General features: G+C 73.2%; 99 protein-coding genes, 2 tRNA genes and 35 pseudogenes (2 of these 136 running past the window's edge). 55 read left to right on the forward strand and 81 right to left on the reverse strand.

From position 1 onward, the window contains the following. The 8 genes and pseudogenes from WKH84_RS18655 to WKH84_RS18690 all read right to left on the reverse strand — a co-directional run. A pseudogene (locus WKH84_RS18655) lies at positions 1–64 on the reverse strand (transglutaminase N-terminal domain-containing protein); its annotated part reaches 1,460 nt to the left of the window's first position; the annotation flags it as partial. Continuing rightward, positions 57–392, reverse strand: a complete 336-nt coding sequence (locus tag WKH84_RS18660; RefSeq protein ID WP_341856963.1) for an alpha-E domain-containing protein — start codon at positions 390–392, stop codon at positions 57–59. The gene WKH84_RS18660 and the pseudogene WKH84_RS18655, both read right to left, overlap by 8 nt. Positions 393–456: 64 nt before the next feature. Next, positions 457–594, reverse strand: a pseudogene (locus tag WKH84_RS18665) (alpha-E domain-containing protein); the annotation flags it as partial. Positions 595–742: 148 nt separating this feature from the next. After that, positions 743–1,255 (reverse strand): annotated as a pseudogene (locus WKH84_RS18670) (alpha-E domain-containing protein); the annotation flags it as partial. A gap of 240 nt (positions 1,256–1,495) precedes the next feature. Further along, positions 1,496–1,618: a hypothetical protein gene (locus WKH84_RS18675; RefSeq protein ID WP_341857040.1), complete on the reverse strand. Its 123-nt coding sequence runs from the start codon at positions 1,616–1,618 to the stop codon at positions 1,496–1,498. A 45-nt stretch (positions 1,619–1,663) separates the two neighbouring features. After that, positions 1,664–1,861 (reverse strand): annotated as a pseudogene (locus WKH84_RS18680) (hypothetical protein); the annotation flags it as partial. A gap of 89 nt (positions 1,862–1,950) precedes the next feature. After that, positions 1,951–2,220: pseudogene (locus WKH84_RS18685) on the reverse strand (circularly permuted type 2 ATP-grasp protein); the annotation flags it as partial. 172 nt (positions 2,221–2,392) lie between these two features. Continuing rightward, positions 2,393–3,072 (reverse strand): annotated as a pseudogene (locus tag WKH84_RS18690) (AIM24 family protein). 160 nt (positions 3,073–3,232) lie between these two features. On the opposite strand from WKH84_RS18690, the gene WKH84_RS18695 reads away from it, so the two are divergent. The 5 genes from WKH84_RS18695 (at position 3,233) to WKH84_RS18715 (ending at position 6,435) form a co-directional block, all read left to right on the forward strand. Further along, positions 3,233–4,786 carry a protein kinase gene (locus tag WKH84_RS18695; RefSeq protein WP_341854722.1) on the forward strand — a complete coding sequence of 518 codons (1,554 nt, stop codon included), beginning with the start codon at positions 3,233–3,235 and terminating at the stop codon, positions 4,784–4,786. Beyond that, on the forward strand, positions 4,765–5,115 hold the full coding sequence (locus WKH84_RS18700; protein ID WP_341854723.1) for a hypothetical protein: 351 nt from the start codon (positions 4,765–4,767) through the stop codon (positions 5,113–5,115). The genes WKH84_RS18695 and WKH84_RS18700 overlap by 22 nt, the downstream gene beginning before the upstream one ends. Before the next feature lie 644 nt (positions 5,116–5,759). Then, positions 5,760–6,032, forward strand: a complete 273-nt coding sequence (locus WKH84_RS18705; protein ID WP_341854724.1) for a hypothetical protein — start codon at positions 5,760–5,762, stop codon at positions 6,030–6,032. Between the two features lie 62 nt (positions 6,033–6,094). Next, a complete protein-coding gene (locus WKH84_RS18710) occupies positions 6,095–6,289 on the forward strand; it encodes a hypothetical protein (RefSeq protein ID WP_341854725.1) in 195 nt (64 codons plus the stop codon). Positions 6,290–6,363: 74 nt separating this feature from the next. Then, positions 6,364–6,435 (forward strand) — tRNA-Thr (locus WKH84_RS18715). A gap of 443 nt (positions 6,436–6,878) precedes the next feature. Here the strand turns inward: WKH84_RS18715 and WKH84_RS18720 are convergent. The 4 genes and pseudogenes from WKH84_RS18720 to WKH84_RS18735 all read right to left on the reverse strand — a co-directional run bounded on the left by WKH84_RS18720 (position 6,879) and on the right by WKH84_RS18735 (position 10,967). Then, entirely contained in the window at positions 6,879–8,012 is a 1,134-nt protein-coding gene (locus tag WKH84_RS18720) for a hypothetical protein (RefSeq protein ID WP_341854726.1), read from the reverse strand. A 310-nt stretch (positions 8,013–8,322) separates the two neighbouring features. Then, on the reverse strand, positions 8,323–8,709 hold the full coding sequence (locus WKH84_RS18725; protein ID WP_341854727.1) for an alpha-glucosidase C-terminal domain-containing protein: 387 nt from the start codon (positions 8,707–8,709) through the stop codon (positions 8,323–8,325). Positions 8,710–9,095: 386 nt separating this feature from the next. Next, positions 9,096–10,100 (reverse strand): alpha-amylase family glycosyl hydrolase, encoded by a 1,005-nt coding sequence (locus WKH84_RS18730; RefSeq protein WP_341854728.1) that lies wholly within the window; start codon positions 10,098–10,100, stop codon positions 9,096–9,098. A 190-nt stretch (positions 10,101–10,290) separates the two neighbouring features. After that, positions 10,291–10,967, reverse strand: a pseudogene (locus tag WKH84_RS18735) (uracil-DNA glycosylase). Positions 10,968–11,083: 116 nt separating this feature from the next. Here WKH84_RS18735 and WKH84_RS18740 point away from each other — a divergent pair. The 4 genes and pseudogenes from WKH84_RS18740 to groL form a co-directional block, all read left to right on the forward strand. Further along, a pseudogene (locus WKH84_RS18740) lies at positions 11,084–11,365 on the forward strand (DUF3263 domain-containing protein); the annotation flags it as partial. Positions 11,366–11,575: 210 nt separating this feature from the next. Then, positions 11,576–11,743, forward strand: a complete 168-nt coding sequence (locus WKH84_RS18745; protein WP_341857041.1) for a hypothetical protein — start codon at positions 11,576–11,578, stop codon at positions 11,741–11,743. Next, complete coding sequence (locus WKH84_RS18750) at positions 11,740–12,195, forward strand: LytR C-terminal domain-containing protein (RefSeq protein WP_341854729.1); 456 nt, start codon at positions 11,740–11,742, stop codon at positions 12,193–12,195. Before WKH84_RS18745 ends, WKH84_RS18750 begins: the two co-directional genes overlap by 4 nt. A 370-nt stretch (positions 12,196–12,565) precedes the next feature. Next, positions 12,566–14,201 (forward strand): annotated as a pseudogene (groL, locus tag WKH84_RS18755) (chaperonin GroEL). 61 nt (positions 14,202–14,262) lie between these two features. On the opposite strand, the gene WKH84_RS18760 reads toward groL, so the two are convergent. The 9 genes from WKH84_RS18760 to WKH84_RS18800 all read right to left on the reverse strand — a co-directional run bounded on the left by WKH84_RS18760 (position 14,263) and on the right by WKH84_RS18800 (position 19,858). Next, entirely contained in the window at positions 14,263–14,520 is a 258-nt protein-coding gene (locus WKH84_RS18760) for a hypothetical protein (protein ID WP_341854730.1), read from the reverse strand. Between the two features lie 372 nt (positions 14,521–14,892). Then, entirely contained in the window at positions 14,893–15,321 is a 429-nt protein-coding gene (locus tag WKH84_RS18765) for a CPBP family intramembrane glutamic endopeptidase (protein WP_341854731.1), read from the reverse strand. Further along, complete coding sequence (locus WKH84_RS18770) at positions 15,294–15,728, reverse strand: hypothetical protein (protein WP_341854732.1); 435 nt, start codon at positions 15,726–15,728, stop codon at positions 15,294–15,296. Before WKH84_RS18770 ends, WKH84_RS18765 begins: the two co-directional genes overlap by 28 nt. Positions 15,729–15,842: 114 nt before the next feature. Next, positions 15,843–16,202 (reverse strand): energy-coupling factor transporter transmembrane component T, encoded by a 360-nt coding sequence (locus tag WKH84_RS18775; protein ID WP_341854733.1) that lies wholly within the window; start codon positions 16,200–16,202, stop codon positions 15,843–15,845. Further along, positions 16,151–16,594 (reverse strand): hypothetical protein, encoded by a 444-nt coding sequence (locus WKH84_RS18780; protein WP_341854734.1) that lies wholly within the window; start codon positions 16,592–16,594, stop codon positions 16,151–16,153. Before WKH84_RS18780 ends, WKH84_RS18775 begins: the two co-directional genes overlap by 52 nt. A gap of 18 nt (positions 16,595–16,612) precedes the next feature. Then, positions 16,613–16,993, reverse strand: a complete 381-nt coding sequence (locus WKH84_RS18785; RefSeq protein ID WP_341854735.1) for a hypothetical protein — start codon at positions 16,991–16,993, stop codon at positions 16,613–16,615. A gap of 3 nt (positions 16,994–16,996) precedes the next feature. Further along, entirely contained in the window at positions 16,997–18,445 is a 1,449-nt protein-coding gene (locus WKH84_RS18790) for a DUF3744 domain-containing protein (RefSeq protein WP_341854736.1), read from the reverse strand. Then, entirely contained in the window at positions 18,442–18,996 is a 555-nt protein-coding gene (locus WKH84_RS18795; protein WP_308740152.1) for an ECF-type riboflavin transporter substrate-binding protein, read from the reverse strand. Before WKH84_RS18795 ends, WKH84_RS18790 begins: the two co-directional genes overlap by 4 nt. Positions 18,997–19,018: 22 nt before the next feature. Continuing rightward, complete coding sequence (locus tag WKH84_RS18800; RefSeq protein WP_341854737.1) at positions 19,019–19,858, reverse strand: S-adenosyl-l-methionine hydroxide adenosyltransferase family protein; 840 nt, start codon at positions 19,856–19,858, stop codon at positions 19,019–19,021. A gap of 112 nt (positions 19,859–19,970) precedes the next feature. Here WKH84_RS18800 and WKH84_RS18805 point away from each other — a divergent pair, with 112 nt between their 5' ends. Next, positions 19,971–20,789, forward strand: coding sequence for a metal-dependent hydrolase (locus WKH84_RS18805; RefSeq protein WP_341854738.1), 819 nt, complete (start codon positions 19,971–19,973; stop codon positions 20,787–20,789). Between the two features lie 18 nt (positions 20,790–20,807). On the opposite strand, the gene WKH84_RS18810 is transcribed toward WKH84_RS18805, so the two are convergent. The 3 genes from WKH84_RS18810 to WKH84_RS18820 all read right to left on the reverse strand — a co-directional run bounded on the left by WKH84_RS18810 (position 20,808) and on the right by WKH84_RS18820 (position 22,559). Next, the gene (locus tag WKH84_RS18810; protein WP_341854739.1) at positions 20,808–21,206 is read right to left on the reverse strand and encodes a hypothetical protein; all 399 of its coding nucleotides are present in this window, start codon (positions 21,204–21,206) and stop codon (positions 20,808–20,810) included. Continuing rightward, positions 21,182–21,469, reverse strand: coding sequence for a hypothetical protein (locus WKH84_RS18815; RefSeq protein ID WP_341854740.1), 288 nt, complete (start codon positions 21,467–21,469; stop codon positions 21,182–21,184). Before WKH84_RS18815 ends, WKH84_RS18810 begins: the two co-directional genes overlap by 25 nt. A gap of 82 nt (positions 21,470–21,551) precedes the next feature. Beyond that, on the reverse strand, positions 21,552–22,559 hold the full coding sequence (locus tag WKH84_RS18820; RefSeq protein WP_341854741.1) for an LLM class flavin-dependent oxidoreductase: 1,008 nt from the start codon (positions 22,557–22,559) through the stop codon (positions 21,552–21,554). Between the two features lie 106 nt (positions 22,560–22,665). On the opposite strand from WKH84_RS18820, the gene WKH84_RS18825 reads away from it, so the two are divergent. Further along, the gene (locus WKH84_RS18825) at positions 22,666–23,715 is read left to right on the forward strand and encodes an MsnO8 family LLM class oxidoreductase (RefSeq protein WP_341854742.1); all 1,050 of its coding nucleotides are present in this window, start codon (positions 22,666–22,668) and stop codon (positions 23,713–23,715) included. Here the strand turns inward: WKH84_RS18825 and WKH84_RS18830 are convergent. From WKH84_RS18830 to WKH84_RS18910, 17 genes and pseudogenes are all read right to left on the reverse strand, one after another. Continuing rightward, the gene (locus tag WKH84_RS18830) at positions 23,655–24,167 is read right to left on the reverse strand and encodes a GNAT family N-acetyltransferase (RefSeq protein WP_341856964.1); all 513 of its coding nucleotides are present in this window, start codon (positions 24,165–24,167) and stop codon (positions 23,655–23,657) included. The genes WKH84_RS18825 and WKH84_RS18830 overlap by 61 nt on opposite strands. Next, positions 24,164–24,691: an ATP-binding cassette domain-containing protein gene (locus WKH84_RS18835; RefSeq protein WP_341856965.1), complete on the reverse strand. Its 528-nt coding sequence runs from the start codon at positions 24,689–24,691 to the stop codon at positions 24,164–24,166. The genes WKH84_RS18830 and WKH84_RS18835 overlap by 4 nt, the downstream gene beginning before the upstream one ends. A gap of 98 nt (positions 24,692–24,789) precedes the next feature. Beyond that, positions 24,790–24,891: pseudogene (locus tag WKH84_RS18840) on the reverse strand (ATP-binding cassette domain-containing protein); the annotation flags it as partial. A 407-nt stretch (positions 24,892–25,298) separates the two neighbouring features. Next, positions 25,299–25,865 (reverse strand): annotated as a pseudogene (locus tag WKH84_RS18845) (ATP-binding cassette domain-containing protein); the annotation flags it as partial. Continuing rightward, a complete protein-coding gene (locus WKH84_RS18850) occupies positions 25,862–26,122 on the reverse strand; it encodes an ABC transporter permease subunit (RefSeq protein WP_341856966.1) in 261 nt (86 codons plus the stop codon). The gene WKH84_RS18850 and the pseudogene WKH84_RS18845, both read right to left, overlap by 4 nt. Before the next feature lie 67 nt (positions 26,123–26,189). Continuing rightward, a pseudogene (locus tag WKH84_RS18855) lies at positions 26,190–26,744 on the reverse strand (ABC transporter permease subunit); the annotation flags it as partial. After that, complete coding sequence (locus WKH84_RS18860) at positions 26,741–26,980, reverse strand: ABC transporter permease subunit (RefSeq protein WP_341854743.1); 240 nt, start codon at positions 26,978–26,980, stop codon at positions 26,741–26,743. The gene WKH84_RS18860 and the pseudogene WKH84_RS18855, both read right to left, overlap by 4 nt. Further along, on the reverse strand, positions 26,977–28,008 hold the full coding sequence (locus WKH84_RS18865; RefSeq protein ID WP_341857042.1) for an ABC transporter permease subunit: 1,032 nt from the start codon (positions 28,006–28,008) through the stop codon (positions 26,977–26,979). The genes WKH84_RS18860 and WKH84_RS18865 overlap by 4 nt, the downstream gene beginning before the upstream one ends. 42 nt (positions 28,009–28,050) lie before the next feature. Continuing rightward, positions 28,051–28,764, reverse strand: coding sequence for an ABC transporter substrate-binding protein (locus WKH84_RS18870; RefSeq protein WP_341856967.1), 714 nt, complete (start codon positions 28,762–28,764; stop codon positions 28,051–28,053). Positions 28,765–28,834: 70 nt separating this feature from the next. Then, a pseudogene (locus tag WKH84_RS18875) lies at positions 28,835–29,524 on the reverse strand (ABC transporter substrate-binding protein); the annotation flags it as partial. Beyond that, entirely contained in the window at positions 29,521–29,976 is a 456-nt protein-coding gene (locus WKH84_RS18880; RefSeq protein ID WP_341854744.1) for a hypothetical protein, read from the reverse strand. The gene WKH84_RS18880 and the pseudogene WKH84_RS18875, both read right to left, overlap by 4 nt. After that, a complete protein-coding gene (locus WKH84_RS18885) occupies positions 29,973–30,317 on the reverse strand; it encodes an aminotransferase class I/II-fold pyridoxal phosphate-dependent enzyme (protein WP_341856968.1) in 345 nt (114 codons plus the stop codon). Before WKH84_RS18885 ends, WKH84_RS18880 begins: the two co-directional genes overlap by 4 nt. Positions 30,318–30,359: 42 nt before the next feature. Beyond that, the gene (locus WKH84_RS18890; RefSeq protein WP_341854745.1) at positions 30,360–30,779 is read right to left on the reverse strand and encodes a hypothetical protein; all 420 of its coding nucleotides are present in this window, start codon (positions 30,777–30,779) and stop codon (positions 30,360–30,362) included. Continuing rightward, the gene (locus WKH84_RS18895; RefSeq protein ID WP_341854746.1) at positions 30,779–32,191 is read right to left on the reverse strand and encodes an FAD-linked oxidase C-terminal domain-containing protein; all 1,413 of its coding nucleotides are present in this window, start codon (positions 32,189–32,191) and stop codon (positions 30,779–30,781) included. Before WKH84_RS18895 ends, WKH84_RS18890 begins: the two co-directional genes overlap by 1 nt. Positions 32,192–32,462: 271 nt before the next feature. Then, the gene (locus WKH84_RS18900) at positions 32,463–32,999 is read right to left on the reverse strand and encodes a hypothetical protein (protein WP_341854747.1); all 537 of its coding nucleotides are present in this window, start codon (positions 32,997–32,999) and stop codon (positions 32,463–32,465) included. Positions 33,000–33,080: 81 nt separating this feature from the next. Continuing rightward, positions 33,081–34,035: pseudogene (locus WKH84_RS18905) on the reverse strand (cation diffusion facilitator family transporter). Between the two features lie 39 nt (positions 34,036–34,074). Next, a complete protein-coding gene (locus WKH84_RS18910) occupies positions 34,075–34,425 on the reverse strand; it encodes a metalloregulator ArsR/SmtB family transcription factor (RefSeq protein WP_341854748.1) in 351 nt (116 codons plus the stop codon). Positions 34,426–34,573: 148 nt separating this feature from the next. Between WKH84_RS18910 and WKH84_RS18915 the strand changes: the two genes are divergently transcribed. Then, positions 34,574–35,356 (forward strand): AMP-binding protein, encoded by a 783-nt coding sequence (locus WKH84_RS18915; protein ID WP_341854749.1) that lies wholly within the window; start codon positions 34,574–34,576, stop codon positions 35,354–35,356. Positions 35,357–35,384: 28 nt separating this feature from the next. Next, the gene (locus WKH84_RS18920) at positions 35,385–36,185 is read left to right on the forward strand and encodes an AMP-binding protein (protein ID WP_341854750.1); all 801 of its coding nucleotides are present in this window, start codon (positions 35,385–35,387) and stop codon (positions 36,183–36,185) included. Between the two features lie 64 nt (positions 36,186–36,249). On the opposite strand, the gene WKH84_RS18925 is transcribed toward WKH84_RS18920, so the two are convergent. Beyond that, the gene (locus WKH84_RS18925) at positions 36,250–36,699 is read right to left on the reverse strand and encodes a rhodanese-like domain-containing protein (protein ID WP_341854751.1); all 450 of its coding nucleotides are present in this window, start codon (positions 36,697–36,699) and stop codon (positions 36,250–36,252) included. Next, positions 36,696–38,338 (reverse strand): annotated as a pseudogene (locus tag WKH84_RS18930) (DEAD/DEAH box helicase). Before WKH84_RS18930 ends, WKH84_RS18925 begins: the two are co-directional and overlap by 4 nt. Before the next feature lie 383 nt (positions 38,339–38,721). On the opposite strand from WKH84_RS18930, the pseudogene WKH84_RS18935 reads away from it, so the two are divergent. The 6 genes and pseudogenes from WKH84_RS18935 to WKH84_RS18960 all read left to right on the forward strand — a co-directional run bounded on the left by WKH84_RS18935 (position 38,722) and on the right by WKH84_RS18960 (position 43,927). Then, positions 38,722–40,679 (forward strand): annotated as a pseudogene (locus WKH84_RS18935) (sugar-binding domain-containing protein). 8 nt (positions 40,680–40,687) lie between these two features. Next, positions 40,688–40,912, forward strand: coding sequence for a hypothetical protein (locus tag WKH84_RS18940; protein WP_341854752.1), 225 nt, complete (start codon positions 40,688–40,690; stop codon positions 40,910–40,912). A 122-nt stretch (positions 40,913–41,034) separates the two neighbouring features. Then, positions 41,035–42,056, forward strand: a pseudogene (locus WKH84_RS18945) (ribonuclease HI family protein). Continuing rightward, positions 42,053–42,184 carry a hypothetical protein gene (locus WKH84_RS18950; RefSeq protein ID WP_341854753.1) on the forward strand — a complete coding sequence of 44 codons (132 nt, stop codon included), beginning with the start codon at positions 42,053–42,055 and terminating at the stop codon, positions 42,182–42,184. The pseudogene WKH84_RS18945 and the gene WKH84_RS18950 overlap by 4 nt, the downstream one beginning before the upstream one ends. A gap of 185 nt (positions 42,185–42,369) precedes the next feature. Continuing rightward, positions 42,370–43,623: a DUF4031 domain-containing protein gene (locus WKH84_RS18955; protein WP_341854754.1), complete on the forward strand. Its 1,254-nt coding sequence runs from the start codon at positions 42,370–42,372 to the stop codon at positions 43,621–43,623. A 70-nt stretch (positions 43,624–43,693) separates the two neighbouring features. Continuing rightward, complete coding sequence (locus tag WKH84_RS18960) at positions 43,694–43,927, forward strand: hypothetical protein (protein WP_341854755.1); 234 nt, start codon at positions 43,694–43,696, stop codon at positions 43,925–43,927. Positions 43,928–44,041: 114 nt separating this feature from the next. On the opposite strand, the pseudogene WKH84_RS18965 reads toward WKH84_RS18960, so the two are convergent. From WKH84_RS18965 to WKH84_RS19000, 8 genes and pseudogenes are all read right to left on the reverse strand, one after another. After that, a pseudogene (locus WKH84_RS18965) lies at positions 44,042–46,116 on the reverse strand (PhoX family phosphatase). 211 nt (positions 46,117–46,327) lie between these two features. Continuing rightward, the gene (locus WKH84_RS18970) at positions 46,328–47,455 is read right to left on the reverse strand and encodes a HAMP domain-containing sensor histidine kinase (protein ID WP_341854756.1); all 1,128 of its coding nucleotides are present in this window, start codon (positions 47,453–47,455) and stop codon (positions 46,328–46,330) included. Further along, positions 47,434–47,871, reverse strand: a complete 438-nt coding sequence (locus WKH84_RS18975; RefSeq protein ID WP_341854757.1) for a hypothetical protein — start codon at positions 47,869–47,871, stop codon at positions 47,434–47,436. Before WKH84_RS18975 ends, WKH84_RS18970 begins: the two co-directional genes overlap by 22 nt. A 72-nt stretch (positions 47,872–47,943) precedes the next feature. Beyond that, on the reverse strand, positions 47,944–48,666 hold the full coding sequence (locus WKH84_RS18980; protein WP_341854758.1) for a response regulator transcription factor: 723 nt from the start codon (positions 48,664–48,666) through the stop codon (positions 47,944–47,946). Between the two features lie 4 nt (positions 48,667–48,670). After that, positions 48,671–48,922: a lipopolysaccharide assembly protein LapA domain-containing protein gene (locus WKH84_RS18985; protein ID WP_341856969.1), complete on the reverse strand. Its 252-nt coding sequence runs from the start codon at positions 48,920–48,922 to the stop codon at positions 48,671–48,673. A 5-nt stretch (positions 48,923–48,927) separates the two neighbouring features. Beyond that, positions 48,928–49,263 (reverse strand): hypothetical protein, encoded by a 336-nt coding sequence (locus WKH84_RS18990; protein WP_341854759.1) that lies wholly within the window; start codon positions 49,261–49,263, stop codon positions 48,928–48,930. Between the two features lie 62 nt (positions 49,264–49,325). Next, a pseudogene (locus tag WKH84_RS18995) lies at positions 49,326–50,982 on the reverse strand (DNA repair helicase XPB). A 132-nt stretch (positions 50,983–51,114) separates the two neighbouring features. Further along, entirely contained in the window at positions 51,115–51,702 is a 588-nt protein-coding gene (locus WKH84_RS19000; RefSeq protein ID WP_341854760.1) for a hypothetical protein, read from the reverse strand. Between the two features lie 511 nt (positions 51,703–52,213). Between WKH84_RS19000 and gndA the strand changes: the two are divergent. Next, positions 52,214–53,673 (forward strand): annotated as a pseudogene (gndA, locus tag WKH84_RS19005) (NADP-dependent phosphogluconate dehydrogenase). Between the two features lie 130 nt (positions 53,674–53,803). On the opposite strand, the gene WKH84_RS19010 reads toward gndA, so the two are convergent. After that, the gene (locus tag WKH84_RS19010; protein WP_341854761.1) at positions 53,804–54,595 is read right to left on the reverse strand and encodes a helicase-associated domain-containing protein; all 792 of its coding nucleotides are present in this window, start codon (positions 54,593–54,595) and stop codon (positions 53,804–53,806) included. Positions 54,596–54,679: 84 nt separating this feature from the next. Then, complete coding sequence (locus WKH84_RS19015; protein WP_341854762.1) at positions 54,680–55,651, reverse strand: hypothetical protein; 972 nt, start codon at positions 55,649–55,651, stop codon at positions 54,680–54,682. A gap of 378 nt (positions 55,652–56,029) precedes the next feature. Here WKH84_RS19015 and WKH84_RS19020 point away from each other — a divergent pair. Continuing rightward, positions 56,030–56,103, forward strand: a tRNA-Leu gene (locus WKH84_RS19020). 49 nt (positions 56,104–56,152) lie between these two features. Further along, positions 56,153–56,803: an alanine racemase gene (locus tag WKH84_RS19025; RefSeq protein ID WP_341854763.1), complete on the forward strand. Its 651-nt coding sequence runs from the start codon at positions 56,153–56,155 to the stop codon at positions 56,801–56,803. On the opposite strand, the gene WKH84_RS19030 is transcribed toward WKH84_RS19025, so the two are convergent. Further along, positions 56,780–58,072 carry an ROK family protein gene (locus WKH84_RS19030; RefSeq protein WP_341854764.1) on the reverse strand — a complete coding sequence of 431 codons (1,293 nt, stop codon included), beginning with the start codon at positions 58,070–58,072 and terminating at the stop codon, positions 56,780–56,782. The two genes, WKH84_RS19025 and WKH84_RS19030, sit on opposite strands and share 24 nt — an antisense overlap. 190 nt (positions 58,073–58,262) lie before the next feature. Here WKH84_RS19030 and WKH84_RS19035 point away from each other — a divergent pair, with 190 nt between their 5' ends. The 10 genes and pseudogenes from WKH84_RS19035 to cls all read left to right on the forward strand — a co-directional run bounded on the left by WKH84_RS19035 (position 58,263) and on the right by cls (position 66,046). Then, entirely contained in the window at positions 58,263–59,570 is a 1,308-nt protein-coding gene (locus WKH84_RS19035) for an MFS transporter (protein WP_341854765.1), read from the forward strand. A 400-nt stretch (positions 59,571–59,970) separates the two neighbouring features. Further along, a pseudogene (locus WKH84_RS19040) lies at positions 59,971–60,165 on the forward strand (PLP-dependent transferase); the annotation flags it as partial. A gap of 73 nt (positions 60,166–60,238) precedes the next feature. Further along, positions 60,239–60,361: pseudogene (locus WKH84_RS19045) on the forward strand (methionine biosynthesis PLP-dependent protein); the annotation flags it as partial. A gap of 103 nt (positions 60,362–60,464) precedes the next feature. Beyond that, a pseudogene (locus WKH84_RS19050) lies at positions 60,465–60,572 on the forward strand (PLP-dependent transferase); the annotation flags it as partial. Between the two features lie 101 nt (positions 60,573–60,673). Further along, entirely contained in the window at positions 60,674–61,039 is a 366-nt protein-coding gene (locus tag WKH84_RS19055) for a PLP-dependent transferase (RefSeq protein WP_341854766.1), read from the forward strand. Positions 61,040–61,241: 202 nt separating this feature from the next. Then, positions 61,242–61,916, forward strand: a complete 675-nt coding sequence (locus WKH84_RS19060) for a transporter substrate-binding domain-containing protein (protein ID WP_341854767.1) — start codon at positions 61,242–61,244, stop codon at positions 61,914–61,916. Between the two features lie 6 nt (positions 61,917–61,922). Next, complete coding sequence (locus WKH84_RS19065) at positions 61,923–62,588, forward strand: amino acid ABC transporter permease (protein WP_341854768.1); 666 nt, start codon at positions 61,923–61,925, stop codon at positions 62,586–62,588. After that, positions 62,575–63,350, forward strand: a pseudogene (locus tag WKH84_RS19070) (amino acid ABC transporter ATP-binding protein). The gene WKH84_RS19065 and the pseudogene WKH84_RS19070 overlap by 14 nt, the downstream one beginning before the upstream one ends. 369 nt (positions 63,351–63,719) lie before the next feature. Next, positions 63,720–64,454 (forward strand): annotated as a pseudogene (locus WKH84_RS19075) (Bax inhibitor-1/YccA family protein). A 107-nt stretch (positions 64,455–64,561) separates the two neighbouring features. Next, a pseudogene (gene cls, locus WKH84_RS19080) lies at positions 64,562–66,046 on the forward strand (cardiolipin synthase). Between the two features lie 43 nt (positions 66,047–66,089). Here cls and WKH84_RS19085 read toward each other — a convergent pair. Beyond that, on the reverse strand, positions 66,090–66,926 hold the full coding sequence (locus tag WKH84_RS19085; protein WP_341854769.1) for a hypothetical protein: 837 nt from the start codon (positions 66,924–66,926) through the stop codon (positions 66,090–66,092). Continuing rightward, a complete protein-coding gene (locus tag WKH84_RS19090) occupies positions 66,923–67,690 on the reverse strand; it encodes a hypothetical protein (protein ID WP_341854770.1) in 768 nt (255 codons plus the stop codon). Before WKH84_RS19090 ends, WKH84_RS19085 begins: the two co-directional genes overlap by 4 nt. 366 nt (positions 67,691–68,056) lie before the next feature. On the opposite strand from WKH84_RS19090, the pseudogene WKH84_RS19095 reads away from it, so the two are divergent. Together WKH84_RS19095 and WKH84_RS19100 are read left to right on the forward strand one after the other, a co-directional pair. Continuing rightward, positions 68,057–68,448: pseudogene (locus WKH84_RS19095) on the forward strand (bifunctional hydroxymethylpyrimidine kinase/phosphomethylpyrimidine kinase); the annotation flags it as partial. A 353-nt stretch (positions 68,449–68,801) separates the two neighbouring features. Beyond that, a complete protein-coding gene (locus WKH84_RS19100; RefSeq protein ID WP_341857043.1) occupies positions 68,802–68,933 on the forward strand; it encodes a hypothetical protein in 132 nt (43 codons plus the stop codon). 120 nt (positions 68,934–69,053) lie between these two features. On the opposite strand, the gene WKH84_RS19105 is transcribed toward WKH84_RS19100, so the two are convergent. Beyond that, positions 69,054–70,289, reverse strand: a complete 1,236-nt coding sequence (locus tag WKH84_RS19105; protein ID WP_341854771.1) for a glycoside hydrolase family 3 N-terminal domain-containing protein — start codon at positions 70,287–70,289, stop codon at positions 69,054–69,056. Between the two features lie 57 nt (positions 70,290–70,346). On the opposite strand from WKH84_RS19105, the gene WKH84_RS19110 reads away from it, so the two are divergent. The 3 genes and pseudogenes from WKH84_RS19110 (at position 70,347) to WKH84_RS19120 (ending at position 74,749) form a co-directional block, all read left to right on the forward strand. Further along, complete coding sequence (locus WKH84_RS19110) at positions 70,347–70,931, forward strand: hypothetical protein (RefSeq protein ID WP_341854772.1); 585 nt, start codon at positions 70,347–70,349, stop codon at positions 70,929–70,931. A gap of 50 nt (positions 70,932–70,981) precedes the next feature. Further along, positions 70,982–73,202 (forward strand): annotated as a pseudogene (locus tag WKH84_RS19115) (prolyl oligopeptidase family serine peptidase). 377 nt (positions 73,203–73,579) lie between these two features. Next, positions 73,580–74,749: an alpha/beta fold hydrolase gene (locus WKH84_RS19120; RefSeq protein ID WP_341854773.1), complete on the forward strand. Its 1,170-nt coding sequence runs from the start codon at positions 73,580–73,582 to the stop codon at positions 74,747–74,749. Here WKH84_RS19120 and WKH84_RS19125 read toward each other — a convergent pair. Next, positions 74,681–76,219, reverse strand: a complete 1,539-nt coding sequence (locus tag WKH84_RS19125; RefSeq protein ID WP_341854774.1) for a DUF2079 domain-containing protein — start codon at positions 76,217–76,219, stop codon at positions 74,681–74,683. The genes WKH84_RS19120 and WKH84_RS19125 overlap by 69 nt on opposite strands. A 65-nt stretch (positions 76,220–76,284) precedes the next feature. On the opposite strand from WKH84_RS19125, the gene WKH84_RS19130 reads away from it, so the two are divergent. The 6 genes from WKH84_RS19130 (at position 76,285) to WKH84_RS19155 (ending at position 80,037) form a co-directional block, all read left to right on the forward strand. Next, positions 76,285–76,734 carry a hypothetical protein gene (locus WKH84_RS19130; RefSeq protein ID WP_341854775.1) on the forward strand — a complete coding sequence of 150 codons (450 nt, stop codon included), beginning with the start codon at positions 76,285–76,287 and terminating at the stop codon, positions 76,732–76,734. An 18-nt stretch (positions 76,735–76,752) separates the two neighbouring features. Continuing rightward, positions 76,753–77,202: a hypothetical protein gene (locus tag WKH84_RS19135; RefSeq protein WP_341854776.1), complete on the forward strand. Its 450-nt coding sequence runs from the start codon at positions 76,753–76,755 to the stop codon at positions 77,200–77,202. Positions 77,203–77,355: 153 nt separating this feature from the next. Beyond that, positions 77,356–78,705: a S8 family serine peptidase gene (locus WKH84_RS19140; RefSeq protein WP_341854777.1), complete on the forward strand. Its 1,350-nt coding sequence runs from the start codon at positions 77,356–77,358 to the stop codon at positions 78,703–78,705. Next, positions 78,702–79,196: a S8 family serine peptidase gene (locus WKH84_RS19145; RefSeq protein ID WP_341854778.1), complete on the forward strand. Its 495-nt coding sequence runs from the start codon at positions 78,702–78,704 to the stop codon at positions 79,194–79,196. Before WKH84_RS19140 ends, WKH84_RS19145 begins: the two co-directional genes overlap by 4 nt. Next, the gene (locus tag WKH84_RS19150; RefSeq protein ID WP_341854779.1) at positions 79,190–79,876 is read left to right on the forward strand and encodes an Fn3-like domain-containing protein; all 687 of its coding nucleotides are present in this window, start codon (positions 79,190–79,192) and stop codon (positions 79,874–79,876) included. The genes WKH84_RS19145 and WKH84_RS19150 overlap by 7 nt, the downstream gene beginning before the upstream one ends. Continuing rightward, positions 79,873–80,037, forward strand: a complete 165-nt coding sequence (locus WKH84_RS19155; RefSeq protein ID WP_341854780.1) for a hypothetical protein — start codon at positions 79,873–79,875, stop codon at positions 80,035–80,037. Before WKH84_RS19150 ends, WKH84_RS19155 begins: the two co-directional genes overlap by 4 nt. A gap of 212 nt (positions 80,038–80,249) precedes the next feature. On the opposite strand, the gene WKH84_RS19160 is transcribed toward WKH84_RS19155, so the two are convergent. The 10 genes and pseudogenes from WKH84_RS19160 to WKH84_RS19205 all read right to left on the reverse strand — a co-directional run bounded on the left by WKH84_RS19160 (position 80,250) and on the right by WKH84_RS19205 (position 90,897). Continuing rightward, positions 80,250–81,389, reverse strand: coding sequence for a sialidase family protein (locus tag WKH84_RS19160; RefSeq protein WP_341854781.1), 1,140 nt, complete (start codon positions 81,387–81,389; stop codon positions 80,250–80,252). After that, positions 81,386–82,618 (reverse strand): sialidase family protein, encoded by a 1,233-nt coding sequence (locus WKH84_RS19165; RefSeq protein WP_341854782.1) that lies wholly within the window; start codon positions 82,616–82,618, stop codon positions 81,386–81,388. The genes WKH84_RS19160 and WKH84_RS19165 overlap by 4 nt, the downstream gene beginning before the upstream one ends. 99 nt (positions 82,619–82,717) lie before the next feature. Next, on the reverse strand, positions 82,718–83,413 hold the full coding sequence (locus WKH84_RS19170; RefSeq protein ID WP_341854783.1) for an N-acetylmannosamine-6-phosphate 2-epimerase: 696 nt from the start codon (positions 83,411–83,413) through the stop codon (positions 82,718–82,720). Between the two features lie 115 nt (positions 83,414–83,528). Continuing rightward, positions 83,529–84,509 (reverse strand): ROK family protein, encoded by a 981-nt coding sequence (locus tag WKH84_RS19175; RefSeq protein WP_341854784.1) that lies wholly within the window; start codon positions 84,507–84,509, stop codon positions 83,529–83,531. Beyond that, entirely contained in the window at positions 84,502–85,656 is a 1,155-nt protein-coding gene (locus tag WKH84_RS19180; protein WP_341856970.1) for a dihydrodipicolinate synthase family protein, read from the reverse strand. The genes WKH84_RS19175 and WKH84_RS19180 overlap by 8 nt, the downstream gene beginning before the upstream one ends. After that, positions 85,586–86,409: pseudogene (locus WKH84_RS19185) on the reverse strand (ATP-binding cassette domain-containing protein). The gene WKH84_RS19180 and the pseudogene WKH84_RS19185 overlap by 71 nt, the downstream one beginning before the upstream one ends. Beyond that, positions 86,406–88,521: pseudogene (locus WKH84_RS19190) on the reverse strand (dipeptide/oligopeptide/nickel ABC transporter permease/ATP-binding protein). The pseudogenes WKH84_RS19185 and WKH84_RS19190 overlap by 4 nt, the downstream one beginning before the upstream one ends. 1 nt (position 88,522) lies before the next feature. Then, positions 88,523–89,487: pseudogene (locus tag WKH84_RS19195) on the reverse strand (ABC transporter permease). A 200-nt stretch (positions 89,488–89,687) separates the two neighbouring features. Continuing rightward, positions 89,688–90,419, reverse strand: a complete 732-nt coding sequence (locus tag WKH84_RS19200; RefSeq protein WP_341854785.1) for an ABC transporter substrate-binding protein — start codon at positions 90,417–90,419, stop codon at positions 89,688–89,690. Then, positions 90,331–90,897, reverse strand: coding sequence for an ABC transporter substrate-binding protein (locus WKH84_RS19205; protein WP_341854786.1), 567 nt, complete (start codon positions 90,895–90,897; stop codon positions 90,331–90,333). The genes WKH84_RS19200 and WKH84_RS19205 overlap by 89 nt, the downstream gene beginning before the upstream one ends. Positions 90,898–91,691: 794 nt before the next feature. On the opposite strand from WKH84_RS19205, the gene WKH84_RS19210 reads away from it, so the two are divergent. Next, positions 91,692–92,414 (forward strand): GntR family transcriptional regulator, encoded by a 723-nt coding sequence (locus WKH84_RS19210; protein ID WP_341854787.1) that lies wholly within the window; start codon positions 91,692–91,694, stop codon positions 92,412–92,414. Positions 92,415–92,454: 40 nt separating this feature from the next. On the opposite strand, the gene WKH84_RS19215 is transcribed toward WKH84_RS19210, so the two are convergent. Continuing rightward, complete coding sequence (locus WKH84_RS19215) at positions 92,455–92,709, reverse strand: hypothetical protein (RefSeq protein ID WP_341854788.1); 255 nt, start codon at positions 92,707–92,709, stop codon at positions 92,455–92,457. A gap of 2 nt (positions 92,710–92,711) precedes the next feature. Then, positions 92,712–93,044, reverse strand: coding sequence for a hypothetical protein (locus tag WKH84_RS19220; RefSeq protein WP_341854789.1), 333 nt, complete (start codon positions 93,042–93,044; stop codon positions 92,712–92,714). A gap of 84 nt (positions 93,045–93,128) precedes the next feature. On the opposite strand from WKH84_RS19220, the gene WKH84_RS19225 reads away from it, so the two are divergent. Beyond that, positions 93,129–93,857, forward strand: coding sequence for a hypothetical protein (locus WKH84_RS19225; protein ID WP_341854790.1), 729 nt, complete (start codon positions 93,129–93,131; stop codon positions 93,855–93,857). Here the strand turns inward: WKH84_RS19225 and msrA are convergent. Beyond that, a pseudogene (msrA, locus tag WKH84_RS19230) lies at positions 93,815–94,508 on the reverse strand (peptide-methionine (S)-S-oxide reductase MsrA). The gene WKH84_RS19225 and the pseudogene msrA sit on opposite strands and share 43 nt — an antisense overlap. 387 nt (positions 94,509–94,895) lie before the next feature. Here msrA and WKH84_RS19235 point away from each other — a divergent pair. Next, on the forward strand, positions 94,896–96,134 hold the full coding sequence (locus WKH84_RS19235) for a hypothetical protein (RefSeq protein WP_341854791.1): 1,239 nt from the start codon (positions 94,896–94,898) through the stop codon (positions 96,132–96,134). Positions 96,135–96,419: 285 nt separating this feature from the next. Here the strand turns inward: WKH84_RS19235 and WKH84_RS19240 are convergent, their stop codons facing one another. From WKH84_RS19240 to WKH84_RS19280, 9 genes and pseudogenes are all read right to left on the reverse strand, one after another. Further along, positions 96,420–97,523: a hypothetical protein gene (locus tag WKH84_RS19240; RefSeq protein WP_341854792.1), complete on the reverse strand. Its 1,104-nt coding sequence runs from the start codon at positions 97,521–97,523 to the stop codon at positions 96,420–96,422. A 22-nt stretch (positions 97,524–97,545) separates the two neighbouring features. Further along, positions 97,546–98,232: a DUF58 domain-containing protein gene (locus WKH84_RS19245; RefSeq protein ID WP_341854793.1), complete on the reverse strand. Its 687-nt coding sequence runs from the start codon at positions 98,230–98,232 to the stop codon at positions 97,546–97,548. A gap of 257 nt (positions 98,233–98,489) precedes the next feature. Further along, positions 98,490–99,496, reverse strand: a pseudogene (locus WKH84_RS19250) (MoxR family ATPase). Next, positions 99,496–99,705 (reverse strand): hypothetical protein, encoded by a 210-nt coding sequence (locus WKH84_RS19255; protein ID WP_341854794.1) that lies wholly within the window; start codon positions 99,703–99,705, stop codon positions 99,496–99,498. The pseudogene WKH84_RS19250 and the gene WKH84_RS19255 overlap by 1 nt, the downstream one beginning before the upstream one ends. Further along, the gene (locus WKH84_RS19260; RefSeq protein WP_341854795.1) at positions 99,702–99,995 is read right to left on the reverse strand and encodes a hypothetical protein; all 294 of its coding nucleotides are present in this window, start codon (positions 99,993–99,995) and stop codon (positions 99,702–99,704) included. The genes WKH84_RS19255 and WKH84_RS19260 overlap by 4 nt, the downstream gene beginning before the upstream one ends. Further along, entirely contained in the window at positions 99,992–100,567 is a 576-nt protein-coding gene (locus WKH84_RS19265) for a DUF4129 domain-containing protein (protein WP_341856971.1), read from the reverse strand. Before WKH84_RS19265 ends, WKH84_RS19260 begins: the two co-directional genes overlap by 4 nt. Before the next feature lie 308 nt (positions 100,568–100,875). Then, positions 100,876–102,155: pseudogene (locus WKH84_RS19270) on the reverse strand (SAM-dependent methyltransferase). Between the two features lie 55 nt (positions 102,156–102,210). Beyond that, on the reverse strand, positions 102,211–102,996 hold the full coding sequence (locus WKH84_RS19275; RefSeq protein ID WP_341854796.1) for a zinc-binding dehydrogenase: 786 nt from the start codon (positions 102,994–102,996) through the stop codon (positions 102,211–102,213). Between the two features lies 1 nt (position 102,997). Beyond that, a complete protein-coding gene (locus tag WKH84_RS19280; RefSeq protein ID WP_341854797.1) occupies positions 102,998–103,336 on the reverse strand; it encodes a hypothetical protein in 339 nt (112 codons plus the stop codon). Positions 103,337–103,402: 66 nt separating this feature from the next. On the opposite strand from WKH84_RS19280, the gene WKH84_RS19285 reads away from it, so the two are divergent. Then, on the forward strand, positions 103,403–104,713 hold the full coding sequence (locus WKH84_RS19285; RefSeq protein ID WP_341854798.1) for a molybdopterin molybdotransferase MoeA: 1,311 nt from the start codon (positions 103,403–103,405) through the stop codon (positions 104,711–104,713). 14 nt (positions 104,714–104,727) lie between these two features. On the opposite strand, the gene WKH84_RS19290 is transcribed toward WKH84_RS19285, so the two are convergent. Further along, the gene (locus WKH84_RS19290) at positions 104,728–105,045 is read right to left on the reverse strand and encodes a hypothetical protein (RefSeq protein WP_341854799.1); all 318 of its coding nucleotides are present in this window, start codon (positions 105,043–105,045) and stop codon (positions 104,728–104,730) included. A gap of 305 nt (positions 105,046–105,350) precedes the next feature. Between WKH84_RS19290 and WKH84_RS19295 the strand changes: the two genes are divergently transcribed. From WKH84_RS19295 to WKH84_RS19330, 8 genes and pseudogenes are all read left to right on the forward strand, one after another. After that, entirely contained in the window at positions 105,351–106,310 is a 960-nt protein-coding gene (locus WKH84_RS19295; protein WP_341854800.1) for an ABC transporter permease, read from the forward strand. Positions 106,311–106,919: 609 nt separating this feature from the next. Next, positions 106,920–107,333, forward strand: coding sequence for an ABC transporter permease subunit (locus WKH84_RS19300; protein ID WP_341854801.1), 414 nt, complete (start codon positions 106,920–106,922; stop codon positions 107,331–107,333). Between the two features lie 9 nt (positions 107,334–107,342). Continuing rightward, on the forward strand, positions 107,343–108,746 hold the full coding sequence (locus WKH84_RS19305; protein WP_341854802.1) for an ABC transporter ATP-binding protein: 1,404 nt from the start codon (positions 107,343–107,345) through the stop codon (positions 108,744–108,746). After that, the gene (locus tag WKH84_RS19310) at positions 108,713–109,117 is read left to right on the forward strand and encodes an ABC transporter ATP-binding protein (protein WP_341854803.1); all 405 of its coding nucleotides are present in this window, start codon (positions 108,713–108,715) and stop codon (positions 109,115–109,117) included. Before WKH84_RS19305 ends, WKH84_RS19310 begins: the two co-directional genes overlap by 34 nt. Before the next feature lie 695 nt (positions 109,118–109,812). Next, positions 109,813–110,181, forward strand: a pseudogene (locus tag WKH84_RS19315) (ABC transporter substrate-binding protein); the annotation flags it as partial. A 128-nt stretch (positions 110,182–110,309) separates the two neighbouring features. Next, positions 110,310–111,143: an ABC transporter substrate-binding protein gene (locus WKH84_RS19320; RefSeq protein ID WP_341854804.1), complete on the forward strand. Its 834-nt coding sequence runs from the start codon at positions 110,310–110,312 to the stop codon at positions 111,141–111,143. 227 nt (positions 111,144–111,370) lie between these two features. Then, positions 111,371–112,042, forward strand: coding sequence for a HesA/MoeB/ThiF family protein (locus tag WKH84_RS19325; protein ID WP_341854805.1), 672 nt, complete (start codon positions 111,371–111,373; stop codon positions 112,040–112,042). After that, positions 112,039–112,265: the beginning of a rhodanese-like domain-containing protein gene (locus WKH84_RS19330; RefSeq protein ID WP_341854806.1), read on the forward strand. 280 nt of this gene lie beyond the right edge of the window; only the first 227 of its 507 coding nucleotides appear in the window; it begins with the start codon at positions 112,039–112,041; its stop codon lies beyond the right edge, outside the window. Before WKH84_RS19325 ends, WKH84_RS19330 begins: the two co-directional genes overlap by 4 nt.

Below are 112,265 nucleotides of genomic sequence, written 5' to 3' on the forward strand. Positions count from 1 at the left end.
GACGCGCGCCGTGAGGGGTCGCGCCGTCCTGTCCGGGCCGGGCGTCGGGTGCGTTCTCAGACATCGTCGACCCCCCATCGCGAGGTGGATTCCGAGGCGCGGAAGAAGCGGTCCTCGAGGGCGGTGGCGAGGGTGCGCAGGGACTCCGTCGCCGCGTCGATCTCCGCCAGCGGCGCGGTGGGCGCGTCCTCACCGGCGGGCGCGCCCGGCGGCGGGCGCAGCAGCTCGTGCGGCTCCCAGGCGGCGAGGCGGGTGCGCGGCGCCGACATCGGTGCGCGCGGCTCGGGGGAGGGCGCGGTCTCGGGCGACCGGTCCAGGGCCTGGCCGAGCCGGTCCAGCTGGAAGGCGAGCGAGCGCGGCGGCGTGGTGTCGCTGAGCAGCGGCTCGACCAGCGCTCCGGCGCACGGCGGCGTGGAAGGAGCGGCGGTAGGAGGCGCCGGACTCGGTGATCAGTGCGACCGCGTTCGCGATCCGCTCCTCCGCGGCGCGGCCGCGGCGATGGCCGAGGGCCGCGCGCAGCGGCGCCAGCAGGCTCATCGTCCGCTCGATCTTGCGGCCGATCTCGGTGAGGTCCCAGCCGAGGTCGCGGGGCATCGCGTCGGCGACCGCGCCGGAGAGGGTCAGGCTGACCGTCGACGATGTCGGTGAGCCACTGCTCCAGCGGGCGCGGGTCCACGATCCCGCCGCGCACCTGGAGTCGCAAACGCGTGATCACCGGCCACACGTCGTCGGAGATGAGGTCGCGCAGGGTGCGGGTGGTGTGGGCGAGCGCCGCGGCGGACTGCGCGAGGGAGCCGGGCCTGCCGACGTCCCCCAGCAGGCTCTCGATCTCCAGCCGCACCGCCTCGCCGTCGCGGAGGTCCAGGTCGTGGAAGCCGGGATAGGTGGTGGTCACCTCGGTCACCGCCCGCAGCAAGCACCGTGCGGGCGGTGCGGGCGCCGCGGCTGTGCTCGGCGTCGAGGTCGTTGGAGGTGTCCAGCACGGTGCGCGCAGGCGGGCGGTGGAGTCGACGCGCTCGAGATAGCGGCCGAACCAGAACAGGTCCGAGCCGACCGAACGGGTCATCGTGGGGTAGGCGGAGACGCTCGCGCGCCGCGACGCCGGCTCCGCGGCCGGGCGGCCGGCCGGCTCCTCGTCGGGGACCGCGGACGTGTCGGGGACGGCGACCCACACGTCCTTGAGCGCCTCGGGGCCCTCGTCGGCCGTGCGCGCGATCCCGCCGGGCGACACCTCGAAGCCGTCCTCGGTCCCCATCACCAGCAGGCTCAGCGTCACGGGCCGTCCCGTGAGCTCCTCGCCGCCCGACGGGTCCAGGGAGGGCCACAGCGCAGGGGCGGCGTCCGCGGGTGCGGGCCGCGGCTGCAGGTCCTCGTGCAAGATCTGCCGGCACAGGTCGGGCGCCGCCGCGCGCAGGGCCGGGTTCTCGAGCAGGCCCGCGCCCAGCGGGTTCAGGATCTCCACGTCGCCGCGGCCGCGCCGCCTCGACCAGGCCCGTCACACCGCCCAGCGGCGTCGGCCCGAGGTCCAGGGGGTCCAGCGGCGGCGAGGGGACCAGCCGCACACCGCGTCGACCGGCTCGCCCGGGGCGGAGGCGAGGCCCGACAGGCGCAGGGTCACGGCGCCCGCACCGGCGCGCAGGTCCCCGACCGACACCGTCGGCGCGCCCAGCAGGTTCGCCAGCCAGCTGTGGTCGAAGGCGGCCAGCGGCTCCTCCGCGTCCTCGAGGAGCACGACGGGGCGCCCGGCGCGCCCGTCGGCCCGGGTGCGCTGATGGAAGGACGTGCGCGGCGTGTCGAAGAAGGGGTGGAGACGGCGCATCTCCGTGCTGCGGTACAGCGACGGCGCGGCGCGGGAGAGCACCCGCCGCGGCTCGAGGGTGAGGCCCGCGCCGCGGGGACGTCCACCGCGTCCCCGTGCACCACCCAGGCGCCCTCGGCGGTGCGGGAGACGGTGGTGCTGACGGCGAAGAGGTGGTGGGCGCCGCGGGCGGGGATCCCCACCGCCGGGCGCAGGTAGGCGAGGTCCGCGAGCGGCTCGGCCGCCGGTGCGACCTCGGTGTCGAGCACGGTGCGCGGTCCGTACAGGTCCGCGTACAGGGCGTCCAGCGACCGCACCCGCTGCACGAGCCCCGCCGACAGCTCCGCCCAGGACTCCGCGTCCAGCACGACGGGCACCGGGTCGAGGGCGGGGGACGGGGCGGAGACGTCGGCCGCGAACATCGTCGCGGCGCTCGCCGCCGCCCGCCGTCGACCCGTGGGGCCGAGGGCGGTGAGCTCCTCGGCCAGGGCCTGCGGATGCGTGATGGTCACCGGGACATCGTAGACACGCGGCCCGGACGTGCGGTGACGGCGGGGCCGAGCGGTCGGCCCCGCCGGGTCGCCGCGGGCACGCTCAGGAGGCGGCGACCACCGGCGCGCCCTCGGAGGGCTGGACGACGACGAAGCCCGGGCCGTGGAAGCCCAGCTGGAAGGACTCCCCGGAGCCGCGGCCGATCAGCGAGCCCATCTTGAAGTCGTTCTTGATCTGCGGCTGGAGGTTCGCGGACCAGCACACCGCGGCCTGCGGATCCACGAAGGTGGGCCGCTGGGAGCAGTCCAGCAAAGCATCGGCGGCCCGTCGGAGGTGACCGCGACCATCCCCTGCCCCTGCAGGAACAGGTTGAACAGGCCGCCGGCCATGAAGCCCGCCCCGCCCAGCGAGCGGATGTCCCACTGGATCGAGGAGTCGAAGGCGAGCATGTTGCGGGTGTTGAGGGTCAGCGCGTCGCCCTCCAGCTGGAGCAGGAAGATCTCGTTGTTCTGACGGGCGAAGAAGATCTCGCCCTGGCCGCGGGTGCGCATCATGTTCCCGCCCTCGCCGGTGGCCATCTTCTTCAGCGGCTTCATGCCGCCGCCGGAGCCCTGGTAGGAGAAGTCCATCTGCCCCTGGTAGGCGACCATCGCGCCCGCGGCGGAGATGATCTCCGGGGCCTGCGGGTTCAGCGCGCACCGCAGCATCTTGGAGGACTGCAGCGCCCATCGGTCGTTGGTCTGGCGCTCCTGGTTGGAGGCGTCGAACAGGTTCGAGCGCATGGCCCCTCATCTCGTCGGTCGACCCGCATCGGTCGATGGGTTCCCAGCGACGCCCACCGCGCCGCGGTGGGATCGTCTCACGTCCAGGGCCGCGTGGGGACCCTGTGGGGGTGCGGTGAAGCCGCCGCTCGCCCGTGCAGGGCCTCGTAGCATGGGGCCCATGTCCGACTCGCGCACGCCCCGACGACCTCCGGCCGCCAGCGATCCGCGGCTGGAGGCGCTCGCCGAGGACTCCGGCTACGAGGTGCTGGGGCGGATCGGCGCGGGCGGGATGGGCATCGTCTATCGCGCGCACGACGCCGACGGGAGAGACGTCGCGATCAAGATCTCGCGCCACGAGATCGCCGACGACCCCCGTGCGAGGGAGCGGCTGGCCCGCGAGGTCGCCGCCCAGCAGCGGGTGCGCAACGACAACATCGTGCGGATCCTGGACGCGGAGCTGGAGTCCTCCGACGCCTTCGTGGTCACCGAGTTCGTGCCCGGGCCGACGCTCGAGGACGCGGTGCGCACGCACGGCGGCCTGCACCCCGAGGCGGTGCGCGAGGTGGGCCTGGTGCTGGGGGAGACGGCGCGGGTCATCCACGAGGCGGGTGTGATCCACCGCGATCTCAAGCCCAGCAACGTGCCGCTGCGCGGCGCGACCGAGGGGGACCTCTCGGGCTTCGACCCCGACGGGGACGGCCTGGACCCCGTGATCATCGATTTCGGCATCGCGATCGCCGCGGAGGAGTCGCGGCTGACCTCGACCGGCCTGGTGATGGGCACCGCCGCCTATCTCGACCCGGAGGTGGTGCGCACCGACCGCACCGTCGAGGCGGGGGACTGGTGGTCATGGGCGGCGATGCTCGCCTTCGCCGCGACCGGGCGGGAGCCCTTCGGCACCGGACGGGCGGACCTCGTGTTCCTGCGCGCGGAGCGCGGGGAGATCGACATCGACGGCGTGCCCACCGAGCTCGGCGACTGGTCGCGCTCGGCCCTGTGCGCCGACCCCGCCGAGCGCGCGACGCCCCAGGAGGCGCTGGCGCGCCTCGCCGAGCTCGACCTGGACCGCTACGACGACCCCGGCGACACCGAGGCGTTCGAGGCCGGTCCGCGCACCGCGGTGCCGCCCGTCCTCGGGGCGGACGGAACCCCCTCGGCCGGTGCCGCGACCCCGGCCGACGAGGTGGAGGGGACGGGCGCCGAGGGCGCGACCGAGGCCCTGCCGGCCGGCGACGCCGCGACCGAGGCGTTGCCCCGCGTCGCGGACGCGGGCGAGCGACCCACGGAGACCCTGCCCCGCTATGCGACCCCGGACGATCCGCCCACCGAGGTGATCCCGGTGACGGGCACGCCTACCCGGGCGGCGCCCGTGGTGCCGCCGTCGGCCGGGCCCGTCGGAGCCGCGGGCCCGTACGGCGCCGCGCCGCAGGACGCCTCGCCCTACGGCGCGGCCGCGTCGCCGCAGCGGACGGCCCCGCAAAGACCACTCGCAGCCGTACCCGCGGCCGTACCCGCGGCCGGCGCCGACGCAGCGGCCCGCGCACGGCGGCGGGCAGACCGCGCCCCAGCGGCTCGCCCCGCGAAGACGGGGTGCCTCCGCAGCGACTCGCCCCCCAGCAGATGGCGCCCCACCCGATGGCACCCCAGCAGATGGCGCCGGCGCAGGGCATGTGGGCGGCGCCGCCGGCCCCGCCCCGTCGGCCGCCGCTGGTGTGGACCGGGCACCTGCTGATCGTCGCCCTCGCCGCGCTCGCCCCCTACATCTCGCTCGGCGTCCTGCTCCTGCTCGGCGCGCTCGCCCGCACCTGGGAGCGCGACCACCGCTCCGTGACCGCGCGCCGGATGCGCGGCGCCACCGGCTCCGGACCGACCTGGGCGGCAGGGCTGGCCGGCCCCTTCCGCTTCCTGCTGGGACTGCTCGAGGTCACGCCGCAGGCACTGTTCCCGCTGGTCCTCGGCCTGCTCGTGGGCCTGGCCCTCGACGCCGCCTGGACGCCGCTGCAGGGCTCGCCGCGCCCGACGGGGTCGCCTTCGCGACAGCCATGGCGATCACCCTGCTGATCACCTGGGTCGGGCTCGGCGGCCGCACCACCCGCGATGGCGCCCATCGGATGCTCGACGCGGCCGCACCCGACATGCTGTGGGGCGCGATCGTACTGGTCTTTGCTCCTGCTGCTGCTCGGCGCGGTGGTCTTCGCGCTCGTGACCCGCGAGGGGATGGTGGACTACCTCCCCTTCCCGCACGGGCCGCGGCTGGACGACATCGCGCTGTGGAGACGGTGACGACGCCTCTCCTGCACGGTGGCGCGTGTGCTCACGGCGCGGGGGCGGGTGAGGTCGCTCATCCCGTTCGGCTCCGTCCAGGCGGCCACGGTTAAACTCTGCACGACCCACCACCGACCGCTGCCCCAGCCCGGGGCGAGGAGATCACATGGCCGCGTCCGGTCCGTCCCAGTCGGCGCAGGAGCGCCGCGAAGCGCGCGCGAGGCCCTGCGCACGCGCCGCCAGGCAGAGCTCAAGCGTCAGCGCACCGTCCGCACCATCGTGATCGCGGCGGTCACCGTCGTCGCGCTCGTGCTGGTCGCCGCCGCCGGTGTGTTCATCTACCGCCAGGCGCGCCGGCGGGTCCCGTCGCGACCCCCGAGGGCGTCGCTGAGGACCAGCCCTACCTCCCGATCGGCGCCCTCGAGGACTCGGGCAAGCCGGTGCTCGAGATCCACCTCGACTTCATGTGCCCCGTCTGCGGCCAGTTCGAGGAGATCAACGGCGCGGACCTCCAGCAGATCGTCGAGAACGAGGAGGCGACCGTGCACCTCGTGCCGCGCCGCTTCCTGGACACCCAGTCCACCACCGGTGACTACTCCTCCCGCGCCGCGAACGCTCTCGCCTGCGTGTGGGAGGACGACCCCGACAACGCCATCGGCTTCCAGCAGCCTGATGTTCGCCAACCAGCCCGCCGAGGGCGCGCGCGGGCCTGACCGACGAGCAGATCTGGGGCTACGCCCAGGAGGCGGGAGCCTCCGACGAGGTCCAGTCCTGCATGAGCTCGAAGACCTACCAGCCGTGGGTGCGCCAGGTCGTGGACCCCTACGGCGAGGAGACCGGCGGCGGCACCCCGTACGTCGAGATCGACGGCGAGACCTTCGGCTCGGACAAGTGGTCCCAGCCCGGCCAGTCGCGCGAGGCCGTGCTCTCCGCGGGCGGCGAGTCCGCCTCCGACGGCGGCGAGGGCTGAGCCGCAGGCCACCCCGGGGCCCACGGGCCTCTACACTCTCAGGGGACCGGTCGCATCGCGGTCGGTCCCCTCTCGCTGGAGTGGCGCAACGGTAGCGCACCTGTCTTGTAAACAGGTGGTTGCGGGTTCGATTCCCGTCTCCAGCTCTCGCCCCGGTCCCCGCAGGACCATGCGGCGACCACGCAGGAAAGAGCCCCTCGCCGGATCGCTCCGGCGAGGGGCTCGTGCGTGCGGGGCGGGCCCGGTGGGTCAGAACGTCTCGTAGGACACCTTGTTCACCGTGAAGCCCTTGCCGGTCATGACGTTCCAGCAGGTCATCCCGTCGAAGCGGCTCGTGCACGCCACGTCGCCGCGCTGTGCGCTGCGGTCGTACTCGAGGGTGGGCGCGGAGTCGCTGAGGAAGGACGAGCCGCAGGCCCGCTCAGCGTCCTCGCCCGCGACGGTGATCGAGAACGGGCCGTTCTCGCAGTCCTCGAGCCCCGCCTCGGAGAAGTCCCGCTCCACGAGGGAGCAGGAGACGGAGTCCTCCTCGAGGTGGCGACTGATGTTCCCGGTGGGGGAGCGCGGCTCGGTCATCTCCTCGGCGCCGTCAGGGGCGGGGGAGACGGGATCCTCGGTGGTCTCCTCGGTCGTCTCCTCGGTGGTCTCCTCCGGAGCGGCCTCGGCGCTGGTCGTCGAGCTGTCGCGCTGGTACTCCTCCTCGTCGGGGGCGAACAGGGCGCGGGCACCCAGCCCGATCACGAGCAAGCAGGATCAGGGCGAGCACGAGGCGACCGCCGCAGGCGATCAGGGCCCGCTTCCGGTCGCCGTCGTCGGAATCGTGCTCCTCCTGCGGAGGTCGGCCGACGGGCGGCGGGGCCGAGGCGGGGCCCTGCGAAGCCGGACCCGGGGACGCCGGGCCCTGCTCCCCATAGGGGTACTGCTGCTGTCCGTAGGGGCTCTGCCGATCGGTCGGATGCGACGAGGCGGCGGCGCCCGCGGCGGCGGACGCGGCGACGGCCGGCATCTGCCGGGTCGGCGAACCTGGCCGCGGGGCCGGAGAGGTCTGCGAGGTTGGGGACGTCTGCGCGGCGGGGGCGGCGCCGAGCGGGACCACGGAGGCCTTCGGCGACAGTCGCACCGAGGAGGAGCCCTCGGCCGCAGGCTGTGCGGAGGGCGACGGGCGCGCGGCAGGCGCCGGCCCGCCGACGTGGGCCTCGCGCGCGGGCGGGGCCGGGGGCGGCGTCGTGCCGGGGCGCTCGTCGGCGGAGGCATCGGCTCCCGCGGCTCCCGCACCCGCGGCGCCGGCCGCAGCGGCGCCGGTCGCTCCGGCGGCGGTGCCCCAGACGAGTGCCTCGGGGACCTCGTCCCAGGCGGAGGCGTCGTCGTCGAGCCCGGGCTGCGACGCCGACGCGGGCCGCTCCTCGGCAGACTGCGACTCCTGCACGGCGGTCTGCTCCGGGTCCGCGGGCTCGGGCTCCTCGTCGGGGACCACCTGGTGCGGCTGGGTGGGCTCGCCCTCGTCGAGGTCGTCGTCCTCGTCGGACTGCTCGGTGCCGGCCTCGTAGGCCTGCTTCGCCCACTGGTTCGTGGCCAGGATCCACTGGCGCGCGACCTCGGGGGCCGAGGGGTTCATGACGATCAGCCGATGCAGCTGGGGGTGCTTCTCGGTGAGCTCGAGGAGGCGTTCCGGACTCGTGCCCGGATCGGCCGCCTCCTCCGCCGTCGAACGGTGCTCTGCCACCGTGCTCTCCCTTCCTTACGGCTTCACGGCAGGGCGCTCGCGGCTCGCGGGGGCGGCCTGCCGATCCATGAGAATGGCACATCGGCGCGCTCCGAGGCACTGCGAGGCGCCCCCAGGCAGCGGTGACCCGCAGGTCACCGGGGCCTCGCGGCCCGCTCGTCGGACGGTCCGGGGTGCACTCTGACCTGCGGCGACCCCGAGAACCGACCCCTCGAGGTGCCGCAGAGCCGGCATGTGACGGGGGTCTCGGCCGTGGAGGCGGCAAAAGGGGCGCGGGTGCCGTCGGCCCGCGTGCGGGGGCCGGGCGCGGTCAGCCCGCGGTGATCACCGGCGCCGCGGTGGTGGTCGTCATCGGCTCGCCGTGGGCGTCCAGCGGACGCACCTTCAGCCAGTAGACGCCGTGCCCGCCGAGGGTGAGGGTGAGGGTGCCGGCCTCGTCCACCGCCGGGAACTCATGCCCGCCGAAGAGGTCCCGGACGGTGCGCCGGTCCATCCCGGTCATCTCGAGCCTCGCCGTGACCGGCTGGGAGGACAGGTTGAACACGCACAGCGGCGTCTCGGCGTGCGCCTCCGCGTCCTCGCCGTGCTCGGCGCCGTCGTAGGTGCGGGTGAAGGCGAGCACTCGCTCGGAGTCCGCAGGGATGTTCCGGTACGCGCCGAGCCCGAAGGCGTCGTGCTCCTTGCGCACCGCGAGCATCCACCGCACGAAGTGCAAAGAGGGAGCCGGAGTGCGCCAAGTGCGCCTCGACGTTGGTGGTCGAGTAGTGGTAGACGAGCGACTGGATCACCGGCAGGTAGAGCTTGCCCGGGTCGGTGATCTCGCTGAACCCGGCGTTGCGGTCCGGGGTCCACTGCATCGGGGTGCGCACCGCGTCGCGGTCCTCGAGCCAGATGTTGTCGCCCATCGCGATCTCGTCCCCGTAGTAGAGGAACGGGGAGCCGGGCAGGGACAGCAGCAGGGCATGGATCAGCTCGAGCTCGGAGCGGGAGTTGTCCAGCGGCGGCGCCAGGCGCCGACGGATGCCGACGTTCGCGCGCATCCGCGTGTCGGGCGCGTACCAGCCGAGCATCGCCGAGCGGTCCTCACCGGAGACCATCTCGAGGGTCAGCTCGTCGTGGTTGCGCAGGAAGGTGCCCCACTGGGCGCCGACGGGGATCTCGGGGGTGTCCTCGAGGATGTCGATGATGTGGCGGGCGCGCCCTCGCGCGCGCGTAGAACAGCCGCGGCATCACCGGGAAGTGGAAGCACATGTGGCACTCGGGCCGCTCAGGGGTGCCGAAGTACTCCACCACGTCGGCCGGCCACTGGTTCGCCTCGGCGATGATCACGCGGCCCGGCCAGCTCTCGTCCACGAACTCCCGCGGCTCGGCGAGGAACTCGTGGGTCGCCGGCAGGTTCTCCCCGTCGGTGCCCTCCTCCTCGAAGAGGTACGGGATCGCATCGGCGCGGAACCCGTCGATGCCCTTGTCCAGCCAGAAGCGCACCACCTCGAACATCGCCTCGCGCACCGCGGGGTTCTCGAAGTTCAGGTCCGGCTGGTGCGAGAAGAAGCGGTGCCAGAAGAACTGCCGGCGCACCGAGTCGAAGGACCAGTTGCTCTCCTCGGTGTCCACGAAGATGATGCGCGCGTCCTGGTACTTCTCGTCCGTGTCGGACCAGACGTAGAAGTCCCCGTACGGGCCCTCGGGGTCGGAGCGGGACTCGAGGAACCAGGGGTGCTTGTCGGAGGTGTGGTTCATCGGCAGGTCGATGATCACGCGGATCCCGCGCCGGTGCGCCTCGGAGACCAGTCGCTCGAAGTCGGTGATCGAGCCGAACTCCGGCGAGCACCTGCTCGTAGTCGGAGATGTCGTAGCCGCCGTCCCGCGCGGGGAGGCGAAGAAGGGCGGCGACCACAGGCAGTCGATGCCGAGCCACTGCAGGTAGTCCAGGCGCTCGATGAGGCCGGTGAAGTCCCCGGTCCCGTCGCCGTTGCCGTCGGCGAAGGCGCGCACCAGCACCTCGTAGAACACGGCCTTGCGGTACCAGTGCGGGTCGTAGTCGACCCCCGGGCCCTGCGGGGAGAACTGGGCGGGGTTCAGGGGCATCGGGACCTCCACGGCGGCTGGGACGGCGGACGCGCTGGCACCACAATAGTGTCCGCCGCGTCGGCGCGGACCCCTTCGGCGGCCGACGGACCGGGCGGTCTCCTCCGGCCCCGTCGGGCGCGGGGTCGCGGGGCCCGCCGCCGCAGCGGGACCGGCGCGCTCTCGGCCCGGGCCCGGTCCCAGCCCGACCTCAGTCCCGGATCCGCCAGTCCACGGGTCCGGCGCCCTGCGCCTCGAGCAGCGCGTTCACCTGCGAGAAGGGACGGGAGCCGAAGAAGCCGCGAGAGGCCGACAGGGGGCTCGGGTGCGGGCTCGCCACATGCGGCACCTCGCCCAGCAGCGGGATCAGCGACTGCGCATCGCGGCCCCAGAGGATCGCCGCGAGCGGCCCGCCGCGGGCCACCAGGGCGCGGATCGCGTGCTCGGTGATCTCCTCCCAGCCGCGACGTCGGTGGGAGGCCGGGGCGCCGGGCGCGACGGTGAGGACCCGGTTCAGCAGCAGCACCCCCTGGTCCTGCCAGGAGGAGAGGTCGCCATGCGCGGCGGGGGCGATGCCGAGATCGCTCTCGAGCTCCTTGTAGATGTTGGTCAGGGAGCGGGGGAGCGGGCGCACGTGCCGCTCCACCGCGAAGGACAGACCGATCGGGTGCCCCGGCGTGGGATACGGGTCCTGGCCGACGATCAGCACCCGCACCTCGGACATCGGCCGGGTGAAGGCGCGAGCACCGCCTCGCCGGTGGGCAGGTAGCCGCGGCCCGCGCGGACCTCCTCGCGCAGGAAGCCGCCGATCTCGTGGAGACGGTCCTCGACGGGGCGGAGGGTCTCGGCCCAGTCGGGGGCGATGATCTCGGTCAGGGGAGCAACCATGGAGGCAGTCAACCATCCGCGGGCGGCGCCGTCGGGGCGCGTCGGCCCCTCCCGGCGAGGCATCCCTCACGACCTGCGCCGGGCGGCGGCGTGGCGGCGCGGGGGAGCGGTCGCGGGTGCGTAGCCTCGGTCCATGCCCTCCGCCTCCGACGAGCCCGCTCGCGCCGACGTGCGCCCCTCCGACGCCCCGTCGTCGGAGCGCATGTCGTCGGAGAGCCCGGCGCCCGAGCGCACGGCGTCCGAGCGCGTGCCGTCCGAGCGCGTGCCGTCCGAGGTCGCGGCCGCCGGGGCCGCAGGGGGCGCTCACCGAGCGGGACCGGCGGATCCTCGCGCTCGAGGGGCGCACCTTCCGCTACGTCGGCGCGAAGGAGCGGGCGATCCGCGAGGAGATCGGTCTGTCGAAGGTCGCCTACTACGTGCGGCTGAACGCCCTGCTCGACGAGCCGGCGGCGCGCGCGCGCCCCCGCCGTCGTCAACAGTCTCCGCGCCCGGCGCACCTCCGAGGACGGCGGCGCCTCCCTCGGCGGCGACCATCGCGTGGCCTGAGCCATCCGTCTCCGGGGCGTGTGCTCCACCCCCGATCCGGGTCGACCATGTTAAATGGGTCCGTGGCTGATTCCCAGTATCCCTACCCGCCGGACCGATTCGACGACGAGGCGGACGCCGTCACCTTCCATGGCGCCCACCGCGCCGAGCTCCCCTTCTGGCGGGAGAACCTGCTGTACATCATCATCATCGGCGCGGCCGTGGTGCCGCTGGTGGTCCGCTCTTCGTGATCGGCGGCATGGGCGGCGGCGACGACGGCGCCGAGGGCCCGGCCTCCAGCTCCGAGAGCGCCTCGAGCGAGGCCGCCCCCGAGGAGAGCCCCTCGGAGGAGCCCGCCCCGGAGCCCGACCTCTCCGTGCCCGTCCAGGTGATCAACGCCGGCAAGATCAACGGCCTCGCCGGCACCTGGCAGGAGGAGCTCCAGGGCGAGGGCTGGGAGGACGTCAGCGTCGCCACCGCCGACAGCCCCCAGCAGGAGCCCGTCGTGTTCTACCGCGACGAGGCCGACGCGGACACCGCCCAGGCGCTCGCCGAGCAGGTCGGCGCCGGCGAGGCCCGCCAGAGCGACGAGTACGACTCGCCCCTGACCTTCGTCGCGGTCACCGAGCCCGGTGACGGCGGCGACGAGGGCGACGGCGGCGACGGCGACCAGGGTGATCAGGGCGGCGAGGGCGAGGGCTGACCCCTCTCCGCACGCCCCTGCGGCCCCCGCGACGCGCCGCTCTTCCTCCGGGAGGGGCGGCGCGTCCGCGTGTGCCGGCCGGGCGGGGTGCCCGCCCGTCGGCTCCGTTGGGAGAGGGTGGCCGCCGACGACGTCCGGGCCGGACGACCCGGCCGTGTCCGCTCCTCGCAGAGAGTTAGCACTCTCGGGGGCAGAGTGCTTATGATGATCTGGCACTCGGTGCACGGGAGTGACAGCCTCCGCGCACCGGGACCTGAACATTCCGGCCCCGTGAGGGCGTCGGCTCCGTGGGACATGAACACGGAGTCGGCTCCCGTCCGTCGCGGGCACTGGGCCGGGTGGACATCACAGACACGGGAGAGATTCCACAATGGCCAAGCTCATCTCTTACGACGAGGAGGCCCGGCGCGGCCTCGAGCGGGGAATGAACCAGCTCGCCGACGCCGTCAAGGTCACCCTCGGCCCCAAGGGGCGCAACGTCGTGCTCGAGAAGTCCTGGGGCGCCCCCACCATCACCAACGACGGCGTGTCGATCGCCAAGGAGATCGAGCTCGACGATCCCTACGAGAAGATCGGCGCCGAGCTGGTGAAGGAGGTCGCCAAGAAGACCGACGACATCGCCGGCGACGGCACCACCACCGCCACCGTCCTCGCCCAGGCCCTGGTCAAGGAGGGCCTGCGCAACGTCGCCGCGGGCGCCAACCCGATCGCGCTCAAGCGCGGCATCGACCAGGCCGTGGCCGCGGTCTCCGAGACCCTGCTCAAGCAGGCCAAGGAGATCGAGACCAAGGAGCAGATCGCCTCCACCGCCGCCATCTCCGCGGCCGACCCGGCCATCGGCGAGCTCATCGCCGAGGCCCTCGACAAGGTCGGCAAGGAGGGCGTGATCACGGTCGAGGAGTCCAACACCATGGGCCTCGAGCTGGAGCTCACCGAGGGCATGCGCTTCGACAAGGGCTACATCTCGCCGTACTTCGTCACCGACGCCGAGCGCCAGGAGACCGTGCTCGAGGACCCCTACATCCTCCTGCTCTCCTCCAAGGTGTCCTCCGTCAAGGACCTGCCGCCGCCGCTGGAGAAGGTCATCCAGGCCGGCAAGCCGCTGGCGATCATCGCCGAGGACGTCGAGGGCGAGGCCCTCGCGGTGCTCGTGGTGAACAAGCTCAAGGGCTCCTTCAAGTCCGTGGCCGTCAAGGCCCCCGGCTTCGGCGACCGCCGCAAGGCGATGCTGGAGGACATGGCGATCCTGACCGGCGGCCAGGTCATCGCCGAGGAGGTCGGCCTCAAGCTGGAGACCGCCGGTCTCGAGCGCCTCGGCCAGGCGCGCAAGATCGTCGTCACCAAGGATGAGACCACCATCGTCGAGGGCACCGGCGACGCCGACCGCATCGCCGGCCGCGTCTCCCAGATCCGCGCCGAGATCGAGAACTCCGACTCGGACTACGACCGCGAGAAGCTCCAGGAGCGCCTCGCGAAGCTGGCCGGCGGCGTCGCCGTCATCAAGGCCGGCGCCGCGACCGAGGTCGAGCTCAAGGAGCGCAAGCACCGCATCGAGGATGCCGTGCGCAACGCCAAGGCCGCCGTGGACGAGGGCGTCGTCGCCGGTGGTGGCGTCGCGCCGCTGCAGGCCGGTGCGGACACCTTCGGCAAGCTCGCCCTCGAGGGCGACGAGGCCACCGGTGGCAACATCGTCAAGGTCGCCATCGAGGCCCCGCTCAAGCAGATCGCGGTCAACGCCGGTCTCGAGGGCGGCGTCGTGGCGGAGAAGGTCAAGAACCTTCCCGTCGGCCAGGGCCTGAACGCGGCCACCGGCGAGTACGAGGACCTGGTCTCGGCCGGGATCATCGACCCCGTCAAGGTGACCCGCTCCGCGGCTGCAGAACGCCGCGTCCATCGCGGGCCTGTTCCTCACCACCGAGGCCGTCGTGGCCGACAAGCCGGAGCCCGAGGCCCCGGCCGCCGGCGGCGACATGGGCGGCATGGGGGGCATGGGCGGCATGATGTGATCTCGCTGGTCGACGTACTGGCGAGCGAAGCGAGCCGGTAGGAGACCAGCAGATCGCGAGATCACCTGCCGCTCCACCCGAGCGCTCGACGAGCCCCGATCCTCTGACGAGGGTCGGGGCTCGTCGCTGTCACGGCTCCGGCCGGTGTCAGCGGAGCGCGCGCAGGTAGCGTCGTCGGTACACCCGCTGCAGCGAGCAGCGGCGCCAGGGGGAGCGGCGCGCGTCGCCACCCTGGGGCCGCGACCGTGACCGACCTCAGGGTGAGCACCACGGCGTCCTGCCGCGTGCGGTGCAGGATCAACGCCTCCTCGCCGCGCACGGGATGACCCCGCCTGGTCGTCGGCCGGGCGCGCCGCGCCGGCCCGGGCGTGGTCGGCCTGTGGCGCAGGGCGTGCCACTACGGCATATATGCCGTAGTGGCACGCCCTGCGCCATGACCTGACCATGCCCGGGCCGCGAGAGGGCGGGGAAGGGCCGCGTGGGGTGGCGCGGCGCCCCGAGAGGGCGGGGAAGGGCGCGTGGGGTGGCGCGGCGCCCCGAGAGGGCGGGGAAGGGCCGCGTGGGGTGGCGCGGCGCCCCGAGGGGGTGGGGAACAGGCCCGAGGGGGTGGGGTCGGGCCGCGAGGGGCGGGAGAGGAGCACGAGGAGGTGCGGCGGGGCCGGCGAGGACGCGCCGGCCGGTCCGCGGCCGCTCAGACGAGGAAGATCGGGATCGCACCCGGATGACGGGCGTGCACGATCGCGAGGAAGACGACCACGTCGAACAGCAGGTGCACGATCAGCACGTACAGCAGCGAGCCGGTGCGGGCGAACAGCCAGCCCTGCAGCGGCGCGAAGGGCGCGGTGAGCAGCGGCCCCCACGCCTGGTAGCCGAGCTCCCACAGGAACGACACGAAGATCGTCGCCTGCAGCAGGTTCGCCGTCCACACCCCGAAATGCCGGCGCAGCGACGCGAAGCAGGTGCAGATGAAGAACAGCTCGTCCCAGGTGCCCACGAAGTTCACGCCCGCGAAGAAGCGGGCCACCTCCCCGCCGTCGGCCAGGTGCGGCCAGTTGCGGTAGACGCCCGAGGTGATGAAGTAGAACGGCAGGATCAGCCAGCCCAGGAAGGGCACGGCCACGATGTAGCCCTTCTCGAGGCGGGTCCACGGCTCGCCCGTGCGCGCGGGAACCGGATCGCGCGCCGGCGCAGCAGCAGACGGTCCACTGCCGCCGGCACCAGCACCGCCAGCAGCAAGACGGCGCCGATGGTGAGGAAGCGGTCCCAGTCCACCGAGGCGACGACCGAGGTGGTCGAGACGATGGTGATCCCGACCCCGATCAGCGCGAGGTCCTTCGCGAGCTCCCGGGAGACGAGCACTGCGCCGACCAGGCTGAGGGCGAGCAGCAGGTGACCCCAGCCGGCCAGCCGCAGGGCGAACAGCAGGAACGCGGAGACGGAGACGCCGACCGCCGGCAATAGCGCGAGGCGTGAGGCGGAGGAGGGCTCCGCGGGGTCCGCGGGGGCGGCGGCCGACGGCGTCGTCATGGCCTCAGCATGGCAGGTGCGGCGCGGTGGATCAGACGAACGGGTTCCAGAACCGTCCGCCGTTGACCCCCAGCAAGACGAGGGGCACGACCACCACGACCACCGCCGCCGCGATCACCACCGCGTCCCGGCCGCGGAGCGGTGAGCGGACCAGCCAGGTGCGCTTCCTGCCGCGGCCGAAGCCCCGCAGCTCCATCGCCGCCGAGACGGCGTCAATGCGGTCGAAGGTGCCCAGCAGCGCAGCGGCATCAGGATCGAGGTGAGGTTCCGCAGTCGGACCCGCAGGGGCGCGGCGCGGCTGGTGTCCAGGCCCCGGGCCTGCTGCGCCGCCGAGATGGTGCGGAACTCGCGCCGCACGTCGGGGATGTAGCGCAGGGCGAGCGAGACCGCGTACGCGATCCGGTAGGGCACCCCGATCTGGTTCAGGGTCGAGGCGAGCTCCGGGGGCGCGTGGTGGCCACGAACAGCAAGCACCGAGGGGCGCGACCGCGAAGTACTTCAGGGTGACGGCGAGCTGGTAGAACAGGCTGCTCGGCGGTGACGTCCCACCGCCAGGGCCCGTCCAGCAGGACGTGGCGGGTGCCGAACAGCTCGGTGCCGTAGCCGGGGGCGAAGAGGAAGATTCCGAGATTGTTCAGCACCATGAACAGCGCGATCAGCCACAGCACCACGGCGAGATTGCGCGGAGGGACCCGAGAGATCGCCCACAGGATGAGGGATCCGGCGCCGACCACGGCGAGATAGCGCACGTCGAAGCCGATCGCCGCCCCGAGCACCACGGCGAGGACGAGCACGAGCTTCGAGACCCCGGAGAGGGTGTGCAGCGGGCCCGGTCGGTCGAGATAGCCCAGCAGCGGACTGGTCATCGCCGAGCCCCCCGTCGTTCACGGTCCGCCGCGACGAAGCGGCGCACGAGCGTGTGCGGGTCGCTGATCCCGCGCGCGCCGCGCGAGGTCGTACAGCCCAGTCACCACGAGGTCCGCCCGAGCTGTGAGCGCCGGGTCGGTGAGCACCCGCGCCGGGTCGTCGTCGGCCAGGAGGCGGCCCTCGGAGAGCACCAGCACCCGGTCGGTGTACTCCACCGCGAGATGCATGTCGTGGGTGATCAGCACGACGGTGGTGCCGGCCGCGTGGAGGCCTCGCAGGAAGTCCATGAACTCGGTGTAGTGCGCGAAGTCCTGGCCGGCGGTGGGCTCGTCGAGGATCAGCACCTCGGGCTCGAGGGCGAGGACGGCGGCGATGGTGACACGCTTGCGGCCGCCCATGGCTCAGGGCCGCCAGCGGCCAGGAGCGGAAGGGGGAGAGCCCGCAGATCTCGAGCACCGCTGCGATGCGTCGCGCGATCTCGACCTCGTCGACCCCGCGGGCGCGCGCCCCAGCGCGATCTCGTCGCTCACCTGAGGGCGGGAGAGCATCTGGCCGGGGTCCTGCGGCACGAAGCCGACGCGCTCGCCGTGCTCGGCGAGGCTCCAGCCGGTCGCGTCGACCCCGCCGATCCGCAGACGGCCGCCGGTGATCTCCTCGAATCCTGCGATCACGCGGGCGAGGGTGGACTTGCCGGCGCCGTTGGAGCCGAGCACACCGAGCATCTCGCCGGGGCGGACCGCAGCGCTGATCCCCTCGAGCACGGTGCGGCGCCGGTCCGGGCCGACGGGAAGGTCGCAGCTGACCGCATCGAGGTCGAGGGCGGTCCTCGCGGCGGTGCCGCTCGCCTCGGACCGCACCGCCCCGCGGGCCAGCACCTCGCCGTCGGCCGGTGCCTCCTCGTCGGCCGGTGCCTCCCCGGCGACCGGGGCGGCCGCGACCCAGTCCTGCACCGCGGTGATCTGCTCAGCGGTCAGGGCGATGTCGGCGCCGCGGGAGGGGTGTTGGGAGGCGGTGACCGGCACGCCGGCGTAGGCGAGAGCGGTGACGTGCAACGGCGGGCGGATGCCATGCTCCTCGAGGGCGCCGGAGGCGAGCACCTGGTCAGGAGGGGCGTCCAGCACGATCCGGCCGTCGGCCATCAGCACGATCCGGTCCACGTCCCGGTGAAGGACGTCCTCCAGACGGTGCTCGACCAGGACGATCGTCGCGCCGTGGTCGCAGTGCAGGGTGTCCAGGAGCTCCACTGCGGCGCGCCCGGTGGCGGGGTCGAGGTTCGCCAGCGGCTCGTCCAGCGACAGGACCTCGACGTCGTCCACGAGCACACCGGCGATCGCGACGCGCCGCTTCTGGCCTCCGGAGAGGTCCTGCGGGGAGTCCGTGAGGCGGTCCTCGATGCCGGCGAGCTGCGCGGCCCGGGCGATGCGCGCGGGCATCTCGGACGGGTCCACCTGCTGGTTCTCGAGGCTGAAGGCGATGTCCTCGCCGACGGTGAGTGCCACGAACTGGCTTCCCGTGTCCTGCAGGACCGTGCCGACCACGGCGGCCGTCTCCACGAGCGGCACGGCGGCCGGGTCCCGGCCCAGCACGCGCACGGTGCCGGTAGAGGTGCCGCGGTGATGGTGCGGGATCAGCCCGTTCAGCACGTTCACCAGGGTGGACTTCCCCGACCCGGAGGGGCCGACGATCGCGACCTTCTCGCCGCGATGGACGGCGAGGTCGATGTCGTGCGGCGTCGGCGCGGACTGGGCCCGGTACTGGAAGCCGTATCCCGACAGCTCGATCAGCGGGGCAGTGCCCCTGCCGGTGTCGCCGCCCTTGCCCGCCCTGCCGCCGGTGCTCGCGGCCGTCACTGCTCGCGGCTCAGCGAACCGGTCCGGGTGCGGGTGCGGGAGTAGACCGACAGGATGATGATGCCCAGCACCACGGCGGTGAGCGAGTTCGAGACGAAGGCGAGGGCGCCCTGCGTCCACACCTTGTTCGCTGGCTCCGAGTAGATCACCACGTCCCCGAGCGGGGCGACGACCAGCCAGGCCACGGCGTTGGCGAGCAGAACGGCGAGAGCGAACCGGGTCGCGGTCCTCCCGGTGAACTCGCCGTCGGCGACGGCGTTCCGCAGCAGGAGGAGCCCGACGATCAGGCCGAACACGCCGGAGGACAGCTCCCAGGAGATCCAGATCCCGTAGCCGGTGACGTCGATGAGCAGGTGCCCGATGAAGCCGGCAAGAGCACCGACCCAGGGGCCGTAGAGCACCGCGAACACGGCGAGGATCGCGTACTGGATGCTGATCGCGGTGTTCGGGACCGGAGTGGGGATCGCCACGAAGCGCCCCAGCACGAAGAACAGGGCGGCGCCGATGCCGATGGCGACCACCTGGGTGACAGGGGAGGGTGAACGGGTCATGGGACGTCCTTCGCAGAGGGGGTCAGTGCACCGGCACGAGGGTCACGTGCCACGAGGCGCCGGTGCCGAGGGAAAAGGCGCGGGCGTAGTGGCCGCGGTTGATCGCGATCGCCATCCGGTCCAGCGAGTTCACGTACAGCAGCGATTCGCCCACCTCGACGGCGGCGAAGCTGTGCGCATAGGTGACCTGGGCGGCGTGCACCACGGTGTCGTGGTGGCGGACCCGCACCGTGACGCGCTCCCCGGGGTCGACGCCCAGCTCCCGGAACAGGGTTCGCGGGATCGAGGTCCACAGCGAGCCGTAGCGGACGTCGAGGGTGTCGATGATGCCGACCACGGCGCCGTCCTCGAGCACCGGATCCGTCACGGGCAGGCGGACGAGGCCGTCGAGGTCGAGCTCGGGACCGATCTCCTCGAAGCTCGTCGCCCCGGAGGCGAGGCGAGCGCCCGTGTACGCGTAGATGTCACGGCCATGGAAGGTGTACGACTCCTCGGAGCCGGGGCGGCGGTTGCGGGTCTCGTCGATCTCCCGCGGCCCGGTCAGCCCGAAGATGTTCTCCAAGTGAGTGAGGGTCCCGTTGTCGGGGGTGACGACGAAGTGGCCGGTCGCGGTGCGAGCCACCACCGAGAGCCGGTCCGAGCCGACGCCGGGATCGACCACGGAGACGAACACGGTGCCCTCCGGCCAGTAGGTCAGCACCTGCGCGAGACGGTAGGAGCCCTCCCAGATGTCGTAGGGCGGGATGTTGTGGGTGAGGTCGTGGAGGCGCAATGTGGGATCTACGCCGACGGCGACGCCGTACATCGCGCTCACCGCGCCGTCGTCGAGACCGAAGTCGGACTGCAGGACGAGTGCGCTCATGGGGCCAGTATGCGACGACGGGACGCGTCGCCGCCCGTCGGCCCGTCATGGACCGTCATACGGGATGCGGTGAGGACCGGCGCTTCCCGGTGACGTGCGCGAGGATGGAGAGATGGCACCCACCGACGCCCAGCCGCCCGCCCTCTCGCTCCTCACCCAGAACATCCGGTACCACGACGAGAGCACCCTCCCCGGTCAGGCCGACCACTGGCCCGAGCGGGCCCCGGTGCTCGCCCGGCTCCTCGGCGAGGCCGACGCGGACGTCGTCGGCCTGCAGGAGGTGCTCGCCTCGCAGATCCCCGTGATCGACGAGACCCTCGCCGCCACCCACCTGCGCCTCGGCATCGGCCGGGAGGGCGGCGGACGCGGGGAGCACAACCTCCTGCTCGCTGCGCCGGGACCGGTTCGAGCCGCTGGACTGGGACCAGCTGTGGCTCTCCGAGGAGCCCGGCCGGATCGGGTCGACGGGCTGGGACGCGATGTGCCCCCGGATCGCGGTGTGGGCCCGGGTGCGGGACCGGGAGAGCGGGGGCGAGCTGGTCGCCGCGGTGACGCACCTGGACCACGAGGGGCACGAGGCGAGGGCGACGGGCGCGGGACTGCTCGCCCAGCACCTGCGCGAAGCGGCCGACGGCGTTCCCGTGGTGCCGCTGGGCGACTTCAACGCCGCAGGCGGCGACAGCATCCCGTGGCGGGTGCTGCGAGACGCCGGCTTCGAGGACGCCCACGACGTCGCCGCCGCGCAGGCGGGGAGGACATCGGCACCTTCCCCGACTACGGCACCCCGGAGGTGGGCGGTATCCGGATCGACTGGATCCTCGTCCGCGACCTCGTCGTCGAGGAGTACGCGGCCCGGGTGCCGGCGCACGAGGGCCGCGCGGCGAGCGACCACGCGACGGTCACCGCGCGGGTGCGGCCGACGGTGCGCTGACGCCCCGCCCGTCCCGCCTCACATGTCGCGGGCCGAGGTGAGCGGCTGCGACCCGCCCGCGCACACGGCGGTCAGCTCGAGCAGGTCGCCCGCGTCGGAGACGTCCGGTCCCTTCTCCTGGGCGAGCGCGGGCGACACGTCGACCCAGCCGCCCGGGCAGTCCTGGACCTCGCCCTCGAGGGTGGGGACGAGCGCGTCGAGCACCTCGTCCTCGGAGACCGGCTCCGGCGCGCCCGCCCCGCCGTGGTCGGAGGCGCCGGCCGCCGCCGTGGCGGAGACGAGCTCGTCGACCTGCGCGGGCTCCAGCTCGATCACCGCCTGCCACCAGTAGTCGTCCTGGGCCGGGAAAGGCACCCTCTCGTACGGGTCGGTGAACCGGCCCTCTGCGACGGTCACCGCTCCCATGGTCTCGAGCACGGGGAAGTGCTCCTCGACGAGCCCGGGGAGTGCCCGACGAGATCCGGCCGGAAGTACCGCTCGGAGGCCTCGTCGAGCACCCACTCGGGATCGCGCTCCTCGGCGCCGCCGTCCAGCAGGCCGCGACCACTGAGCAGCAGCGCGGCGAGGACTGCGCCGGTCAGCGCCCGAGCGGTCGTGCGCCGGGCGGGGCCTCGCGGCGAGGGTCGGCGTGCTCGCGCACTGCGGCCCGCCGGACCATGCGTCGGTTTCTCGTCGTCCATGGCTCCCCCCTTCGTCCCCGGCGCCATGTCTACCAGGTGCCGGGGCCCCGGCCGCGGCGCCGGGGGCAGGGAAGCGGCGGGCTCAGAGCCCCCAGGCCTCCGCGAGCGGCTCGAGGCTCCGCGGCCGGTCCGCGGGGTCATAGTGGTAGGCGGTGAGGATCAGCTCGTCGGCCTTGGTCGCCGCGACGATCTCCTCGAGCTGGGAGACGACCGTGGCGGGGGCGCCGACGGCCCTGATCGACAGCGTCTGGTCCACCTTCTGCAGGAGGTGCTCCGGGGCGACCTCGGTGATGTCCCGCGGCGGCTGGATCTTCTGCCGCCGCCCGGTGACGATGCCGAGGAACATCTGCTGCAGGGTGGTGAACTGGCGCCGCGCCTCCTCATCGGTCTCGGCGACCACGAGGTTCACGCCCACCATCGTGTGGGGTCGCTCGATCTGCGCGGAGGCGGCGTCGGGATCGAAGTGGGCGCGGTAGGTCTCCAGCGCGTGCAGGTACTGGAAGGGCGCGAAGTGGGAGGCGACCGAGAAGGGCATGCCCAGCTGCGCGGCCAGGCGCGCCCCGTTCCCGGTCGAGCCGAGGATCCACATCGGCACCTCGGTGCCGCGGGCGACCTCCGCGGTGATCGGGAGTCCGCCGGAGGTGGGCGCCTCCCGGGACCAGTCCCGCATCTGCTCGACCGCGTCGATGAAGGCGCCGGGCTCGGCGGAGGTGCGGGCCAGCAGCTGCGCGGTGAGCTGGTCGGTGCCGGGAGCGCGGCCGAGCCCGAGATCGATCCGGTCGCCGTGGAACTGCACGAGGGTGCCGAACTGCTCGATCACCGCCAGCGGCGAGTGGTTCGGGAGCATGATCCCGCCGGACCCGACGCGGATCCGCTCGGTCATCGAGGCGGCGCGGTCGATCAGCAGCGAGGTCGCCGAGGAGGCGAGGGAGTCGGTGTTGTGGTGCTCGGCGAACCAGTACCGCTCGTAGCCGAGACGGTCCGCGGCGCGGGCGCCCTCCATCGAGGCGGCGATGGCGTCGCGAGTGCTCTGGCCTTCGGAGATGGAGACGAGATCGAGGATCGACAGGGGCACGTGAGGAGCGTTCATACTGCTCAGGCTATCGACGCGGGCGTGGGGCGGGGAGAGCGCGGGGTGAGAGGTTCTCGACCCCGTCGGCGGGAAGCTTCTGCACCCCAGATGCGTTCCCGGCGACATGAGGATCTCCCTGCTCGACCGCTCCCGCACGCGCGCCGGCCGCGACGAACAGTCCGCCCTCGCCGAGAGCGTCGAGCGGGCAGTCGCCGCCGAGCGACTCGGATACCACCGCTTCTGGGTCGCCGAGCACCACACCGTGCCGGGCATCGCCAGCGGCGCCCCGGCCGTGTCGCTCGCAGCGATCGGGCGCCGCACCGAGCGGATCCGGCTCGGCTCCGGCGGGGTGATGCTCCCGAACCACCGCCCCCTCGTCGTCGCCGAGCAGTTCCTGATGCTCGAGGCGCTCACCCCGGGACGCATCGACCTCGGGCTCGGCCGCTCCCTCGGCTTCACCGCCCCGGTCCGTGAGGCGCTGGGCCGGCTCGAGGCGAGCACGGAGGACTTCGCGGCGGAGGTGGGGCAGGTGCGCGACCTGCTCGAGGGCACCGCGCCGCTCACCGCCCGCCCCTTCGCGGCCGAGCCGCCGCCGATGCACCTGCTCGCCACCGGCGCCGGTCTCGGCATCGCCGCCCGGCTCGGCCTCGGCGTGGTGCTCGGTGGGCCCGTCCTGCACGCGGACGACGTGGGAGAGCGCGTCGCCGCCTACCGCCGTGAGTTCCGTCCGCACCGCGGCGGCGTCCCGCACGTGATGGTGTCGATGGACCTGCTGGTGGCCGACACCGACGCCGAGGCGCGCGAGCTCGCGCTCCCCGAGGTGTGGGCGATGGTCCGCTCCCGGGAGACCGGCGCCTTCCCTCCCCTCAGGGACCCGGCCCGGATCCGCGAGCAGGACCTCACCTCGCGCGAGCAGGACCGGCTCGAGAAGGGCCTCGCGAGGGCCTGGGCGGGCGCCCCCGCAAGCCTTCGGCCCCGGGTGGAGCGAGTGCTCGAGGCGACCGGGGCCGACGAGATCCTCGCCGCGGGCGCCACCTTCGACCGCGCCGCACTCGCCGGCTCCGACGCGCGGGTCGTGCAGCCTGCTCGGCTGAACGCTCGTCGATCGGGTCGTCACTCGGCCGACCGCGGCGCCTTCCGGAAGCACACGCTGATCCCGTCGGCCGGGTCGTAGGGCGCGAACACCTCGATCCGCTCCCAGCCCTCGCGCTCGTAGAGCGCGATCGCCTCGGGCTGACGGTTCCCGGTCTGGAGGAACAGCTCGTCCGCGCCGTGGTCCCGGGCCGCGTCCTCGAGCCGGGCCAGGATCCGGCTCGCGAGGCCCAGCCTCCGATGGTCCGCGTCGACGACCAGGCGCTTGACCTCCCAGCGGTCCGGCAGGCGGCGCGGCGTCCCGGTCGCGGCGGCCTTCCCGTCCACCAGCGCGAGCACCACCACGGCCACGTCCTCGGCGCTCGGCGGGGCCGGGCGAGGGGAGCCCTGGCGCAGGGCCGCGTAGCGGGGCGAGAGCTCGACGTCCATCGCCTCCCGCGCCGCTGCGCCGCGCGGGTCATCCCAGTCGGTCTCGGCCCAGGTCAGGATCCGACCGCCCGGCAGGACGGCGAGGCAGGAGGCGGTGGTGGTCATGCGCTGGCCCCCACGTCCTGGCGGGCGGGGATCGAGGCGATGAGCCGGCGCGTGTACTCCTCGCGCGGGGCGGCGAAGACCTCTTCGACGGTCCCGGACTCGACCACCTCGCCGCGGCGGAGCACGGTGAGGGTGTCGGCGAACTGCCGCACCACCCCGAGGTCGTGCGAGATGAACAGGTAGGTCAGGCCCAGGTCCCGCTGCAGCGTGGCGAGAACCTCGAGGATCGAGGCCTGCACCGTCACGTCCAGGGCGCTGGTCGGCTCGTCGAGCACGAGCACCTCGGGACGCGCCGCGAGAGCGCGGGCGATCGCGACCGCCGCCGCCGCCCGCCCGAGAGCGCCCCCGGACGCCGGCCGCGCGGCCGTCTCGGACAGGCGCACCGCCCCGAGCGCCCATGCCGTCCGCTCCGCCCGGTCGGCGCGGTCGCCGACCTTGTAGTGCTCGAGCGGCTCGCGCACGATCCGCTCGACGGTGAAGCGCGGGTCCAGCGAGGTGAAGGGGTTCTGGTGGACGAGCCGCAGGTCGCGCCGCGCGGCGCACGCGACCCCGCGGGATCGGCGAGATCGACGGGACGGCCGCCGACGGAGAGGGTGCCGGCATCCAGCGTCTCGAGCCCCAGCGGCGCCCGGGCCGCGGTGGACTTCCCCGAGCCCGACTCGCCGACCAGCGCATGGGTGCGCCCGCGGGGGATCGCGAAGGAGACCTCCGCGAGGGCGCGCACCTCCCGGTCGCGGGTGCGGAAGGTGCGGGAGATGCGGCCTGCCTCGACGTGCGCGACGCCGGCCGGGTGGCGCTCGTCCCGCTCGGCGCGCGCGGGGCGAAGCGGTCCGGGTTCAGGCCCGGCACGTCGGCCTGCAGGGCGCGGGTGTACTCCGCGCGGGGCGCGGTGAACACGGTCGTGGTGGGGCCGGCCTCCTGCACCTCGCCCTGCTGCGGCACCACCACCTCGTCGGCGCGGGAGGCGGCGAGGGCGAGGTCGTGGGTGATCAGCAGGATCCCGATCCCGAGCTCGGCCCGCGGCTCATCGAGCAGGTCGAGGATCTGCTTCTGGACGGTGACGTCGAGGGCGCTGGTGGGCTCGTCGGCGATCAGCGACCGCGGGCCGGGCAGGATCGCGAGCGCGATCAGCACCCGCTGCAGCCGCCCGCCGGAGAGCTGATGGGGGAAGGAGTCGAGGATCCGTCGCGGCTCGGGCAGGCCCACCCGCTCGAGCGCCGCGTGCACGAGCGCCTCGCGCTCCTCGCCGCGACGGGCGCCGGGCACGAGCGCCGCCGCCTCGAGGGCCTGCGCCCGGATCGTGCGCACCGGGTTCAGGGCGGAGCCCGGGTCCTGCGGCACGAAGCCCAGCACCCTCCCGCGCAGTGGCAGGAACTCCCGCTCGCGCAGGCCCGTCACCTCGCGGCCCTCGATCCGAATCGACCCGTCCACGCGGGCGCGGCGGGTGCCGAGCAGGCGCGCGACGGCCCGCGCGATCGTGGACTTGCCCGAGCCGGACTCGCCGATCAGGGCCAGCGCCCGGCCCGCGCCGACGGCGAAGGAGACCCCGTGCACCACCTCGGCGGGGCCGTAGGCGACGCGCAGTTCCTCGACCTGCAGCAGCGGCGGGGCCGGAGCGGCGGCGTCGGCCCCCGCTGCGGTGGCGGCGGAGGCCTCGGCGGTGGATGCGTCGGCGGTGGATGCGGCAGTGGAGTTCATCGGTTCCTCCCGAGGTCGAGCCAGCTGGACAGGCGGCTCACGGACAGCACGACGACGGCGATGACGAGGCCCGGGGCGATCACGAGCCACGGCGCGTGCAGGAGGTGCTCGCGGCCGTCGGAGACGAGCAGACCCCAGTCGGAGGCGGGCGGCGGATCGCCGTAGCCGAGGAAGGCGAGGCCGGCGATCACCAGGATCGCGATGCCGAACTGGAGCACCGCGAGCGAGAGCACGGGGCGCACCGCGTTCGGGAGCACATGGCGCAAAGAGGACGTATCCGGCCGAGGCGCCGCTGAGGCGGGCCGCCTCGATGAACACGCTGGTCCGCACCCGCAGCACCTCCGAGCGCATCAGCCGCGCGAACACCGCCACCGCCGAGACGCCGGTCGCGATCGCCGCATTGCGGGTGTCGTAGCCGAGCGCGGTCACGATCACCACCGCGAGCAGGAAGCCCGGGATCGCCAGGAGCACCTCCACCACGCGGCCGATCACCGCGTCGACCCAGCCGCCCAGGTACCCGCCCAGCAGGCCCAGCGGCCCGCCGGCGAGCACGCCGATCGCGACCGCGATCAGGGCGCTGGTCATCGAGGAGGCGGAGCCGTGGACGATGCGGGTGAGCAGGTCCCGGCCCAGGTGGTCGGTGCCCAGCCAGTACTCGGCGCCGGGCGCGGTGAACTTGTCGTCCGGCACGCCGACGGCGGGATCGTGCCCCGTGACCAGGCCCGGGACCAGCGACCACAGGAGCACGACGGCGAGCACGGCGAGGCTCGCCAGCACACTCGCGGGCGGGAGACGACGGGAGAGGGCACGGGCCGGGGCCGTCGCGGCGGCGACGGGACCGCCGGCGACGGGGCCGGCGGCGGCATCCAGGACGCTCATCGCAGATCCTCCTTCCCGCGCAGGCGCGGGTCCAGCAGCGGATAGAGCAGGTCGATCACGAGGTTCACCACCACGAACACCAGGGCGGAGAGCACCACGGCCGCGAGCAAGACCGGCACGTCCTGCGCGGCGACCGCCTTCTGCACCAGCGTCCCCACGCCGGAGCGACCGAAGATCGCCTCGGTGATCAGCGAGCCGCCGAGCACCTCGCCGAGCACCAGCCCGATGATCGTCACCGTCGGCGGCAGGGAGGGCGCGGCAGATGGCGCACCACGACCTGTCCCGGGCGCATGCCGCGCGCGAGGGCGACCTCGGCGTAGTCCTGACCGGCCGCCTCGTCCAGCGCCGTGATGAACACCTGCGCGATCTGCGCGGAGACCGGGATCGCGAGGGTCAGCGCGGCGGCGAGGGTGGAGCCGGGGCTGTGCGGCTCGACGAGGCTGAACAGCCCCAGCGTCACCGCGAGCACCTGGATCAGCACCAGGCCGATCAGGAAGTTCGGGGTCGAGAGGAACACCGCGGGCAGGGCGCGGACCAGGGTGTTCGCGGACCCCTCGGGCAGCGACCGGGAGGCCAGGGCCAGCACCGCCGCGATCAGCACGGCGAGGACGAGCGCGGTCGCGGCCAGCGCGAGCGTCGAGGGGATCGCCGCGGCGAGCATCGCGGTGACCGGCTGGGAGGTCGACAGCGAGGTGCCCAGGTCGCCCGTCAGCGCATGGCCGAGCGAGACGACGAGCTGGACGGGCACGGGCCGGTCCAGGCCGTGGAAGGCGCGGATCTGCGCCTTCTCCGCCTCGCTGTACCCGGCCTGGGGGTCCTCGAGCCGCGCGGAGATCGGATCGCCCGGGATCGCGGCGAGCACCGCGAACACGAGCACGTAGGAGAGCACCACCACGATCAGCGCCTGCCCGGTGCGGCGCGCCGCGAAGGAGGCGTAGCGCCGGGCGGTGCGCGCGGCGGCCGACGGGGCCGCGGGGGCGAGGCCCGACGTCGGACCGCCCGGGGCGGTGGTGGTCGCGCTGGGGGTCAGGGCGCTCATGGTCGCTCCTTGCGGGCGGCGTGATAGGAGGGGATCGCGACGGCGTTGAAGGAGATGCCGGTCAGCTCCGGCGACTGGACGTAGATGCGGCCGCACGTTCTGCTCGAGCGGGATGAAGTACGCCTGCTCGAGCACATGGCGGGAGAGCTCCTCGACCAGCGGCGCCCGCTCCTCGCGGGTCGCGGCGCCTGCGACCTCGTCCCGCGCGCCGCACCAGCTCCGCATCGGAGGAGCCGGTCTGGAACCAGTCCTCGCCCTCGTCGGTGATCACCCCGGCGACCGTGCCGACATCCACGAAGCGCGCGTCACCTCGTTCACGCCCTGCTCGGGGTTGTTGGTGACCCGTTCGGTCCAGGTGGGGATGTCGAGCTTCTGGGTGGCCACCCGGATCCCGAGACGTCCCAGGTGCTGGGAGATCAGCTCCGCCTCGGGGACGGAGCCGGTGAGATACGGGGTGGGGTAGATGGTGAAGCCGAGCTCTGCGCCGTCCTTCTCCCGGAAGCCGTCGGCGTTCCGGCCGGTCCAGCCGGCCTCGTCGAGCAGGGTCGCGGCGAGCTCCGGATCGTAGGAGAACAGCTCGGTGAGGTCCGTGGTCTCCGGCACCCCGGCCTGCGACCAGCTGGTCGCCGGCTCCCAGGCGTCGGTGAACACGGTGCGGAGGATCTCCGCGCGGTCGATGCCGCGGGTGACGGCCTGCCGCACCCGCACGTCGTCGAAGGGCGCCACCTTCGTGCGCAGGCTGTAGCCGTGCACGAAGCCCAGGTAGCGGGGCACCTCGATCACGAAGCCGGCCTCGGTGAAGGCATCCAGCACCTGCGGGTTCACGTTGTAGGAGAGATCGGTCTGGCCGGCCCTGGCGGCGGAGGCGCGCAGGGTGTCGTCGGGCAGGACGGTGAAGGTGATCGCGGCGAGCCGCGCCGGCCCGCTCGCACCGAGTGCCTCCGGAGCCCAGTCGTAGTCCTCGCGCCGCACCAGGCGCACGCGGCCGCCGCGGCTCCCAGCTCTCCAGCACGAAGGGTCCCGAGCCGATCTGGCGGGCCAGGTCGGCCTGCTCCTCGAGGGAGAGGGCGAGGGAGGAGGGAGCCATCAGCTGGCGACCGTGATAGCCGAGGGTGGGCAGGAAGGACAGCGTCGGCGCGGTGAAGGAGACCCGCACGGTCAGCGGATCCAGCGCCTCGGCGCCCTCGTAGGTGCCGCCGGGGAACAGGCCCACCCGCGCCAGTCCCTCGTCGGGGCGGCCGACGGCCCAGGCCTCGAGGTTCGCGAGCACCGCCTCGGCGTCCAGCGGGGTGCCGTCGGAGAAGGTGACGCCGCCCCGCAGGTGCGGCAAGACGTACTCGGTCGCCTCCTCGTTCTGCTCCCAGGACTCGGCGATCCACGGGGTGACCTTCCCCTCGGGGTCGGTGTGGACGAGCTTGTCGGTCAGCTGCTGCCACACGTTCGCCTCGTAGCTGGAGATCGCGCTCTTGGAGGGGACCCAGCCGCCGTCGAGGTTCGAGATGAGGAAGGACAGCTCGAGGTCGTCTCCCGCGCCGCCGCCGCCGCCCCCGTCGGCGAGGGCGCCCTCCAAGGCGCGACCGGCCAGGGGCAGTGCGGCGAGGCCGAGCGCACCGGCGCCGAGACCCTGCAGCAGACGGCGGCGGCTCGGCCCGTCGGGGCGTGCGGTGGTCGTGCGCCCGACGGTCGCGGCCCCGTCCTCCGGCGGGCCGACGGTTCCCGGCGCGGGGCGGCGGGCGCTCATCGCCGGGCCTCGGGCGCGGTCAGGGCGGCGATCAGGCGCTCAGCGCCGTCGGTCAGCGCGGCCTCGTCGAGGTGGCTGATGCCCACGCGCAGGCGGCCGTGGTCCTCGTCGTCCCCGGCGAGGAAGAAGTACCGCCCCAGCGCCATGTCGGTGCCGAAGCGCTCCCGGGCCAGACGCGCGCCGCGGCGAGGTCGATCCCGTCGTCCAGCACCCGCGCCCACAGGAAGATCCCGCCGGTGCGCTCGCTCGATGCGCACGCCGCCGGGCACACCGGTCTCGAGCAGGTGCACGAGGAGGTCGGCGCGGAGGGCGTAGCGGGTGCGGGCGCGGTCCGCGATCGCCTCGAGGCCTCCGTCGAGCCCCTCGCGTCCCCCGGCTCCGACGACCCGCTCGACCACCGACTGCACCAGCACGGAGGAGTGCTGGTCCTGGTTGGCGCGCAGGCGGGTCACGGGGCCGACGAGCCAGCTCGGCGAGACCAGATAGCCCAGGCGCGCCCGGGCCCGAGGATCTTCGAGAAGGTGCGCACGCGCACCACCAGCTCCGAGTCGGTCGGATAGTCCTCGGGCACCTGGACGCCGGGGAAGGCGAGGCCCGCGTAGGCGTTGTCGGAGACGATCACGAAGCCGTAGTGCTCTGCGAGGGCGGTCAGCCGCTCGCGCCGCAGAGCCGGGGTGATCAGACCGGTCGGGTTGTGGAAGTCGGGCACCGTGTAGAGCGGCTTCGGCCGCGCCCCGGCCTCGAGCCGGTCCTCGAGGGCATCCAGGTCCAGCCCCTCCGCGGTGAGCGGCAGGGGGCGACACCTCGACCTCGTGGTGCTGGAGGTCGCGGAAGATCAGCGGATAGGTCGGGTCCTCCACCACGATCCGGTCGCCGCGGTCCAGCGGCGCGTCGAACAGCAGGGAGAGGCCGTGGAAGGCGCCGTTGGTGAGCAAAGACCCGGGAGGCGTCCACGCCCTCGCGGCGCGCGATCCACTCCCGCGGCGGCGCGATGCCCGCCGGGTCGCTGTACTGCGGCCGCGCCGACGAGCGCGGCGGGATCGGAGGTGAGGTCCTCGGCCGCGCGGTGCGGCGCCCCCAGCGGGAGGTCCCCGGCGCTCGGCGCGCCGCCGAGGAGGGAGACGGCGCCGGGCAGGGGAGAGGCGGCGGGGCCGAAGCCGCGGGCGAGGTCCTCGCGTGCGCCGAGTCGGGAGAGCGACCCCGCGGAGAGGCTCTCCGGGCTCAGGGCGGCGGGGTCGAGGGCGGTCGTGCTCATCACAGGGCCTTCCCGGGGTTGAGGAGCTGGTGGGGGTCGAAGGCGGTCTTCAGGCGGTGCTGGAGGTCGCGGGAGGCGGGGGAGAGCTCGAGGTCGAGCCAGCCGCGCTTCGCGGTGCCGATGCCATGCTCCCCGCTGACGGTGCCGCCGAGCGCGAGCGCGGTGCGGACCAGCTCGTCGGCCGCCGCCAGCGGCGGGGCGGGCAGCTGCCCGGGCGCATGGTCCTCGGAGAGCGGGAGGGCGAGGGAGGGGTGGAGGTTCCCGTCGCCGGCATGGGCGATCGCGGAGGTCTCCACGCCGTGTCGGCGGCCGATGCCGGGCGCCGCCTCGAACATCTCCCCGAGGCGGGACTTCGGCACCGCGACGTCCTCACCGAGGCGGTGCCCGCCCGCGCCGGAGCCGCGGCCGGGAGCGGCGCGGCCCCACAGGTGCTCCGCCTCGGCCTCGTCCTCGATCTCGCGCACGGTGCCGCCGGCCGCGGTGAGCGCGGCGGCGAGGTCCGCGAGTCGCTCGTCGACGCCGTAGCCGTCGAGCTCGATCAGCAGGATCGTGCTCTCGCCGCGGGCGAGCTCGGAGCCGGTGTGCGCGTCGATGTCGGCGAGGGTGGGACCGTCCATCAGCTCGGTCGCGGCGGGCCGGACGGGGGCGCGGGAGATCGCGTTCACCCCCTCGGCCGCGGCGCCCGCCGAGTCGAAGCGCGCCAGGACGGTGCGTCGTGCGACGGGCAGCGGACGGATCCGCACGGTCGCGGCGGTGATGACGGCGAGGGTGCCCTCGGAGCCGATCAGCGGCTGGGTGAGGTCGAGGCCGGTGACGCCCTTGATCGAACGGTGCCCGGTGCGCAGCGGCGTGCCGTCGGCGAGGACTGCCTCGAGGCCGAGCACGGACTCGCGCGTCACCCCGTACTTCGCGCAGTGCGACCCGCCCGCGTTGGTCGCGATGTTCCCGCCGATCGTGGACAGGCGCGCGCTCGCGGGATCGGGGGCGTAGAAGACGCCGTGCGGGGCGAGGGCGGCGGAGAGGTCGGCGGTGATCACCCCGGCCTCGACCACCGCGACCTCGTCGAGCAGGTCGATCTCGCGGATCCGGTTGAGCCGCTCCAGGCCCAGCACGATCGCGCCGGTGCTCGGGGCGGCGCCGCCGGAGAGGCCGGAACCGGCGCCGCGCGGCACGACGGGGGTGCCCGTCTCGTGGGCCAGGCGCGCGACCTCCTGCACCCCGGCGGTGTCCGCCGGCAGGACCAGGAGGAAAGCGGTGCCGTCCGGAGCCTGCACCGCCGTGTCGCCGGCGTAGCGCGGCGCGGGGTCCTCGATCACCGCCTCGTCCCCGAGCAGGGGGCGCAGGTGCGCGGCGAGCTCGGCGAGGCGCTCGGCGGGGCGGGCGTCGGTGAGGGGGCTGGCGAGGCTGGTCACGGGGCGGGACTCCAGGTGGGCCGGGCGGTGGTCGTGGCCCAGGGTGCGCCCTCGCCCTTCATAAGTGCAAGTGCTGACCGTCATAAGTCGTCACGGTGGGTGATCTGCGGCATCCCGAGGGGCGCGTCGCCCCTCCGCGTCGGCGCTCTCCGTGCCCGGCGACCTCCGTGCCCGTCCCCACCGCGTCCGCCCTCTCCGCACCCGGACGCGACGAGGCCCCGCCGATCACAGAGCGGCGAGGCCTCGTCGGCGGGACCTCTCGAGGTCCTGGTCAGCGCCCGGGCGGGCGGAACCCGGCCTGTGCGTACTGCGCGCGCACGCGTTCGTTGTGTCGGGAGGCGGCCAGGCACCCCCAGACGATGCTCGTGATCCATGCGGCGATCCCGATCAGCGGCACCAGGGTGAAGAGGATCGCCCCGAATCCGAGGGTGAGCACCGAGAGCACGCCGATCAGGAGCGAGGCCAGCAGGATCGCGCCGAGCGTGATGCCGAGCAGGATCAGCGCCCCCGGCACGGTCGCGTAGAACATGCCGAGCACCCCGAAGAAGAAGGTCAGCACGAAGGCGACCCCCACGCTCTTCTCGGCGGGCATCACGACCACCGGCGGCGGTCCGTAGGTGCCCTGCGCCGGGACCCACGGCCGCACTGCGCCGTGCGGGACGGCTCCGCCGGTCGGACCGCCGTGCGCGCCCCCTGGCGCGCCGGTCGCGAACGGGTCGTACTCCCGTCCCTGCGGTGCGAGGCCGCGCGGCGGCACCGTCGTCCCCTCGATCACGGGCCCGTGCCCGTCGTGCCCCGGATGCGTCATCGGAGTCCCCCTCGGTCGACTCCGCTCATCGTACGGGCGGGATCGGACACCTGTCCGGGGCCGACGAGGATGTGGACGGGGTCAGCCCTGCCCGTCCGCGTCGTCCCGGGGCGGGCGCGGCGCGGTCTCGTCCTCGCCGTGGATCGGGACGTGGGCCTCGGGGATGTCCTCGTAGCTCGCAGGATCGGAGATCGGCTCGAGATGGGTGAGCACGTGCAGGGTCGGCATGACGCCCATCAGCTCGTGCTCGAGGCCCTCGATGTAGTCGTGGCCGCGCTTGACCGTCCAGTCGTCGGGCACGAGCACGTGCACGTTCATGTACTTCTCCTGCCCCGCCTCGCGGGTCTGCAGGCCGTGGAAGGTGACGGTCCCGTCGGTGCGGCGGCGCAGGATCTCGGTGATCACCTCGTGCTCCTCGTCCGGCGGCGCCTTGTCCAGCAGGCCGGAGAGGGACTCGGTGATCAGGCCGATGCCGGTGACGATGATGTTCACGCCGACGGCGAAGGCGACGAGCGCGTCCAGTCGCTCCCAGCCGGTCAGCACCACCAGCGCCACGCCCACCAGCACTCCCGCGCTCGTGATCACGTCGGTCATCAGGTGCTTGCCGTCGGCGCGCAGGGTGATCGAGCTGTGCTTCGTCCCGGCGCGCAGCAGCACGAGCGCCACGCCGCCGTTGACCAGCGAGGCGATCACGGAGATCGCCAGGCCCCAGCCGACGTTCTCGAGGGGTCGCGGGTTCAGGAAGCGCTCGACGGCGGTGACGAGGATGACGCCGGCGGCGGCGAAGATCATCACGCCCTCGACCGCGGCGGAGAAGTACTCCGCCTTGGCCCGGCCGTAGAGGAAGCGCTCGGTGGCCGGACGGAACGCGACGCGGCGCGATCAGCGCGACGACCGCGGCGACGAGGTTGACCACCGACTCCGCCGCGTCGGAGAGCAGGCCGACGGATCCGGTCATCACCCAGGCACCGGCCTTGAGGGTGATCGTGACGATCGCCGCGGCGATCGAGAGCCAGGCGAACTTCGTCAGGTCCACCTTCTGGCGGACGGGACGGGAGGAGGTCTCGGTGCTCGCTCACGGATGGTCCTTGCGGGGAGGGTCGGGGGCGAGGGAGCCGTCGGGGGCGATGTGCTCGAAGATCTGCTCGACGAGCTGGACCACGTGCGGGTCCTCGACGGTGTAGTAGCTGTGGCGGCCCTCGCGGGTCGCCGAGACGATGCCGGTCAGGCGCGGCTTGCGCAGGTGCTGGCTGGTGGTGGGCAGGCTCAGGCCCACCCGCTCCGCGAGCTCGCCCACGTCGTAGCGGCCCGTGCTCATCAGCCGCACGAGATGGAGGCGAGCAGGGCTGGCCAGCATCGAGAAGGTGTCCGCGGCCGCGGCGAGCCGCGGCTCGGTGGGTGCGCGGTCCTCCGGGGGCGTCGTCATGCCCGCCATCCTCCCTAACGTTTCGTCATTCGCGCAACTGACGAAATGCACGATGTGGCGCGCCCGACGGGGAGCGCGCCCTAAGCGGGGGCGGCGCGTCGTACTGTGAGGCCCCCGTCACAGCGACGTCGACGAAGGAGACCGCCGCATGTACAACCTCTCCGTGGTGCTCGAGGACAGCGCCCGCACTGCCCCCGACCGTCCCGCCCTGGTGCTGGGCGAGACCTCCCTGACCTACGCCGAGGTCGACGCCGCCGCCTGCCGCGTCGCGCACCTCCTGGTCGAGCTCGGGGTCGAGCCGGGTGACCGGGTGGCGCTCAGCTGTCCCAACCTGCCGCAGTTCCCGATCGTCTACTTCGGGATCCTCAAGGCCGGCGCGGTGGTCGTCCCGCTGAACGTGCTGAACAAGCCCCGCGAGATCACCTACTACCTCGACGACACCGACGCGGCGGTCGCCTTCTGCTTCGAGGGCACCGAGGAGCCGCCCATCGGCCGCCACGTGGTGGAGGGTGCCGCCGCCGCGGCGCGTCCGCCGCAGATCGTGCTGATCACCGCCGACCCGTCGGCCGAGAGCCCCTACGAGGGGGTGCCCACCCTCGCCGGCGCCGTCGCCGAACGGCCCGGGACCTTCCCCACCGTGCAGTGCGCCGAGACCGACACCGCCGTGGTGCTCTACACCTCGGGCACCACCGGGCGGCCCAAGGGTGCCGAGCTCAGCCACTCCAACCAGCTCATGAACGCCCTGACCTGCAACCGGCTGTTCGACTCGCGGCCGGGAGAGGACACCCACCTGGTCGTCCTGCCGCTGTTCCACACCTTCGGGGCGACGGTGAACATGAACGCCGGCTTCTCGATGGGGGCGACGCTGGTGATCTTCGCCCCGATTCGAGCCGCAGCAGGCCCTCGAGTCGCTGTCTGCGCCACCGCGTGAGCGTCTTCGCGGGCGTGCCCACCATGTGGTGGGCGCGCTGCGCCTGCTCACCGGGGGCGCCGCGGCCGAGGGGCTCTCCGAGCACCTGCGCCTGGGCGTCTCCGGCGGCGCCCCGGCGCCGGTCGAGATCCTGCGCGGCGTGAAGGAGCACCTCGGGATCTCGATCATGGAGGGCTACGGGCTCTCCGAGACCTCCCCGGTCGCCTCCTTCTCCCGCCGCGAGCGCCCGCGCCCCGGATCGATCGGCCTGCCGGTGTGGGGCGTGGAGATGGACCTGATCGACCCCGCCGATCCCGACTGGACCCGCGTGGGCGAGGTCGACGAGATCGGGGAGATCATCGTGCGCGGCCACAACGTCATGACCGGCTACCTGGGCCGCCCCGAGGAGACCGCCGCGGTGTCGCGGGACGGCTGGTTCCGCACCGGCGACCTCGGACGCCGCGATGCGGAGGGCTTCTACTGGGTCGTCGACCGCTCCAAGGACATGATCGTGCGCGCCGGCTACAACGTGTACCCGCGCGAGGTGGAGGAGGTGCCGCTGACCCACGAGCAGATCTCCCTCGCCGCCGTGGTGGGCGTCCCGCACGAGAGCCTGGGGGAGGAGGTGGTCGCGCACCTCATTCTCGTCGACGGCGCGACCGCCACCGCCGAGGAGCTGAAGGCCTGGGCGAAGGAGCAGATGGCGGACTACAAGTATCCGCGCGAGATCGTCCTCGCCGAGTCCCTGCCGATGACCTCGACCGGGAAGATCCTCAAGCGCGAGCGCGCTGACGCGCCGGCGCCGGTTCGAGCGGTGACGGATCGGGCGGCGCGCATCGGGCGCGCATGAGCCCGCCCGCGGGGACCGGTGATCCGATCGCCGCGGGCGGGCTCGAAGCGTGCGGCGGACTGCCTCAGTCCACGTAGCGGGTGGGCTCCTCGTCGACCGGGAGGCCGGCCTGCGCATAGGCGCGGAACCCGCCGACGAGGTCGGTGGCCCGGTGGAAGCCGAGGTCGCGCAGGTCGCGGGCGGCGAGCGAGGAGTAGTACCCCTCGTTGCACAGCACGATCACGGGGTCGTCGTGGTCCGGCCCGCCGTCCATGCGGTGCGCGGAGGAGGGGTCCAGCCGCCACTCGAGCACGAGGCGCTCGATCACGGTCGCCCCGGGGACGTGCCCTTCGGGCTCGCGCGTCACGGCCGAGCGGATGTCGATCACGTGCGCCCCGGCCGCCTGCGCGGCGGCGAGGTCGGCGGGCTCGACGCGGTCCACGCCCCGACGCGCGGCGGCGAGGACCTCGTCGATCCCGTGGCCGGCGGGCGCCTCGGCGCGCCGACGGCCGTGGGCGGCCGACGGCTCCGTCATCGGCGCCGCCCGGAGGAGAAAGCCGCGAGGCCGCCGCCGACGGTGTTCCCGCCGCCGGAGCCCTCGGAGCTGGTCGAGTAGGTGGTGGGGGCCGGACGGCCCTGACGGCGCCCGCCGCCGGAGCCCTGGCCCTGACCGTCGCGGCGCCCGCCGCCCTGGCCGCCGCTGCGACCCTGGCCGGTCGAGCGGTCCTGGCCGCTGGAACGGCGCTCGCCGCCCGAACGTCCCTGGCCGCCGGAGCGGCCGGAGCCGCCCTCGCCGCCGCGGCCGCCCTGGCCGCGACCAACCTGCTGACCCTCGCCGCGCCCGCGGCCCTGGCCATCGCGTCCGGCCTGGCCGCGGCCGCCCTGGCCGCGTCCGCCGCCCTGACCGCCGCGACCGCGACCGCCCTGGCCGCCGCCGCGGCGCTCGCCCGCCATGCGGCGCTCGTCCAGCGGCTCCTCCGGCTGGCGCGGCTCATGGGTCGCCACGCGCTCGCCGGGGGCGAGCTCGGTGAGGACGGGGCTGGTCGAGACGACCTGCTGGTGGTAGGTGGGGGTGATCCCGGCCTTGCGCATCAGGTCGTTCACGTCGCGCTTCTGGTCCGGGGTCTGCACGGTGATGACCGTGCCGGACTCGCCGGCGCGCGCGGTGCGGCCCGACCGGTGCAGGTAGGCCTTGTGCTCGACGGGCGGGTCGGCGTGGACCACGAGCGCGACCTCGTCCACGTGGATGCCGCGCGCGGCGATGTCGGTGCAGACCATCGTCGTCGCGGTGCCGGAGCCGAAGGCCTCCAGATTCCGGGTGCGGGCGTTCTGCGAGAGGTTGCCGTGCAAGTCCACCGCGTCCACGCCGCGGGCGGAGAGCTTGCGGGCGAGGTTCTTCGCGCCGTACTTGGTGCGGGTGAACATGATGGTGCGGCCGGGGGCGGCCGCGAGGTCGCGCGAGCACGTCGAAGCGCGTCTCCTTGTCGACCTCGAGCACGTGGTGCTCCATCGTGCCCACGGGGCTCGTCGCGGGGTCCGCGGAGTGCGTGACCGGGTCGTGGAGGAACTCCTTGACCAGCTTGTTCACGCCGGAGTCGAGGGTCGCGGAGAACAGCATGCGCTGGCCGCGGCGCGGGGTCGCCTCGAGGATGCGGCGCACCATCGGCAGGAAGCCCATGTCGGCCATGTGGTCGGCCTCGTCGATCACGGTGATCTCGATGGCGCCGAGATCGGCGTGGCCCTGGCCCATCAGGTCCAGGAGCCGTCCGGGGCAGGCGATGAGCACGTCGACGCCGCCCGCGAGGGCGTTCACCTGCGGGTTCTGGCCGACGCCGCCGAAGACGACGGCGCCGCGCAGGCCGGCGGCCTTCTCCAGCGGCTTCAGCGAGTCGGCGATCTGCGAGGCGAGCTCGCGGGTGGGGGCGAGCACGAGCGAGCGCGGCCGACGGGCGGTGCGGCGCTTCGGGGTCTCCAGCAGGCGCGACACCAGCGGCGAAGAGGAAGGCGTAGGTCTTGCCCGAGCCGGTGCGGCCCCGGCCCAGCACGTCGCGCCCGGACAGGGAGTCCGGCAGGGTCGCGGCCTGGATGGGGGTGGGGTCGGTGATCCCCAGCGGCGCGAGGGCGGCGGTGAGGGAGGCGGGCACGCCGAGGCGTGCGAAGTCAGGGGTGGTCACGAAGGGTGATCCGTTCTCTGTGCGTTGCACCCCGCACGTCGTCGTCGCGTCGGGACCGCCGGGGGCGGTCCTCTCCGGCCGACGCCGTCGCCGTCTGCGGGGCCTGCCGCTCCTCGTGCCCGACGCCGTGCGTCGAGGGGTGCGGGGGCGCCCGGACGGGACCTGTGCCGCGGCGGGAGGACGGCACTCCCGCCCACCTTACGCGGCGGTCACCTCGCAGGCGACGGGCGGTGCCCCGCATGTGAGATACCACCGTGTCCTCCCGCCGCGGCCTGCCTCCCCGTCGGCCGACCGCCCGGGATTTCCAACGTTGCACATCTCGGCGTGATGGAGTTGACTGGCTCCCGACCGATCACCGCCGATCACGCGCCAGGAGCCCTGTGATGACCCCTCCGACCCCCGCGTCGCCCGAGGCGCTCGCCGCGCTGTTCAGCCGAGCCGACGAGCTCGCGGCCCAGCTGGATGCCCCGCTCCCCGCCGCACCCGACGTGCCCCGCCCCGAGCACCCGCGCCCCCAGCCGCAGCGCCCCACCTGGCTGAACCTCAACGGGACCTGGCAGTTCGAGATCGACCGCGGCGACACCGGACGCGAGCGCGGCCTGCTGGACCGCGCCCTCGAGGACGAGATCACGGTGCCCTTCGCGCCCGAGACCGCGGCCTCCGGCATCGGCGACCGCGACTTCCTCGAAGCCGTCTGGTACCGCCGCACCCTCACCATCCCCGCGGACTGGGAGGGCCTGCGCCCGATCCTCCGCTTCGAGGCGGTGGACCAGGACGCGACCGTCTGGGCGAACGGCGTCGAGGTCGCCCGCCACCGCGGCGGCTTCACCCCCTTCGCCGCCGACCTCTCCCAGGTCCCCGACCTCGGCGCCGGCGACGAGGTGAGCATCGTGGTCCGCGCCCGCGACCCGCACGATGCGCCCCAGGCCCGCGGCAAGCAGTCCACCTGGTTCCGCCCCACCCACGCCAACTACCACCGCACCACCGGCATCTGGCAGAGCGTCTGGCTCGAGGGCGTGCCGGCCGACGAGATCCGCTCCCTGCGGATCATCCCCTCGCTCGCCTCCGCCTCCTTCGCGATCGACGTGCCGCTCTCGCGCAAGACCCCCGGCACCTCCCTCGAGATCATCGCCGCCGTCCCCGGCGGGGAGGAGATCGCGCGCACGAGCGTCCGCGCCGACCTCGACCTCGCCCCGCACCTGGCGCTGACGATCCCCGAGGAGCACGTGCGCGTGTGGGGCGCCGGCGCGCCCGAGCTCTACGCCCTGCAGGTGCGGTCGCTGGATGCCGACGGCGCCGTGCTCGACGAGGTCCGCTCCTACGCGGGCCTGCGCTCGACCTCCCTGAACGCCCACGAGTACCGCCTGAACGGCGAGAAGGTCTTCCAGCGCCTGGTCCTGGACCAGGGCTACTGGGAGGACTCGTTCATGACCGCCCCGTCGGACGATGCCTTCACCACCGACATCCGCCTCGCGATGGAGGCCGGTTTCAACGGCGCTCGTCTCCACCAGAAGGTCTTCGACCAGCGCATGCTCTTCTGGGCGGACCTGCACGGCTATCTCACCTGGGGCGAGTTCGGGGACTGGGGCGTCTCGGGCCTCGGCCCGCTGGGTGACAACCAGCGACCCACCGCCTCCTTCATCGGGCAGTGGATCGAGGCGGTCGCCCGCGACATCAACCACCCCTCGATCATCGGCTGGTGCCCGCTGAACGAGACCCACCAGATCCTCCACGACCGCTTCACGCGACTCGATACCGTCACCCAGGCGATGTACGACGCGACCAAGCTCGCCGACCCCTCCCGCCCCGTGCTCGACGCCTCCGGCTACTCCCACCGGGTGCGCGGCGCCGACGTCTACGACTCCCACTCCTACGAGCAGGATCCCGAGCGCTTCCGCGCCGAGCAGGCCGGGCTCGCCGAGGGTCGACCCTTCGTCAACCGCCGCGACCTGGCCCCGGACGAGTACCCCTTCGCCGACGGCGAGTTCTCCCTGCCCTTCGCCGGCCAGCCCTACTTCGTGTCGGAGTACGGCGGCATCTGGTGGAACGAGCAGGAGGCGAAGGAGGCCGCCGAGGCGGCGCGCGCCGGGAACAACGCCGCCGAGTCCTGGGGCTACGGTCAGCGGATCACCAGCGAGGAGGAGCTCTATGCGCGTTTCGAGAGGGCTCACCCGCGTCGTCGCTCGAGGACCCGCTGATGTTCGGCTACTGCTACACGCAGATGACCGACGTGTTCCAGGAGAAGAACGGCGTGGTCGACTTCGCCCGCGGGCGCAAGCTCGACCTCTCCCGGCTCCGCGCGATCCAGCAGCAGGTCGCGGCCTACGAGACCGAGGGCTGAACCTCCGGGTGCTCTCTCGCCCCGTCCTCCTCGACGACGGAGAGATCCGTGGCGCCGACGGCGGCGCGCCCGAGGTGCTGGGGCCGACGGTCGAGGTGCTGGGCGAGCTCGTCGCGAGCGGTCCGGCTCTCGAGGTCGCGAGCGGCACCGGCGGCGTCGCGACCCGGCTCTACGAGGCCGTCGGCTTCCATCGCGCCCACGTCTACGCGACCCCCGAGAAGCCGGTGGGCTGAGCTGGAGTCCGCGGGGCCGTGCTCCGCGAGGCACGGGGAGCGGACAGCGGATCGAGCAGCGGACCGCGAGCGACCGCTGGCCGAAGCGGGGAACGTCGCAGGGCTGTGGAACGATTGCGCCCATGACGATCACCGCTGCGGCCGACGGCTCCGCCCTCGGCAATCCCGGACCCGCAGGCTGGGCCTGGTACATCGACGAGGACACCTGGCGTGCGGGCGGCTGGCCCCACGGCACCAACAACATGGGCGAGCTGAAGGCCGTCCTGGACCTCCTCGAGGCGACGGCCGTGGACGCCGACCAGCACCTGCACATCCTGTGCGACAGCCAGTACGTCATCAACTCCATCACCAAGTGGATGCCGGGCTGGAAGCGCAAGGGCTGGCGGAAGAAGGACGGCAAGCCCGTCATGAACGTCGAGTCGCTGAAGGACATCGACCGCGCGCTCGCCGGGCGCGCGTCGAGTTCGAGTGGGTCAAGGGCCACGCCGGCCATGCCATGAACGAGGCGGCCGACAAGCGCGCCAACGCCGCCGCGACCGCCTTCGCGAAGAAGCAGGACCCGCAGGTCGGTCCCGGATACCGGGGGAGCGGCCCCGCGCAGGGCGGCTCCTCTCCCGCACCGTCGGCCGGCTCCTCGTCGACGGCCTCCCCGTCGGCCGCGCCGTCCTCCTCGCAGACCGGCGCGGCCGGCGATCCGGATGACCTCTTCAGCCTCTTCGACACCGCCGATCCCGCCCCCGCGGCCTCCTGCTCCACCGCGGTCGAGGACACGGTGCTCGTCGCCGACGCCCCCGGCACCAGCGACTTCGAGCAGGTCATCACCCGTGAGCAGGCGTCGCTCACCGACGCGCCGCGCGCCGAGGGGCCGAGCGCGGCCGAGCCGCTGCACCCCGCCTTCACCGAGATCGGCGCGAGCGGGCGCAGCTACGACCGCGACGAGATCCTCTCCGCCCTCGCCCCGCTGGCGGACGTGCAGGCCGAGGATTTCCTCGCCGACGAGATCGCGCCCGGCGCGATCCTCCTGCGCTATGTCACCACCGGCCCGGACGGCACCGTCCGCCGCGGCTCGGTGTGGGTGAAGGAGCGGGGCCGCTGGGCGCTGCGTCACCACCAGGGCACCCCGGAGGGCGCCGGAGGACGGTGACCTCCTCCGTCCCGCTCGACGCCCGTGCGGGCGGTCCCGACCTCGCGCGCGGGATCGCCCTGCTCGGCATCGCGCTGGCGAACCTGGTGGGCTGGTCGCGCACGGCTCCGCCTGGACGGTGCCGCTGAAGCGAAGCAGGACGCGAGCGCCGCGGACCGCGTCGTGGACGTCCGCTCGCCCTGCTCGTCGACAACCGCGGCTTCCCGCTGTTCGCGCCGCTGTTCGGGTACGGGATCGGGATCCTCCGCCGCCGCTCCCTCGAGCGCGGGGAGCGCACAGGACGGTTCCTCCGGCGCATGCGCGCCGGCATCTCGTGCCGCTCGCGATCGGCCTCGCCCACGCGATCCTGCTGTTCAGCGGGGACATCCTGGTCGGGTACGCGGTGATCGGGATGCTCTGCGCACTGCTGATGACCCGGGGTCGGGTGTCGCTCGCCGCCGCCGCGATCGTGACCCTGCCGGCGCTCGGCGTCTGGGGATGGGTGGACGGCACGGTCGGGCTCGGCGGCGGCACCGGCTACGCGTCCGCCTCCGCACCGGACTATCTGGCCGGCGTCGGGATCCGAGCGCCTGACGCCCTGCACGGCCTGTCGCTCGCCCCGATCGAGGAGATCGGCCTGCTCTCCCCGATGGCGCTCGGCGCGCTCATGGCCCGAGGCGCCCTGCTCGAGGACGTCCCCGCGCATCGCGGGCGGCTCGGCCGGCTCGCCCGGTGGGGCCTCGCGATCGGCCTGGTCGGCGCGGTGCCGCTCGCCGCCGTGCTGGTCCTGGACCCCGCCCATACCCGGCTCGACGCCGAGATCGTGCTGGGCATCCTCGGCGTGCTCCACCAGGTCAGCGGCCTCGCCGGGGCCGTCGGCCTCGCCGCCGGGGCCGCGCCGCTGGCCGCGCGGTGGGACCCGCGCCCCGCGGCGCGTGCACCGGGTGCCGACGGCGGCCCCGCGGACGCCACGGCCACGCCCACGCCCCCGGCCACGCCCACGGCCACGGACCCGCCTCCGGTCGGAGCCCGCGGCCCCCTCGGCGCGGCGGTGCGCGCCGTCGAGGCGCTCGGCGCGGTCTCGCTCAGCGCGTATCTCGCCCAGTCGGTCCTGTGCCTGCTCCTGTTTCCGCCGTACACCCTCGACCTCGGCGCGCGCTCGGCGGCCGCGGGCGCCGCGGCGCTCGTGCTCGCCGGCTGGCTCCTCATGCTCCTGCCCGCCGTGCCGCTGCGCCGGAGCGGACGACGCGGCCCGATGGAGCACGTCCGCGCGCTCTGGCAGGATCGAGCACACCCCGCACACCCCGCACCGCCGACGCCCACCGAGCCCGCGGAGGAACCCGATGACCGTCTTCGCCGACACCCCCGCTGGCCCCGCCACGGCACCGTGTGGGGCCATCTCGTCTCGGACCGCTCCCTCGAGGAGCCGCACGAGGCCGCCGCCCGTGCCGGACTGCCCCCGCGCGCCTTCGACCTCGACCACTACGACTGGCCCGCCTCCGCCCGCGAGGACCTCGAGGCCGCCGGGGTGAGCTTCGTCGGCGACCGCGAGCTGACCCGGATCCTGCTGCGCTCCGGGCGCGGGTGAAGCTCTCCGAGCGCCCCGCCGCCCGGGCCCGACGCGCGCCGCCCACGCCGCGGAGCTGGGGCTCGACCCCGTGCCGCGCGACCTGATCGTCGGACTCGTCGGCCATGTGGACCCGCTGCCCGCGGAGCCCGGCTCCTTCCGCCTCACCCGCGACGTGCCGCACGGGGACGCACGGGTCGAGGCGCACGACGCGCCGGGCCGACGCCGCGCCGAGGCGCCGCTGGCACGGCTCGATGCGCTCGCCCTCGAGGCCGGGGAGCCCGGCTTCGTCGGCCAGGCGATGGACGGCCCGCCCACGGCCTGAGCCGGGGTCGGGTCCGCCGATTCGGTTCGCCGTCCCCGATGCGTCTCGGACGATGGGACGGGCTCCTCACCGCAGCGAGGAGCCCGTCCGCCTCAGGCGGCGTGCTGGGCGAGGTCAGCCCTCGTCGCCGTCGGAGTCGAGGACGTCGAGGTAGACCTGGACCACGGCGGGACGCGGCACGGCGACCAGGTCGCCCTTCAGCCCGCCGCCGGGAGCGAAGTCCGGGAAGTAGGAGGTGTGGGCGCCCCACTCGCCGCCCTCGCCCGGGTGCTGGACCGCGACGAAGACCGAGTCGTCGAGGTCGTGGATGACCGGGCCGCAGGTCTCGGCGTCGGCGGGGACGGCCAGGAACTGCTCGACCCTGCCGCGGTCCTCGCCCTCGAGGGTGACCTTGTGGAGAGCGTCGGAGTAGCCGATCTTGCCCGGCTGGCCGTCGGTGGAGATCCACAGGGTGCCCTTCGAGTCGAAGGCCAGGTTGTCCGGGCAGGAGATCGGGGAGACCTGGTCCTTCGGGAAGCCCGAGAAGTAGGCGGTCTCCGAGGTGGAGGGATCGCCGGCCAGCAGCAGGATCGACCAGTTGAAGCGGGTCGAGGTGTGGTCGTCGCGCTCCTCGGTGATCTCGATGACGTGGCCGTCGCGGTTGCCGCCGTCGGGCACGGCGACGGGGTTGGCCTCGTCGACGTAGTCGGGGAGCGCTTGGAGTTGTTGGTCAGCGCCACGTAGATCTTGCCGCTGGTGGGACTGGGCTCGACGTCCTCGGGGCGGTCCATCTTGGTCGCCCCGACGGTGTCGGCCGCGAGACGCGTGTTGACCAGGACCTCCTCGACGGTGAAGCCGGGGACCAGGGAGCGGTTGTTGCGCACCAGCGGGACCCAGGTGCCCGCGCCGTCGAAGGCGCCGTCGGACGGCACGTCGCCGGAGCCGTCGATCTCGCCGGCGGGGGAGTTGCCCTCGAAGCGCGCGACGTAGAGCGTGCCCTCGCTGAGCGACTTCATGTTGTTCGCCTTGTCGCCCTCGCGGTACACGCGACGGGAGACGAACTTGTAGATGTAGTCGTCCGTCTGGTCGTCGCCGGAGTAGACGACGGCGTGGCCGGTGCGGGCGATGTGCACGGTGCCGGCCTCGTGCTTGAAGCGGCCCAGCGCCGTGTGCTTGACCGGGGTCGAGGTCGGGTCGTCGGGGTCGATCTCGACGATCCAGCCGAAGCGGTTGGCCTCGTTCTCGTAGCCCTCGTTGTTGAGGTTGAAGCGGGGGTGGACGAGGTCCCAGCGGCGCGAGGTGGGGCCGGGGGAGATGCCCACGCGCTCCTGCTCCTCGACGCCCGCGGTGCCCACGAAGTACTGGTCGAAGTTCTCCTCGCCCGAGAGGACGGTGCCCCACGGGGTGGTGCCGCCGGCGCAGTTGTTCAGGGTGCCGAGCACGGTCATGCCCTCGGGGTCCTCGACTGTCTTCAGCAGGTCCGAGCCCGCGGCGGGGCCGTCCACGGTGAAGGGGGTGAAGCCGGTGATGCGCCGGTTGCGGCGGCCGCCGACGACGTAGGACCAGGGCTCGCCCGCGCCGGTGCGCTCGAGGTCCACGATCGACAGGCCGTGGGCGGCGATCGCGGTGCCCACGACGTCCTCGGGGTTCGAGGCGATGTACTCCGGGGAGAACATGATGTTCTCGTTGGTGTACTCGTGGTTGTTCACGAGATAGCCGGTGGTGCCCTCCTCGTCGTCGACGATGACGTTGAGGTAGTCGGAGTTGTAGCCGAACTGCTTCTCCTGCGACTCGCGGGTCTGGTTCTCGAGGTCGAACTCGGGGGAGTCCTCGAACAGCGGGTCGCCCCAGCGGATGATCGGGGTCCAGTCGTAGCCGCGGGGCACGGTCATGTCGTCGACGACGCGGGGCACCGGGTCGATGGCCTGGAAGGTGAGGGTCCCGTCGCCCTGGGGGTGGGCGCCGTGGTCGGCCCGCGCCGCCGGGGCGCCGGCGACGTTCGCGCCGACGACCACCGCGGCGGCCAGACCGCCGCCCGCGCCGAGCGCGACGCGGCGCGAGATCGCGGCGTCGGCGATGTCGCGGAAGTGCGAGTTGTCCGAGGTGTTGGGGACCGGGTGCGAGCAGGCGCCGCCGCACTTGAGCTTGCAGGTGATGGCGAGGCGGTTGCCACGGGTGTGGCCGAGCATGGGGAGATGACGCTTAAGCATGGGGGCTCCTCAGGTCGTGAGCAGGTGTCCGCGAGTGGGTGCGACTCGCGACCCCTACACCATGGACGGTGAGGTGGAGCACGACATGGGGTCCCGGTGAAGCCGCGATGAACAGTCGATGGGCGACGAATGTCCGATTTGCGACATGGTGGTGTTGCGTAAATGTGCACGTCAGAGCGTCGTCGCAGGGAGCGGCGGGGGAGTGCGCGGATCAGTCCTGCGCGGGCGGGACGGACGGGCTCGCCGGGGAGGAAGAGCCCGTCAGCGCCCGCGGCTGGTCCGGCTCCACCTGCTGCTCGGGGTCGAGGTCCGTGCCCTGCGGCTCGATCCAGAAGGTCGCGCCGCCCCCGGGCGTCGGTCGCACGCCGATCGCGCCGCGATGTCGCTGGACGATGGTCGCCGCGATCGACAGGCCCAGGCCCGCGCCGCCGCCCTGGCTCGCCGAGCGGACCCGGGAGGAGTCGGTGCGGTAGAACCGCTCGAACACCTTCTCCCGCTGGTCGTCGTCGATGCCCTCGCCGTGGTCGCGCACCTCGATCCGGACCCGGCCGTCCTCGAGGCGGCCCACCGCGAACTCGACCGGCGATCCCTTGGGGGTGTGGCGGTTCGCGTTGCCCACCAGGTTCAGGATGACCTGGCGCAGCGAGGCCTCGTCGCCCAGCACACCGAACGGGACGTGCGGTCGCACCGACAGCGGCGTCCCCTGCAGGGAGACGACCATGACCTGTCGGTCCGGGTCCAGGGCGCGCAGGTCCTGGGCGGCGTCGAAGAGAGCGTCGGTGAGGTCCAGCGGCTCGAGGTCGAGGTCAGGGCGCTCGTCGAGCCGCGCCAGGCGCGAGAGGTTCTCCACGAGGGAGCCCATGCGCCTCGCCTCGTCCTCGATCCGACGCATCGCGGAGGCGGTGTCCTCGTCGGTGCGCAGGGCCCCCATCCGGTACAGCTCGCCGAAGCCGCGGATCGCTGCCAGCGGTGTGCGCGACTCATGGGACGCGTCGCCCACGAAGCGGCGCATCCTCGCCTCCGAGGCGGTGGCCTTCTCCTCCGAGGCGGACTGTGCGGCGAAGGCCTGCTCGATCCGCACCAGCATCTCGTTCAGCGACAGCGCGAGATCGTGCACCTCGAGGCTCGTGTCCGTCACGGGCACGCGCTGGGAGAGGTCGCCCCCGGCGATCTGGGAGGCGGTGGCCTCCACGTCCCGCGGCGGCTCGAGCGCCCGATGGGTGACGTAGCCTCCCGCGCCCATCCCGACCAGCACCACGAGGGTGCCCACCAGCACGATGATCAGCGCCATCTCGTGCATGGTGCGGTCCACCGAGGTCAGCGGCAGGGCCACGTACACGCGCCCTTGTCCGGCCCGGAGTTGACCATCGCGATGACTCGCCAGCGGTTCTCGGCGGAGTCCAGCACCGTGAAGGGGCGCCCGCCGCGCCGCAGGATCTGCTCGTCGGTGAGGTCCGGGAACTGCACCGAGACATTCCCGGGCCCGTAGTGGAAGACCTCCTGCTCGATCGGCCGTCCCTGCTCGTCGCGGATCTCGACCGCGTACTCCACGGGGATGTACGTGCTCGAGGTGATGGCGTCCTCGTCCCCGGCGAGCTCGTCCGCGCCAGGGAGAGCATCTCGCTGACCGAGGACTGCAGGTTGTTGTCGACCGACTGGATCAGGGTGCGGTTCAGCAGGAACAGCGACAGGCTCCCGGTCGCGACCACGCCGAGCACCAGCAGCAGCGAGATCAGCGCGACGATCCGGGTCCACAGGGACATCGGGCGCTCGGTGCGCAGGCTCGGCAGGGCCACGGGGTGGTGCTCCTCGGGTCGGGCGTCGGGGTCAGGCGCCCTCGGCGGCGCGCGCGACGTAGCCGATGCCGCGCTTGGTGTGGATCATCGGCTCGCCCACCACGTCGATCTTGCGGCGCAGGTAGGAGATGTAGGACTCGACGATGCCCACCTCGCCGGACCAGTCGTAGTCCCAGACGTGGTCGAGGATCTGGGTCTTGGAGACCACGCGGCCCGCGTTCAGCATGAGGTAGCGCAGGAGCTTGAACTCGGTGGGGGACAGCTCGATGTTCACGTCCCCGCGGTGGACCTCGTGGGAGTCCTCGTCCAGGCGCAGGTCGCCGACGACGAGGGCGCTGTCCACGGCCGTCTCCGAGCCGCCGTGGGTGCGGCGCGCGACGGCCCGGATCCGGGCGACGACCTCCTCGAGGCTGAAGGGCTTGGTGACGTAGTCGTCGCCGCCGACGGTGAGCCCCGCGACCTTGTCCTGCGTCTCATCCTTCGCGGTGAGGAAGAGGATCGGGTACTGCTCGCCGCGGTCGCGTAGGCGGCGCGTGACGGTGAAGCCGTCCATGTCCGGGAGCATCACGTCCAGGACCACGAGGTCCGGCTGGTGCTCGGTCGCCTCCCGGATCGCCTCGTTGCCGGTGGAGGCGGTGAACACCTCGAAGCCTGCGAAGCGCAGGGAGGTGGCCAGGAGGTCGCGGATATTGGGCTCGTCGTCGACGACCAGGAGGCGTGCCTCGTAGTCGTTCTCCTCGCTCGCAGCAGTCATGGCCCTACCGTCCTCCCTGTGCTTGGGAGATGCCTGGACGTCTCCTGGGCGGCCTCAGCGCAGGGTGCGCTGGGCCTTCTCCTGCTCGCTTGCGCGCCTTGCGGATCGTCCAGCCCATCTGGATCATGCGCACCGAGCCGACCAGGGCCATGACCAGCGCACCTGCGATCGCGGCGAGCAAGATCGCGACGCCCAGCGGAAGGTCGAACTCCGCCCCGAAGTACTGGAAGCGGGCCGAGACGTTGTTCTGGATCACGAAGATCAGCAGCAAGCACCAGCACGATCGCGCCGAGGATCAGCGCGATCCAGGTCGTCGCGGTCTTGCCGCCGGAGGAGGGCGGGATGTCGGCGGGCTCCTCGGCGGCGGGGCGCCCGGCGGCACGGCGACCGGTCGGGGCGGTGGCAGCGGTGTCCTCGTGACGCGGGGCGGGGGCGTCGGGGGCGGCGTCCGGACGCGGGGCGTCGGCGCGCGGGGCGTCGCCGGTGCCGGAGGTGCGGCTGGGATCGTCGGGTGCGGTCATGTCGATCTCCTGGGGACGGCCGACGGGGCGGCGGGGAAGCGCCGGCGGAGCCGGCGGGGATGTCGTGCGTGTTCACTGTAACGACGTCGCGTCCCCTCGCCGTGGAGCCGGGCCGACGGATATGCGACCCGGGACCGCTCAGCCCGCGTCGAGCGCCCCGTCCAGGCGCTCGGCGTCCACGATCGAGTAGGCGTAGCCCTGCTCGGCGAGGAACCGCTGACGGTGGGCGGCGAAGTCCTGGTCCTGGGTGTCGCGCATGACGACGGTGTAGAAGTGCGCGGAGCGCCCGTCGGCCTTGGGGCGAAGCAGGCGGCCGAGGCGCTGGGCCTCCTCCTGGCGGGAGCCGAAGGCGCCGCTGACCTGGATCGCGACGGAGGCCTCGGGCAGGTCGACCGAGAAGTTCGCGACCTTCGAGACGACCAGGCGGTCGATCCGGCCCTCGCGGAAGTCGGCGAACAGCCGCTGGCGACGCTTGACGGGGGTCTGCCCGGTCAGCGACTCCGCGCCGAGGTGCTCGGCGATCTCCTCGAGCTGGTCGAGGTACTGGCCGATCACCAGCAGCGGCTCCCCGGGATGGGCGCGGGCGATCCGCTCGACCACCGGCACCTTCGCGCCGTGCGCGGCGCCGAGGCGGGGCCGGTCGGAGGCCTCCGCCATCGCGTAGGCCATGCGGTCCGAGGCGGGCAGGGTCACCCGCACCTCGGTACAGACGGCCGGGGCGATGTAGCCCTGCGCCTCGATGTCCTTCCACGGCGCGTCGTAGCGCTTCGGCCCGATCAGCGAGAAGACCTCGCCCTCGCGGCCGTCCTCGCGCACGAGCGTCGCGGTCAGACCCAGGCGGCGCCGGGCCTGCAGGTCCGCGGTCATCCGGAACACGGGCGCAGGCAGCAGGTGCACCTCGTCATAGAGGATCAGACCCCAGTCGCGGGCGCTCATCAGCTCCAGGTGCGGGTGGACGCCCTTCCGCTTCATGGTCAGGACCTGGTACGTGGCGATCGTGACCGGACGTATCTCCTTCGTCGTGCCGGAGTACTCGCCGATCTCGTCCTCGGTGAGGGTGGTGCGGGCCAGCGGCTCGTCCCGCCACTGGCGGGCGGAGACGGTGTTGGTCACCAGGATCAGCGTGGTGCGCGCATCGCGGCCATCGCCCCGGCGCCGACCAGGGTCTTGCCCGCGCCGCAGGGGAGGACCACCACCCCCGAGCCGCCGTGGCGGAAGCCGTCCACCGCCTCGGTCTGGTACGGGCGCAGCCGCCAGCCGTCCTCCGCCAGCGCGATCGGGTGTGCCTCCCCGTCGACGTAGCCGGCGAGGTCCTCGGCGGGCCAGCCGAGCTTCAGCGCCGCCTGCTTGAGCGCGCCCCGCTCGGAGGGATGGACCCTGACCGTGGTGTCGTCGACGCGCTCGCCGAGCATGCCCTGGACCCGCTTGGCGCGGGTGACCTCCTCGAGCACCGCGCGGTCCAGGCCGTGCGGCGACGAGCCCGTGCCGCGGGTCGGAGAGCAGCCTGCAGGCGGCCGTAACGGTCCATCGTGTCCGCCACGTCGATCAGCAGCGAGTGGGGGACCGGGTAGCGGGAGTGGTCCACGAGCGCCGCGACGACGGTCTCCGCGTCGTAGCCGGCGGCGCGCGCGTTCCACAGCCCGAGGTCGGTGATGCGGTAGGTGTGCACGTGCTCGGGCGCCCGCTCGAGCTCGGCGAAGGCCGCGATCGCGATCCGGGCGGCCTGCGCCGAGGGATGGTCGACCTCGAGCAGGAGGGACTTGTCGCTCTGGACGATGAGGGGGCCGTCGGTCATCGGATCAGGCTACGTCCAGTCCGGGCCGGCGAGGAGGCGACGTGAGGGGCGCCTCCCCGGGCCGGCACGTGCACGAGCCCGCGCTCCCAGGACGGGGCGCGGGCTCGGATGCGGGGTGCGGCGGGGCCGGGATCAGGCGGGCAGGGACGGGGTGCGCCCGTTGACCCTCTCGTAGAGCCCGATCTGGAGCAAGACGGTGAAGGGGATGACCGCGATGAAGCCGACGACCAGCGTCCCGCCGACCGAGGAGACCACCATCGTGATCAGGAAGCCGACGATCGTGACGCCGAGGTTCGACGTGGCCGTCGAGACCGACTCCCGCGCGCCTGGCCGGGGGACGCTCCGCGCGCCGCCGCGGGGATCGCGTAGAACAGCAAGACGGCGGCGATGATGCCGGGCAGGTAGAGCGAAGACCGAGCCGATCATCACGATCACGAGCACCAGCACGGCGGTGATGACCACCCGGCCGGGGCCGGTCAGGCCCTGCCGGAAGCTCGGACGCTCGCCGCCTGCGAGGATCCCGCCGGCCTGCGCGGCACCGGCCTGCCACAGCGCTCCGACCACTCCGGTGACCAGCACCAGCACGAAGCACAGCGCGAAGATCACGATCATCTGGCCGACGGAGGGATCGCCACCCGCCGACGAGGACGTCTCGACCATCGCGATCGAGAGGAAGAGCGTGAGGGCGAAGCCGACGCCGAGCACCACGACCATGGCCACGGCGTAGAGCGCGCCGACGCCCAGCAGCGCCGCGGCCGCGCCGCGCAGCGAGGCCGGTGCCCGCGAAGCGCAGGCCCGCCCCGAGGTCGGCGCCGAGGTCGGTGCCCGGGGCTGGACCGGGAGCGCCGGCGGCGCCCTGCGGTGCGGCGCCGGGGGAGCCGTGGGCCGGTGCGCCCTGCGGCTGTGCGCCGTGGGCGAAGGGGTCCTGGCCGTACGGGTCGTGGGCGCGCGGGGCGCCGGGAGACGGTCGCGGATCGTACGGGGATTGAGTCATCGGGTGGCTCGCTCTCGAGGTGTGTCCGGGCGTGCGGGGAGAGCGTCCTCCCGCTTTCCCCGGGGCGACGGTACCGTGTCGACGGCCACCCTCGCGCGGCAAGCGCTGGCACACGGAAACGTCTCGGGCCGGAATTCCCTAGGATGGACCGCGATGGGTCGGGCCCGCGATGCCCGCCGACGCCCTCGGCGCCGCGGTTCGGCCCGGCTCGACAGTCACTCGATCTGAGGAGATCCCATGGCCAGCTTTGCTCCGTCCCCTGCCGATGTCGCGGACATCGGCGTCACCGGTATGGCGGTGATGGGCTCGAACCTCGCTCGCAACTTCGCCCGCAACGGCTTCAAGGTCGCGATCCACAACCGCTCCGTCGGCAAGACCGAGACGGTCATGGACAACTACGCCTCCGAGGGCGAGTTCTACCCGTCCGAGTCCATGGCGGACTTCGTCGCCTCCCTGCAGAAGCCGCGCGTGGCGATCATCATGGTCAAGGCCGGCAAGCCCACCGACGCCGTGATCGACGAGCTCGCCTCCCTCATGGAGGAGGGCGACATCATCGTCGACGCGGGCAACGCCCTGTTCGGCGACACCCGCCGTCGTGAGGCCGCGGCGCGCGAGAAGGGCCTGCACTTCGTCGGCTCCGGCGTCTCCGGCGGTGAGGAGGGCGCCCTGAACGGCCCCTCGATCATGCCCGGCGGCACCAAGGAGTCCTACGACCGCCTCGGCCCGATGTTCGAGAAGATCTCCGCCCACGTGGACGGCGTCCCCGTCGCACCCACGTCGGCGCCGACGGTGCGGGCCACTTCGTGAAGATGGTCCACAACGGCATCGAGTACGCGGACATGCAGGTCATCTCCGAGGCCTACGACATGATGTCCAAGGCGCTGGGCATGGGCGCCTCCGAGATCGGCGACGTCTTCGCCGAGTGGAACAAGGGCGATCTGGAGTCCTTCCTCATCGAGATCACCGCCGAGGTGCTCCACCACACCGACCAGACCTCAGGCAAGCCCTTCGTCGACGTCATCCTCGACCGCGCCGCCCAGAAGGGCACCGGCGCCTGGACCGTGCAGACCGCGCTGGACCTCGGCGTCCCGGTCACCGGCATCGCCGAGGCGACCTTCGCCCGCTCCACCTCCGGCTCGACCCCGCAGCGCGAGGCCGCCCGCGGAGTGCTGAAGGCCGAGGCGCAGACCCTCGAGATCGCCGATAAGGCGCAGTTCATCGACGATCTCCAGAAGGCGCTGTACGCGGCGAAGCTCGTCTCCTACTCGCAGGGCTTCGACGAGATCGCGGCCGGCGCGAAGGAGTACGGCTGGGACATCGACCTCGGCGCGATGGCGCGGATCTGGCGCGGCGGTCGCATCATCCGCGCCCGCTTCCTCAACCGCATCACCGAGGCCTACGAGCGCGACGCGAACCTGCCGCTGCTCCTGGCCGATGCGTACTTCACCGAGGAGATCGCCAAGTGCATCCCGGCCTGGCGCCGCATCGTCGCCTTCGCGGCGGCCTCCGGCTACCCGGTCCCGGTCTTCTCCTCGACCCTGTCCTACTACGACGCGGTGCGCGCCGAGCGCCTCCCGGCCGCCCTGGTCCAGGCCCAGCGCGACTACTTCGGCGCCCACACCTACCAGCGCGTGGACACCGAGGGCACCTTCCACGTCGAGTGGACCCAGGACCGTCGCGAGACCAAGCAGGACTGATCGCGCTCGCGCAGGACTGATCGACGCGCGGCATAGCCGCTGAGTCACGAAGACCCCGGACCATGTGGTCCGGGGTCTTCGTCATTCTGAGGACGCATCGATCCGCGGGACGAGACGCGCGGGGTAGAGCTCAGCCGAGCGTCACCCGGTGCACGAGCACCGTGAACTCCTCCTGACTGCCGGACTCGCGGGCCCGCGGCCGGCCGCCCTCGAGGGAGAGCGGGAGGGCCTGCTTGACGACCACGCCGCCCTGCCCGTCGACGATGCCGAGCGGGATCGCGGTGGACCGGGCGATCGCGTCCAGCGACCGGTCGGTGACGCTGAGGTCGGTGCCGCCCTCCTCGGCGTCGCGGATCCGCGCGACCGCCTCCGCGGCGGGGATCCGCGGCTCCGGGCCCTCGACCGTCACGAGATCAGGATCGACGGGCCCCGGGCGCAGCGAGTGCGACAGCTCCTCGGACACGGGCTTCCCGTCGGGGCCGACGGCCTGCGGCGACAGCCCGGCCTGCCGGGCGATCTGCAGGGCGAAGCCCGGATCCGAGAGGGTCACGGCGACGGTCGGCGCGAGACGGTGCGGCCCCAGCGGCACCGCCTCGGACGCGGCCTGCAGCAGGTCCAGCACCTCGGGCTCGGCGGTGAGGACGGTCGAGGCGCGGGAGACCTGCACCCGGCCGTGCCGTCGCTGCTCATCGCGCAGGAGGTAGGTCAGGGCCTGCGGGACGGGGGAGCGGGAGACGTCCTCGAGCAGGGCGAGCAGCGCCTCGGCATCGCGGCCGTCGCCGAGGGCCCGCCGCACCGTGGCGGCGCTGAAGCGGAGCGTGAGCGCGCCACCGTGGGAGATCACCTCGGTCCAGTCCAGCGGCGGGAGCAGGCGCTCGGCGGGGCGGCCCGGGATTACGGCGGTGAGGTCGGCGTCCAGCAAAGACCTCCTCGACCGGGGCGGGGGCGACCTCCTCCAGCGCCGCGGCGAGGCGGGCGTCGGCGGTGGTGATGTCCTCGTCGAGGGTCAGGACCAGTGCCTGGCCGAGCACGGTGAGGTCGCCGCCGTCGAGCACGCCGAGTGCCCGGCCCTCGACCAGCGGCGCCGAGGTCTCCTCCCGCGAAGACCTCGGAGGGCACCAGCGGGAACGCCCAGGCGAGCGCCGCGACGAGCGAGTCCTCGGTCGCGTCCACACCCGGGCTCGTGAGCAGCAGGCGCAAAGAGGCTGACGCGGCGGGTGCGCACGCCGTCGCGTCGGGTGAGGTCCGACAGCAGCGAGCGGCCCGTCCCCGAGGAGTCGGGGGTGCCGACCACGGCGGCGAGGTGGTGCCCGCGTGCCCAGGCGAGCACGAGCTCGGCCCAGCGCTGGGACGGGGGCAAGATCCGGTGCACGTCCCAGTCGCGGGTGGGATGCCATTCCTGGCCGTCATGGCCGATGAGCCCGGCCTGCCAGGCGCTCTGCAGCACGGTCGCGTGGTCCAGCAGCGGGGCGCCGGCGCGCTCGGCGAGGCGGCGCAGGTCCCGCTGGGGGAGTCCTCCGCGCTTGAGCACCCCGGGCGGGTCCTCGTCGAAACCGCGCACGGTGCCGAGCAGGCGCGGCGCCTCGAACGCCCGCTCGACGGCCTGCGCCGTGCGGGAGCCGGGGATCCGCTCGGCGACCTCCGGACCCTCGAGCACGGGGCGGCGCGCCGTGTGGCTGCGACGCACCCTCCCGTCGCGCAGGGCGAGGTGCACGGAGCGGGGGATGTGCAGGCTCTCCCCGTCGGGCTCGACGATCCCGGCCTGGCGCGGCGCGGCGGCGAGCTTCCCGCGCCGGTGACGGCGCTGGGCCCCCAGGCGAGCGCGTCGAGCGCCGGGCCGAGCCGGTCGCGGGCCGCCTCGACGCGGCGCGCGGCCTCCTCGGCGTCGGGATCGGCGGCGGTCGCGGCGGCGAGCCCGGCCGGAGTGCGCAGGCCGTCGCGCAGCGGCCGCAGCAGGTGCGGCTCGTCCTCGCCCCACACGATCGCGAGGGTGATCAGCCGCTCGAGGGACAGGGCGATCGTCGCCGGGTCGGAGGACACCGCGGCGGCGAGATCGGCGGGGGAGGAGCCGTCCTCGAGCACGGCGAGCGCCTCGACGAGATGCGGCTCGGGCAGGGTGAGCGAGTCCAGCGCGCGGCGGGCGGAGGTGCCGCCCCCGGCGCGCGCGGCCAGGGGGCCGATCCCCCGGGGCAGGGGCGAGGCGAGATCCGGTCGGGCGACAAGCAGGGCCTCGAGGCGGTCGTCGCCGAACCGTCGCAGGGAGTCCGCGAGGGACCGGATCACAGCGGTCATGATGCATTCCAGCATAGGGTGACGCCGCCGCCGGTCGCACCACCGCGAGCGCCGGCGCGTGCACGCCCCCATAGCCCAATCGGCAGAGGCGGCCGCCTTAAAAGCGGCACAGTGCGGGTTCGAGTCCCGCTGGGGGCACCGGATGCCCGCGTGCCGGGCACGCCCGGGATCGGCCACAATGGAGGTCATGACCGCCTCCTCCGCCGACCCCCAGCTCATCGCCCGCCTCGACGAGGTGCTCGGGCGGATCGACGCCGCCGCGGCCCGTGCCGGGCGCGACGGCGCGGAGATCACGCCGCTGCTGGCCACCAAGACCCGCACCCCCGCGCAGATCGCGGAGATGATCGAGTTGCTGCAAGAGCGCGGCCGACGGATCGCGGTGGGGGAGAACCGGGCCCAGGAGATCGCCAAGCACGAGGACCCGCTCCTCGCGGGCAACGGCGTGCCCCGGCACTTCATCGGCCGGCTCCAGACGAACAAGGCCCGCGACGTGATCGCCTTCGCCGAGCTCGTGCACAGCGTGGACAGGGACGACATCGCCGACGCCCTGGAGCGCCGGTCCGAGCTCGCGGACGTCCGCCGCGACGTGCTGGTGCAGGTCAACACCTCGGGCGAGGAGTCCAAGGGCGGCTATGCCCCGACCGTTGAGGCGCTCGCGCCGATCGTGGAGCGCCTGCGCGGCAGCGAGCACCTGCGCCCAATCGGCCTCATGACCATCGGGGCGAACACGAGCGACGAGACCGCGGTGCGCGCCTCGCTGCGCTCCCTGCGCGAGCGCGCGACGCCCTGCGCGAGCGGCTCGAGATCCCCGAGCTCACCGAGCTGTCGATGGGGATGAGCGGCGACCTCGAGATCGCCGTCGAGGAGGGCGCGACCATCGTGCGCGTCGGCTCGGCGCTCTTCGGTCCCCGGGACTGACCCGGCTCCGCCAAGCGACTCCCCGAGGATCGACCCGACTCCTCGGGTCGACTGGTCGCTCCGGGCCGACGCCTGCTACCGGGCCGGCCCGCCGCGTCACTCGGGGCCGACGAGCACCTGCGGCAGACCGTACTCGTGCTCGAGCACCTCGCAGGCCGCACCCACGGCGATCAGGTCCATGCCGCGGGTGGAGAGCATCACCTCGACGTGCACCCACGGCTCGTCGCTGAGCCCGGCGGTCAGCGCCTCGCGGATCGCGTCCATCGACGCCTCGTCGTCGCTCGTGGACGGTCCGCCCGCCGAGCACCACGCGGTCCACGTCCACCAGGCGCACCAGGTTCACCACCACCTCGGCGAGGATGCGAGCGGCGAGCTCGTCCTCCCCTCGCTCGAGCGCGGCCCGGTGCTCCCTCTGCGCGCGACCGCGGCGGCCGCAGGGGCAGGGGATCCCGTCCATCCGCACCACGGTGTGGCCGATCTCGCCGGCGTGGGAGTGGGCGCCGCGCACGATCTGGTCGTCCAGGCACAGCGCCGCCCCGAGCCCGTCCTCGACCAGCAGCAGCGCGGCATTGCGGAGCGGCCCGGGCTGGGACCAGGCCTCGCCCACCAGCGCCGCACGGGAGTCGTGGTCCAGCGGCACCGGCATGCCGAGCTCCTCGGCGAGCAGGCGGCGGATCGGGGCGCCCCGCCAGGGATCGGGGTCGGAGGTGCCGCGGTAGACGCCCTCCTCCCCGTCCACCGGGCCGGGCATCCCGACGCCGACGCCGAGCAGGATCCCCGGACCGACGTCCTGCGCCGCGCGGGCCTCGTCGGCGAGCGTGGCGACCAGCTCGGGCACCGGCTGGAGGCGGCCGATCTCGAGCTCGCGGCGCTCGAGGATCTCCCCGGTGAGATCGACCACGACGGAGTGGAGCCGCGAGCGGGTCAGGTGCGACCCGATCGCACGGCGCGAGCCGGGGACGATCTCGTACAGGGTCGTGGGCTTGCCGGGGCCCGAGGTCACGGTGCCGGCCTCCTCGACGAGGCCGCGCTCCATCAGCCGCGCCAGGATCTTCGAGATCGCCTGCGGGGTCACCTGCGGCTCCTGGGCGAGGGCGGAGCGGGAGACCGGGTCGCCGCGGCGCGCGACGGCGAGGACGGCGGCGTCGTGCGCGCCCGCCATGCGGTCCAGCGGGGTGGTCGGTCTCACGCGGTCATCCTCGCACGTCGCCCCGGCGTGACCAGGCGGTGACTCGCATTCGCGCGTGGGCGGCGAGGATGTGATCCGTCCGATTCCCACGCACCCCTTGACGTATCGCAACAGCGTTTGCTTATTCTTGTGCCCCGGGTCGATGGAGCCCGTCCCCTGACCGTCCGCTCCCGAACTCCGAGGTCCCCTCATGACCCTCCTCGACACCCCGCGCCCCGCCGCCTCCGAGCTCAGCCCGACCCGCGTCCGCCTCGCCCTGCTCGCGATCGCGCTGGGAGGCTTCGGCATCGGCGGCTCCGAATTCGTCTCCATGGGCCTGCTGCCCGGCATCGCCCACGGCCTGTCGCCCGAGATGATGGCCGCCGACCCCGAGGGCGGCATCGCCCGCGCCGGCATCGCGATCACCGCCTACGCCCTCGGCGTCGTCGTCGGCGCCCCCGCCCTGGCGCTCCTCTCGGTGCGCTGGAGCCGCACCACGATGATCATCTTGCTCGCGATCGCGCTCGCCGTCGGCACCCTGCTCTCCGGCGTGATGCCGACCTTCGAGCTCACCGTGCTCGCCCGCTTCGTCGCCGGCATCCCGCACGGCGCCTACTTCGGCGTCGCCTCGCTGCTGGCCGCCTCCCTGATGGGCCCCGGCGGCCAGGGCAAGGGCACGGCGCTCGCCCTGTCCGGGCTGACCGTCGCGAACCTGATCGGCGTCCCGATCCTCACCGCCGTCGGCCAGGCGGCCGGCTGGCGCGTGGTCTACCTGCCGCTGGCCGGCGTGTTCGTCGCGACGTTCGCAGCCCTCTACCTGACCCTCCCGCACCAGGAGAAGGCGATCGGCCGCCGCATGGTCGACGAGCTCGTGGCGCTCAAGCGCCTCCAGCTGTGGATCGTCATCGGCATCGCCGCGGTCGGCTTCTCCGGCGCCTTCGCCGTGTTCAGCTACGTCGCCGACATCACCACCCAGGTCACCGGCGCCCCCGAGAGCTCCGTGCCGTGGGTGCTCGCCGCCGCAGGCCTCGGCATGACCATTGGCAACATCGTCGGCGGCGTGACCACCGACCGCTCCCTGAAGGGCACCCTGCTGATCGGCTTCCCGCTGTACATCACCGCGCTCGTGGTGCTCTTCGCCGTCGCCCACACCTCGCTGACCGCCCTGATCATCGCGTTCTTCGCGGCGAACCTGGTGAACTCCTCGCTGAGCCCCGCGATGCAGACCTGGATGATCCGCATCGCCCACCGCTCCGAGCCGCTGGGCGCCTCGATGAACCAGGCCGCCTTCAACGTCGCCAACGCCCTCGGCGCCACCCTGGGCGGCGCCGTGATCGCCGCGGGCTTCGGCTACGAGGCGCCGATGGTGGTCGCGATCGTGCTGGCGAGCACCGGCTTCGCCATGGTCGTCACCACGCTGATCGCGCTGAAGGTCCGCTCGCGCCGCACCCTCCAGGTGCTCAGCGAGCACGAGGAGACCATCACCGGCTCGATCCCCGTCGTCCCGGCCGGCGTCTGAGCGCGGCGGGCGTCCCGTCGGCGCCCGATCCCGCTGGACTCCCGCCGCGAGGGCCCGCGACCATCACGGTCGCGGGCCCTCGTGCATCCTCGGGGCCGACGGGCGCCGCGTGCGACGCGCGCGTCGGACCGCCGGTCGCCGGGTCGGCCCCGCAGGGCGCCGTGGGGCCGAGGCGCGGCTCGGCGGGAACGGGTCCCACGTCCCTGCCCATAAAGTGATCTTGGGCGCAGTGTCGGCTCCACTTGGGCGTCACAGTCGTTCATTTCACCTGGCCGCCGGGGAGGCGGCGACCTAGTGTGACCGCATACCCGACGTCCCCCGATGAGGAGTCGCCGTGCACATCCAGACCGCCGCCGTGCACACCCTGCGCGATTTCGAGCACGGAGCCGTCGTCCCGCCGGTGCACCTGGCCTCGACCTTCGAGCTCGACCCCGCCACCGAGGACGGCGCCTACGCCTACCAGCGCGGGGCGAACCCCACCCGCGCCCAGCTCGAGCAGGTCCTCGCGGCGCTGGACGGCGCCCGCCACGGCTTCGCCTTCGCCTCCGGCATGGCCGCGACCGCCGCCTCGCTGTCCACCCTCGAGGTCGGCGACGAGGTGATCCTCCCTGCGAGCGTCTACGGCGGCACCTATCGCCTGGTCGACCTCGTGCTCGCCGGGACGTGGCATCACCGGCCGCTTCGTCGCGGACCTCGCCGAGCTCACCGACGAGGACTTCACCCCCGCCACGCGCGCCGTCTTCGTCGAGACTCCCGCGAACCCGACACTGCGCATCACCGACCTGCGCCGCATCGTCGAGCTCGCCCACCGCCACGACGCTCTCGTGATCGTGGACAACACCTTCATGACGCCCGTCTTCGCAGAAGCCGCTCGCGCTCGGCGTCGACATCGTCGTGCAGTCGGCCACGAAGTACCTCGCCGGCCACTCCGACCTCCTCGCCGGGGCCGTCACCACCGACGACGACGGGCTCGCCGACGCGCTCCGCCTCGCCCAGAAGGCCCAGGGCGGGGTGCTCGGCCCGCAGGACTCCTTCCGGCTGATCCAGTCGATCAAGACCCTCCCGCGCGCCTGGAGCGACAGCAGGCCAACGCCGAGGCGATCGTGGAGCATCTTCGCGGTCACGAGCGCATCGCCCGGGTCTGGTACCCCGGCTCGCACAGCGAGGAGGAGGCGCGCCTGCACGACGCCCAGGCCACAGGCCGCGGCGCCGTGCTCTCCTTCGAGCTCGCCGACGGCCTGGACCGCGTCGCCTTCCTGCGCGCCCTGCGCTACCCGGCCTACGCGGTGAGCCTCGGCGGCGTCGAGTCGCTGATCTGCCGCCCCGCCACCATGACCCACGAGGCGATGACCCCCGAGGCCCAGGCCGCGGCGGGCATCAGCACCGAGATCTTGCGCCTCAGCGTCGGCATCGAGGACCTCGCCGATCTCCTCGAGGACCTCGACCAGGCCCTCGCCGCCGCCGGCTGATCCGCCCCCCCCGACCGCTACCCACCGCAGAGGACATCACCATGAGCCCCGCTCCACGCCCCACCCGTCGTCTGGCCCTCGCCCTCGGCGGCACCTCCGTGCTCGCCGTCCTGGCGGCCTGCGGCTCCGAGGGAGGCTCCGGCGCCTCCGACGGCGGCGGCGCGGCGAGGACGTCCTCGCCCGGATCCAGGAGAGCGGCACCGTGCGCATCGGGCTCGAGGGCACCTATCGCCCCTACGCCTTCCACGACGGCTCCGGCGAGCTCGTCGGCTTCGAGAAGGAGATCGCCGATCGCATCGCCGAGGGGCTCGGGGCGACGCCCGAGTACGTCGAGACCGAATGGGACTCCCTCATCGCGGGGCTCGACGTGGACCGCTACGACCTCGTGGTCAACAACGTCGGCATCACCCCCGAGCGCGAGGAGGTCTACGCCTTCTCCGAGCCCTACGCCCGCTCGATCGGCCGGGTCGCCGTGCCCGCGGATTCCGAGGTGCAGACCCTCGCCGAGCTCGACGGCGCGCGCGCGGCCCAGACCGCGACCAGCAACTGGGCCGCCCAGATGGAGGATCTCGGCGCCGAGATCGTGCCGGTCCAGGGCTTCGCCGAGGCGATCGAGCTGGTGCTCCAGGGCCGGGCCGACGCGACCGCGAACGACCTGATCTCCTTCCAGACGTACCAGGAGGAGCATCCGGAGGCGGACTTCCGTCTCCTCGACGAGGAGTCGCCCGACGAGACGACCGTCGGCGTGATCATGCAGCAGGGGCAGGAGCCGCCGCTGACCGAGGTGAACGCGATCCTCGAGGAGATGAAGCAGGACGGCTCGCTGAGGGCGATCTACGAGGAGTGGGTGGGCCAGGACATCACCCCGGAGGGCTGAGGCGCCGTGCCCCGCTTCCTCGAGCTGTGGATCGAGTCCCTCCCGCGGCCGCTCGCCGCGCTGGTCCAGGTCACGATCCCGCTGTCCCTGCTGTCCTTCGCGATCGCGCTGGTGATCGCGGTGCTGGTCGCGCTCGCGCGCCTGTACTCCCCGGCGCCGCTGAAGGCCGTGGCCTGGGCGTACGTGCAGGTGTTCCGCGGCACCCCGCTGGTGGTGCGACTGTTCATCGTCTACTTCGGGCTCCCGGGCATCGGCATCGAGCTCGCCGCCTTCCCCGCGGCCGTGATCACGCTCGCGCTGAACACCGGCGCCTACGCCTCGGAGGCCGTGCGCGCCTCGATCCTCTCCATCCCGCGCGGCCAGTTCGAGGCGGCCAGGTCCCTGAACCTCGCGCGCGCGGCGACCTTCCGCCGCGTGGTCGCCCCGCAGGCGATGCGGATCGTGCTCCCGCCGCTCGCGAACGACTTCATCGACCTGGTCAAGGGCACCAGCCTGGTCTTCGCGATCACGCTCATCGATCTGTTCCAGGTGGGGCGGCAGGTCGCGGCGACCACCTACGAGCCGCTGATCATGTACACCCTGGTGGCCCTGATCTATCTCCTCGTGGTGTCGCTGCTGAGCCTCGGGCAGAACCAGCTCGAGAGGAAGGTGTCCGCCCATGTCCGCGCCTGAGAACGCCCCCGACGCCCGGCCGCCGCTGAGCGTGGCCGGCCTGCGCAAGACCTTCGGGCGCCTCGTCGCCCTCGAGGGGGTCTCGCTGGAGATCGAGCGCGGCACCACGACGGTGTCGCTGGGCCCCTCGGGCTCGGGCAAGTCCACCCTCGCTGCGGCCGCCTGAACCTGCTCGAGCGACCCGATGCGGGGACCCTCGACCTGGGCGACGGCCCGATCGACGTGGGCGGCCGGCTCCCGGCCCGGACCGTCCGACAGATCCGCTCCCGCTCGACGATGGTCTTCCAGCAGTTCAACCTCTTCCCGCACCTGACCGCCCTCGGGAACGTCACCCTCGCCCCGATCGAGAACCTGGGCCTGGACCGGGCGGAGGCCGAGAGACGCGGGCGCGAGCCGCTGGGGAAGGTGGGTCTCGCCGACAAGGCGGAGGCCTATCCCGAACGGCTCTCCGGCGGCCAGCAGCGGCGCGTCGCGATCGCCCGGGCACTGGCCATGGACCCCGACGTCTCGCTGTTCGACGAGCCGACCTCCGCGCTGGACCCCGAGCTGGCCGCCGAGGTGGTCGCAGTGCTCTCCGACCTCGCCGCCGAGCACCGCACCCTCGTGGTGGTCACTCATTCGCTCGCCTTCGCCCGACGGGTCGCGGACCGGGTGGTCTTCCTCGAGGACGGGCGGATCCTCCAGGACGGCGACCCGGAGGAGTTCTTCTCCAGCACCGAAGAGCGCCTGCGCCGCTTCCGCGAGGTGATCAGCTCCGTCTGAGCCGGCGGGGCCCGGCGCCTGCACGAGGAGCGCCGGCACGGGCGAGGAGCGGCGCGGCGGCGGCCCCGAGCGCGGGTCACGCTTCGCTCACGGCGCAGAGCACGCCCAGGTGGATCTCGGGAACGCCCGTTAGGCTGGGCGGGTCGGTCCGGTGGACCCTGTCGAGCTCCGCCGTCGACCCCCGATCATTCCCACGTGAGGAGTCACATGGCACGCCACAACATCGTGTTCGGCCGTGACCAGGCAGTGCAGCAGGGCGGCGGCGCGTACAGCGGCCCCCGCTTCGGCCAGGGCGCACAGACCGGACCCGCTTCCGATACCCAGTGGTCCTCCGGCTTCGGCCAGCAGGGCGGCGACCAGCTCGAGGCGATGTACGCCCGCCCGGCCGCCACCGGCCACGACACCGGTCGCATGACCATGCGCGATGCGCTCAACGCCATCAGCGCGACCCTCGGCGTGATCATCGTGGTCGGCTTCGCCGTCGCGATGATGCCGCTCGCCCTCGGCCTCGTCGCCGGCGACCAGGGGGTCCAGGCGGGTCTCGCGCTCACCGGCGTCGCGACCCTCGTCGGCCTGATCGGTGGACTCGTCCTGTCGCTGGTCAACATCTTCAAGAAGCGACCCTCGCCGATCCTGGTGCTCGCCTACGCGGCCTTCGAGGGCCTGTTCCTCGGCGGGCTCAGCGGGACGATGGAATTCATCTACCCCGGCATCGCGATGCAGGCCGTGGTCGGCACCCTCGCGGTGGCCGCCACCGTGCTGGTCCTCTTCCGGGTCGGCATCCTGCGCACCTCCCCCGCCTGAACAAGATCTTCATGGTCGCGATGGTCGCGTACCTGCTGTTCGGGCTCGTGAACATCGGCTACCTCTTTGCTCTCCGGGCAGAGCCTGCGCGACGGCGTGCTCGGCCTCGTCATCGGCGGCCTCGCCGTCGTCATGGCCTCCTACTCGCTGGTGATGGACTTCGAGGACGTCCAGCGCTCCGTCGAGGCGGGCACGCCGCGGAAGTACGCCTGGCGCCTCGGCTTCGGCATCGCCGTGACCATGGTGTGGCTGTACGTCGAGGTGCCGCGGATCCTGATGATCCTGCGCGGCAACGACTGACGCCACCGCGCGGCGCCGCCGGTGTCGCACTCCGTATGCTGAACGGCGGGCCCCTGGGGCCCGCTGTTCTGCCGCCCGGCGTTCGACCATGCAGGAGGAGACCACCGATGGGACTGTGGCAGTGGGTGCTCGACAACTGGGCCCTGGTGTGGACCTATCTCTACGTCGGCATCGATGTCGTCCTGCGGCTGATCAGCCTGGTCGTCGTCCCCCGGAACCGTCGGCCCGGCTCGGCGCTCGCCTGGTCGCTGGCGATCATGGTGTCGCCGATCGTCGGCTTCCCGCTGTTCCTCTTTGCTGGGCCGTTCCCAGCTCCCGAAGCGCCGGCTCGCGAAGCAGAAGGCCGTGAACCGGTCGCTGCGGGTGCGGGCCCACGAGATCCCCGACAGCGAGCTCGACGAGGACGCGCCCAGCTGGCTGCAGTCCGCCGTGCGGCTCAACCGCGAGCTCGGCGCCTTCCCGCTGACCGGAAAGAACTCGGCTGAGCTCGAGATCGACTACGACACCTCGATCGCGCGGATGGCGGAGGACATCCGCACCGCGCGCGAGAGCGTCCACGTGCTCTTCTACATCATGGGCCTCGACGAGGTCACCGAGGACTTCTTCGAGGCGCTCGCGGAACGGGCCGACGCCGGCGTGACCGTGAGGGTGCTGTACGACCACTGGGGCGCGGTCAGCCACCGCGCCGTGTACCGCGCGATGCGGCAGAAGCTCGACGCCCACGGCATCCAGCACGCTCCGATGATGCCGATCCGCCTGTTCCGCGACGGTGCCTTCCAGCGCCCGGACCTGCGCAACCACCGCAAGATGGTCATCGTCGACGGCGAGGTCGGCTGGATGGGCGACCAGAACCTCATCGCCGCCCACTACGACAAGCCCGCGAACATCCGCCGCGGCCTGCACTGGCAGGAGACGATGGCCCGCTTCCGCGGCCCGATCGTCTCGGAGCTGAACCTGCTGTTCGCCTCAGACTGGTACTACGAGTCCGACGAGATCTCGCCCGTGGAGACGCTGGTGAGGCCCTCCCCGGACTCCTCCGGCACCTACGAGTGCCAGCTCGTGCCCAGCGGCCCCGGCTTCGTCGCGGAGAACAACCTGCTGCTGTTCAACCAGCTGTTCTACTCGGCGGCCCGGCGCATCGTCGCGGTCTCGCCCTACTTCGTGCCCGACGAGTCGATGCTCTCGGCCCTCATCACCGCCGCGCGGCGCGGGGTCGAGGTGGAGCTGTTCGTCTCCGAGATCGGCGATCAGTTCCTGGTCTTCCACGCCCAGCGCTCCTACTACTCGACGCCGCTGGATGCGGGGGTCAAGATCTGGCTCTACCGCGCCCCGACGATCCTGCACGCCAAGCATGTCACGATCGACGACTCGGTCAGCGTGATCGGCTCCTCCAACATGGACATGCGCTCGTTCCTGCTGCAGATGGAGTGCTCGCTGATGGTGGGCGGCACCGACTTCATGGAGAAGATGCGCGAGGTGGAGGACACCTACCGCTCCCGCGACCGGCGCTGACGCGCGAGGAGTGGGAGTCCCGGCCCCGCACCATGCAGGTCATCGACAACCTCTGCCGCCTCGCCTCCTCCGTGGTGTGAGGGAGCGCCCCGGCCGAGCGGCGGGCCTGGGCAGGGGAGGAGCTCAGGCGACGCCGGTGAGGGACTCGAGGGCCTCGGCGGCGGCCTCCTCGTGCTCGGCGACGCCGACCGCGGTCTCGAGCATGAACACGCTCGGACCCTGCGGGGTGTCCAGCACGATGACCGTCAGGCTCGTCGCGGAGGTCAACTCCATCGGGGCCTTCGCGAAGTTCACGGTCGCGGTGGTGCGATAGCCGGGCAGGCCCGCGATCGTCACCGGTTCGGTGACCTGGTCGTCGAGCGTGCGCCCCTCGGTGTCTCCCCAGATCGACGCGGCGAAGTAGCACGCGACGATCTTCTCGGAGGCGACCTCGTTGCCCGGGTACTCGATGCCGGGTCGCCACTCGACCGCGCCGACGAACATTCCCGAGTACCAGCCGTCCTCGGCCTGCGCATAGGCGCCCTGGGCGTCGTTCACGTACGCGACGCCGCGGGGCGTCTGCCGCTGGTCGTAGACCGCGGGCGGGATGAACTGCAGGCCCCCGCCGCGCGGCTTCCCGGAGGGGTTGTCGCCGGCGCGCTCCATGGTCTCCGGGCGCCAGCGGCGCTCCTCCTCGACCTCGCCCGTCGGGGTCGCCGACGCGCTCGCAGAGGCGCTCGACGGGTCCGTCGTGGTCGCGGTCCCGCCGGAGGCGGGTTCGCCGTCGTTCCCGCGGAGCACGAGATAGCCGATGGTGCCGCCGACGATCAGCAGGAACACCGCGGCGAAGGCGATCCCGCCGATCAGCAGCGGCGTCGCCCGGCCCCCGCCCCCGCCGGGGGTGGCGGGCTGGGTGGGGGTGAACTGCGGTCCGGTGTGCACGGTTTGCTCCTGCAGGGAGATCGGGAAGCGGTCGGTCACTCGACGACGTCGAGGCTCGCGATGATGTCCTCGAGGTTCTGGACATGCTCGGGCTGATCGGCGGCGACGTCGCTGGCCAGGGCGCTGGGGCCGTTCGGCGTCTCCACGACGATCGACGTGACGATCGAGGCGCTCGAGGTGTCCAGCACCTCGGGGTCCTCGAAGTGGTAGGTGGCCTGGACGATCCAGGCGGCGGTGCCGTCCACCGTCATCACCTCGGAGCGGTAGTCGGTCACCTCCGGGTGCTCGCCGAAGTGGGAGACGACCCCGGAGGTGGTGGCGTAGCACTGGAAGATCGCGACGGCCGAGGCCTCGAGACCGGGATAGCCGCCCTCGTCCTCGGGGAAGGTGACCCGGCCGAGGTTCACGACGCTGTACCAGCCGCCCTCGACCCGTCGGCCGTCGGCCGCGATCTCGGTGAGATAGGGCAGGGAGTGGACGGCCCAGCCGTCGCCCCAGCCCTCGGGGCTGGTGTACTCCAGCCCGCCGCCGCGCACCGTGCCCGTACCGGAGGGTCGCGGCGGGGTCGTGTTCTGCGGGACCGTGCACTCGGTGGTGGGAGCCTGGGTGAAGATCGGCGGGGGAGGGGCGATGTCCGGGTCCTCGGGATCGGGGACGTACTCGGACTGGCCTTCGGCGCCGCGGGGCCCGGTCGAATAGGCCGACGGGTCCGGATCCTCGAGCACGGAGCGGAAGACGGTCTGGGAGAGGATCAGCGCCAGCACGAGCAGGATGACGACCGAGCCGCCGATCACGGCGATCATCGTCAGCCGGGTGCGGTGGCAGGCGCGCTCGCTCGGCTCGCCGAGGGTCGCCGGCCCGTGGTCCTCGCCGAAGTCGGGGAGTCCCGTCGGGGAGGTCGAGGAGGCGAAGTCGGGCAGGGGGCGCTCTCGGGCGAGCCCTCGCCGTGCGGCTCCTGCGTCATCGGCACCTCCCCTGTCCCGGGCCCTGTCCCCGGTCGCCTCCCGGCGGGGTCCCCGTGACCCCCGTCCGGGGGAGATTGTCCCACGACCGGGCGCGTCCGCCGGGCATCCGGGCCGCCGCGTCCCGGCAGGGGGATGCCAGGGACGGTTGGTACTCTCCGCTCACGGGTCATCCGGGGCCCGGTCCACTCGTCGGATGGAGATCGCATGCGCCCGCCCCTCGTCCTGTCCATCGCCGGATCGGAGTCCGACGGCGCCGCCGGCGTCCAAGCGGACCTGAAGACCTTCACGGCGCTGGGCTCCTACGGTGCGAGCGCCGTGACGATGGTGGTCTCCGCGTCCCCACAGGGCGTGCGCGGGGTGCACCAGCGCCGCCCGAGGTGGTGCGCTCCCAGATCGACGCGGTCTCCGAGGAGTCGCTGCTGGACGCGACGAAGATCGGCTCGCTGGGCGCCGCCGCCGTGGTCGCCGAGGTCGTGGCCGCGCCGCGGGCCCATCGTGAGCGCTTCGGGACCGTGGTGCTGGACCCGGTGATGGTCAGCGCCGACGGCACGGCGCTGATCTCGGCGGAGGGCGCCGCGGCGATCGAGCACGATCTGCTCCCGCTCGTGGACGTGCTGGTGCTGACCATGAGGGAGTCCGCGCAGCTCGCTGCGCCGGGCGGTGGCGACCTCGATCGAGGAGATGCGCGAGCACGCGCTCGCGCTCGTCGCGAAGGGGCCCCGCTCCGTCCTGATCACGGGCGGGTCGCTCCCGGGAGACGAGGTCGTCGACGTGCTGGTCCATCCCGGCGGCACGGATCTCTGCGCGGGCGCGCGGATCGAGGGACGGACGCCGCGCGCGGGGCGGGCACGACCCTGTCGGCCGCGCTGACGGCCCAGCTCGCACGGATCGCCGAGTTCGATCGGGCGGGGAGCCGCAGGAGATCGGCGAGTCGGGCACGGACGACGACATGCCCACGATCGTCGCCTCGGCGCGCGAGTTCGTGGCGAGCGCGAGCGAGAACGCGCAGGACTGGCGCCTCTCCCGCACCGCCGGCGGCCACGGCCCGGTGAACCACCTCATCACCCTCGGCAAGGACTGAGCGACGTACTGGCGAGGGACGAGCCGGTAGGAGCTCGGTCGAAGGTACAGGACTGAGTCGGGCGGAGCGCCCGGCCCGGCCCGCCGCCTCGCCCTGCCCGCCTCCTGGTGCCGCGCGCGGTCAGAGCGACCCCAGCGCCTCCTTCAGGGCGAGCATCCGGCCGGCGGACTCCCGCACCCGCTGCTCCTGCTCCTCGCCGCGCCCTGCCCACTCCTCGATCGCGTCGACGAGCTCGCCGGTCAGCGACGGGTCGGCGGTGAGCACCGCGTCGCCGCCCGCCTCGAGCGACCGGGTCGCCCGCTCGGCGACGGGGACGTCGGCGACGGCCTGCGCGGCGCCGATGTCGTCGGTGACCACGAGCCCCTCGAAGCCGAGGCCGTCGCGCAGCAGGTCCTGGATCGCGGCGGCGGAGAACATCGCCGGGACGTCCGGCTCGATCCGCGGATAGATCGCGGAGGACATCATCACCAGCCGCGCGCCGGCGTCGATCCCGGCGCGGAAGGACTCGAGGAACGGGTCCTCGGGCCCGGTGGTCGTGTCCTCGATCCCCTCGGCGGAGAAGTCGGTGTTCTGCTCCACCCTGCCCAAGCCCGGGAAGTGCTTCAGCGTCGCGCCGATGCCCTGCTCGGACAGCGCCTCGACCGCGGTGGTCACGCAGTCGGCGACCTGCTCGGGATCGGTGCCGAAGCCGCGGTCCAGCCCGCCCACGGGCTCGTTCGCGTCGCCGAGCTCCGGGTCGACGACGTCGGCGACGGGGGAGAGGGCCACGTGCGCCCCCGCGCGGAGAGGTCCTCGCCGATGCTCGTGTACGCGTCGGCCACCGCCTGCGGACCCTCGGCGCCGAGGGTCTCGGCCGAGGCCGTCTCCCGTGCCGCGTCGCCCCGCAAGCATCCGCACCTGGCCGCCCTCCTGGTCCACGGCCAGCAGCGGCGGCGACTCGGGGCGGGCGAGCGAGAGGGCGGAGTCGACGACGGCGTCGACCTGCTCGGCACTCTCCCACACCTGCAGCAGGAAGATCCCTCCGGCGTGGTGCTCCTCGAACGTCGCGGTCGGGATCTCGGAGCCGGCGGCGATGCCGACGAGGACCAGCTGTCCGGCGATCTCGCGCGGCGAGAGCCCCTCGAGCAGCCTGCTCGGCGGCGCTCGGCGGGGCGGTCGTCGTCGGCTCCTCGCCGTCGGACGGGTCGCCGTCGGACGGGGCGGTGCCGCCGTCTCCGCCGTCGGAGGGGGCCGCGCCCCCGCCGTCGCCGCCCGGCGACGCGGGGTCCTCCTCAGGGGCGGTGCAGGCGGCGAGAGCGGCCGCGGGGGCGAGGGCGAGCAGGTGACGACGTCGCATCCCGCCAGTGTTCCATGCACGCAGCGGGCCCGTCGGACCGGGTCCCCGGGCCCGGCGCTCGCCGTATCGTGTCCTCCATGAGCGACCAGATCCTCCCGCAGGACCATCCGCACGCCGCGCGGCTCGAGAACGGCACCGGCACCTCGCTGGCCGAGTGGACGGACCGGCTCGACGCGGCCGGCGGGCGCGACCTCGACCACACCGCGATCGCGCGGATGCTGGTGGAGCGGTGGGAGGTCGAGGAGTGGTGGGCGCAGGGCGTCACCGTCGCCTACGAGCAGGTGATCGGCCGCCGCGTGGTGGGGCAGAGCTGCGACGGGGACTTCTTCGCCTCCGCCTCCCGCACCGTGCCCGGCACGCCGACGCAGGTGCGCGACCGCTGGGACGCTTTCATGACCGAGGCCCGCCGCGACGGCCTCGGTCTCGAGGAGCCCCTGCTCAGCGACACCGCGACGTGGCGCTACTGGCGCGCGGCCGTCGCCGACGGCGGCCGCGTCTCGGTGAACATCACCGCGAAGGACGAGGGCCGCGGCACCCTCGGCATCGAGCACAAGGGCCTGGAGACGGCCGATGCGCGGACCGCCTGGAAGGGCGCCTGGAAGGGCGTGCTCGGCGAGTTCACCGCGCTCCCCGAGCAGACCGACGGGCAGGGCGACCGGTGACGGACCCCGCCCCCACGACCGACCGGACCACGACCACGGAGATCCCCACGATGACCGACAGCACCGACCAGGCCGAGCACACCGCGCATCTCCCCGCCCCCGACGGCGCACCGACCCGCACGCCTGGCTGGAGGACGTCACCGGCGAGGAGGCGCTGGACTGGGTGCGCGAGCGCAACGCCCGCGCCGAGTCCGCGCTGGAGAGCGTCCAGGACCCCGCCGATCCCGACGGCGCCCCGCTCGCGGAGACCCTGCAGGGGCAGATCCGGGAGATCCTCGACGCGAAGGACCGCATCCCCGGCGTCGTCAAACGCGGCGAGCACCTCTACAACGTCTGGACCGACGCCGAGCACGAGCGCGGGCTGTGGCGACGCACCACGATGGAGTCCTACCGCACGGACGAGCCCGAGTGGGAGATCCTGCTGGACGTCGACGCGCTGAACGAGGCCGAGGGCGAGGACTGGGTGTGGCACGGCGCGCGCCTGCTCCGCCCCGCGGGCCTGGCAGACGGGGAGCCCTACCGCCGCGCCCTGGTCGCGCTCTCCCACGGCGGCTCCGACGCGGACGTCACGCGCGAGTTCGACCTCGAGACCCTCTCCTTCGTCCCCGAGTTCGAGGGCGGCTTCGTGCGCCCCGAGGCCAAGGGCTCGCTGTCCTGGATCGACGAGGACACCGTCTGGGCCTGCACCGACTTCGGCGAGGACACCATGACCAGCTCCGGCTACGCCCGCCAGGCCCGGATCTGGCGACGCGGCACGCCGCTGGACGAGGCGGAGCTCGTCCACGAGATCCCCGCCTCGGACATGGCGGTCTTCGCCGCGCACGACCACACCCCCGGCTGGGAGCGGGACTGGATCGTCGAGGCCCACGCCTTCTACGACCAGACCGTGCACGTCGTGGACCGGTCCGCGACCCCGCCGGAGCTGACGACCGTCGAGGTGCCCCGCGACCTCGAGGCGACCGCGCACAGGGACCTCGGGATCTTCAGCCCCCGCAGCGACTGGCAGGTGGGAGAGGACGTCTACCCGGCCGGCTCCCTCGTCGTCGGCGACTTCGCCCGCTTCCAGTCGGGCGAGCCCGAGTCGCACATGCTCTTCGAGCCCACCGCCTCCACCTCCCTCGCGGACATGACCATCACCCGCACCGCCGTGGTCCTCTCCATCCTCGAGGACGTCGTGCACCGCCTGGAGGTCCACACCCGCGACGAGCACGGGCAGTGGGTGCGCCGAGATCTGTACCCCGAGCCGCGCGGCTCCATCGGCGTCTCCGCGGTCGACGCCGACGAGAGCGACGAGATCTGGGTGACCGTCACCGACTTCATCGAGCCGACCGCGCGCTGCTCGGGGACCTCTCCGAGGTCGCCGGCGGCGGCGAGCCGACGGACCTCGAGCCGGTGAAGTCCGCCCCGGCGCGCTTCGACGCCGAGGGGCTCGAGGTCACCCAGCACTTCGCCACCAGCGACGACGGCACCCGCATCCCGTACTTCGAGATCTCCCAGGTGCGACAGGAGGGGGAGGAGCCCGGCCCGCGTCCCACCCTGCTCTACGGATACGGCGGCTTCGAGATCTCCCTGACCCCGTCCTACCTCGGCGCGATCGGGAAGACCTGGCTCGAGCGGGGCGGCACCTACGTGCTCGCCAACATCCGCGGCGGCGGCGAGTACGGCCCCGCCTGGCACCAGGCGGCGCTGAAGGAGGAGCGCCACCGCGCCTACGAGGACTTCTCCTCGGTCGCGAAGGACCTCGTCGAGCGGGGCGTCACCGACCGCGACCACCTCGCGGTGCGCGGCGGCTCCAACGGCGGCCTGCTCACCGGGAACATGCTCACCCAGTACCCGGAGCTGTTCGGCGCGGTGATCATCCAGGTGCCGCCGCTGGACATGAAGCGCTACAGCCACCTGCTGGCCGGAGCGTCGTGGATGGCGGAGTACGGCGACCCCGACACCGAGGACTGGGAGTTCGTGCGCACCTTCAGCCCGTACCACCTGCTCTCCGAGGAGCGGGCCGCGGACTATCCGCCCACCTTCGTGCTCACCTCCACGCGCGACGACCGCGTCCATCCCGGCCACGCCCGGAAGTTCACCGCGGCGCTCGAGTCGCTCGGCGCCGACGTGCGCTCCTGGGAGAACATCGAGGGCGGGCACGGCGGCGCGGCGAACAACGAGCAGGCGGCGCGGATGAACGCGCCGCTGTACACCTTCCTGTGGGACACGATCGGCGGCGCGACGGGCAGCGGTGCGACGGATTCCGGTGCGACGGGCGGCGACGCATGAGAAGCCCCGTGCCCCGTCGGGCGAGATGAGAGGACGGCGATGAGCGAGGAGCCCCGCACCTCCCGGACCCCCACGTCCGGGCCGTCGGCCCTGCCCCTGCCCCGGCGGATCGCGCCCTGGGCGCGGCCGGTCGAGATCATCGAGCGCGCCACCCAGGACGAGCCGCTGCAGATCCGCAACGACCTCATGACCGTCTACCGCGAGGTGGAGGGGGAGGGGCCGGAGCTGTTCCCGCCGCGCTACGCCCGCGCGACCCCGCGCCGTCCCCGCCGGGTGCGGGGAGCGGACGGGAGCCCCCAGCCCGAGTCCCTCAGCCCCGAGGTGCCGGTCCTGATCCTGCCCGACGGACCCGCACGGGCCTCGGTGCGCCCTACGACGTGGCGCGCCGCGCGCCTCGCCGCGCGCGGGGTGGACGTGCTGATGATGGAGCACCGCGGCGTCGGCTTCTCCCGGCTGGACGCCGTCGGGGAGGACCTGCCCGCCGCCGCGATCACGCGCGGGAGGTGGTGCGGGACGTGCTCGCCGTGCTCGACCGCGCCGGCGTCGAGCGGGCGGCGCTCGTCGGCACCGGCTACGGCGCCCAGCTCGCCCAGATCCTCGCGATCCTGCACCCGGAGCGGGTGCACTCCCTGGTGCTGGACTCCCCGCGCGCCGCCGCGACCGACGAGCTGGTCGCCCAGCGACGTCTGCGCGAGCTGTACTGGGACGGCGGCGAGGCGACCACCTCGTCCACCGCCGCCGTGTTGCGCCGCCTCGCCGCGGAGGGGAAGGTGGAGGCCTCCCGCGCCGGTCCCGTCGTGCTCGCCGTCCACGAGCACGGAGGACCGGCCGCGGTGCGCGATCTCGTGGACCTGCTCGCCGTCGGTCGCGGCTCCCTGACCTGGTCCAGCGTGCGGAAGGTGCTGAACCGGGCCTGGCTCGAGTCGACCCCGTTCGTGGTCGAGCACGACCTCGTGGCCCGTCTCGTGCACACGGAGCTCGGGTACGGGGCGCACGCCGACGGGGGACCGCTGGACCCGCTGCTGCTCACGGGCGAGCGGCGCCGGGCCGTGCCGCCCTTCGCGCGCGAGCCGATCGACCTGCACGCCCTCGCCCCCGCGATCACCGCCCCGACCCTGGTGATCTCGGGGAGCCAGAACCTGGTCAGCCCGATGCAGGTCGCCCGGGAGGTCGCCGGGCGGATCCCCGGCGCGCAGGCTGCTGGAGATCCGCGGCGCGGGCCACTCGATGCTCGACACCCGCGACCGCATCCTCCAGATCGCGGCGCGCTGGAGCGCCTGCGGGGTCGCGCACCGGTCGCCCGAGCACGCCGCGGAGCTCGCGGCCCTGCCGGTCTCCGCGACCGACCGGGCCCTCTCGCGGGGCCTGCAGATCGCGCTGACGGCGGAGCGGCACTCGCCGTGGCGGCTCCGGCTCGAGTCCGCGCGGGCGGAGCGGGAGCGGCACCTGCTGGAGCGAGCGCAGGCGACCTCCCGAGGTCAGCGGGGCCGACGCACCGGCACCGTCCGGGAGGACCCGGTCTGAGGAGCATCGCCGGCCCGGCCTGACGAGACCCGACCACCCTGCCTGCCGGCGCTCGGCTCAGGCCCGGCAGGCCACCGTGAAGCCGCCCTCGTCGAACACCGCCCGGTACTCGGCGCCCCACCGCTGCTGCGCCCAGACCGCCAGGTCATCGGGCGGCATCGAGTTCCAGGAGAACGCGTACCAGTCCCCGAGCACACAGTCGGGGACGCGGTCGTTCGGGCCATGCGACCACTGCACGTCGTGGTCGGGCACGGCCTGGGCGAGGAGCGTGATGTCCGCCGCGAGGACCGCGTCGTCGGGCACCGCCTCGAGCGCGGCCTGCGCGGGCTCGGCCCGCCACGTCGGATCCCACTGCTGCGGGCGCAAGACGTCCAGCACGGGCATCTGAGGGCCGAGCACCAGCGTGACCGCGGCGCACAGCGCGACGGCGGCGGTCCGCACCGGCCTGGGCGGCGCCGGCGCGTCGCGGCGCAGCCCAGGCCGTGGCCCGTCCGGTGCGGCGGTCGCCGAGGGCGTCCAGCAGGGCCGCGAGCGCGATCGGCATGAGCACCGCGTTGTAGTGCCAGTACCAGTCCCAGTAGAACTCGACCGTCCCGGTGAAGCGCCATGCGAGGGTCGGCACCATCAGCCAGATCAGCGGCGAACGGGCTCCGATCCCGCCGGCGAGCGCGAGGAGCATCAGCACGGTCAGCCACTTCACCGGCGGCCAGACCACCTCCAGCGGCGAGCCGAGGTTGTCGGTGTAGTCGTACTGCCCGGCAGTGTTCAGCGCCGGGAGGATCACGAAGGTCGCCAGCACGAACCATGCCGCGCCCCAGGAGGCGAGCAGGGCGCCGAGCGGGCGGTGCTCCCGGCCACGCGGCCGCGATCACGAGCCCGAGCGCCGCGACGGTCAGCCCCAGATCCTCCTTGACCAGCACCAGCGGCGCGGCCCACAGCGCCGCGGCGAGCACCTTCTCCCGCGCGAGGGCGGTCAGCGAGAAGGCCAGCAGGGGCACGGCGAGCGCGATCTCGTGGAACTGCACCGCCGCCGCGGACTGCGGCCCGAAGGAGAAGACGTAGGCGGCGCCCGCGACCGTGCCGAGGCCCGCTCCGAGCCGGTCGATCGCGAGACGGGTCAGCGGGATCGCGGAGATCCCGAACAGCGGCGCCTGGGTCCACAGCGGCGCCTCGCCGCTGGGCCAGATCCACCACACCGGCGCCAGCGGCCCGCGAGCAGCGGATGGAAGTGGTCGCCCAGCAGGTTCACCGCATCGCCCTTGATCGGCACGATCGGGGGCGCGCGGCTCCCCGTAGGCGCGGAGGAGCTGGGTGAAGATCCCCAGGTCCCAGGATGGCGCGACGAGGTTGCGGAACTGCTGGTCGCCCAGCAGGCCGTAGGCGAGGGTGCCGGCGAGCGCGAGCGCCGCGGGCACCAGGAGGCGCAGGCGCGTCGGCTCGGCGGGCACGGGAGCGGGGCGCGCCGGGCAGGAGATCTCGGGTGCCTGGCTCACAGAGGAGAGGGTAGTCGCCGCGGACCGCACGTCGATCCCGCCCCGCGGGGCTCTAGACTCCGAGCATGATCTCGCTGACCAGGGCACGGATGCTCCGAGTCGTCGCCGGTGCCGGCGCCGTCGGGGCGCTGTCGCTCGTCGAGCCGCGTCGGCTGGGTCCGCTCGCGCACGGTGCCTACCGGGTGGGCGTCGCCGCGGCGACCGCCGCGCTCGTCGCGGACTCCTCCCGCTACGACCTGCCGGTGCTGGACCCGGTGCGCGACGGCGTCGTCGCCGGCGGCGTGACGCTGGGGCTGATGGACGTGGTCGAGGGCTTCGACGCCCGGATGGTCGACGCCCTGCGCGGGCTCGGGATGACCCGGCCCCGCCTCGCGCTCGCGGCGCTGGGCGCGGCGGGCACCGCGGCCGTGATCGCGCCGCCCCACCTGGGGGACCCCGATCGCAGCTGGTCCCTGCGCGAGGAGACCTTCGGGGAGCCCGCCGGGGTGCCGCGCCCTCCGAGGCGCGGGCCCTGATCGAGGCGCTCCTGGCCGATGCCCCGGACGCCCCGGCCCCGCCGGGCGCGGAGGAGGCCGCGCGAGCGGCTCGAGACCGCACGGGTCCTCGACACCGGCGGGGTCGGCGCGGACCTGCAGCTCGTGGTGGAGGATCCCCGGCGCCTCGCGGTGCCGCGCCAGCAGCAGTGGCCGGTGCGCGGCGAGTTCCTCCGCGGCGGGATCCGCTACGAGCTCGAGCTCCAGATCGACGGGGGCCGGCTCGGGATGCTCTCGGTGATGGTCCCCGACGAGGAGCCCCGGCTCGAGCACGCCCTCTCCCAGCTCGCCTCCCCGGCCTTCGTGCGCCCGATCCGGACCGGATCGCGGCGCGCCGGGAGACCGAGGCGCCCTGAGCCGGGAGATCGGTCCGCCCCGGCGTCGGCGGACGGGCCCCCTGAGCCGTACCCCCTGAACGACCTCGCGGCCGCCGCCGGCGCGGATCCGTGACCTGATCGGGACCCTCCCTCCCGCAATCCGGTCGTTCGACTCCCGGTGAGGGGAGTCACATGATCAAATGGTGAACGGCGGTGCGCACCGGACATCCCGGGGCGACCCTTCGCGCGCGCACCGTCCTCCCTCTCTCCTCGAAGGACGGCGCCGATGCCTCTGCCCAGACCAGATCTTCCCAGACCCCGCGGCCTGCTCGCGGCCTCCGCCGGCACGGCGCTCGTCGCCGGCATGCTGGTGAGCGCCCCCGCGCTCGCCGACGGCGAGACCCCCGAGAAGCTCGGCACCGCCGCCGAGCTCGGCGTCGAGATCCCCACGGCCGACGAGCTCCGCGCCGCGGGGGAGACCACCGTCCCCGGCCGCTGGCTGGTCGAGGTCGAGGGGCGACCCACGCTCCGCGGCGGCTCGAAGACGTCGGCGACCGCCGCGCAGGAGACCGTGGCCGAGCGCGCCGAGGACGCCGCGATCCCGCTCGAGGTCCAGGAGAGCTTCACCACCGGCTGGAACGGAATGTCCGTCGAGATGGACGACGCCGATGCGCAGAAGCTCAGCGAGGTCGAGGGCGTGCGGGCCGTGTACCCCGTGCTCGAGGTCGCCGCCCCCGAGCCGGCCGACGCGACGCCCTCGGACGTCTACGGCAACGCGATGACCGGCGTGGACCAGGTCCAGCAGGTCGACGGCCTCAGCGGCGAGGGCGTCACCGTCGCGGTGATCGACTCCGGCATCGATTACAACCATCCCGATCTCGGCGGCTCCGGCGTGGACGACGAGACGAAGGACTTCCCGAACGACCGCGTCGTCGGCGGCTACGACCTCGTCGGAGACGCCTACGACTCCCGCACCGGCGAGGCCCCCGTCCCCGACGAGTTCCCCGACGACTGCGGCGGCCACGGCTCCCACGTCGCCGGCATCATCGGCGCCGACGGCGAGGTCGTCGGCGTGGCCCCGAAGGTCGACCTGCTCTCCTACCGCGTGTTCGGCTGCGAGGGCTCCAGCGACACCGAGGTGATCCTCGAGGCGATGGAGCGGGCGATGGACGACGGCGCGGACGTGGTCAACATGTCCCTCGGCGCCTCCTTCATGACCTGGCAGGACTACCCGACCGCGCAGATGGTCGAGACGCTCGTCGACGACGACGTCACCGTGGTCATCTCCGCGGGCAACGAGGGGGCCGCGGGCCTGTTCTCGAGCGGCGCCCCGGGCGTGGCCGAGAGCGCGATCACGGTCGCCTCCGTCGACAACACCCACCGCTCCGCGCCCTTCGCGACCGCGGGAGGGGCCGACCGGCCCTACTCGGCCGCGACCGGCTCCCCGCGACCGCCGACCTCGGGCGAGCTCGCGCTCGTCGCCGCCGGCGCTCCCGGCACCACCGCCGCACAGGCCTGCGACCCGACGGCCGTGCCCGCCGCCGAGCCGGGCCAGGCCCTGCTCGTCGAGCGCGGCGCGGCTGCGCGTTCCGCGAGAAGGCCGTCGCTGGCGAGCAGGCGGGCTACGACGCCGTGATCCTGTACGACAACGCCCCCGGCGTCGTGAACCCGACGGTCGAGGGCGATCCCGCGCTCACCGTCCCGGTCGTGATGCTCTCCCAGGCCGACGGCCTGGCCCTGCAGGAGGCGCTCGCGGCCGGCCCGGTCACCTGGGCCTGGCAGTCCGGCTCCACCACGGTCGAGAACGGGACCGGCGGTCTCGTCTCCGACTTCTCCTCCTACGGTCTGACGGCCGACCTCGACCTCAAGCCCGACGTCGCGGCGCCCGGCGGCTCGATCTGGTCGACGCCGCCGCTCGAGAGCGGCGGCCACGGCTCCATGTCCGGCACGTCGATGGCGGCGCCGCACGTCGCCGGCGCGGCCGCGCCGCTGCTGGAGGCGAAGCCCGACCTCGCCCCCGCGGATGTGAAGACCGCGATGATGAACACCGCCGACCAGCTCACCTGGTCGCTGCGCCGGAGCAGGGCTATCTCGAGCCCGTCCACCGTCAGGGCGCGGGCATGCTGAACATGGTCGCCGCGGTGCGCGCGACCTCGTCCGTCACGACCCCGACGATCTCCCTCGGCGAGGGCGAGGCCGGGCCGAAGGACGTCACCCTGACGGTCACCAACGACTCCGACGCCGAGAAGGTGTACGACGTCGGCTTCGAGAGCGGCGTCGCGACCGCGATCCCGACCAGCAATCCCGAGTTCTACACGGCCGAGGCGACCACCGGCACCTCCGCCGAGCAGGTGACCGTGCCCGCGCACGGAAGCGCGGAGGTCACCGTGACCCTCGGCGAGGACTTCGGGACGGACGGCCTCATCTACGGCGGCTGGATCACCCTGACCGGCGCCGATGACGACCTCGTGGTGCCCTTCGCCGGCCTCTCCGGCGACTATCAGGCCCTCACCGTCCTGGACGACCAGGGGATGGGCCTGCCCGGCCTCGGCGTCAGCGACGGCGCCGGCAGCGCGCGCTGGATCCCGAGGGCGGCCACACCTACACGATGGCCGACGGCGACGTGCCCTACCTCGCCTACGCTTTCGCGCTCCCGGCCGAGCGGCTCGAGATCTCGGCCTACCAGGTGCGGGCCAACGGGAAGCTCAAGGTCGTCAACCCCTCCATGGGCACGATCGACGCGACCGATCACCTGGGCCGTTCCCCCGAGCCCGAGCTGTTCGCCTGGGACGGCACCTTCTCGATGAAGAACCAGAAGTCCCGCGGCGTGAAGGACGGCGACTACGTCCTGGAGATGAAGGTCCTGAGGCCCCTCGGCGATCCGGAGAACCCGGAGCACTGGGAGACCTGGACCTCGCCGCAGTTCACGATCGACTACGCGAACCCGCGCCAGCCCGGGGCCCGCTGAGTCCGGCCTGACGCCACCTGGGGAGAGGGCGGCGGCACCGCATCGGTGCCGCCGCCCCTCTCCTCGTCGTGCTGGATGGTGGTCTGCGGGATCGTCGTCCTGCCGGACCGGTCGCCCTCGGGCCTGTCGCCGTCGTGTTGGTCGATCCCGGGCCGGTCCTCGTCCAGCCGGCCGCTGTCGAACCGGCCCCGACGAGCAGTCGGCCCCCGCGCTCACGCGTCGGGCAGGTCCTCCGCCTCCAGCCGGGTGAAGCGGATCTCGCGCGCCTCGACCTCCCACAGGATCCCGATCGCCCCGTCGCCCAGGCCCTGGACGACGGAGTAGTCGAGGTTCCCCGGCTCGAAGACGCCGATCGGCTCCCAGGCCGCCCCGTCGTCGAGCGAGCGCGAGAGAGTGCCGAGCCGACGCGCGAAGGGGTCGCGGCTGTTGGTGAACAGCGGCTCCTCGGACCGGGGATTCCCGGGCTCTGCCTCGGGGAACCGCCGCGCGAGCCGCGCATTGTTCCCGGGGTCCACGAACTGCTCGTCGATCCCGAGGTCCTCCCAGCTCTCGCCGCCGTCGGCGGAGACCGCGATGCGCCGGTGCCCGCCGCGGGCGTGATCGCGGGAGTTCAGCAGGATCCGTCCGTCGGAGAGCTCGACGATCGTGGTCTCGTCCATGTCCTCGCCCACAGGCTCGCCGCGATGCCAGCTCTCCCCGTGATCGTCGGAGTAGAGCACGTAGGAGCGCACCACTTCGCCGTCGGCCGACCCCTTTCCGGCGAGGAACCAGCCCGCGTACGGTCGCACCAGTCGACCCGCCCGCGGGCCCTGCCGCGACCGGATCCCCGTCCCCGAGGTGGGGAAGGCGGTGCGGATCAGCTCCGGCGGCGCGGCGATCGCGGTCACCGAGCGGTGGGTCCAGGTGCGGCCGCCGTCGGTGCTGGTCGAGACCGCCGAGCCCATCACGTCCCGGTCCGCGTCATTAGTGCCGGGCGCCGCTTCCCACACCCCGCGATCCTTCGCGTGGGTGTGGAAGACGTGCACCCGCCCGGCGGGCTCGTCCACGAGGAAGCTTGGGTCGCAGTACCAGTGGCGGCCCTCTCGGTCCGCGTCCCGCGGCGGCTCGAGCGGGCCCCAGGTGAAGCCGCCGTCGAGCGAGCGGCGCTGGACCAGGCCCGTCGGATCGGGGACGTCCTGCCCGGTCTCGCGGCCGTCGAAGGCGGTGAGCGGCTCGCCCGCGCCGAGGTGGGCGAGGCCGACGATGCGGTACCGCGGCCACGGCCCCTCCCCGGCGCGGGCGAGGACCGTGGACGCGCCGGTCAGCACCGGCAGGTCGGGAGCGGGGGAGGGGTCGTGACCGAGGCGGATCATCGCGACAGGATCCAGTCCATGTCCAGGCGGGCGATCTTGATCGTCTCCTGCTCGCCCTCGTAGGCCAGCAGGAACTCGTCCCGGCCCACGGGGATGATCACCGAGTACTGGCAGGCGCCGGGCGCGAAGACGCGCTTGCGCTCCCAGGTCGCGCCGTCGTCGGTGGAGATCTCCACGGTGCCGTTCACGCGGTCGTTCGGGACGTGGTCGGCGTGCGAGAACAGCGGCATCTTCGCCTTCGCGGAGCCCTGCGGGGCGTCCGGGTGGGCGCGGGAGAGCTGGGCGTTGTTGCCCGGGTCGACGAGGGAGGGGTCGCGGTGGAGGTCCTCCCAGGTCGCGCCGCCGTCGTGGCTGTAGGCGACCCAGCGCCGGCCGGTGCGCACGTGCTCGCGGGAGTTCAACATCACCGTGCCGTCGGAGAGCTCGGCGACCTTGTTCTCGTCCATCTCGGTGCCGACGGGGGTGCCCATCTGCCAGGTCTCGCCGTGGTCGTCGGAGTAGACGGAGTAGGCGGAGACGTCCTCGCCGCCGGCGTCGTTGCGGAAGAAGCCCGCGTACTGCTGGATCAGGCGGCCCTTGTGCGCGCCGTAGCGCGGCTGGATCCCGGCGCCGGAGGAGGCGAACATGGCGCGGCAGTCCTCGGGCTTGACCACCTCGGTGAGCGAGCGGTGCTCCCAGGTGAGGCCCGAGTCGTGGCTGACGGAGAGGTTCGCGCTCATGATGCGGCGGTCCTCGTCGTCGTTGCCGTACTCGCCGTCCCACACGCCCACGTCCTTCGAGAAGACGCAGAACAGGAAGATCTCTCCGGTCTCGACGTCGACCACGTAGGACGGGTCGGAGTAGCCGAGCTTCTCCCCGGGAACGGTGGACTCGAAGCCCGCACGGACCACCTCGGGCTCGCCCCAGGTGCGGCCGCCGTCGGTCGAGCGGCGCCGCCAGATCGAGTTCGGGGCGGGAGAGTCGCCGTGCACGGGGCGCTTGTCGAAGGCGGCGAGCAGGTCTCCGTTCGGGGCGACCGCGAGGGCGGGGATGCGGAAGTTCTTCACTCCCCAGTCGCCGGGGGCGGCGAGGACCTGCTCCTCGTAGCTGCCCTGGCGGCGGCCGCGGTCCTTCACGGGCGGGAGAGCGGCGCCGGCCGGTGCGGCGGTCGCGCCCGCGGCTCCCGCGCCGAGGGCGGTGAGCGCGGCGGCGGTGCCGAGCATCCCGCGTCGAGTCATGTGTGCATCCATCGGGTGTTCTCCTTCGTGTGATCCTGCACGGGGCAGGCATAGGGGTCCTTCAGGACTCGCCGCCTCCTCAGGGGGCGAGGGCATCGGCCGCGGGCGCGGTCAGGCGCCGGTGACGGCGTCGTGGAACCAGCGGGTGATGCTGGTGGGGTGCGTGATGGCGGTGCCGACGACGACGGCACCGGCGCCGGCGTTCTTCGCGGCGGCGGCCTGCTCGAGGGTGTGGACGCGGCCCTCGGCCACGAGCATCGACGTGCCCGTCAGGGTGCCGGCGAGCTCCTCGAGCGGCGCGAGGTCGGGGCCGACGGTCTTCGCGCGGGCGGGGGTGTAGCCGGCGAGGGTGGTGCCGATGATCTCGATGCCGAGCTCGGCGGCTCGACGGGCGGAGTCCGCGCTGTCGCAGTCGGCCATGAGCGGGATGTCGGTGCGCGTGCGGATCGCCTCGACGGTCCCGGCGAGGTCGCGGCCGTCGGGACGGGGCCGGTCCGTGGCGTCGAGGGCGAGGACGTCGGCGCCCGCGTCGATCACGGCCAGGGCGTGGTCGAGGGTGGGGGTGATGAACACGCCCTGCTCGCCGTCCTTCCAGATGCCGATGACGGGGACGTCGACGGCCTCCCTGACTTGACGGATGTCCTCGAGGCCCTGGGCACGGACGGCGGAGGCGCCGCCCTCGGCGACGGCCGCGGCGACCTGCGCCATGGTGCGCGGATCGCGCATCGGCTCGCCGGGATAGGCCTGGCAGGAGACGATCAGGGTGCCCTCGAGCGCGGCGACGAGAGGCGGGAGCGGGGAGGTCATGGACGGGATCCTTCCGAGGACGAGCGGCGGACGACGGGGACGAGCGGCGGGGACGAACGTCGGACGACGAGGGGCGGGGCGAGCACGCGGACCGCGGTGCCGGGCGTAGGAGCGGCTAGCGGACAGGAACCTCCACCGCGCGGACGGCGGCGCCGAGCGGCGCGGCCTGGGAGCCGGCGCTCGCGGGCGGCACCGGCGTCGCGGCGACCACGTCCATCGCCTCCTCGGCGATGCCCGCGGCCAGTGCCTCGAGCCAGACGGTCACACCCGCGTCGGCGACCCCGCCGGTGAGTGCGACGACATCGGGGTCCAGGACGTTCAGCAGTGCGCCGAGCACCCGGCCGGTCGCGCGGCCGGCGAGGCGGTAGGCCTCGAGAGCGGCACGGTCCCCGCGGACGGCCGCGGCGGCGAGCTCCCGGCCGTCCCGGGGCGCGGCCGACGGGTCGGGGGAGGAGGCGCCGCTTGCAGGGTCCGCCGTCCTCAGCCGCGCGGCCAGGCGCACGACGCCCGGCCCGGAGGCGAGGCCCTCGAGATGCCCGGTGCGGCCGCAGGGACAGGGGACGCCCTCGGCCTCCGGCACGGGCACATGGCCGACGTGCCCGGCGGCGCCGCGCGCGCCGACCACCACCGTGCCGCCCTGCACCTGGCGACCGCCGATCCCGGTGCCGACGGCCATCAGCAGCAGCGAGCCGCGACCGCGACCGGTCCCGAAGCGGGCCTCGCCCAGTCCGTGCGCGTGCACGTCGTTCAGCGCCGCGACCGGCACGCCGAAGCGTTCCATGAAGGGAGTGGTCACAGCGGTGCCGGCCCAGCCGGTGAGGGAGTCGGTGGCGTGGGTGATGCGGCCGTCCTCGACGTCGACGACCCCGGCCGAGGAGATCCCGACCGCCTGCACCGCCGTCCCCTCGCACACCCGCTCGGCGAGGTCGAGGGCGGCGCCGAGGATCGCTGCGGCGCCCTCGGCCGCGGGCGTCGGCACCTCGGCGACGTGCTCGAGCCGGGGTGCTGTCTCCACCTCGACAGCATCGAGCCCGTGGACCAGGGCGGCACGGATCTTCGTGCCGCCCAGGTCGAGGGCGAGGACCGGATCAGGCACCAGCGCCCGCTCCGTACAGCAGGCCGACGTCGGCGAGGATCGCGCGGATGCGGTCCACCGCCTCGCCCTCGATCGGGGTCATCGGAGTGGCCATGTTGTTGGTCGAGAAGACGCCGAGCTCGCGCAGAGCCGTCTTGAACGCGCCGACGCCGCCGGCCGGCCCCACCTTGTCGGTGGGCTGGAAGACGATCTCGAACAGCCGCGCGAGGCGGTCCTGCTCGGCGCGCACCCGCTCCCAGTCGCCGGCCTGCGCGGCGCGGTGCATGCGCACGTAGCCGGCCGGGTCCACGTTCCCGAGGCCCGGCACGGAGCCGTCGGCCCCGGCGAGATAGGCGCCGTCGACGACGACCTCGTGGCCGGTCAGGAGGGTCAGCGGGGAGCCCGCGGCGCGGTTGGCCGCGGCGAGGCGGCGGAAGGAGACGTCGTCGCCGCTGGAGTCCTTCACCCCGGTGATCACGCCGTCCTGCCCGAGCTTCAGCGGCTGGGCGGGGGAGAGCTTGGTGTGCACGCAGACGGGGATGTCGTAGGCCCACACCGGACGCTCGGTCGCCGCGGCGACGGCGCGGAAGTGCGCCTCGATCTCCTCAGGGCCGGTGATCGCGTAGAACGGGGCGGTGACCACGTAGCCGGCGAGGTCGAAGCGCTCCGCGGCGCGGACGTGCTGGATCACCCGGTCGGTCTGCATGTCGATCGCGCCCGCGATCACGGGCACCTGCCCGGCGACGGTGCCGGTGACGGCCTCGAGCACCGCCTCGCGGCGTGCGTCGTCCCAGAAGGCGACCTCTCCGGAGGAGCCGAGGGCGAAGATCGCGTCGACCCCGCCCTCGAGCAGGCGGCCGACGAGCCGCTCGAGCGAGGGCAGGTCGATCTCGCCGTCGGCGGTCAGGGGGTCAGCAGCGGGGGGACGACGCCGGTCAGGGCGCGGGGATCGGTGCTCATGGTGAGGCTCCTTGGTGCATCTGTGGGGTGCGTGGTCGAGAGGCGGCGACGAGCGGGGTCGGTATCGCGGTCGGGGTGGATGCGGTCTGTCGCGCCGGTCCTGCCGCGGCGGTCCGTCGGCGGCGTCGCGGGCGGGGTCAGAGCAGCGAGGGCGCGGCGGCGAGCAGGTCGCGGGTGTACTCGTCCTCGGCCCCGGCGAAGATCCGATCGGTGGTGTCGTGCTCGACCACCTTCCCGTGGTTCATGACGCTGATCGAGTCGGAGATGAAGCGCACGGTGCTCATGTCGTGGGAGATGAACACCAGGCCCAGGCCGAGCTCCTGTTTGAGGTCGGTGAGCAGGTTCAGCACCTGGGCGCGCACGGACACGTCCAAAGCGCTGGTCGGCTCGTCGGCGACGATGATCTCCGGCTCCAGCGCGAGGGCGCGGGCGATCGCGACGCGCTGTCGCTGACCGCCGGAGAGTCGCCTCGGCGCACCTCGAGCGCCGACTGGGGCAGGCCCACCAGGTGCAGCGGCTCCCGCACCCGCGCCAGACGGGAGGCGTCGTCGCCGATGCCGTGCACCCGCAGCGGGTCCACCAGCGTCTCCCGCACCGGCAGGCGCGGGTTCAGCGCGGTCGAGGGGTCCTGGAAGACGACCGACACCTTCCGTCCCAGCTTCCGACGGGCGGCCCGGCCGTGCCGCGGCGGCGTCCCGTCGAAGAGGACCTCGCCCTCGGTGACCGGGCGCAGACCGGTCATCACCCGGGCGAGCGTGGACTTGCCCGAGCCGGACTCGCCGACGATGCCGAGCACCTCGCCGCGGCGGACGGAGACGCTGACCCCGTCGACCGCGCGCAGGGTGTTCCGGCGGAAGATGCCGCCGGAGCGCGACCGGTGCACCACGTGCACGTCGCGCGGCTCGATCGTGGGCGTCGCGCGTCCGGCGCCGTCGTTCCGGGCAGGGGTGGTGTCGCTCATCGCGATGCTCCTTCGAGAGGTCCGGGCACCTCGCCCGTCGTGGACACGAGATGGTCGTCGGCCCCGGTGGTGACCAGGCGCGGCCGGGCCGTCGGGTCGGCCGACGGGTCCAGCGAGCGCGGGGCGAAGCGGTCGCCGACGGCGAAGTCCCGCGGCGAGGGGACCGTGCCCTGGACCTGGTGGAGCCGTTCGGCCCCCGCCTCGATCGAGAGCACCGAGCCCAGCGGCCCGCGGGTGTACTCGTGGCGGGGATCGACGAGGATCTCGTGAGTCGCGCCCTGCTCCATGACCTGGCCGGCGTACATCACGGTGATGCTGTCGGCGAGCTGGGAGACGAGCGCCAGGTCGTGGCTGACGAACACCATCGCGAAGCCGAGCTCGTCCTTCAGCCGGTTCAGCAGGTCCACGACCTGCTTCTGCACGGTGACGTCGAGGGCGGTGGTGGGCTCGTCGGCGATCACCAGCTTCGGGTCGCGGGTCAGCGCCATCGCGATCAGCACGCGCTGGCGCTGGCCGCCGGAGAGCTCGTGCGGGTAGGAGTTCAGCATCCGCCGCGGCTCCAGCCCCACCAGTTCCAGCGGCTCCTCGGCCGAGCGGGTGCCGCCGCGCCGGGTCAGCCGCGCCATCTGCGAGCGGATCAGCATCGAAGGGTTCAGCGAGCTCAGCGCGTCCTGGTAGATCATCGCGATCTCGTGGCCGCGCAGGGCGTTGACCTGCTTGGGGGCGAGGGAGAGGAGGTCCTGGCCGTTCAGCAAAGCACCTTCCCGCTGATCCGGGCGGTGCGGGGCAGCGACCCCATGATCGCCAGGCTCGCCACCGACTTGCCGGAGCCGGACTCGCCGACCAGGCCCATGGTCTCCCCGGGCCGTACCCGGAAGGAGATGCCGTCGAGGATGTCCACCTCGCCGTGCGCCTCGGGGAAGGCGACCCGCAGGTCCTGCACCTCCAGCAGCGGCGGCACGTCCTGATCCACGGTCCCGCGCTCGGGGCGTGCGAGCTCGGCGCCGCGCGCGCGGCGAGGGACTCGTGCAGCAGGCGCTGGGTGGTCTCCTCGTCGATCGCACCGAGCACGTCGTGGTGAACGTCGAACTGCTCGTCGTCTTGCTCGTCGGCCGCGCCGGGCCCGTCGGCCGTGCTGGCCCCGTCGACCGCGCCGGCCGAGCCGGCGCGACCGGCGGCGACAGACGCGGAGGTCTCCTCCGCCTGCTCCTCGAGCGCCTTCTCGTCGGCCTCGACGTCGACCTTCGCCTTCACGCGCGGGCTCGCCATCGCGTCGGTGAGCCCCTCGGAGAGGATGTTCAGCGCGAGGGTGGTCAGCAGGATCATCAGGCCCGGGAAGAAGGTGGGCCACCAGTAGCCCGACAGCAAGAGTCGCTTGCCGTCGGAGAGGATGTTGCCCCACGACGGGTTCGGCGGCCGCACGCCCGCGTTGATGAAGGACAGCGAGGCCTCCAGCACGATCGCGTCGGCCACCAGCACGGTCGCGAACACCATGATCGGGGCGATGCAGTTGCGGGCCACGTGCTTGGCGAGGATCCAGGCGGTGGAGGCGCCCATGACCTGCGAGGCGGCGACGTAGTCCTCGCCGAACTGAGCCAGCACGTTGGCGCGCACCACGCGCGCCAGGCGCGGCACGTAGAGGAACCCGATCGCGAAGATCAGCACCGGCAGCGAGTTGCCGAACACGGCCACGAACACGGCCGCGAGCGCGATGCCCGGGAAGGACATGACCACGTCCAGCACGCGCATGACGACCTCGGCGAGGAGCTTCGCGCCGGTCGCGGCGATCGAGCCGATCACCGCAGCGGCCACCAGCGCGGCGCCGGTCGCCGCCAGGCCGATTAGCAGCGAGGAGCGGGCGCCGTGGGCGACGCGGGAGAAGATGTCCCGCCCGATCGCGTCGGTGCCCATCCAGTGCTCGCCGCTGGGCGGCCGCACCGGCGTGCCGGTGGTGAGCGGGCCGTGCGGGGCGATCACCGGCGCGAGCACGGCCAGGACCGCGAGCAAGACGAGGAACGCCACCGCGAGGCGGGAGGCCCAGGGGAGGGCGGTGAAGGGGGCCAGCGGGCCGCCGCTGACGGACTGGAGGCGGGATCCGAGCTTCGGTCGCATGTCAGATGCTCCTGATCCGGGGGTTGACGACGACGTAGAGGAGGTCGACCAGGATGTTCACCACGATGAAGGCGATCGCGACGACGAGCGTCACGCCCTGCACGAGGAAGACGTCGTTGCGGGTGACGCCGTCGAGGATGAGCTGGCCCATGGCCTGGATGTTGAAGATGATCTCGATGATCACCGCGCCGCCCATGAGGTAGCCGACGCGCAGGCCCAGCACCGTGATCGGGGTGATCAGCGCATTGCGCGACGTTGCGGGAGACGACGACGGGATAGGGGATGCCGGCGCCGACGGCGGTGCGCACGTAGTCGCGGTCCAGCTCCTCGACCATCGCGGTGCGGACCACGCGGGTGAGGGAGCCGGCGACCGGGATCGCGAGCGCGATCGCGGGCAGGGCGACATTGCGCAGATAGGCGGCGGGGTCCTCGAAGACCCCGACCCAGCGGGTCACCAGCGCCGGGAACGCGCCCCAGCCGCCGGGGACCTCGCCGAGCCACTGGATCATCAGGATCGCCAGCCAGAACGACGGGGTGGCGAGCGCGGCGATGGTCAGCACGCGGATCACCTGGTCGACCCAGCGGTCTCGGAACAGGGCGGCGAGCACGCCGAGGATCGCGGAGAGCACGATCGCGATGGCGAGGCCGAGGAAGGTCAGCTGCAGCGTGATCGGGAAGGCGCTCGCGACCACCTCGGTCACCGGGACGTTGCCGCTGGTGGTGCCGAGGTCGCCGCGCGGCGATGCCGCCGAGGAAGCTGAAGTAGCGCGACCAGATCGGGTCGTTCAGGCCGTTGTTCTCCCGGTACAGCTCCAGCGCCTCGGTGGAGGCGGACTCCCCGAGCGCGAGCCGGGCGGGATCCGACGGTGAGAACGACATTATGACGAAGACGAGCAGGGTGACGCCGAGGATCATCAACGGCAGGGCGAGAAGTCGTCGCCCTATCAGGCGGACGAGGTGGGACACGCGGTCCTCCGTGGAAGTGCGAGGGGCAGGGGCGGCGGCCGGGCGGAGCGCGGGCCGGTGGTCGCGCGACAGACCGGGCGCGAGGCGGGGCGCGGGGCGGAGAGCGAGGCCGGGCGCAGGGTCGGGCGCGGGGCCGACGGGGGAGCGGCCCCCGGGGCCGACGAGCGGGCCGTCGGCCCCGGCGGGGGCTCAGGAACGGGTCACGGGGCCTTCGTCGTGGCGACGTCGACGAAGCTCAGACCCGTCAGGGAGATCGGCTGGAAGTCGACCAGCGAGGTGCCGTCCCAGGCCGTAGGGGACTTGCGGTGGAAGAGCGGGTACAGCGGGACCTCCTCGGAGAGCAGGTCGAACAGCTCGCCCCAGGTCGCCTCCTGCGCGGCGGTGTCCGTGGTCTTCAGCCCCTCGGCCAGCAGCGACTGGACCTCCTCGTAGGACTCCTGGCCCTTCCAGTGCATGCGGGTGTCGGTCCAGACGTCACCGCCGTACCACCAGCGCATGAGCAGGTCGGGGTCGTTGCCGAAGACGGAGGGATCGCCGGGGGCGATGACCACGTCGTAGGCGTCGGGCGACCCGTCGATCGTGGTGTACACGTCGGCGGACTGCTTCTGCTCGAAGGCGACCTCGACGCCGGCCGCGGCGAGGGACTCCTGGATGATCGGGGTGCACTGGGCGACCCAGTCGTGATCGGTGCACAGCATCCGGAAAGAGGTCAGGCCCGTCTCGGCGAAGAGGGACTTCGCCTTGTCGGCGTCGAGCGAGTAGACGGTCGAGGCCTCCTTGTAGTTCGGGTGCTCCTTCTGCACGAAGCGGCTCGCCGCCTCGGCCTGACCCGACAGGCCCGTCTCAATGACCTTGTCCATGTCGATCGCGTAGAGGAAGGCCTGGCGGTTCTTCACGTCGTGGAAGGGGTTGTCCTCGCTGTTGTTGAACATCGCGAAGAAGCGGCCCGAAGCCGCCGACGGACTCGACCTCGCCGCTCGCCTTCAGCTGGTCGATCGAAAGATAGGGGACCGAGTCGATGGCCTGCACGGTCTGCGACTGCGGCGCATTGGTGCGGGTGGACGGGTCGGGGATGACCTGCCAGCTCATCGTCTTCGCCTTGGCGGGCATGGGGCCGGTGTAGTCGTCGAAGCGCTCGAACTCGACGATCTTCGAGGCCGCGGAGTTGTCGGTCATCGTCCACGGGCCCGAGCCGACGGGGTTCGAGTCGAAGGCGTCGGGGTCCGCCTCGACAGCGGCCTTCGGGACGATCTTCACCGTCGAGAGTCGCTCGGCGAGCACCGCGGTGGGGTGGGCGAGCGTGATGGTGACGGTGGTGTCGTCCTTCTTCTCGACGGAGTCGATGAAGGGGATGAACTGCGCGTACAGCGAGGCGTTGGCGGGGTCCTGGACGCGCTCGAAGGAGAACACGACGTCCTCGGGGGTGACGGGGGTGCCGTCGTGGAAGACGGCGCCCTCGCGCCGCGACGTCGACGCTGGTCCCGTCGGCGGAGGGGACCTCGGCCGCCAGCGCCGCGTAGACCTCGCGGGTCACCGGGTGCGACTCGGTGAGGCCCTCGAGGGTGTGCCAGTTGACCGCGACGGTCAGCGCCGCCGACGTGGTCATCGGGTCGTAGCCGTTGGTGCCGAGCTCGTAGCTGATCGCCGCGTCGATGTGGCCGTCGGGGTTCGCCTCGCCGGCCGGCGCGCCGCCCGCGTCGGAGGAGCCGCCGGAGCCGCTCTCGCGCGGAGCGCAGGCGCCGATCCCGGCGACGATGCCGGCGGCGCCGGCGAGGGCGGCAGTGCCGCGGAGGAAGCCGCGTCGGCCGAGACGGCCGGAGGGGTTGGTGATCACCGTTGATGCATCCCTTCTGTGGGGTATCCCCGGTGCCCGCGGCGCCGGGGGTCGAGCGGAGCCCGTCCTCGCGAGTCGGCGGAACTCTCGCCTCCCTGCGAAGATCAGACGTATGATGTCTGATGACTGGGGACAGTACATCACAGTCGGTGTGGTCGCCACCACCCGGTGGTGCGGCCGTGACCGACCGGTGACCCGGTCGAGGACCGCCACCCGCGCCGCCGAACGCTCGGGGGCGCGTGCGGTCCGAGCAGGCGCAGTGCCCTCCGGCCCGGACCTCGGGCGGAGCGGACATCGCAGACAGCAGTCGACATGCAGGCATGATGGTGCCCGTCCGTCACCGACGGCGGGCACGGGGAGGAGGCGCATCGTGCGCAGCAAGGGGACCGGCGGCACCGCCGTCGACCGCATCCAGGAGCTGATCCTGGCCGAGGGCCTCGCGCCCGGCGACCCGATGCCCACCGAAGCCGCGCTCTGCGAGCGGCTGGGGATCTCCCGCTCCTCGGTGCGCGAGGCCATGCGCACCCTCGCCTCTCTCGACATCGTCGAGGTGCGCCACGGGCACGGCACCTTCGTCGGCACCCTCTCGCTCGCCCCGCTCGTGGACGGGCTCCTGTTCCGCGCCCGGCTCGACGACGGCAACGACCTGGGCGCGCGCGCGCGAGGTGGTCGAGCGCGGATCGCGCTGGACCTCGCGGTCGCCGAGCGGCTGGTGGAGATCTACCGCGGCACCGAGAACCCCGAGCTGGAGGGCCATGTGGAGACGATGCGCGAGCTCGCCTCGGCGGGGGAGCCCTTCCCCGAGGCCGACGCCGCCTTCCACACCGTCCTGTTCTCCCGTCTGCCCAACAGCCTCCTGCGCCAGCTCGCCCAGGCGTTCTGGGAGGTGCACACCACCGCCGTGCCGCCGCTGGGGATCGCCCCGGCCCAGGACATCCTCGAGACCGTCGAGGCGCATCGCGCGATGCTCACCGCGCTTGAGGCGGGGGACGCGGCGGCCTACCGTGAGGCAGTCCACCAGCACTACCGGCCGCTGGGCCGGGTGCTCGACGCCGCCGGGACCGTCGAGGAGCGCTGCGCGGGCGCGGGCTGAGCGCCGGCTCCTGCTGGCCCGGCCGCCGCTCGCCGGCGGCTCAGCCGCCGCTGCGCGACCTCTTCGCCCGGATCAGGTCCAGCACGATGCGCCCGCCGACGATCGCCAGGCGCGGCGGCGGCGGCACCGTGGGGTCGAATGCGAGCACGTACCTGCTGTGTCCGAGGAAGCCTCGGCTGAAGCCGGCCCACTCCCTGGCCGCCCGCGCGGCGACGGCCTCTCCGTAGCGGAACTCGTAGTCGAGCCCCAGCATGTCGCCGTGCGGCTCGGGCTCCGCGCCGACGGCGAGGGTCATGCTCACCTTCGTCGAAAAGACGGAGAAGCGGCCGCGCGCTCGGCGACCGGGGTGCCGTCGGGTGCTGAGAGCTCGAAGCGGTCGACGCCGATCCCGGGCGGGTCCTCGACACGGAGCAGCGGCGTGCCGTCCGCGTCGGCGACGCGGAGCGAGCGGGCGCCCGAGAAGAACCGGGCGACGCCGCCGCCGGTGGTCGTCACGTGGCCCACGGCGTGCTCGCCGGCGCCGTCGAGGATGTCGAAGTCGTTGGACATGAAGCCGGTGACCTGCTGCATCACCAGGGTATCGTGGGAGCGGAGGTCCGCGGGGCGGGGGCTGTCGGCTGTGGAATCCATTCGCGCCCCCTAATAAGGCCGCACCGTGCCGCAGTGGTTGGGCGACCGCACGGTCGTGATCCCGAGCCGCGTTACCGTAGGTGCATGACCGCCTCCGACGACGCCCCGCGGCTCGCGGGGCTGGACATCTTCCTGCCGTCCCCGCCGCCCGACGTGGAGCGGCAGGAGGCCTTCCTCGACGAGGCCGCGGCGCTCGCCCTGGACGGCCAGCCGATCACGGTCTATCTCCAGGACGAGGACGCCTGGGCCTTCGAGGAGTGCGAGCCGGTCCGCGCCCTGATGGAGTCCGCGGGGGATGCCGTCGCGCCGGTGACCCTGTTGGGCCTCGACATCGTGGTCAGCGGCACCTATCCGACCACCTCTCAGATGCAGCGCTTCGCGCAGGCGGGCGCGGCGAAGAAGCCGAAGCCGTCGGCGGGCGCCGCGCGCCTGCGGGCCCGGCGGCGCCGCGCCGCGCGCCGCGCGAGGCCGGCGGGTTCGCCGCGCGGCTCATGGGCGCCGTCCCCGCGACGCCGCGGCCGACGGGCGGGCCCGACATCGGCGCACGCCGCAACCTCATGGGCGGCGACACCGGGGATGGTCTGCCCGGGCGCTGACGGCTCGGGCGTCCGACGCGCCCTCGGAGTCGCTACCTCTCGCGGCCATGTCAGAAGTGGTGGGCTCGGCCCGTCGGCCCGTCGGCCCGTCGGCCCGTCGGCCCGTCGGCCCGTCGGCCCGTCGGCCCGTCGGCCCGTCGGCCCGTCGGCCCGTCGGCCCGTCGGCCCGTCGGCTCAGAGCGAGCAGGCGACCCCGTTGAAGCCGTGGTTGCAGTAGCCGGTGGGGTTCTTCTCGAGGTACTGCTGGTGCTCGGGCTCGGCGGTGTAGTAGACGCCGTTTCCGACCTCGGCCAGCGGCGCGAGCTCGGTGGTGATCGCGCCGCGACCGGCGGCGTCCAGCGCCTCCTGGTAGCGGGTGGCGGAGTCGCGCACGATCTCGCCCTGCTCCTCGGTGGTCCAGTACACGGCGCTGCGGTACTCGGTGCCCACGTCGTTGCCCTGGCGGTTGGCGGTGGTCGGATCGTGCCGCTGCCAGAACTCGGTCAGGAGCGCTCGCAGGGTGTCCTCGCCGCCGGTGTAGATCACGCGCACGGCCTCGGCGTGGCCGGTCCGGGCGGAGAACACCTCTTCATAGGTGGGGTGGGGCGTGTACCCGCCCGCGTAGCCGGCCGAGGTGGTGTGCACGCCGGGGATCTGCCAGGCGATCCGCTCGATGCCCCAGAAGCTGACCGCCGGCGAGGATCAGCTCCTCGGAGCCCTCCGGCCACGGGTGCGGGTCGCGGGGCGCGTCGGGTCCGAGCATGTCGGTGCCGAGCACGAGGTGCTCGCGCTCGAGGGGGTAGGGGTAGGCGTCGCGGCCGGGCAGGGCGTCCTCCGGCGCGACCATGTCCTTCTTGTGCGCGTACAGGAGATCCATCATCTGCCACATGCTCAGCACGGTAGCCCCGGTCGGTGCCGAGCGGGAAGGGCGAGCGACACCGGTCACGCCGGTTCCGCCGAGGGCGTGACGGAAGGTCGCGGGGTGGTCATGGCGCTTCGCCGTCCTGGTCCGTGCTCGTCCACAACCTCGAGGCTTCGGCGAGGTGTGTGCACTGCCCGGTGGCTCACGGGCGCCGTCGGGTTCTTATAGCGGAAACGGTGCGCTCAACTCGAGGCTTCTCGGTTCTCGCCGCCTCTCGGTTCCTCCACATGCCCTGCCAATCCACATTCCCTCGCTGAGGCTGGCGCGTTGTCGTCGAGGCGACGACGCTGGTCACACCAGGTCGTCCCGCTCTCCGGGCCGCCACGACCATCGCCGAGCGAGGGGAGGGGAACCATGTCGGAGTCCGCGCCGGACTGGGCCGAGCGACTGTCCCATCTCCTCGACCGTGCCCCGTCGGCTGAGACTCTCGCCGCGGAGAGCGACACCGCTCTGATCGACCTGATCGACGCGACGGAGCGCGCCAAAGGACGGCTCGCCGCCGCGCAGGCCCGCGCAGAGGCCGCCTTCTGGGATGCGCAGATCCGCGAGCAGCAGAGACAGGGAGTGCCCAGGGGACAGCGGGGCCGCGGCATCGCCGACCAGGTCGCCCTCGCCCGTCGCATCACCCCGAAGCAGGCGTCCGACGAGGTCGCTCTGCACCGGGTGCTCGCTCGGATCCCTGCCGCGCACCAGCGAGATGCTCGAGGCGGGGGAGATCAGCGAGTACGCCGCCCGCAGGGTCGCCGAGAACGTGCTGGTGCTCGAGGAGGAGGACCGGGCCCGCGTCGATGTCGACCTCGCCGACCAGCGCCATCGGTCACCGCGCGCCGGGCCGGAGACCTCGCCCGCGCGCGGGCGCAGGAGCTCGACGCCGACGCCGCGGTGCACCGGCACCAGCGCGCGGTCGCCGACCGACGGGTCTCGCTCCAGCCGGCCGTCGACGGCATGTCGATCCTCCGCGCCACGCTCCCCGTGAAGGACGGCGTCGCGGTGCTGAAAGTGCTGACCGAGGCGGCGCGATCGGCGAAGGCCACCGGGGACCCGCGCACCAAGGGCCAGATCATGGCCGACACCCTCACAGCCCGCGCCTGCGGGCTCGAGAGCCCCGACGACATCCCCGTCGAGATCCAGCCGCTCATGACCGACATGACCCTCCTCGCTGACGAGGAGGCGACGGCTTGGATCGAGGGTCATCCACTTCCCGGACGAGTCGCCCGTGACCTCGCGCTCGGTGTGCCGACGCTTCCGTCCCCAGCACACGTGGCCGCAGACGCTCCCGCACCCCCGCCGGAGATCAGCGGCGCGGCGCGATGGATCCGTCGCCTCTACGCCGATGCCAGGGTCGGAGACCTGACCGAGGTCGACGGCAGACGGCGCCTCTTCCGTGGGCAGGTCCGCCGATTCATCCTGCTGCGCGATCAGCGGTGCCGCACGCCATGGTGCGATGCGCCGATCCACGACATCGACCACGCCCATCGCTTCGCCGACGGCGGCGAAGACCGACGCCGACAACGGCATCGGCCACTGTCAGCGCTTCAACCTCGTCAAGGAGATGCCGGGATGGGAGTCGACGGTCGACCCCTCGAGCGATGACCGTCCGCACCGCCTCACGATCAGGACCCCCACGGGGCACGTCTATCAGTCGACCTCCCCGCTGCTGAGGCGTCTCCTGGACGGGGCGGACAGGGCCCGCGCTGAGATCCTCGCGGACGAGCCCGTCGACCTCGACGACGCCTCGGATCCCTCTGGTAGGTCGAGCCCGACCACCGCGGACGACGACCGGCCGTCGGATCCCGAGGACCTGCCGGAAGCGCGCACCGGTTGATCGGCACTGGTCGACATGCGTCAGCCCGCACCGCGGCCCGGCGACCCCTGACCTCAGCGCCCTCGCGGCATCACGGCGATCCACAGCGCGACGACGGCGACCGCGGCGACCACCACGGCCCACGGCCCGAGCTGGACCTGCGCGAGCAAGACCACGAGCACCCCGCCCACCAGCGTCAGCACGAGCACCCCGAGGAGCGCACGCGCCGCGAGACGAAGGGCGTCGCGGTCGAGGGCCCCGTGCGCGGGCATGACGGCCGCGAGCGCGAAGGCGGCATGGGCCGCGAGCAGCAGCAGACCCGTCGACCCGGCGAGCACGACGCCCAGATCGGCCCGCACCGCCAGCGCGATCACCACCGCCGTCGGCGCCAGCATCCCGAGGTCCGTGTCGGGATCGAGCCACTGCGCCGCGAGGGCCGTGAGACAGACGATCCCCACCAGCACGACCCCCAGGTGCATCGCCGCGAGTCCCGGGCCGGACAGTGCGAGTCTCGCCGCGGCGAGCGTCGCCGCAGTGCCGGTGCCGCGCAAGACCCACTGCACGGGACTGACCCCACGCGGCGCGAGCAGGGCGTCGGCGAGCGGGTCGAGCAGGGACGACAGACGCATCAGGACCTCCTCCGCCGCGGTGCACCGCGCGCGGCGGACAGGGACAGGAGCACCGGGGCCAGCGAGGCGGGTCCCTCCCACGCGGTGACCGGGACGCCCGCCTCCCGCGGCTCGCGCACCGTCCGCTCCCTCTCGAGCCTCCGCAGCGCCCACGCCTCGGGCCAGAAGCGCTCGGAGACCCGGCCCTCGAGCCGCGGCGGCCGCCCGCGCGAAGACGGAGGTGTCCCCGACGCTCGGCGGGAGCGTGTCCACGACGATCACGTCCGCGCCCTGGGCGACGAGCTCCCCGATCCTGGTGATCACCTCGGGGCGGAGCAGGGGCGAGCACACCACCGTCAGCGTGCCGGTCCGCACCGCGGGCGCCGGGGGGGGACGGAGCGCGCCCGGGTCCCGGGCCGCACGGGACAGCGCATCGGTGAGCACCCGCGGCTGACGGGGGCCGGAGCCGGGCGGCACCGCGCCGATTAGCCGTCCGATGTCGAGCGGCGCGACCCGGTCGCCGACGCCGAGATAGTGGCGTGCCACGGCGGTCGTGGCCCGGATCGTCATGTCCAGGCTGGTAGGCGCGTCCTCACCGGCCCAGGGCGCGGGGGAGACGTCCGCGGTGGTGTCGGTGACGACGAGGACCTCGGTGTCCTGCTCGGTGAAAGTCGCATTGGTGTGCAGGCTGCCCGGTGCGACTCGTGACCCGCCAGTTGATCCGGTGCAGGCGGTCCCCGGGCCGGAAGGCGCGCACCTCCGACAGCGCGGTGCCGTCGCCGCGGCGCCGGGAGAGGTGCGCACCGCTCACCCCGATCGGGGTGGGGACGTCCACGGGAGCATCGAGCACCACGGAGGAGGGGACCACCTGGAGCGAGACCGGGGGCGACTCGACCTGCGCGCGGAAGGCGCCGAGCGGGTCCGCGACCAGCACGTGCACCGGCCCCACCTCGATGCGGCCCCAGCGACGGGCGCCGATGCGCAGCGACGCCCCGCCGTCGCCCGTGAGGGAGCCGTGGCGCGGGGCGAGATCCGCATGCGGCGGCCTCGGGACGCTCGCCGTGGTCAGCAGGCCTGGACCTGCGGTCACCGTGGCGCGCGCCGCGCCGTCCTCGTCGATCCGCCGACGGTTCAGATGGAGGGACGGGGCGGGGTAGTAGCGTTCCTCGCCGCGGGCCGTGCGGCGGGCGACGGCCAGCGGCGCCCAGACGAGCAGGGGCGACCCGGCGAGGATCAGCGCGGGTTCTCCGCGCAGCAGCGCGAGGGCCAGGGCGAGCACGCCCACCGCGGAGGCGCGGACGAGCGCGGCGGTGGGACGGGGTCTGAGCGCTGGTGCGGGCGACTCCGCGGGACCCGTCGTCCCTGCGACCCCCGCGGCTCTCTGGGCACTCGCCGTTCCCGAGGTCACCCTCGCCCTCCCGGCCCTCGGTGCTCCCGAAGCTCCTGTCGCTCCGTCGATCCCCGGTGCTCCTGTCGCTCCGTCGGTCCCCGGTGCCCCCGAGGCCCTCTCCGCTCCGCCGTTTCCCGCGGCCGCGCTCATGACGGGGACCGGGCCGGGCGCGGGGAGGCGACCGGCACCGGCACCTGCTCGAGGACCGCGTCGACGACCCCCGCGCCGGTCGCGTTCTGCGCCCACAGCTCGGGCCGGACGGTCACGCGATGGTCCAGCGCCGGATGCGCGAGCTCCTTGACGTCCTCCGGCACCACGTAGCCGCGGCCGCGGATCACCGCGAGGGCGCGGGCGCAGGTGATCAAAGCGAGGGTGCCGCGCGGCGAGGCGCCGACCAGGGCGTTCTGGTGACGCCTCGTCGCAGCGACGAGGTCCACGGCATAGCGGCCCACGGCGTCCTCGACGTGCACCTCCTCGACCGCCGCCTGCAGGGCGAGCAGCTGCTCCGCGTCGAGCACCTGTGCGACGGCCTGCTCCTCGCGCCGGCGGTCGATCCGTCGGGAGACCACCTCCCATTCCTGCTCGGCGCTCGGATAGCCGAAGGACAGCCGCAGCAGGAAGCGGTCCAGCCGCGCTTCGGGCGGCGGATAGGTGCCTTCGTGCTCGATGGGGTTGGCGGTGGCGAGCACATGGAAGGGGACGGGCGGCGGCCGGGTGGTGCCCTCGACGGAGACCTGCCGCTCCTGCATCGCCTCGAGCGGCGCCGACTGGGTCTTCGGCGGGGTGCGGTTGATCTCGTCGGCCAGCAGAAGGCCGGTGAACACGGGGCCGGGGCGGAACACGAACTCGCCTGCGCGCTGGTCGAACACCTCGGCGCCGGTGAGATCGGCGGGCGCAGGTCGGGGGTGAACTGGGCGCGGGCGAAGGGCAGGCCGAGCGCCTGGGCGAAGGAGCGGGCGGCGAGGGTCTTGCCGAGCCCGGGCAGATCCTCGAGGAGGACGTGGCCGCCGGCGAGGAGTCCGGTGAGCACCAGCTCGAGGGACTGCCGCTTGCCGACGACGGCCGTCTCGACGGTGTCGAGGACGCGCCGTGCGGCGTCGGTCGCGGCGGTGGTGCTGAGCGGGGTGGTGCTGAGGGCGGGGGTGGTGGTCATCAGGGCCTCTCCTCGCGCAGGGCGAGCTCGTCGAGATAGCGGTGCAGGGCTCTGCGGCCGATCGGCGGGAAGGGTCGCTGGGAGCCCTCCGCGGCGCGGGCGGCGCGGAGGAGCTCGGAGAGCTCCGGGCCGAGCGGCGGGGCGTCCGGGTCGCGGGCCCGTTCGTCGGCGATGTCGGCCAGGACCAGGGCGAGGCCGCGTCCGGTCATGCGGCGGTGCGGCGCGCGCCGTGGATCAGATCCTCCAGCCGACGCACCCGCACGTCCTGGGCATGGGGGAGGGCGTAGTCGGCGTCGAGGTCGAGGCGCGGGGCGCGCGAGGGCTCGGCCCGGTCGGCGCCGACGTGGAGGAACCACCAGGCGGCACCTGCGAGGAGGCCCAGCGCGATCGGCAGGGGCGGCGGGAGCACCAGGCCCATCAGCGCGAGGGCGAGGGTGAGCAGGACCGCGGCCGCCGTGGCCACGACGGTCCGCCAGATCAGGCCCAGGAGGTCGCTCATGCGCCTGCGCTCCCGTCGTCCTCGTCGCGAATGCGCGCACCGCCGGCGGACCCGAGGTCGCGGGCGCGCTCGCCCGTCGGGGGGCTGTCGTCGCGGGGACGGGCGCCGACCATGGGCCCGACATCGCGGCCGTGCCCGCCGTCCGCGGCGCCGTTGTCGCGGGCGCGCTCGCCGGACACGCGCGCCGCCGCCGTGGCCTCGAGCCCCGCCGTGAGGCGATCCAGGCTCGTCATCGCGACGGCGCGGTCCTCCTCCGTGAGCGGCTCCGGATCGAACAGCGCCCGACGGTAGAGGGCGGCGAGGTCGTCGAGGGCGGCGCGGTCCAGGTCGAGCGCGGCCAGCACCTCCACGACGAACTCGAAGGTCGTGCGGGAGGGATGCCGGGTGACGCCCGCCGCGGCGAGGGAGCGCTCCAGCGCCGTCCACGCCGCGATCACCGCGTCCTGCGCGTCGACCAGGCGGGCGAGCGGGGCCCGGGCCTCGGCGAGCGCGGTCCGGGCCTGCGCGTCGGTGAGCTCGTCCTCGGAGGCGGCGATCGCCGGGGCCGGGGCGGGTCGGGCCAGCGCCCTCATCCGCACCGCGAGCCACACCGCGAGGACCGCGAGGCCCAGGCCGAGGAGGGTGAGCAGGACGAGCAGCGGGGCGGCGCCGAGCTCGGTCCGGGGCGGGCGCGGCGGGACCTCCGGGGTGCTCCAGCCAGGGTCCGACGGGACCTCGGCGGTCGGGGCGCTGGAGGGCCGCTCCCGCTCCGTCGTGCCGGCGACGGTCGTGATCGGAGCACGCTCGGCGGCGGCGCCGAGGGCGACCGCGCCGAGTCCACCCAGCGCGGCGAGGAGCGAGCAGCAGGGCGATGACGCGACGCGCGTCCCCCGGGCGGTGCTCACGGCCGATCGGGCTCCTCGCCGGGAAGTACGGCGTGCGGGGAGGCGACCACGACGGACTGCTCCCCGTCGATGCGGGTGAGGATCAGCGTGGCGCGCTCCTCGCCGAACCGGCGGGGCCGCGGCCTGCGGCGCGGCTCGTCGGGCTCGACCGCGGTGCCGCGCTTCTTGATCTCGAGCACCCCGAGCCGGTGCTCGCGCAGGTAGGAGGTGAGGCGCTTGAGGCCGAAGGGCATCACGTCCCTCACTGCGTAGCCCTTCGCGAAGGGGGGTGGTGACGCGGCGCTCGGAGGTCAGGTACGCGATCGTGGGATCCAGGGTGCGGCCGCCGATCCGGGCGGCGAGCTCACCGATCAGCCCGGCGCGGATCACGGCGCCGTCGGGCTCGTAGAGGTGGTCGGCGAGCGGGCCGACGGCGGGGTCGCCGGCAGAGTCCGCGCCGCGGTCCAGACGGTGCGCGCCGTCGCGGCCGATCAGCACCGCGGAGGAGGTGACGCCCTCCCGGGCGAGCGGCCCGCACCAGGCGGTCGCCTCGAGCACCTGGCCGTGGAAGGACAGCCACTGCACCTCGACGTCCTCCGGCAGGGCGTCGCGGTCGATGCCGGGGCCGAGCTTCGCGCCGAGCGGACCGGCGGCGCCGTCGCGGCCGAGGCGTCGGGCGAGGTCGAGCACGGCGGAGAGCGGCGGCTCGTATTCCTCGGGGTCGTGGAGGCGGCGGGAGCCGCCTCGGGCGGGGGCGCGCCGGGCGGGGTCCAGCCAGATCCCCTCGGTGTCGCGGGGGTCGTGACCCTCCGCGCGGCCCAGGCGCGCGGTCGCGTTCGGGAAGGGGCGCAGGTTCACGGTGGCGACGGCGACGGTGACCGGATCGCGGTCCACCGCCTGGACCTCCAGGCCCAGCGCGGCCATCGCCATCGAGTCCCCGCCGATGCCGCGGCCGAGATCTGCGACGGAGGAGACGCCGGCGCGTTGGAAGCGCTCGGCGTGCAGTGCGGCGACGGGCAGGCGCGTGGCCTGCTCGAGGCCGTGCGGGGTGAACAGCATGGTGCTCGCGAACTCCCCGAACTTCTCCGCGGCGCGGGCGCGCAGACGGGACTGGGTGAGCACCGCGGAGACGAGCTCGGGGGAGTGGCCTGCCTCGCGCAGGCGGGTCGAGACCCGCGGCGCCTCCTTCTCCTCGTAGGGCGGAAGGGCGTTCAGCAGCGCCCATCCGGAGGGCTGCAGCACGGGCTCGATCTCGCGGCCGCCCAGCAGCGGCGTCATCGGAGGTGGGGGCGACCATCGTGCCAGCGTACCGCCCATGCCGAGGCGCCGACCGTCGCGGCACGGGTCGTCGCTCAGGCGCGCACGTCCAGGACCAGCTTGCCGCGGGTGTGGCCCTCCTCGAGCCGGCGGTGCGCCTCGGCGATCTGCGCCAGTGGCGGCACCTCGGAGACCTCCAGCGGATAGCGGCCCGAGCGGATGCCCTGCGCGAGGCGATCCAGCCGGTCCCGTCCCGGCACGATCGACGGCACCCGCGCCTCGATACCGCGCTCGAGGGCAGGGGAGAGGTCGGCGAGGCTGGGCAGGGCGACGATGCGGCCGCCGTCGGCGAGCTGGTCCAGGCTCGGCAGGAAGGTCGAGTGGTAGTGGGTGTCCAGCACGACGTCGACGCCGCGCCCGTCGGTGAGGCGCTGGACCTCCTCGCCCCAGTCGCTCGTGTCGTAGGGGATCGGGGTCGCGCCCAGCTCCTGGATCCGCTCAGCGTTCGCGGCGCGGCCGGTGGCGAGCACCTGGGAGGCCCCGGCCTCGAGCGCCATCGGGATCAGCGGCTGGCCCACGCCGCCGGTGCCGCCGTGGATCAGCACCGTCTCGTGCTCGGCGATCCGGGCGGTGTCCTGCACGACGGCGATCGCGGTGAGGCCGACGAGCGCCAGCCCGGCCCAGCGGGGCAGGTCCTCCTCGGCGGTCTCGCCGGGGATCGGGGCGAGGTCGTCGGCCGAGATCGCGATGACCTCGGCGGCGACGCCGCGGGAGTCGCTCGGGCCGCGCATGCCGAACACGCGCGTGCCGACGGTGAGGCCGCGCGAGCCGAGCTCCGCCTCGTCCAGGCCGGAGCCCGCGCCGATCACGGTGCCGGCCATCTCACGGCCGGTCCCCGCGGGCGGCCGCGAGGTCCTTCGCCCGTCCCGAGGAGCCGTCGCGGATCTTGTAGTCCAGCGGGTTCAGCCCCACGAAGCCGACCTGGACGAGGACCTCCTCGGGGCCCGGCTCGGGCACCGGGGCGTCGTGGTGGAGGGTCAGGACCTCGGGGCCCCCGAAGCTGTCGAATCGGATCTCGCGCATGCCCACCATGATGCACCTGCCGCGCCGCTCGTGGCCATGGCTGTGGACGGGGGCCGCGACGAAGCGGGCCGGCGCCGCGATCAGCCCGCCGGGAGCCAGCGACGGTCCCGTCCGCCGCGGCCGGGCATGGGGGATCATGGAGCCTCGCCCGCGGCGACATCGGCCCGCTGCGACCTGCGCCTCGACCCCCGCTGAAGGAGGACCATGAGCGTCGAGAGACTCTCGCCCTGGCAGTGGCGCGAGGAGATCCTCACCGCGGTCACGCCGCCGCGCTCCGTCGACACCGTCCCGCTCGAGCAGGCCCGCGGCCGGGTGCTCGCCGCCGCGGTGCGCGACCCGGAGCAGGTCCCGGCGCCGCCGATCGCGGCGATGGACGGCTTCGCCGTACGGAGGGCGGATCTCACCGCGCCCGGCACCACCGTGCTCCCGGTCGCGGCCGAGCCGCCGGCCCGCCCCGGCGAGGTCCCCGACCTGCCCTCGGGGCGCGCCGCCCGGATCATGACCGGCGCCCCCGTGCCCCGCGGCGCCGACGCCGTCGTCGAGGTGGAGGCGACCGACTCCGACCCCTTCGGTCCGGCCCCCGCCGTCGTCGCCCTCGCCCTCGAGAGCCTTCCCGTCCCGGGCCGGCACGTGCGCGGACCGGGGGAGGAGATCCCGCTGGACGCGCCGCTGGTCCTGGCCGGGGACCGCGTCGGCGCGGGGCTCATCGGACTCGCCCGGACCCTCGGGATCGACGCCCTCGAGGTGCTCCGCCCGGCGCGCGTCACCGTGGTGGTCACGGGCGACGAGCTCACCGCGTACAGCTCCTCCGACCGACTCGGCGCGGACCCCCTGCCGGGAGCGGTGCGCGAGTCCAACGGGACGATGCTCGCCGCCGCCCTCGCCGCCGACGGCGCGCACGCGCTCCCGCCCCGGCACAGCGGCGACGACCCTGCTGACCTGCGGGAGACGCTCGACGTCGCGGCCGGTGAGGCCGACCTCGTGCTCACCACCGGCGGAATCGGCCACGGCGCCTACGACGTGGTGAAGCCGCTGCTCGGCGAGCGAGGAGAGGGGACCTCCCGCTTCGCGCACCTCGCCCTGCGCCCCGGCGGTCCCCAGGGCCACGGCACGCCGCTCGGCGGCGTCCCCGTCGTGCACCTGCCGGGCACTCCCGTCGGCGCGCTGGTGGGCTACCACCTGTTCGTGCGCCCGCTGCTGGACCGTGACGGCGCCGCGCCCCGACGGATGCTCCTGCGCGGGGAGGGCGACGGACCCCGGCGCGGTCCCGCCGGCACCGTGCACGCCCTGCCCGGACGGCGGGAGGTCGCGGCCGACGGCCGTGAAGTCGTGCGCCTCGTGCCGGGTCGGCGGCTCGCCCCCTACGGGAGGGCGGACGCGATGGTGCTCCTGGAGTCGGAGGGGCCCGTCGGCGGGGCGGACGACGGCGGGGCAGGGCCCGACGGCGGCGCGGCGCCGAGGAGCGGCGAGCTCGCCGGTGCGCCGGAGCGGAGCGTGCTCGTCCTGCCGCTGTGACGCTCCTGCGTCCCTCAGAGACGCGAGGTGCCGGACTCCTCCAGCTGGTCGCGTCGAGCGTCCTGGGACCGCCGCGCCTGCTCGCGCCGGGCGCGGCGGCGTCGAACGATGTCGCGAGTCCAGGAGGCCATCATCGAGATCGCCGCCCCGAGGGCGAGACCGAGGGACAGAGCGGCGAGCCAGGGGCTGTAGAGGAGCCCGGCGCCGAGGGCCAGGCCGAGGGCGCCGAGCCCGATGGGCCACGCGCCGACGCCCCGATGTCCGAGCAGATCGCTCAGCGCGATCGCGGCGACGATGCCGAGCGCGAGCACGAGCAGGTGCAGAAAGGTCACGATTCGAGCATAGCTTCGCCGTACCGCGTACCCGTGGGTCAGTTTCGTCAAGCCGCGTCCATCGCAGGCGTTATGGTGTCCCGTGCCTGCCGAGAGACCTGGGCCACAACCGGGCCCCGGTGGTGCACGGCCGCCGGGTCGCCTCGACGTGACCGAGCGTGGTGCCGCCTCAATGGGACGGGGCCCGCCCATGGCGAGCCCGCGACGACGAGATGGATGACGCAGGGAAGGGACCCGACGGATGATCAACAGCGTGTCGAGGGGGAAGCGTGATTAGGTTCGTCCTCGTGCGAGTGCTCACGTACGTGACCCTGGCGTTCGTCGCCACGAGCTTCGCGTACCTGCTGGCCGCCTCGCTCATGCATCCCGAAGAGGTGCTGTACCCGCCGATCGCGACCGAGCCCATGCCCGCCGCGAGCGCGCAGCAGTACCTCGACGTGCGCAACATCAATCCGGACACCCCGCTCTTCGAGCGGTACGCGAACTGGCTCGGCGGCCTCGTCCGCGGCGATCTCGGTGTCACCTCCGGGACTACCAAGGCCATGGACGACATCTGGAACGACGTCTTCAAGGTCAAGGTCCCGATCAGCCTCCGCCTCATCGTGCTCGGCACCGCGATCGGCACCGTGCTCGGCATCCTCCTGGGCATGGTCTCCGCCGTCCGTCGCGACTCCCTCGGGGACCGCGCCGCGACCCTCCTCGCCTTCCTCGCTCTCTCCCTGCCCACCCCGGTGATCATCCTGATCGTGCAGCAGGCCAACCAGGGCTTCATGGACCTGACGGGATGGGGCCTGCCGGCGATCAACCCCATCAACCCCCTCCTGGAAGAAGGGTCCTGGGAGTCCATCAAGTATCAGATGAAGGCATTGGTCATGCCGACGATCGTGCTGGTCGTGACCGGTGCCGCCTCCTACTCGCGGTACATGAAGGTCACCACACTCGACGTGCTGGGCAGCGATTATCTGCGCACCGCCCGTGCCAAGGGGCTTACCCGTGGGAAGGCGATGAACCGCCACGGCCTGCGCATGGCGCTGATCCCGATGGGCCAGTACTTCGCCTTCGCCGTCGGCGGCGCCTTCACGGGCTCGCTGTTCGTCGAGCTGATGTTCAACTGGCAGGGCATCGGCCGCTTCGCGATCTCCGCGATCCAGTTCGCCGATGTCAACGGCACCGCCGCCGTCGTCCTGTACACGGCGATCCTGACCCTGCTCTCCGCCACCTTCGCAGACATCCTGCAGGGCGCGCTCGACCCGAGGATCCGGTGACACGATGACGAACCCCAACGACATCCGCAAGCACCGACGACGCCTCCGCGCTGCGCCGGTCCACCGATCCCGAGGCGAACCCCGTCATCGGCTCCGCCGTCGACGACTCCGACCTGCGCGACACCGAGATCGACGAGAGCGCCGGCCCCCCGATCGAGTCGCTCAGCCGCGGCGAGCCGCTGCGGCGCCGGTTCCTGCGCAACCCGAGCGCCTGGGCCGGGATGATCATCTTCGGCTTCCTGGTCTCGCTCGCGGTGGTCGGGCCGATGGTCTACCAATACGAGCCTTTCGAGCGCGATCTCCGCAATGCCCGGACCGGCCCCAGCATCTACCACTGGTTCGGGGTGAACGCCAACGGACTGGACATCTTCGCCCGCACCGTGCAGGGCCTGCGCATCTCCCTGGTGATCGGCATCGGCACCGCACTGCTGACCACCTTCCTCGCGCTTGTCGTCGGCATCGTCGCCGGGTACGTCGGCCACAAGGGGAAGTGGGGTGCGCTGGCCGACGGCGGACTGGTGAACCTCATCAACCTGTTCCTGGTGATCCCCTCGATGCTCCTGCTGATGCTGTTCAGCCCTGTGCGCGCAGCAGGCGAGCTGGCTGTGGATGATCCCGCTGCTGGCGGCCTTCGCCTGGATGCTCACGGCCCGCGTGCTCCGCGCGATGACCCAGCGACTGGTGCGCACCGAGTACGTCGAGGCGGCCCGCTTCATGGGCGTGAACCCGATCGTGATCATGACGCGGCATATCGTCCCGAACATTGCCAGCTGGATCATCATCGACACCACACTGGGCGTGAGCGCCGCGATCCTCGGCGAGACGGGCCTGTCCTTCATCGGCTTCGGCATCCAACTGCCGCAGGTGTCCCTCGGCACAGTGTCGCAGGAATACAACATCGCGGACCCGTACACCTGGATCCCGCCGGCGGCGGTGCTGGCCGCCCTGGTCATCTCCATCAACCTGATGGGCGAAGCGCCGCGCGACGCCCTCGACCCGACCAGCGGCTCCAGCCGGATCTGAGGAAGAAGAATGTCCGAACCGATCCTTTCCGTCCGGGACTTGAACGTCTCCTTCCCCTCCGAGTACGGGACCGTCCGCGCCGTCCAGGACCTCAGCTACGAGGTGCACAAGGGCGAGGCCCTCGCCATCGTCGGCGAGTCCGGCTCCGGCAAGTCCGTCAGCTCCCTGGCTGTGATGGGTCTGCTCCCGCGCACGGCCGCCATCAGCGGCGAGATCGAGATGCTCGGCCACAGGATGTTCGAGCTCGACGACAAGCGGCTCTCGCGCCTGCGCGGCAACACGATCTCCATGGTGTTCCAGGACCCGCTCTCGGCGCTGACGCCGGTGTACCGGGTGGGGGACCAGATCGCCGAGGTGGTGCGGATCCACCATCCGGAGGTCTCCAAGATCCGTGCCCGCCAGCGGGCCGAGGAGCCGCTGGACGCGGTGGGCATCCCCGAGCCCGGCCGTCGGGCGAATCAGTACCCCCACGAGTTCTCCGGCGGCATGCGCCAGCGCGCGATGATCGCGATGGCGATCGCGAACCAGCCGGAGCTGATCATCGCCGACGAGCCCACCACCGCCCTGGACGTGACGATCCAGGCGCAGGTGATGGACCTGCTGAAGTCCGCGCAGGAGCTCATCGGCGCCGCGACGGTGCTGATCACCCATGACATGGGCGTGGTCGCGGGCTTCGCCGACCGGGTCCTGGTCATGAAGGAGTCGCGGATGGTCGAGCTCGGCACCGTCGACGAGATCTTCTACAGCCCCCGCGAGAAGTACACGCAGGACCTGCTGGCGGCCGTCCCGCGGGCCGACGCCGGCGAGGCGGGCGCCTCCCGCGGCGTCGCCGGGTCCGCGATGCAGAAGCTCGCCGCCCTCGGCGAGGACCGGCCGCCGCGCGAGGAGCGCCGACGGTGCTCGAGGTCGAGCACCTGGCGAAGGTCTTCCCGATCACCAAGGGCGCGATCGTGCGCCGGAAGATCGGCGAGCGGCGCGCCGTGGACGGCATCTCCTTCGACATCCGCGAGGGGAGTGCCTGGCGCTGGTCGGCGAGTCCGGCGGCGGGAAGACCACCACGCTGATGGAGATCATGCAGCTGCGCACCCCGCAGGAGGGGACCATCCGCATCGGCGGGAAGGAGACCGGTGCCCTGACCCGCAAGGAGCGGGCGACAGCGCGCTCCGACATCACGGTGGTCTTCCAGGACCCGATGGCCTCCCTCGACCCCAGGATGCCGATCGCGGACATCATCAAGGAGCCGATGCGCGTCCAGGGCTACAGCAAGGAGCGCATGGACGAGCGGGTGGACTGGTCGCTGAAAATGGTGGGCCTCTTTGCCCGAGCACGCCGCCCGCTTCCCCACCGAGTTCTCCGGCGGCCAGCGCCAGCGCGTCGGCGTGGCCCGCGCGCTCGCCTGCGACCCGAAGCTGATCATCCTCGACGAGCCCACCTCGGCTCTGGACGTCACCGTCCAGGCCGGCGTGCTCGCGATGCTCGCCGACCTCCGGGCGCGGCTCGGGGTGAGCTTCCTGTTCGTCTCCCATGATCTCTCCGTGGTCCGCCACATCTCCGACCGCATCGCCGTGATGCAGAAGGGGAGGATCGTCGAGCTGGGCGACACCGAGGAGGTCTTCACGAACCCGCAAGCACCCCTACAGCAAGGAGTCGCTCTCCGCGGTGCCGATCCCGGACCCCGAGGTGGCTCGCTCGCGGCGGCGAGAGGCCATCGACCGCAAGGCCTTCGAAGGAACTTTCGGCGGCTTCCTCCCGGACCGGGAGGACCCCCAGTGACCCTTCCCTGACCAGGGAGGACGCTCGAGACGACGGGCGGCGCGCACCAAGCGCCGCCCGTCGTCGGCGTGCCCGGGACGGGGTCGTGCCCTGGCGGTCGCGGACAGATGCCCTGCATGTTGCGAACGGGTAACAAGGGTGTTCCTGGTCCGCGGGGGCAACCCGCTGGTGACAGACTGCTCACACCGGCGAGAAGGGCGCGACCACGGTGGTCAACGCCGACCACATCTGCCGGGAAAGTGCGGCCAGCGGGCTCGACGATCTCGAGGACCGCGAGTGAAGGAGATTCATATGCGTGTGACGCGGCGTTCCATCCTGGGGGCGACGGCTCTGACCGTCTCGATGACCGCGCTGGCGGCGTGCGCGCCAGGACCCGGGGACCGGCGGCGGCGGCGGCGCCTCCGACGGCGGCGGCGGGGGCGAGCAGATCGCCTCCGACCAGAACGACATCAACGCCAAGGAGCGCGAAGAGATCGGCGAGGGCGGCGTGCTCCGCCTGGCGAACAACGCGTTCCCCGCGAACTGGAACCCATTCCACTCCGACGGCAACGAAGCCAACACCTCCGACATCCTGCGGACGATCTTCCCGCTCGAGGTGTGGTGGTCGAACGCCGCCGGTGAGGTCTCCGCGAACCCGCACTACACCAAGCGCATCGAGCTGACCTCCGAGGATCCGCAGGTCATGGAGATCGAGCTCAACGAGGGCATGACCTGGTCCGACGGCACCCCGATCGACTACAAGTCGATCGAGAACGTCTTCAAGATCATGGACGGCTCCCAGGAGGAGTACGCCATCGCGTCCTCCGAGGGCTACAACAAGGTCGAGAAGATCGAGCAGGGCGACAGCGACCTGATCGCCGTGATCACCTTCAAGGAGAAGTACGCCGACTGGATCGGCCTCGCCGCGGTCATGCCGGATTCCCTCGCCGAATCGGCCGAGGCCTTCAACACCGGTTGGCTCGAGGGGCCGCAGGTCACGGCCGGCCCCTTCAAGATCGGCAAGATCGACTCCGGCAACAAGACTGTGCTGGTCGAGCCCGACGAGAACTGGTGGGGCGACACGCCGTTCCTCTCGCAGGTCCTGTTCACCACCATCGAGGACCCGGCCGCGACCGCGACCAGCTTCCAGAACGGGCTGACTGGACGTCATCGAGACCACGGTCCCCGCGACCTACTCGGTGGTCGAGCCGATGATCGGCAACGGTGCGGTCTTTGCGTCAGGTCGCGGGCCCGAACTGGAGCCACATCACCCTCAACGGCGCCGAGGGCCGGCCGCTCGCCGACCAGGCCGTGCGCCAGGCGATCTTCCGTGCGATCGACCGCGAGGAGGTCTTCCTCTCGGTCAACGCCACGATGCCCTACCCGGAGAACACCGAGCCGCTGAACAACCACCTCCTGATGACCAACCAGGAGGGCTACCAGGACAACGCCGGCGACCTCGGCAGCTACGACCCCGAGGCCGCCAAGAAGCCGCTCGAGGACGCGGGCTACACCCTCGAAGGCGAGGGCGCGGACACGGTGGCCTCCAAGGACGGCAAGCCGATCGAGATCACCTACGTCTACAACGACGGCTCGAAGACCAACGAGGCCGTGGTCCCGGTGGTCCAGGAGCGACTCAGGGCCGTGGGCATCACCATGAAGGTGCAGAAGGTGCCGCCGACGGACCTCTTCTCGAAGTACGTCATCCCCGGCGAGTTCGACCTCACCCTCTTCGGCTGGGTCGGCACCCCGTTCCTCTCCTCCGGCGACTCCATCTGGAAGTCCGAGGGCGAGCAGAACTTCGGCAAGATCGGCGATCCGGACACGGACAAGCTCATCGACCAGGCCGCCGTCGAGACCGATCATGCCGCGCGCCTCGAGCTGATCAACCAGATCGACGCGAACCTGTGGGAGCTCGCCGGGGTCGTCCCGCTGTGGCAGTCCTACGACTTCTTCGTGCAGAACGAGGATCTCGCGAACTTCGGCGCGTGGGGCTTCGAGCCGCCGGACTGGACCAAGATCGGTTACGTGACGGGTTCCGCCAAGCTCGAGGGCTGAGCGGACGCACCCTTGTGACGGGGCCCCGGGCGGAGACGGCCGGGGCCCCGTCCCCGTTCGTGGGCGGATCCGGCTGGACTGCGGCGCTCGGACCGCGGGGCCGGACGTCGCGGTCCGAGCCCGACGTTCGGACACCTGGCCTCATACTCTCGGCCCCGGGACGGCGCCCGGGGGACCCGCGGGAACGAGGTCGCGCGTCGCCGCGGGAGGTGGGGGAGACTGGGCCCATGAGCTCCGCCGACCTGCCCGCCCCCGTCCCGCCCCGAATCCTGGACCGCGCCGTGCCGGCGGACCGGCCCGCGGCGCAGCGGCACGACCTCGGCCGGTACCTGCGCCAGATGCGACTGCCGCGGCTGGGCGAGACCGGTCAGCGCCGCCTCGCCGGGGCGCGGGTCGCCGTGATCGGCGCGGGCGGGCTCGGCGCCCCGGCCCTGACCTATCTCGCCGCGGCGGGGGTCGGCGAGATCACCCTGTTCGACCCCGACACCGTCGATGCGACGAACCTGCACCGGCAGGTGCTGTTCACCGAGGCGGATCTGGGCAGGTCGAAGGCCATCGCCGCCGCCGAGCACCTGCATGCGCAGTCGCCGCAGGTCTCGGTGCGCGCCGTGGTCGAGACCCTCACCCCCGCGAACGCCCTCGAGCGGCTCGCGGGCCACGACCTCGTCCTGGACGGGACCGACAACTTCCCCACCCGCTATCTCGCCTCCGACGCCTGCGAGATCCTCGACCTGCCGCTGGTGTGGGGCTCGATCCTCGCCTTCTCCGGCCAGGTCAGCGTGTTCTGGGGAGCGGGCGGGCGCGGCGTCACCTATCGCGACGTCCACCCCGTCCCGCCGCGGCCCGGCGAGGTGCCCAGCGCGCGGAGGCCGGGGTGCTCGGGATGCTCTGCGGCGTGATCGGCTCGACCATGGCGATGGAGGCCGTGAAGGTGCTCGCCGGGATGGGCGACGTGCTCTTCGGGCGGCTCGCCCTCTACGACGCGCCGCGCGCCCGCTGGGACGAGTCGCCGCTGGCCCGCGACCCGCGGCTGGCGCCGGTCACGGAGATCGAGGACGTGATGCTCACCTGCGGGCCGCCGGGGCCAACGGGCCCCGCCCGCGACGAGGTCACCGCCGAGGA

This window comes from Brachybacterium sp. GPGPB12 (assembly GCF_038396325.1).
GTDB classification, from domain to species: domain Bacteria; phylum Actinomycetota; class Actinomycetes; order Actinomycetales; family Dermabacteraceae; genus Brachybacterium; species Brachybacterium conglomeratum.

Coding starts and splice junctions, on each gene's coding strand:
- WKH84_RS19300 (WP_341854801.1), top strand. CDS start 106,920: ATGATCCCGCTGCTGGCGGCCTTCGCCTGGATGCTCACGGCCCGCGTG.
- WKH84_RS18710 (WP_341854725.1), top strand. CDS start 6,095: ATGAGCTCGAAGACCTACCAGCCGTGGGTGCGCCAGGTCGTGGACCCC.
- WKH84_RS19130 (WP_341854775.1), top strand. CDS start 76,285: ATGATCTCGCTGACCAGGGCACGGATGCTCCGAGTCGTCGCCGGTGCC.
- WKH84_RS18815 (WP_341854740.1), bottom strand. CDS start 21,469: ATGGACGACGAGAAACCGACGCATGGTCCGGCGGGCCGCAGTGCGCGA.
- WKH84_RS19200 (WP_341854785.1), bottom strand. CDS start 90,419: ATGTTCAACAACAGCGAGGACAACCCCTTCCACGACGTGAAGAACCGC.
- WKH84_RS18785 (WP_341854735.1), bottom strand. CDS start 16,993: ATGGGCGGCCGCAAGCGTGTCACCATCGCCGCCGTCCTCGCCCTCGAG.
- WKH84_RS18730 (WP_341854728.1), bottom strand. CDS start 10,100: ATGCCCCTGAACCCCGCCCAGTTCTCCCCGCAGGGCCCGGGGGTCGAC.
- WKH84_RS19150 (WP_341854779.1), top strand. CDS start 79,190: ATGCTGAACATGGTCGCCGCGGTGCGCGCGACCTCGTCCGTCACGACC.
- WKH84_RS18780 (WP_341854734.1), bottom strand. CDS start 16,594: ATGACCAGTCCGCTGCTGGGCTATCTCGACCGACCGGGCCCGCTGCAC.
- WKH84_RS19140 (WP_341854777.1), top strand. CDS start 77,356: ATGCCTCTGCCCAGACCAGATCTTCCCAGACCCCGCGGCCTGCTCGCG.
- WKH84_RS19135 (WP_341854776.1), top strand. CDS start 76,753: ATGCCCCGGACGCCCCGGCCCCGCCGGGCGCGGAGGAGGCCGCGCGAG.
- WKH84_RS18805 (WP_341854738.1), top strand. CDS start 19,971: ATGGCACCCACCGACGCCCAGCCGCCCGCCCTCTCGCTCCTCACCCAG.
- WKH84_RS19160 (WP_341854781.1), bottom strand. CDS start 81,389: ATGATCCGCCTCGGTCACGACCCCTCCCCCGCTCCCGACCTGCCGGTG.
- WKH84_RS18800 (WP_341854737.1), bottom strand. CDS start 19,858: ATGAGCGCACTCGTCCTGCAGTCCGACTTCGGTCTCGACGACGGCGCG.
- WKH84_RS19215 (WP_341854788.1), bottom strand. CDS start 92,709: ATGACCCTCGCCGTCGGCGCGGAGCCCGAGCCGCACGGCGACATGCTG.
- WKH84_RS19225 (WP_341854790.1), top strand. CDS start 93,129: ATGACCGCCTCCGACGACGCCCCGCGGCTCGCGGGGCTGGACATCTTC.
- WKH84_RS18910 (WP_341854748.1), bottom strand. CDS start 34,425: ATGACGACGCCCCCGGAGGACCGCGCACCCACCGAGCCGCGGCTCGCC.
- WKH84_RS19285 (WP_341854798.1), top strand. CDS start 103,403: ATGAGCGTCGAGAGACTCTCGCCCTGGCAGTGGCGCGAGGAGATCCTC.
- WKH84_RS19090 (WP_341854770.1), bottom strand. CDS start 67,690: ATGATCGCCGTGATCGGCGGCTCGGTCGTCATCCTGCTCGTGCTGGCG.
- WKH84_RS19110 (WP_341854772.1), top strand. CDS start 70,347: ATGAGCGACCAGATCCTCCCGCAGGACCATCCGCACGCCGCGCGGCTC.
- WKH84_RS18915 (WP_341854749.1), top strand. CDS start 34,574: ATGTACAACCTCTCCGTGGTGCTCGAGGACAGCGCCCGCACTGCCCCC.
- WKH84_RS18865 (WP_341857042.1), bottom strand. CDS start 28,008: ATGCGGAGCTGGTGCGGCGCGCGGGACGAGGTCGCAGGCGCCGCGACC.
- WKH84_RS19240 (WP_341854792.1), bottom strand. CDS start 97,523: ATGACGATCCGGGCCACGACCGCCGTGGCACGCCACTATCTCGGCGTC.
- WKH84_RS19025 (WP_341854763.1), top strand. CDS start 56,153: ATGACCGCCTCCTCCGCCGACCCCCAGCTCATCGCCCGCCTCGACGAG.
- WKH84_RS19325 (WP_341854805.1), top strand. CDS start 111,371: ATGAGCTCCGCCGACCTGCCCGCCCCCGTCCCGCCCCGAATCCTGGAC.
- WKH84_RS19255 (WP_341854794.1), bottom strand. CDS start 99,705: ATGACCGGACGCGGCCTCGCCCTGGTCCTGGCCGACATCGCCGACGAA.
- WKH84_RS18795 (WP_308740152.1), bottom strand. CDS start 18,996: ATGACCCGTTCACCCTCCCCTGTCACCCAGGTGGTCGCCATCGGCATC.
- WKH84_RS18925 (WP_341854751.1), bottom strand. CDS start 36,699: ATGACGGAGCCGTCGGCCGCCCACGGCCGTCGGCGCGCCGAGGCGCCC.
- WKH84_RS18825 (WP_341854742.1), top strand. CDS start 22,666: ATGAGGATCTCCCTGCTCGACCGCTCCCGCACGCGCGCCGGCCGCGAC.
- WKH84_RS18900 (WP_341854747.1), bottom strand. CDS start 32,999: ATGACGCATCCGGGGCACGACGGGCACGGGCCCGTGATCGAGGGGACG.
- WKH84_RS19280 (WP_341854797.1), bottom strand. CDS start 103,336: ATGATCCCCCATGCCCGGCCGCGGCGGACGGGACCGTCGCTGGCTCCC.
- WKH84_RS19170 (WP_341854783.1), bottom strand. CDS start 83,413: ATGACCTCCCCGCTCCCGCCTCTCGTCGCCGCGCTCGAGGGCACCCTG.
- WKH84_RS18890 (WP_341854745.1), bottom strand. CDS start 30,779: ATGAGCACGACCGCCCTCGACCCCGCCGCCCTGAGCCCGGAGAGCCTC.
- WKH84_RS18830 (WP_341856964.1), bottom strand. CDS start 24,167: ATGACCACCACCGCCTCCTGCCTCGCCGTCCTGCCGGGCGGTCGGATC.
- WKH84_RS18980 (WP_341854758.1), bottom strand. CDS start 48,666: ATGACTGCTGCGAGCGAGGAGAACGACTACGAGGCACGCCTCCTGGTC.
- WKH84_RS19235 (WP_341854791.1), top strand. CDS start 94,896: ATGTCGGAGTCCGCGCCGGACTGGGCCGAGCGACTGTCCCATCTCCTC.
- WKH84_RS19275 (WP_341854796.1), bottom strand. CDS start 102,996: ATGGCCGGCACCGTGATCGGCGCGGGCTCCGGCCTGGACGAGGCGGAG.
- WKH84_RS19260 (WP_341854795.1), bottom strand. CDS start 99,995: ATGAGCGACCTCCTGGGCCTGATCTGGCGGACCGTCGTGGCCACGGCG.
- WKH84_RS19305 (WP_341854802.1), top strand. CDS start 107,343: ATGTCCGAACCGATCCTTTCCGTCCGGGACTTGAACGTCTCCTTCCCC.
- WKH84_RS19220 (WP_341854789.1), bottom strand. CDS start 93,044: ATGGATTCCACAGCCGACAGCCCCCGCCCCGCGGACCTCCGCTCCCAC.
- WKH84_RS18695 (WP_341854722.1), top strand. CDS start 3,233: ATGTCCGACTCGCGCACGCCCCGACGACCTCCGGCCGCCAGCGATCCG.
- WKH84_RS18725 (WP_341854727.1), bottom strand. CDS start 8,709: ATGCTCGCGGTGCGCAAGGAGCACGACGCCTTCGGGCTCGGCGCGTAC.
- WKH84_RS19265 (WP_341856971.1), bottom strand. CDS start 100,567: ATGAGGGCGCTGGCCCGACCCGCCCCGGCCCCGGCGATCGCCGCCTCC.
- WKH84_RS18820 (WP_341854741.1), bottom strand. CDS start 22,559: ATGAACGCTCCTCACGTGCCCCTGTCGATCCTCGATCTCGTCTCCATC.
- WKH84_RS18770 (WP_341854732.1), bottom strand. CDS start 15,728: ATGACGACGCCGTCGGCCGCCGCCCCCGCGGACCCCGCGGAGCCCTCC.
- WKH84_RS19165 (WP_341854782.1), bottom strand. CDS start 82,618: ATGGATGCACACATGACTCGACGCGGGATGCTCGGCACCGCCGCCGCG.
- WKH84_RS19100 (WP_341857043.1), top strand. CDS start 68,802: ATGCCCACGATCGTCGCCTCGGCGCGCGAGTTCGTGGCGAGCGCGAGC.
- WKH84_RS19035 (WP_341854765.1), top strand. CDS start 58,263: ATGACCCTCCTCGACACCCCGCGCCCCGCCGCCTCCGAGCTCAGCCCG.
- WKH84_RS19155 (WP_341854780.1), top strand. CDS start 79,873: ATGAAGAACCAGAAGTCCCGCGGCGTGAAGGACGGCGACTACGTCCTG.